The sequence below is a fragment of the Enhygromyxa salina genome (assembly GCF_002994635.1).
Lineage (GTDB): Bacteria > Myxococcota_A > Polyangia > Nannocystales > Nannocystaceae > Plesiocystis > Plesiocystis salina_B.
This window is the reverse complement of the sequence record NZ_PVNL01000031.1, coordinates 1-89,979: the sequence shown is the minus strand read 5'-3', so window position 1 is coordinate 89,979 and position 89,979 is coordinate 1. Positions and strand designations below refer to the sequence as shown.

At 68.9% G+C, this 89,979-nt stretch carries 60 protein-coding genes; 24 read left to right on the top strand and 36 right to left on the bottom strand.

Features of this window, described 5'->3' with window-relative positions; genetic code table 11:
• The first annotated feature begins 328 nt into the window (after positions 1-328).
• Complete coding sequence (locus ENSA7_RS06585) at positions 329-679, top strand: hypothetical protein (protein WP_106088348.1); 351 nt, start codon at positions 329-331, stop codon at positions 677-679.
• A 15-nt stretch (positions 680-694) separates the two neighbouring features.
• Here the strand turns inward: ENSA7_RS06585 and ENSA7_RS06580 are convergent, their stop codons facing one another.
• Positions 695-1,090 (bottom strand): thioredoxin family protein, encoded by a 396-nt coding sequence (locus ENSA7_RS06580; protein ID WP_219907922.1) that lies wholly within the window; start codon positions 1,088-1,090, stop codon positions 695-697.
• An 88-nt stretch (positions 1,091-1,178) separates the two neighbouring features.
• Between ENSA7_RS06580 and ENSA7_RS06575 the strand changes: the two genes are divergently transcribed.
• Positions 1,179-2,927 carry a S10 family serine carboxypeptidase-like protein gene (locus tag ENSA7_RS06575; protein WP_181233304.1) on the top strand — a complete coding sequence of 583 codons (1,749 nt, stop codon included), beginning with the start codon at positions 1,179-1,181 and terminating at the stop codon, positions 2,925-2,927.
• A gap of 23 nt (positions 2,928-2,950) precedes the next feature.
• On the opposite strand, the gene ENSA7_RS43280 is transcribed toward ENSA7_RS06575, so the two are convergent.
• The 3 genes from ENSA7_RS43280 to ENSA7_RS06560 all read right to left on the bottom strand — a co-directional run bounded on the left by ENSA7_RS43280 (position 2,951) and on the right by ENSA7_RS06560 (position 8,693).
• The gene (locus tag ENSA7_RS43280) at positions 2,951-3,763 is read right to left on the bottom strand and encodes a hypothetical protein (RefSeq protein ID WP_106088346.1); all 813 of its coding nucleotides are present in this window, start codon (positions 3,761-3,763) and stop codon (positions 2,951-2,953) included.
• A gap of 85 nt (positions 3,764-3,848) precedes the next feature.
• Positions 3,849-7,772 carry a serine/threonine-protein kinase gene (locus tag ENSA7_RS06565; protein ID WP_106088345.1) on the bottom strand — a complete coding sequence of 1,308 codons (3,924 nt, stop codon included), beginning with the start codon at positions 7,770-7,772 and terminating at the stop codon, positions 3,849-3,851.
• Between the two features lie 45 nt (positions 7,773-7,817).
• Positions 7,818-8,693, bottom strand: a complete 876-nt coding sequence (locus ENSA7_RS06560; RefSeq protein WP_106088344.1) for a 5'-3' exonuclease — start codon at positions 8,691-8,693, stop codon at positions 7,818-7,820.
• Positions 8,694-8,748: 55 nt separating this feature from the next.
• On the opposite strand from ENSA7_RS06560, the gene ENSA7_RS43275 reads away from it, so the two are divergent.
• Positions 8,749-11,067, top strand: coding sequence for a hypothetical protein (locus ENSA7_RS43275; RefSeq protein WP_181233302.1), 2,319 nt, complete (start codon positions 8,749-8,751; stop codon positions 11,065-11,067).
• On the opposite strand, the gene ENSA7_RS46075 is transcribed toward ENSA7_RS43275, so the two are convergent.
• From ENSA7_RS46075 to ENSA7_RS06535, 3 genes are all read right to left on the bottom strand, one after another.
• Positions 11,006-11,590 carry a transposase gene (locus ENSA7_RS46075; protein ID WP_181233300.1) on the bottom strand — a complete coding sequence of 195 codons (585 nt, stop codon included), beginning with the start codon at positions 11,588-11,590 and terminating at the stop codon, positions 11,006-11,008. The two genes, ENSA7_RS43275 and ENSA7_RS46075, sit on opposite strands and share 62 nt — an antisense overlap.
• A 142-nt stretch (positions 11,591-11,732) precedes the next feature.
• Positions 11,733-12,404 (bottom strand): hypothetical protein, encoded by a 672-nt coding sequence (locus tag ENSA7_RS06540; protein ID WP_146157411.1) that lies wholly within the window; start codon positions 12,402-12,404, stop codon positions 11,733-11,735.
• Positions 12,401-18,931 (bottom strand): RHS repeat-associated core domain-containing protein, encoded by a 6,531-nt coding sequence (locus tag ENSA7_RS06535; protein WP_181233298.1) that lies wholly within the window; start codon positions 18,929-18,931, stop codon positions 12,401-12,403. The genes ENSA7_RS06540 and ENSA7_RS06535 overlap by 4 nt, the downstream gene beginning before the upstream one ends.
• 287 nt (positions 18,932-19,218) lie before the next feature.
• Here ENSA7_RS06535 and ENSA7_RS06530 point away from each other — a divergent pair, with 287 nt between their 5' ends.
• Complete coding sequence (locus tag ENSA7_RS06530; protein WP_106088340.1) at positions 19,219-19,470, top strand: hypothetical protein; 252 nt, start codon at positions 19,219-19,221, stop codon at positions 19,468-19,470.
• A gap of 323 nt (positions 19,471-19,793) precedes the next feature.
• The gene (locus ENSA7_RS43270; protein WP_181233296.1) at positions 19,794-19,952 is read left to right on the top strand and encodes a hypothetical protein; all 159 of its coding nucleotides are present in this window, start codon (positions 19,794-19,796) and stop codon (positions 19,950-19,952) included.
• A gap of 297 nt (positions 19,953-20,249) precedes the next feature.
• Here ENSA7_RS43270 and ENSA7_RS06520 read toward each other — a convergent pair whose 3' ends face one another.
• Positions 20,250-21,842, bottom strand: coding sequence for a zinc metalloprotease (locus tag ENSA7_RS06520; RefSeq protein WP_106088338.1), 1,593 nt, complete (start codon positions 21,840-21,842; stop codon positions 20,250-20,252).
• A gap of 7 nt (positions 21,843-21,849) precedes the next feature.
• The gene (gene polX / locus ENSA7_RS06515) at positions 21,850-23,997 is read right to left on the bottom strand and encodes a DNA polymerase/3'-5' exonuclease PolX (protein ID WP_106088337.1); all 2,148 of its coding nucleotides are present in this window, start codon (positions 23,995-23,997) and stop codon (positions 21,850-21,852) included.
• A 94-nt stretch (positions 23,998-24,091) separates the two neighbouring features.
• Here polX and ENSA7_RS06510 point away from each other — a divergent pair, with 94 nt between their 5' ends.
• On the top strand, positions 24,092-25,207 hold the full coding sequence (locus ENSA7_RS06510) for an RAD55 family ATPase (RefSeq protein ID WP_106088336.1): 1,116 nt from the start codon (positions 24,092-24,094) through the stop codon (positions 25,205-25,207).
• A gap of 129 nt (positions 25,208-25,336) precedes the next feature.
• On the opposite strand, the gene ENSA7_RS06505 is transcribed toward ENSA7_RS06510, so the two are convergent.
• From ENSA7_RS06505 to ENSA7_RS06490, 4 genes are all read right to left on the bottom strand, one after another.
• Positions 25,337-26,014 carry a hypothetical protein gene (locus ENSA7_RS06505; RefSeq protein ID WP_146157410.1) on the bottom strand — a complete coding sequence of 226 codons (678 nt, stop codon included), beginning with the start codon at positions 26,012-26,014 and terminating at the stop codon, positions 25,337-25,339.
• Positions 26,011-26,982: a hypothetical protein gene (locus tag ENSA7_RS06500; RefSeq protein ID WP_106088334.1), complete on the bottom strand. Its 972-nt coding sequence runs from the start codon at positions 26,980-26,982 to the stop codon at positions 26,011-26,013. Before ENSA7_RS06500 ends, ENSA7_RS06505 begins: the two co-directional genes overlap by 4 nt.
• Positions 26,983-27,015: 33 nt before the next feature.
• Entirely contained in the window at positions 27,016-27,831 is an 816-nt protein-coding gene (locus ENSA7_RS06495; RefSeq protein WP_146157409.1) for a hypothetical protein, read from the bottom strand.
• A gap of 92 nt (positions 27,832-27,923) precedes the next feature.
• The gene (locus ENSA7_RS06490; protein ID WP_106088332.1) at positions 27,924-28,781 is read right to left on the bottom strand and encodes an alpha/beta fold hydrolase; all 858 of its coding nucleotides are present in this window, start codon (positions 28,779-28,781) and stop codon (positions 27,924-27,926) included.
• A 92-nt stretch (positions 28,782-28,873) separates the two neighbouring features.
• Here ENSA7_RS06490 and ENSA7_RS06485 point away from each other — a divergent pair, with 92 nt between their 5' ends.
• Complete coding sequence (locus ENSA7_RS06485) at positions 28,874-30,118, top strand: sterol desaturase family protein (protein WP_181233294.1); 1,245 nt, start codon at positions 28,874-28,876, stop codon at positions 30,116-30,118.
• Here ENSA7_RS06485 and ENSA7_RS06480 read toward each other — a convergent pair.
• The 4 genes from ENSA7_RS06480 to ENSA7_RS06465 all read right to left on the bottom strand — a co-directional run bounded on the left by ENSA7_RS06480 (position 30,060) and on the right by ENSA7_RS06465 (position 34,075).
• Positions 30,060-31,358 carry a hypothetical protein gene (locus ENSA7_RS06480; RefSeq protein WP_146157408.1) on the bottom strand — a complete coding sequence of 433 codons (1,299 nt, stop codon included), beginning with the start codon at positions 31,356-31,358 and terminating at the stop codon, positions 30,060-30,062. The genes ENSA7_RS06485 and ENSA7_RS06480 overlap by 59 nt on opposite strands.
• A gap of 20 nt (positions 31,359-31,378) precedes the next feature.
• Positions 31,379-32,794, bottom strand: a complete 1,416-nt coding sequence (locus ENSA7_RS06475) for a hypothetical protein (protein ID WP_146157407.1) — start codon at positions 32,792-32,794, stop codon at positions 31,379-31,381.
• A 128-nt stretch (positions 32,795-32,922) separates the two neighbouring features.
• Complete coding sequence (locus ENSA7_RS06470; RefSeq protein WP_106088328.1) at positions 32,923-33,204, bottom strand: hypothetical protein; 282 nt, start codon at positions 33,202-33,204, stop codon at positions 32,923-32,925.
• 463 nt (positions 33,205-33,667) lie between these two features.
• Positions 33,668-34,075, bottom strand: a complete 408-nt coding sequence (locus ENSA7_RS06465; RefSeq protein ID WP_106088327.1) for a hypothetical protein — start codon at positions 34,073-34,075, stop codon at positions 33,668-33,670.
• A 257-nt stretch (positions 34,076-34,332) separates the two neighbouring features.
• Here ENSA7_RS06465 and ENSA7_RS06460 point away from each other — a divergent pair, with 257 nt between their 5' ends.
• The gene (locus ENSA7_RS06460) at positions 34,333-34,956 is read left to right on the top strand and encodes an RNA polymerase sigma factor (RefSeq protein ID WP_181233292.1); all 624 of its coding nucleotides are present in this window, start codon (positions 34,333-34,335) and stop codon (positions 34,954-34,956) included.
• Positions 34,943-40,399, top strand: coding sequence for a VIT domain-containing protein (locus ENSA7_RS06455; protein WP_146157406.1), 5,457 nt, complete (start codon positions 34,943-34,945; stop codon positions 40,397-40,399). The genes ENSA7_RS06460 and ENSA7_RS06455 overlap by 14 nt, the downstream gene beginning before the upstream one ends.
• Positions 40,400-40,426: 27 nt before the next feature.
• Here the strand turns inward: ENSA7_RS06455 and ENSA7_RS06450 are convergent, their stop codons facing one another.
• Positions 40,427-41,683: a hypothetical protein gene (locus tag ENSA7_RS06450; protein WP_146157405.1), complete on the bottom strand. Its 1,257-nt coding sequence runs from the start codon at positions 41,681-41,683 to the stop codon at positions 40,427-40,429.
• 688 nt (positions 41,684-42,371) lie between these two features.
• Between ENSA7_RS06450 and ENSA7_RS06445 the strand changes: the two genes are divergently transcribed.
• Positions 42,372-42,695 carry an LB_289 family protein gene (locus tag ENSA7_RS06445; RefSeq protein WP_106088323.1) on the top strand — a complete coding sequence of 108 codons (324 nt, stop codon included), beginning with the start codon at positions 42,372-42,374 and terminating at the stop codon, positions 42,693-42,695.
• Positions 42,696-42,810: 115 nt separating this feature from the next.
• On the opposite strand, the gene ENSA7_RS06440 is transcribed toward ENSA7_RS06445, so the two are convergent.
• Positions 42,811-45,075 (bottom strand): S46 family peptidase, encoded by a 2,265-nt coding sequence (locus tag ENSA7_RS06440; RefSeq protein WP_181233290.1) that lies wholly within the window; start codon positions 45,073-45,075, stop codon positions 42,811-42,813.
• Between the two features lie 187 nt (positions 45,076-45,262).
• Between ENSA7_RS06440 and ENSA7_RS06435 the strand changes: the two genes are divergently transcribed.
• Both ENSA7_RS06435 and ENSA7_RS06430 read left to right on the top strand, forming a co-directional pair.
• The gene (locus tag ENSA7_RS06435) at positions 45,263-46,312 is read left to right on the top strand and encodes a diacylglycerol/lipid kinase family protein (RefSeq protein WP_181233288.1); all 1,050 of its coding nucleotides are present in this window, start codon (positions 45,263-45,265) and stop codon (positions 46,310-46,312) included.
• A 6-nt stretch (positions 46,313-46,318) separates the two neighbouring features.
• A complete protein-coding gene (locus ENSA7_RS06430) occupies positions 46,319-47,272 on the top strand; it encodes a DUF3829 domain-containing protein (protein WP_106088321.1) in 954 nt (317 codons plus the stop codon).
• Positions 47,273-47,282: 10 nt separating this feature from the next.
• Here ENSA7_RS06430 and ENSA7_RS06425 read toward each other — a convergent pair whose 3' ends face one another.
• Positions 47,283-47,756 (bottom strand): hypothetical protein, encoded by a 474-nt coding sequence (locus ENSA7_RS06425; RefSeq protein ID WP_106088320.1) that lies wholly within the window; start codon positions 47,754-47,756, stop codon positions 47,283-47,285.
• Between the two features lie 250 nt (positions 47,757-48,006).
• Between ENSA7_RS06425 and ENSA7_RS06420 the strand changes: the two genes are divergently transcribed.
• The 5 genes from ENSA7_RS06420 to ENSA7_RS06400 all read left to right on the top strand — a co-directional run bounded on the left by ENSA7_RS06420 (position 48,007) and on the right by ENSA7_RS06400 (position 54,949).
• Positions 48,007-49,071 carry a zinc-binding dehydrogenase gene (locus tag ENSA7_RS06420; RefSeq protein WP_244923726.1) on the top strand — a complete coding sequence of 355 codons (1,065 nt, stop codon included), beginning with the start codon at positions 48,007-48,009 and terminating at the stop codon, positions 49,069-49,071.
• Positions 49,068-50,720 carry a DUF8728 domain-containing protein gene (locus tag ENSA7_RS06415; protein ID WP_106088319.1) on the top strand — a complete coding sequence of 551 codons (1,653 nt, stop codon included), beginning with the start codon at positions 49,068-49,070 and terminating at the stop codon, positions 50,718-50,720. Before ENSA7_RS06420 ends, ENSA7_RS06415 begins: the two co-directional genes overlap by 4 nt.
• Before the next feature lie 91 nt (positions 50,721-50,811).
• Entirely contained in the window at positions 50,812-51,975 is a 1,164-nt protein-coding gene (locus tag ENSA7_RS06410) for a fatty acid desaturase family protein (protein ID WP_106088318.1), read from the top strand.
• A complete protein-coding gene (locus ENSA7_RS06405) occupies positions 51,972-53,717 on the top strand; it encodes an NAD(P)/FAD-dependent oxidoreductase (RefSeq protein WP_146157403.1) in 1,746 nt (581 codons plus the stop codon). Before ENSA7_RS06410 ends, ENSA7_RS06405 begins: the two co-directional genes overlap by 4 nt.
• Entirely contained in the window at positions 53,717-54,949 is a 1,233-nt protein-coding gene (locus tag ENSA7_RS06400) for an acyl-CoA desaturase (RefSeq protein ID WP_106088316.1), read from the top strand. The genes ENSA7_RS06405 and ENSA7_RS06400 overlap by 1 nt, the downstream gene beginning before the upstream one ends.
• Here the strand turns inward: ENSA7_RS06400 and ENSA7_RS06395 are convergent.
• Positions 54,937-56,904 (bottom strand): sulfotransferase family protein, encoded by a 1,968-nt coding sequence (locus ENSA7_RS06395; RefSeq protein WP_106088315.1) that lies wholly within the window; start codon positions 56,902-56,904, stop codon positions 54,937-54,939. The genes ENSA7_RS06400 and ENSA7_RS06395 overlap by 13 nt on opposite strands.
• An 85-nt stretch (positions 56,905-56,989) precedes the next feature.
• On the opposite strand from ENSA7_RS06395, the gene ENSA7_RS06390 reads away from it, so the two are divergent.
• Complete coding sequence (locus tag ENSA7_RS06390) at positions 56,990-57,724, top strand: 1-acyl-sn-glycerol-3-phosphate acyltransferase (protein WP_244923727.1); 735 nt, start codon at positions 56,990-56,992, stop codon at positions 57,722-57,724.
• Between the two features lie 8 nt (positions 57,725-57,732).
• On the opposite strand, the gene ENSA7_RS06385 is transcribed toward ENSA7_RS06390, so the two are convergent.
• The 5 genes from ENSA7_RS06385 to ENSA7_RS06365 form a co-directional block, all read right to left on the bottom strand.
• A complete protein-coding gene (locus tag ENSA7_RS06385; protein ID WP_106088313.1) occupies positions 57,733-58,461 on the bottom strand; it encodes a Coq4 family protein in 729 nt (242 codons plus the stop codon).
• Positions 58,462-58,467: 6 nt separating this feature from the next.
• Entirely contained in the window at positions 58,468-66,627 is an 8,160-nt protein-coding gene (locus ENSA7_RS06380; RefSeq protein ID WP_106088312.1) for a type I polyketide synthase, read from the bottom strand.
• A gap of 9 nt (positions 66,628-66,636) precedes the next feature.
• Positions 66,637-67,794, bottom strand: a complete 1,158-nt coding sequence (locus tag ENSA7_RS06375) for a radical SAM family protein (protein ID WP_106088311.1) — start codon at positions 67,792-67,794, stop codon at positions 66,637-66,639.
• Between the two features lie 30 nt (positions 67,795-67,824).
• Positions 67,825-70,110, bottom strand: a complete 2,286-nt coding sequence (locus tag ENSA7_RS06370) for a cyclic nucleotide-binding and patatin-like phospholipase domain-containing protein (protein WP_106088310.1) — start codon at positions 70,108-70,110, stop codon at positions 67,825-67,827.
• Between the two features lie 204 nt (positions 70,111-70,314).
• Entirely contained in the window at positions 70,315-70,710 is a 396-nt protein-coding gene (locus ENSA7_RS06365) for a hypothetical protein (RefSeq protein WP_146157402.1), read from the bottom strand.
• Positions 70,711-70,806: 96 nt separating this feature from the next.
• Here ENSA7_RS06365 and ENSA7_RS06360 point away from each other — a divergent pair, with 96 nt between their 5' ends.
• The gene (locus ENSA7_RS06360) at positions 70,807-71,817 is read left to right on the top strand and encodes a hypothetical protein (RefSeq protein WP_106088308.1); all 1,011 of its coding nucleotides are present in this window, start codon (positions 70,807-70,809) and stop codon (positions 71,815-71,817) included.
• Between the two features lie 31 nt (positions 71,818-71,848).
• Here the strand turns inward: ENSA7_RS06360 and ENSA7_RS06355 are convergent, their stop codons facing one another.
• Positions 71,849-72,922, bottom strand: a complete 1,074-nt coding sequence (locus ENSA7_RS06355; RefSeq protein ID WP_146157401.1) for a peptidase MA family metallohydrolase — start codon at positions 72,920-72,922, stop codon at positions 71,849-71,851.
• Between the two features lie 187 nt (positions 72,923-73,109).
• On the opposite strand from ENSA7_RS06355, the gene ENSA7_RS06350 reads away from it, so the two are divergent.
• On the top strand, positions 73,110-74,243 hold the full coding sequence (locus ENSA7_RS06350) for a mechanosensitive ion channel family protein (RefSeq protein ID WP_106088306.1): 1,134 nt from the start codon (positions 73,110-73,112) through the stop codon (positions 74,241-74,243).
• Here ENSA7_RS06350 and ENSA7_RS06345 read toward each other — a convergent pair.
• From ENSA7_RS06345 to ENSA7_RS06335, 3 genes are all read right to left on the bottom strand, one after another.
• Positions 74,240-75,037: a hypothetical protein gene (locus ENSA7_RS06345; protein WP_146157400.1), complete on the bottom strand. Its 798-nt coding sequence runs from the start codon at positions 75,035-75,037 to the stop codon at positions 74,240-74,242. The genes ENSA7_RS06350 and ENSA7_RS06345 overlap by 4 nt on opposite strands.
• A gap of 29 nt (positions 75,038-75,066) precedes the next feature.
• Positions 75,067-75,411, bottom strand: coding sequence for a PilZ domain-containing protein (locus ENSA7_RS06340; RefSeq protein WP_106088304.1), 345 nt, complete (start codon positions 75,409-75,411; stop codon positions 75,067-75,069).
• A 213-nt stretch (positions 75,412-75,624) separates the two neighbouring features.
• The gene (locus tag ENSA7_RS06335; RefSeq protein WP_146157399.1) at positions 75,625-77,820 is read right to left on the bottom strand and encodes a hypothetical protein; all 2,196 of its coding nucleotides are present in this window, start codon (positions 77,818-77,820) and stop codon (positions 75,625-75,627) included.
• Positions 77,821-77,893: 73 nt separating this feature from the next.
• Here ENSA7_RS06335 and ENSA7_RS06330 point away from each other — a divergent pair, with 73 nt between their 5' ends.
• Positions 77,894-79,111: a phosphoglycerate dehydrogenase gene (locus tag ENSA7_RS06330; RefSeq protein ID WP_106088350.1), complete on the top strand. Its 1,218-nt coding sequence runs from the start codon at positions 77,894-77,896 to the stop codon at positions 79,109-79,111.
• Positions 79,112-79,124: 13 nt separating this feature from the next.
• Positions 79,125-79,511, top strand: coding sequence for a sirohydrochlorin chelatase (locus ENSA7_RS06325; protein WP_106088302.1), 387 nt, complete (start codon positions 79,125-79,127; stop codon positions 79,509-79,511).
• Here the strand turns inward: ENSA7_RS06325 and hflX are convergent.
• The 5 genes from hflX to ENSA7_RS06300 form a co-directional block, all read right to left on the bottom strand.
• Positions 79,486-81,324 carry a GTPase HflX gene (gene hflX, locus ENSA7_RS06320; protein ID WP_146157398.1) on the bottom strand — a complete coding sequence of 613 codons (1,839 nt, stop codon included), beginning with the start codon at positions 81,322-81,324 and terminating at the stop codon, positions 79,486-79,488. The two genes, ENSA7_RS06325 and hflX, sit on opposite strands and share 26 nt — an antisense overlap.
• A 96-nt stretch (positions 81,325-81,420) precedes the next feature.
• On the bottom strand, positions 81,421-83,346 hold the full coding sequence (locus tag ENSA7_RS06315; RefSeq protein ID WP_106088300.1) for a response regulator: 1,926 nt from the start codon (positions 83,344-83,346) through the stop codon (positions 81,421-81,423).
• Between the two features lie 155 nt (positions 83,347-83,501).
• On the bottom strand, positions 83,502-84,452 hold the full coding sequence (locus tag ENSA7_RS06310; RefSeq protein WP_146157397.1) for an anti-sigma factor family protein: 951 nt from the start codon (positions 84,450-84,452) through the stop codon (positions 83,502-83,504).
• The gene (locus ENSA7_RS06305) at positions 84,449-85,228 is read right to left on the bottom strand and encodes a sigma-70 family RNA polymerase sigma factor (protein WP_106088298.1); all 780 of its coding nucleotides are present in this window, start codon (positions 85,226-85,228) and stop codon (positions 84,449-84,451) included. The genes ENSA7_RS06310 and ENSA7_RS06305 overlap by 4 nt, the downstream gene beginning before the upstream one ends.
• 2 nt (positions 85,229-85,230) lie before the next feature.
• Positions 85,231-86,331: an arginase family protein gene (locus ENSA7_RS06300; protein ID WP_181233284.1), complete on the bottom strand. Its 1,101-nt coding sequence runs from the start codon at positions 86,329-86,331 to the stop codon at positions 85,231-85,233.
• A 57-nt stretch (positions 86,332-86,388) separates the two neighbouring features.
• On the opposite strand from ENSA7_RS06300, the gene purB reads away from it, so the two are divergent.
• Together purB and add are read left to right on the top strand one after the other, a co-directional pair.
• Positions 86,389-87,849, top strand: a complete 1,461-nt coding sequence (gene purB / locus ENSA7_RS06295) for an adenylosuccinate lyase (RefSeq protein ID WP_106088349.1) — start codon at positions 86,389-86,391, stop codon at positions 87,847-87,849.
• 91 nt (positions 87,850-87,940) lie between these two features.
• Complete coding sequence (gene add, locus ENSA7_RS06290; protein ID WP_106088296.1) at positions 87,941-89,089, top strand: adenosine deaminase; 1,149 nt, start codon at positions 87,941-87,943, stop codon at positions 89,087-89,089.
• On the opposite strand, the gene ENSA7_RS06285 is transcribed toward add, so the two are convergent.
• The coding region (locus tag ENSA7_RS06285; protein ID WP_181233282.1) for a hypothetical protein at positions 89,086-89,979 on the bottom strand (894 nt) is incomplete at its 5' end. The genes add and ENSA7_RS06285 overlap by 4 nt on opposite strands.

Here is an 89,979-nt window from a genome sequence, read left to right as displayed (position 1 = left end):
CCGCAGCAGCGGTCGGGTTGGGCTCGGGCGGCGGTGTGGCTGCCGGTTGACATGCCAACAACAACGACGACGCCGCGGCGATCGAGATGGACCAGCACGCGACCATGCGCGGGCGCTCGTGTAGAGACGACATGGCCGACCCTATCGCAATCGGGACGAGTCGTTGGCTTCCAACCGCCGGACCAGTCCACGCCGTCGTCCCCAAGTGAGCCAGAATCCTGGCCCAAGCTGAGAGCTGATCGACGATCGCCCAACGATCGGCCCGCGACGCGGCATCGAGCGACCTTCGCTAGCTCCGCGACCCCATCTCCGAGTATGTTCGCGCCCGATGAAGCGAATCACCCAGGGAATCATGATGCTCGTCGCTGTCTCGACGCTGTCACTCGCGGCCTGCGACAAGAAGGATGAGGCGGCCGGCGACAAGGACAAGAAAGAGACCGCCGACGCCGACAAGCCGAGCTTGAGGCTGAGCAACGACACGGAGGAGTGCCGCAACGCGCTGAAGTGCTGCGAAGCCATGGTCTCGGCCGAGAAGGGCTCGGCGACCCCGGAGGACATCAACCTGTCGTGCTCCGGCGTCGGCATGGCGGACAGCGACGATCTCTGCAAGGAGTTCAAGAAGGGCTTCACCATGGCGCTCGAGGCCGGCGGCAAGCCGGTGCCCGACGCGTGCAAGTAGGGCCGCTCTGAAGCTCTACCCAAACAGGCGCCCGAGCAGCCCCTTGCTGCGACGGCGCTTCTTGTTGAGCAGCCACTCGGCTCGGCTGCCGAGTCGCTTGGCGTCCATCCGACCGACCACGGCGTCGACCACCTCACCGTCGAGCACGAACAGGATCGTGGGCACCGACTGGATCCGAAACGGCGCGGCGAGAAACCCGTGGGTCGCCGTGTTGACCTTGCAAAACCGGACCTCTTCGGCGTCGAACTGGCCAGCGACGGCCGTGAAGTCGTTGGCCATGGCCATGCAGGGGCCGCAGGTCGGCGACCAGAAGTCGATGATGGCTGCGCCACCCTCTGCGCTCATGATCTCCTCGACCTGCTCCTCGGCGTCGAGATCTTCGTACGGCTTGTCGGTCGCGGCCTCGCCCATCGGGCGGTGATTCTAGTCGCAGACACGGCGCGGGCCAAGCCTCGCGCGGCTTGGCTGGGTGCAGGTTTCTGGCGGTAGCATGGAGCCGATGGCGTTGGGCGGGGATCGGAGTCGGATGCGCGCGCTCGCGGCCGCGCTGCTGCTCGGCGCGTGCGCGCAGTCCTCGGCGATCGACGATCTCCCCAGCGAGACGGCGAGCGACTTCGGCACCGACACCACCGAGCCCGAGCGACCCGATCTTCCCGGCGACAGCGAGTCCGACACGGCCGAGACCGAGACCGGCGAGGCCTGCCCGCCACCGCCCTGTGCGGCGTGCAGCTGCGAAGACGGCCAGCTGATCTGCGCGTGTCTCGAGCCAGAAGCTGGCTTCATCGAGATCGAGGGCGTCGACTACCTGCTCGGGCAAGGCCCCGACGCGCTGGCAATGAGCTCGACCGCCTCGCGCCAGTTCTGGGCGTTCCAGCCCGCGCGCGACCAGCTCGATCCTGCGCCGCTCGTCGTGTTCTTCAACGGCGGCCCAAGCGTGTCGAGCGGCATGTTGCTGGGCCTGAACACGGGCGAGGCGAGCTTCGATCCCAAGCTGACCGGCCCCGACGCGACGGTGGCCGACAACCCGCACAGCTGGACCAGCTTCGCCCACTTGCTGTGGATCGACGCCCGTCAGACTGGGTTCTCGTACGGGTTGCTCGATGAGCCCAGCGACGCGAGCGCGCGCGCCGAGGCGATGGACGTGGCCAGCTTCAACAGCTACCGCGACGCGGCCGACTTCGTGCGCACGCTGCTGCGCTTCTTGGACGCGCACCCAACCCTGCGCGCGAGCGAGGTCGTGCTGGTGGCCGAGAGCTACGGGGGGATCCGGGCCCAGATCATGCTCGACATGCTGCTGTGGGCCGACGCTTATGAAGACGGCAGCCGCAAGCTCAGCGACGTCGCGCTGGCCCAGGAGATCCGCGCCCACCACTTGGCGGTGCACGGCAGCACCGCGGCCGCGGACGTCGCGGCTCAGTTCGGGCGGCAGGTCCTGATTCAACCCGCGCTGACCGGCAGCGTCCAGCAGGTCACGGCCGGCCAGCTATTCGAGCAGCCCGACTCGGTGATCGAACAGTTCGCGCTCGAGCTCGGGGTCGACTATGTCAGCTGCGCCGAGAAGGGCGGGCCGTGTGACGCGTACGGCAACGCGACCAGCTTCATCGGCAGCCAGGGTCGCAGCGCCTACGACTACCGGGCGCCCGCGTCTTGGCTCAACGACGTGTTCAACCTGGTCGCCGCGCGCCTCAACGACGTCGACACCACCGAGACGCTGCTGGGCGTGGAGCTAAGCCAGATCATGGGGATCACGGCGGACCAGCGGGCGCCGGGGTGGCGGTTCGTCCACGCTGGCTCCTACCCCGCCGACGCTGAGCTGGGCAACTGGCCCGACCACGGCGGGGCGCTCAACAGCTGGGATCGCTACTTTTTGAGCTTCAACGCCGAGGCGCTCGGGCAATTTCGGAGCGTCGACGCGCGCGCGCTCGACCTCGATCCGGCCGACCCCCACTTCGGTGAGCTGTTCCTGTCGAACCTGGTGTTTGTCGACACGCTGATCACCGAGGCTGCCTACGACGTGGTCATTTATACGCCGGCGATCCCGGCGGCGCTCGAGAGCTACTCCGCGCTGGTCGCCAGCGTGATCGTCGACCCCGACGCCCGCGAGTGGACGGTCGAGTATCAAGACGGCGTGCTCGCCAACCCGGGGGCGCGGGTCGTGAGCGTGCCGGTCTACGCGGCCTCGCACGCGGTGACCTACGACGAGCCCGGCAAGCTGCGCGATGACGTCGAGCTATGGCTCTTTGAGTGACAGCCGCCAGCGCGAGGCCGCGCTCAGCGCTCGAACACGGTGGGGAGGGCGTCCCGCGACACGTCGTCGAGCGGGGCGGGATCGATCGACTGGGCGCCTGCGGCCGCCTGATCGCCGACGCCTGGATGCTCGAAGGTCTCGTCGCGGTCGTCCTCGCTCGGCGACACTGGCTCGGCCGGCTCGGCCGGCTCGCCGACCAGCTCGACGCTCGGCAGCGGTGACTCGTCCTCGTCCTCGATGCTCGGCAGCTCGTCCAAGCTGGGCTTGACGACCGCGCTCGGCGGGGCCGGGACAGCCTCGACCGCCGCCGCGGACTTCGACGCGCCAGGCTCGACCACCGGACGCTCGACCACCGCCGGCCGTCGGGGCTCCGGCTCCGGCTCGGGTTCGGGTTCCGGCTCCGGGGCCTCGTCGGTCAGCAGCGGCGGCGCGGGTGGGGCCTGAAAGCGCTGGCGATCCGGTGAGTCGATCGCCGCGTCCAGGCTCGCCGCCAGCGTGCTGTCGCGCGAATCCAAGACTTGCTCGGGCTCCGGCGCGACGGCTGCGGGCGGCTCCGCGGAGGCGTCGTTGAACGCGGTCGCCGGGAGCTCGAGCCGCTTGTCAGTCGGGGGGGCGCCAGCGCCGACATTCAGCGCCAGCACGACGCCGACCGTGACCAACCCGCAGATCCCGGCGCCAAGCAGCAACCACTTGCGCTCACCGGGCTCCGCGTCGCGCCCTGCGGTCGGAGGCTCATCATCGAATTCGAAGTCACCGCCGGTCCAACCAGGCTCGATCTCGTGTTCGTGTTCAAACGCGTGGTGGGGGCGGGAGTCGGTTTCGGGCAGGCGGGACACGGCAGAGTCCTCCAATGGTCCACGCTAGCGTGGCGGCGTGGACCAACCAAGATTCCGGCTATCTCGAGCCCCGCCCGAGGGCCGATCAGCTCCCCGGCGCGCGGCGGCCGTCGTGCATCGGCGCGATCAGATCCAAGAAGCGCGCGCGGTTGGGGATGCCCTGCTCGCGCAGGTACGCGTCACCGAGCGCCTCGAGCTCGGCCGACTCGCGGCCCTTGGTCTGGCCGGCGAGCCGCAGTCGCACCGCCGCCAGCATCGCCCCCATGGAGTTGTCCTCGAAGTGGCTCTGCGCGTCGCGCCAGCACCTGCGCATGCCCTCGCGGTCGCCCATGATCGAGCACAGCGCCGCCTCGTTGATGCGGGCCTCGCCGAGCTGCAGGGGATCTTTGATCTTGTGGTGCAGCTTGCACCCACGCGCGACCTCGCGGCGCAGCTCGAGATCGTTCGGCTCGCGGACGGCCGACCACAGCACCACCCGCGCGCGGGCCTGCTCGATCAACACCGAGATCAGCGGCAGCCGGCCCATGCCCGAGGACCGCACGCTCGCCGCCGCCGAGGCGACCTCGGCCCGGGCCCGTTCGACCTCACCCGCGTACAGCAGCACGTTGGCCGCCGACAGATCCAGGGTCAGGTCCGGGACCGTGTAGCGCGACGCATCCCAGCACTCGCGCCCGGCGTCGAGGTTGCGCTTGGCGCCGTCGAGATCGTCAAAATACAGCGACACCGTGGCGGCGACGCCATGCAGCGAGGCCAGCTCGTGCAGGTTGCCGTGCTCACGCGCGGTCATGATCCAGCGCGGCAGCTCGCGCCGCAGCTCGCCGAGCTGCCCGCTGTACACACAGGTCTCGGCGTAGCGGATCGCCGCGTAGGCCCGAATCCAGTCGGCCCCCGGCGAGGCCTCGATCCGGCGCAGCAGGTGGGCCAGGCGGGCCCGCGCCTTGGGCATGCGCCCACCAAACCAATCGACCATGGCCTCCGACAGATCGATCGCTCGATCGAGCTCGACGTCGTCGACCCGGGTGGCCAGCTCGCGGCACTCGATCATCATGCGCCGGGCCGACTCGGTCCGCCCGACCGCGGCGTGGGCCACGAACTCGTAGGACAGCACGATCCCGAGCCGCCGCGGCTCGCCGGCCTCGCGCGCCAGCACCAGCGCCCGCGCGTGGAGGGCCTGGGTCAAGATGATCTCTTGCAGCGACAAGCCAGTTGCGACGTTCGCGATCACGTCGAGTCGGGTCAGCAGCTGCGCAGAGACCTCGGCTTCCGGCCGCAGCTTCGCGGCACCAAACAACGAGCGCCACCACAGCCGACCGCGCTCGCGAACGATCATCCAGACCGCCCCCCAGAACCCGCGCGGCATCGGCTCGCCCAGCTCGGTGAACAGCGTGCGGCTCAGGTCCAGGCCCTCGTCGAGCCGACCCGCGCGAAGCAGCTGCTCGGCCGCGCGCTGGCGCAGCGACCGGCCCTCATCGGGGTTGGAGACGACCGCGAGCTCCAACAGAATGTCCGACGCCGAGGCCCCGCGACCGAGGTTGATCAGCTGGTGCGCCAGCGCGAGCCGCAGGGCCCGGCGCTTGGCCGCGGGCGCGGTCGCAGGCAGCAGCTCGAGGGTCCGCTCGTAGAGCTCGGCGGCCCGGGCAAACGCCAGCGCCTGCGCGGCCTGGACCGCGGCGCGCTCGCTGTACTCGGCCGCGCGCTCGGCCGCGCCGCCCTGGGCAAACTGCTCGGCCAGGGTCTCGAGGTCGCCGCCATGCTGCTCGAGCAGCTCCGCGAGCTGGACATGGACACCACGCAGCTCGTCCGGCTCGAGCTCGCTGAGCACCACCTCGCGGATCCGGCCGTGCGCCGTCTCGACCGCCCACGCTGATCGATCCAGCGTCTTGGTGTCCGCCTGCTGGTGAGGGTCGTGCGGATCGTGGGTCCGCGGCCGGGTGAGCAGACCGAGCGCGCACAGCTCGTCGATGATCGAGCCAATCGAGTCGCTCGGGCCCTCGAGCTCGACCCCGTCGAGCGCGACGATCGGCACCGGTCCGCCCGCCGCGGCCACCAACGCCAGCAGCGTCCGCCGGGCGTGATCGAGGTCGACGAGCCGCCGCGCGACGATCTCGTCGAGGTTGCCCGCGCCCTCCGCCTGCGCGCGACCACCCAGGACCAGCTGGCCGAGATAAAACGGATTGGCCCCAGCCTGCTCGACCAGGCTGCGCGCGAGCGTGGGCTCGGCCGCCTCGCCCATCAGCTTCATGGTCAGGTCCACCGCGTCGCCCTGATCGAGCGGCCCCAGCTGCAGGTCACGCACGTCGCGGCCCTCGAGCGCGTCAGCAGAGGTCAGCTCGGCGACGGCCTCGCGCGAGCCCGGCTTGAGCTCGAGGTCGTCACGAAACCCGAGCAACACCAGCATCGCCGGAGCGTCGGGCGGGCGGATCAGCGAATTCAGCAGGCGCACGCTGTCGATGTCTGCCCACTGAAAGTCATCGATACACACGACCAGGGGCCGACGATCGCTGACCCGCTGAACCAGCTCGCGCAGGGCCGCGAGCCCTTGCCTGCGCAGCTCGGTGGCCTCGGCCGGACCTGGGAACGCCGGCTTGGACCAGACATCGCCGAGCACCGGAAAGATCCGCGTGAGCGGACCGAGGGCGCGCGGTTGCAGGGCCGCGACCTCGACCTCGGGCATCCGCCGCAGCTGGACCGAGAGCGCGTCGATGATCGCGTCGACGCCCTTGTAGGGCACCGACTCGCGCTCGAGGCAGCGACCGCTCAGGACCAGCGCGTCGTGCTTGCGCCGGACCCGACCCAAGAACCGAGCCAGCAGCGCCGACTTGCCGAACCCGCTCGCGCCGTAGACGTGCACCGTCACCGCCGCCTGGATCTCTTCGACGTCGCGCAGCGCCGCGCCGAGCTGGGCGAGCTCGCGCTTGCGGCCAATGAAGGGCGCGCGCGATCCCAGCCGTGGGTCGCCGCTGGCGATCGAGCCCGAGCTCATCGACGCGCCAGCGAACACACCCGAACCGCCGGGGCCCGCCGCCAACCCCACCCCCGCGCCGATCCCAGCCGCTCCCGACCAGCTGCCGGGGCCAAGATCGAAGTCCATCTGCTCGAACGCCGCGAGCAGCTCGGGCCCGCTCGGCCGGCTCTCGGGGTCGCGCGCGAGCAAGCGCATGCACATCGATCGCAGCTCCGCCGACACGCCCGGGACCTTCATCCGCGGGTCCGGGATCTCGCCCTCCTGCTTGTGGATCATGACCTCGATCGCCGAGCCCCGAAACGGCAGCTCACCCGTGAGGCACTCGAACAGCATCACGCCGATCGCATACAGATCCGAACCGGGCGTGGTCTTGCCAGCGATCGCCTGCTCGGGCGCCATGTAGGCCGGGGTCCCGAGCGGCGCGCCGTCGCGGGTCATGCCCACGTCGATGACGTCGAGCTCCGAGACCAGGCCAAAGTCGAGGATCACCACCCTACCCCCGCGGCTGACCAGCACGTTCGACGGCTTCACGTCGCGATGCAGACACTGCGCGAGGTGCAGGTGGTGGATGCCGACGACCAGCTGACCGAGCGAGCGACCGAGCCGCACGAGGTTGGGCAGGTGGCCCGCCGGGGTGTGGCCACGGACGTACTCCGTGAACGGCACCCCATCGACGAGCTCCATCGTGAAGAACGGCGGACCCTCGCGGGCGATCACCAGCTCGTGCAGCGCGATCAAGTTGGGGTGGGTGACGTCTGCGAGCGCCCGAAACTCGCGCTTGAACCGGTACAGCGCCGTCGAGCCAGCCTGGGCCAGCACCTTCAGCGCCACCCGCTCGCCGGTCGCGAGCGAGCGCGCCGCGAACACCTCGCCCATGCCGCCTGCGCCGAGCCGCCGCTCGATCTCGTAGTCACCCAGGCGATCACCGATCGCAACCTCGACGCCGCGACGGGACCCGGCCGGGTACCCACCGACCTGCGGATCCCGGGTCGACGAGAGGATGCCCGGCTGGGTCTCGTCGCCGAGCTGGTCATCAAAGGCCACGCTCGCGGGAGTATATCGCCTCGGTCCCGTGCCCCGCGGCGCGTTCTAAATCCAGGCGGGTACGCGAGACAGCGCGGCGACGTCACCGATCTCTTCGCAGATCTGCGTGAGCTCGTCTCGCTTGGCGCCGCGCCACCGCAGCTCGTCGAGCTCGCGCTGCTCGAGCGGCACATCGGTGCGCAGGGTCGTCAGGACCCGAAACAGCTCGGCGTCCGCACGCTGTTCACGGAGGCTCTTGGCCAGCCCCTTGGCCCCGCGGATCTTGATGCTCCACGCGAGGTCGTGATCCGGGATGTCGCTGACGTGGCCGTAGACCTTCAGCACCGCCGCGGTCGACTTCATCCCCCAGCGCGGGATCCCAGGGATCCCGTCGGCGCTGTCCCCGACGAGCGCGAGCAGATCCGGGATCGAAGCCGGCGGCACGCCAAACTTCTCCTCGATCCCCGCGGCGTCGTAGATTTCCTTGCGGCGGCGATCGAACAGCACGACTCGATCCCCGCGGACGCACTGGCCCAGATCCTTGTCAGGTGAACACAGGAGCACCTGCTCGACCCCCTGTACATCGGCCCAGCGCGCGGCTGCAGTGGCGAGCGCGTCGTCGGCCTCGAACTCGACCATCGGCCACACGACCAAGCCCAGCGCATCCGCGAGCCGCTCGGCCAGCGGGAACTGGGCCCACAACGCCGGATCCATGCCCTCGCCGGTCTTGTAGCCAGCGTAGAGGTCATTGCGGAAAGACTCGATCACGTGGTCGAAGGCGATCGCCACGTGGGTCGTGTCCGGCTCGCGCAGCAGCGAGAGCATCGAACGCAGCAGCCCCCGGCACGCGCCGACCTCCCGGCCGTCGCTGCCGGTCGCGGGTGGTGCGCCATAGAAGCTGCGGAACAACTCGTAGGTACCGTCGATCAAGTGCACACGCACCCCGCGACTGTGCCACACACGGCGGCGCGACAACCGGTACAATCTGGGTGACCTCGTGGCGAAGCCCGACGACCAGAATCCCTCGAACGTCGATCCCGAGCGGGACGACGGCCCTTCCGTATCGGGCGCGGGCGCGGACAAGCCACCGACGCTGCCCGGGTTCGCCAGCGACGGCCCGCAGCCGAAGACTTTACACGGGGTGCCCGCGGGCGACCTGCTCGGCGAAGACGCCGGGCTCGACGATCTGTTCGACGTACCCACGCTCGGCACCAACGCGAAGTCCGGACCCAAGCTCAAGTCGCCCGGGCCACCGCCGCTGCCACCACTGGTCGGCCGCAAGGGCGGGCCTCGGCCACCGACGACCGGGCCGCTGCCGGTCATTCCGCCGATCGGCGAGAACAACTCCCAGCGCGGGAGCAGCGACCCCGGGCCCAAGCGCGTCGAGCCGAAGCCGAGGCCGCTGCCGAGCAAGCCCCTCGCTAGCGCCAGCCCGACCTCGCCGAGCAGCGGCGCGCTCCCTTCGGCGAACTCGCTGATCGAGAAGATCCGACTGGCCGCGCTGCGCAAGGCGGAGGCCGAGCAAGCCGACGGGGCGGACAAACCCGCCGACAGGCCCAAGCTGTCCGCCAAGCTGCCGCCAAAGCCTCGCCAGAAGCTCGCGGCCAAGCTCGCCGCGGTCGCGCCGGCGAGCGACGAGCCCGAGCTCCCGCTCGAGCCCGCGGCCGCGCTGGTGTCCGAGCCTGCGAGCACGCATGACGCGGGGGCCAAGCCCGAGGTCGATGACGAAGGCGTCGATGTCGATGTCGCCACGGTCGAGCCCGCACCCGACCCCGTCGCGGAGCCCGAGGTCGCCGCCGCGCCCGAGCCCGAGGTCGCTGCCGCGCTCGCTACACCTACGTTGGCCTCGCCCGAGTCCGCGCCAGAATTCGAGGTCACCGAACCCGCAACCGCTCCAGCGCCCGAGTCCGCTGCCGAACTCGAGGTCGAGGCCGCGAACGAACCGGCAGCCGTCGACACGACGCCTCCGACTGAGGCTGCGATCCCCGAGACCGTTGAAGCTCGAGCCCCAGACGCGACGGACGATCCCACCGCCGACGCGCCTGCGGCTGCGACCTTGCCTGAGCCCGCCGCGAGCACGCCGCCGATCAGTGAGGCCGCGCAGACCGTCGCGATGACCAGGCCCTCGCTGGCGCGCGTTGGACCACCTGCCGGACCAGGCAAAGACGCCAAGCAGGCGCCGCCGCCACCTCAGACCGCGTCTGCAACCTCCGAGGCGGCGCCACAGATCGGCGCCCCGTACGAGCCCCCCGCGGTGATCCTCAGGGCCGACGACCGCGACGTCGCAGACTCGACCGACCCGACGCAGGCGAGTGAACGTGGCCTCGACGAGCCGCGCGGGCTCCCCCGGCCCGCTCGGCTGCCGCGGCCGAAGCAACGTCAGACGCCCGTCGGTCTCGCTCCCGAGCCGCCCGTGGACGCGGCCGCGGATTGGGCCCCCGCAGCGGCGCCGCTCGACCAGCCCGAGCAAGCCCTGGCTCCGCCGCCCGGTCATGCACCCGATCCCGCGGGCGCTCCCGTGCCTGTGCGGCCGCAGGACACCGCCTCGCTGATCGACGGGTTGGCCAGCGAGATCATCGCCGACGCCGAGGCCGAGTCCGCGCCCACGGTCCACGTGGCGATACCAGCGGACGTCCTCGACGATCTTCCCCCGAACCAACAAAAGCGCAAGCGCAAGCTCGCGCTGTACGCCTTGGCCGGAGCCGCCGCGCTCACGCTGATCGTCGCGTTGTTGCCCTCGAAGAAGCCCAAGGACAAGGCCAAGGAGCCAGATCTCGCGCAGGTCGACGAGCCAGTCCAACCCGCTGAGCCAGCGCCGAAGCCAGAGCCCGAACAGCTCGCGCAGGCCGACAGCGACGGCGAGCCCGAGTCGGACGCCGTGATCGTCGTCGACACGACGGGCACGGACACAGGCGAGGCCGAGCCCAAGCCAAAGTCGGAGCCCAAGCCAAAGTCGGAGCCCAAGCCAAAATCCGTCAAAGAGGACGAACCAGCGCCGCCCAAGCCAAAGCCGAAGCCCGAGCCAAAGCCCGAGCCGGTCGCCAAGCCCACGCCACCGCCGACGGACAACCGCAACGACCAACAGCTCTACGACGCGGCGCAGTCTGCCTACAACAAGGGCAGCGCGGCCGAGGCCTACAAGCTCGCCGCCGCCAGCTACAAGCAAAAGAGCAAGTCGAAGACCGCGGAGCTCATGACGCTCGCGGCCTGCAAGATGAAGGACGGCGGGAAGGCCAAGTCGTCGCTCAACAAGGTCACGCTGATCCGGCGTGGGGCGATGAAAAAAGAGTGCAAGGCGATGGGCGTGTCGCTGTAGAGCGCCGATCAGTTTGGAGGCACGAGTTTGGCCAGCTCACTCGGCGGTGCGCGAGTGTGGTCGAGTTTGGCGAGGCGCTCGAGGTGGGTACATGATGGGCTCGGATCGATGGCGCTCGGGTTAGCGAGGCGTAGTAGCCGGACCTCGACACCGCGAGGACCCTGCACATCAGCTTGATCGGAAAGTTGGCCCTCTCCGCGTGGATCAGCTCGTAGGCCTCAGCCGCTACGAGCTTTATTGGCGAACAAGGCCGCGGCGTTTTTAAGAAGTCCCACTCCATCTGCAGCTCGCGATTTTGCCTGCGCAGCTGCTTGAGCTCCTCCCGCTCCTCGGTCGTCAGTGGGCCGGCATCGCTGGGGCCACCTTCGTCGACCTTCGCTTGGTTCACCCAGTTCCCGAGTGCGCCCTCAGGAAGGTCGAGATCTCGAGCCACCTGAGAGATCGGCTTGCTTGACCGCTGGCAGATCTTGACGGCCTCGGCCTCTTGTTGCGGTGCAAGTGTCCTGCGTTTCTTGCGTGGCACGGTGCTTGTCCTCCAGTTTCCTTCTTCCGGAGGTATCCATCAAACTGGGGCAGATCTATACTATTGATTGGGCACCGGAATACGGATGGGCAAGTGTCGTTTTCACGGCGCGACCTTGTCGCACGCCACCGAACCCAAGGAGTCATGATGATTTCTTCCTTGTCTTCTTGCGGCGCTTCGCGCTCTGCTCGAATCGCTTGAGCCGGACGGCGATCTCTTTGTAGAGGTCCGGGTCATCGCGCAACTCGACGAGGACTTGCTTCGCGTGAGGTTGTCGGGAGCGGGTGAGGACGTCGATCAGGTACAGGCGACTCGGACCGTTGCGGGGGTCCTTGATCAGGGGAATCACGTCGTCGACGAGTTGCCTGTCCTTGATGCCGTGTTCCCGCAGCGCGACGGCGAGGCCCTCCTTGGCACCTCGATCGGTGGCTTGTTTGTAGAGTTTGACGAGCGTCGGCCACAGAGCGCGGGTCCCCGGAACGGCTAGCGCACGACCAATATCCTCGAGGACCTCGCTGCGATACGGCTTTTGTATGTGATCGAGCAGAATCTGGACTACCTCGGGATGGGGCTCGTTCAGGCTCTGCAGATCCCACACACGCTCGACCTCTACGCCGACTTTGGCCACTGCCTCGATAACGGGCGTCTCCGCTTGACGCAGCTCTGCTTGATACCTCTCGATCTCCGCCTCCCGCTGTCGTTGCGCCTCCAGCATGGGCTCGTAGAGTCCATGCTCCTTGAGATACGCGTGGTGCTCCGCCAGCGTCATCCAGCCGGGTGGAACGGGTGGAGTCTCTTTTTTCTTGCCCTTCAAAATGGTATTTCCCTGATGATGACGTGTTTTGCCGCCTCAGCAGCTCGCAACGGACCCGAGATCTTCGCCCCTGGTCGGACATAAAGATGAAACGCTTTGCCGGTTTCCGCCGCAAAATCAGCGTAGTCCCTGAGTTGGCGCGTATAGGCCAGTTTGGCCGTGTTCTTGACCTCACTCACCACGCTGATCGTTGTTTTTGTGACGCCGTCGGGAATTCGTGTTCGGCCATGGATTGTTATAGCCTTCTTCTCCCCGATATCATAGACCGCACGGACCGCGGCCTCCCCGGCTTGTCCCGTCTCGACGGCCGCTTTCCCGCCGCGACTCGCCTTCTTGGTCGCGCGCTTCGCGGTCTCCCGGCGGGCCTTGTCCCGCAACGCCTTCGTGGCCAGCTTGCGCGCCGCCATCTTCGCCGCGGCTCCGCGCAGCAAGCTCGCGGCCAGCTCGACATCGCCGCCGAGGATCACCATCGACATGCCAACGGAGAACTCTACGTACGCGGGCGGATTCTGCTGATGATGGATGACGTGTGCGGCGACACGGTCGGCGGTGTTGTGGCGTCGCTCCTCCTGCGAGGGTCCTTCGTGCGGGAGCATGGCGTCGGCGAAGCCGACCAGAGGGTGGTCGTCCACGCCTGTGCCCAACCGTTGCCCCATATAGACGAGGCCGTCGCCGAGCAGTCCGGCGGCCACGCTACCGAAGGAGATGTCATTGCCAGTCCCCGGTCCGTTCTCACCCGGCTGTTGGTTGGCCCTTGGCTGCGAGCTGCCACCTTGCTTTGGCGTTGGGCCGGGACCTGGCTGCGTCTGACTGACGCCGACCATGCCGTTGGGGTCTCCGGGATGCCCAAACGCTTCGGTCTCGACTTCGCTCGAGTTTCCGTCCGGATTCGACGGCGCGGGCGAGAAGCCGGTCGGATCCGTGAGCGAGAGCGGCTGATTCAGCACGTAGGCGTAGCGGTTCCACCCTTGCGTGCTGTCGGGCGCGACCACGAAGGGATCCGCGCTGGCCATCCGCCCGAGCTGCGGGTCGTACATCCGCCCGCCCATGTTGAGCAGACCACCGTCTTCTTGCGCCTCGTGCCCGGTGAACCCGAGGTTGACGGCGCCGAGCTCCGCGAGCACCTCGGGCAAGCTCCAATCTTCGGCGTCGCGTCGCTTGCCCCACACGTCGAACGACATGCGCTGCTCCACGACACCGAGCTCGTCGCTGACGACGTCCGTAGATCCCAGGTGATCCGTGTGGAGGTAGTGCGTGGCTCGGGTCGCGGTCAACCCATCGTCAGTATCGACGACGGTGGCGACGTTCCGCTCGAGCCCAGGCACGTAATAGTGGTGCTGAGTCTCGCCGCCGATCGTGTCGTGATGACGCTGGTACAGCTCGGTGACGTAGACGCTCTCGCGCGCGTCGGCTTCGCTGTAGCGATAGACCCGCTCTTGATCCGCGTCGTACTCGAAGCTGCTCGCCCCGCCCTGGGTCTCGAGCTCGGCCGGCTTGTCGAACGCGGTGTAGCTCAGCGTGATCGCGCGCGCGCCCGTGCGAGCGAGCAGGTTGCCGTTGCCGTCCCACTCGTGACCGCTCGCGTCGGCGACCGCGAGTCGGCCATTGCTGTCATACTCGTACTCGCCTCGATCAGTGGCGAACACCAGATTTCCCAGGCTGTCGTAGGCAAAGTGTCGATCGTGACTCTGCTGGCCATTGCCCGTGTGGACGGCGGCGACGCGGTGCAGAAAGTCGTACTCGAACGCCTCGTGCTGGGCGTGGAGCAGATCCTCGCGGCGCTCGAGCGTGCCGTCGTGGTTCCACGTGTACGCGAGCGACTGCAGCGCGCCACCTAGCTCCGAGTTGGACTCGATCGTCTGGGTGAACGGACGCAGCGGATCATAGCTGCGCTGCGTGGTGGTCCCGTTGCCGAACTGCTCCATCGTCACGCGATCGAGCCCGTCGACGTCGTCCACTCGCCACAGCAGCGCGTCGGTCGGACCGCTTCGAACCTCGCGCAGTTGGCCATGGTTGGTGTACGCGTTGCGGACCCAAAACGACGGCAGCAGATCACTGTGCGGGTAGTGGATCTCCGCGAGGCGATCGACGTCGTCATACGCGAAGCCAAGCTCGAAGCTCTCACCCGCGATGACCTTGGTGAGCGACTCGAGCCGGCCAAAGTCGTCGTACGCGAGCAGCTGCTCATGACCATCGGGGCTCAGGCTGGCGTCGAGTTCACCGATGAAGTCCTGGTCGAAGCTCCAGGTGGTCAGACCGTCGACGTCGCTGCGCATGATGACGCGACCGAGCGCGTCGCGGTCCAGCGCGACTTCGTTGTCGTTGCCGTCGACGTAGCGCGCGAGCTCGCCGTGCCCATTGTAGAAGTAGCTGCGCAGACCTTCGCTGGGGTCGTGGCTGGAGATCAGCCGGCCGAGATCATCGTGGACGAAGCGCTTGATCGTCGGCGGTGCCTCGCCCTGATCCACGCTCAACGCCGCTCGACCCACGCAGTCGGGCCGGACGTGCGTGGCCAGCTCCCAGCCGCCGTAGTCAAAACATAGCTGCTCCTCGTCGGGAGTCCCGAGTGCGCGCACGCTCTGGATCACGCGGCCAGCCAGATCCCGGCGGGTGACCTCGATCATGCCGCCCGTGTCGATGTGCACCAACTCGAGCCCCTGGTGCAGCCACGACTCGCTGACGTCGTCGGGCAACCGGTGGCGGATCAGCCGATCCGCAAAGTCGTACTCATAGCGATCATGGCCGTCGGGCGGCAGCCCGTAGATCGTCGGCAGACTGACGTGCGTCACGCGACCTAGGCGGTCATAGCGGGTCGTCACGTCACGCGCGACGCCGTCGTGCCCGGGGCTGCGGGTCTTGATCACGCGACCCAGCCGATCATAGTGAGCGACGTCGTAGCCGTGGCCCGCGGTCTCCTGCCGGATCTCCAGCACCGCGTTGTCGAAGTTCGGCCCCAGCATTTGATAGCTGAATGTGGTGTCGTCGCCGCGCGGGACCTGACCGGCGAAGCTGCGCAAGCCCGTGACGTGGCCAAGCCCGTCGTAGTCGGCGACCTTGCGCAGGCCGTTGGGATCCCTCGCCTCGATCACCACACCCAAACCGGGATCCCAGCGCAGCTCGGAGCTGTGCCCGAGCGCGTCGACGCCCTCGATCGGGAACACGCCCTCATCGTCGTAGCTCACCGTGCTGCTGCGCTGCTCACCCGCGAAGTCGGACGCGGTCTGACTGACCAGATTGCCGTGAGCGTCGTAGCTGCGGGTCGTGTGCAAGAACACCTCGGGCCGGGTCGGCTCGAGCGTGTGGGTCTTCAGCGCCCCGGTGTCTGGATCGTAGCTGGCGATCCACTCGCGCTCGCGGGTGGTCTGGCCGAGTTCGAGAAAGTAGGTGCGCTCGAAGATCGGCAGGCCGAGCAACCATGTGTCGCCGTCATTGATGTGGCCCTGCTCGTGCCGATAGGTGAGCGTCTTGTCGCCCGCGTCGATCGAGGTCGTCCACAGGGTTGGGTTGGCGTAGTCGTCGAGCTCGAATAGCGTGTCGACGACGTCGCTGATCCGTTGGTCCTCGTCGAGTTCGTCGGGCTCACAAAAGGTGTCGGCGCAGGCCTCCAGCTCGTAGCTGCGCGCGACCTGCTGCGAGACGTAGGGGTGATAGCCCGGCTCGGTCTCGACATAGTCGAAGATGCGCTTGATGTGCGTGACAACGTGCTGACCAGTCTGTGCGTCGCGCTGATCCTCGGTGATCGTCGCGGGGATCCCGGTATAGGGAAAGTCGCGGAGTTCGGGCGCGTAGGTGTGGCTATAGCCGACGCGGCGTCGGTAGATCGGCTGATGATCCTCGTCGTACTCAATCGTCTCGTGCGAGACGAAGCCAAGGCCGCGCCGGCCCTCACGATCGCTGCGGGCCATTCCGTAGCGGTGCTCGAAGCGGCGCGGTACCAGCTGACCGCCGCTGTCGAGCCGGTGGGCGTCCACGACGATCCGCGGGTCTCGCTCGCAGCGGCGAGGGTATGCGCAGCTGTCCAGATCCAGCGCGTAGATCGGACTTGGCGCGTCGTAGTCGGTGATCGAGCGGTAGCTGATGTCGATCCAGGCGCCGAGCCCGTTCTCGATCCGCACGAGCTTGTCGGGCACGTCGCCCACCCGCTCGCGCAGCGACCAGCGAAGCGAGGTGAACACGCCGACGTCGTGGAGGCCGTCGCCGGTCAGATCAAACGCGGTGCTCGCCCGCGGGCTCGTGTAGATGTCGCTGAGCTTCAAGTCGAGCGCGACGGGCAGCTCGTCGAAGCTGCCGTCGCCGTTGCTGATCCACACAGTCCAGGCCCAGTCACTGCCGTCTGGATCGTCGATCGGCGTGAGGTAGTCGAGCACCCCGTCACCGTCATAATCGAGCACCCCAGAGGCCAGGAATCGCGCGAATGATCGATTGCCCTCGACCTCCGACTGCATCAACCAGCCGCCGTCGACAAACCCGGCGCCAGTGTTGAGCCAGATCCGAACGCCGCCCCACTCCGGCAACGGGGGATCATCGACGACGATCGTGTCGTAGATCAGCTCGAGCTGATCGGGCCCGTCGCCACCGTGCAGCTCATAGCGCAGAATGTCCTGCAGGCCGTCGTCGTTGAGGTCCAGGACCCGATCGACGCCAAAGCCCTGGTTCGATCGCGGAAAGTCATCCTCAATATCGGAGTTGTTGTAGTGGCCCGCGAGGCTCGCCCGCCAGCGCTGGGCGAGGTCTGGCGGGAGCCCGGTCGGCGCGAGCGAGCCGGCCCAGTCTGCGTGGGGATCGAGCTCGAGCGCCGCGTAGTCGGACCACTCCTTCGAGGGGATCCGTTTGTGTTGGCCGGCGTCCCAGGCCGGGATCACCAGCAGCGAGGCCAGACCGTCGCCGTCGTGATCGAGGTGCAGGAGCTTGTCGTAGCTCGAGCAGACCAGGCCAGTGTCGTAGACGGCGTTGGCGTTGAACCCGACGTCTGGCACGTTGGGCGCGAACAACCAACGCCCGGTGCCGAGCTCGGGTTCCTCGAGGTCGGCGTCGCCGGCACAAAACAGGAGATCGCCGAGGCCATCGCCGGTCTGATCCGCGCCGCTGAACAGCCAGATCAGCCCGGCGCCGGGGTCGAACTCGAATTGATCGACGCCGCCCTCGGCCAGGCTGCGGGCGATGAAGAAGCTGCGACCCGCCGGAGGCAGACCCGGGATCGGCACATTGTCACCGAGCGCATAGACGTCGTCGCGGCCGTCGCCGTCATGGTCCGTCGCGAACATCGGCGGCACCGCCGGGCCGTTGCTGGCGTGGGATCCCAGCGCCAACGGGCCGCTGCGCTCGCTCTCGTAGACGAGATAGTGCCCGTCCGCCGCGCACTGCTGAAAGTTGGGGCGCGTGGATCCGCAGTATTCGAAGTCCTGCCCGTACGCGCCCGGCTGCGAGGTCCAGGTCTCCCAGCCGCGATGCTCGGGGAGGTTGGACGTACCGTCGCCAGCGGACAAAAACATGTCCGTGCGCCCGTCGCCGTTGGCGTCGAGCAGGGTCATGAGCTCCGCGAACGGGTCGACCACATACTGCTCGTTGTTGGGGAACAGCATGAATGGAAAGAAGGCCCGCTCGGCGAAGTTGACCTCGCCGGGCGTGGACTCGAACCCGTGCTCTCCGGGCTCCCACTCGAACCGCGTCGCAGGCTTGCAGACCTGCTTGGCGTCGCACTGCTGAACGGCCTGAAGCAAGCTGCGCCCGGTGATGCTGGGGTTCGCGTAGGTCAGCTGATAGCGATACGCCAGCCCATTGGCCGCGAAGCTGGTGACCCTCGCAAGGCGCGAAGACTGCCGCTGCGGCGCGCCGAGACTATAGCCATGCGAGGGATCCGGCCGTGTCTCCCAGTCCAGCCGCACGTGGCGGGTGCTGGTGTGCAGGCCCAGGTGTGCGCCGTAGTCGATCGTGCTCAGGTAGTGCTCGACGTCGGCCTCGCCGATGATCTGCGCATTCGGGCCGAGCACCGGAGTGGTCTCGTAGCGATAGTGGTAATTGACGGCGTTGCCAAAGCGATCACGCAGCTGCGCCAGCGACCAAGTTCTGGCGCCGAGGTGCGTGGTCACGGTCGCGTCGCGGCGGCACCCGTACGTTGCGATCGTGCCATCGCGCCGTCGCACCTCGAACCCATACCCACCATGGCAGGTGTTCGAGCCGTCCGCGTCGACCTGGGCGACGACGCGCACGCGAGAGAAGTCATCGCGCTTGGGCCGGTAGGTCGCGCCGAGCTGAAACGGCGCGCCGTCGACGAGCATCAAGCGCTGGCCGTCGAGGCACAGCGCGTCGTCGCTGGTCATGCGCACGGGCGTGACCTCGCCGTCCTCCGCGAGCGTGCGGCCGCAGCGGGTGATCGCCGAGTTGCCGCCGCCGAGTGCCCAGCCGACGCCGAGTGGCCCGTCCCCGAGCTGGCTGTCGTACTCGAGCGACAGCGCAGGCTCGAGTCCACGGGCGGCCGGCGGGAGCTCGAGCGGTATTGAATAGCGGGCAGCGCCGCGATCGTCCACGACGAAGCCTACCGGCAGCGTGCCAACCGGCGACGACGCCGTGCGCTGGGGTGAAGAGGCGCCCGCATTGGGGCCTGCGAGCAGAGTGTGTTGCAGCAGGGAGCCCGCGAGTGGCGTCGCGCGAGCCTGGGGAGCGATGGATAGCCACACCGCGACGCTCAGCAGCATCAACAGCGCGACAGCGCGATGCTGAGGGCGGTCCGCGTTCGGCGTGGCCATGCCGGAACATGCCAGCACGAGCGCGTTGCTGTCACGCGCTGATGTTGCCGCGCAGCTACAGGCGGAGAGTGCCGCGGCTCGCCCTCGGCAGGCAGATCCTCGGTCACTTCAACGTCGGCGTCACCGACGATCGGCTCACCTGCGTCAGCTTCGGCCTCGCCGTCGGCGATAGCGTCGCCGTCAACTTCGGTCACGCCAGGCTTGCGTCGCGCCTGCGCGCGCATCACCAGGATCGGCCGCAACGCCACCTCCACAGCCTTCGCGGTCTCAAGCTTCTTGAAGTCGTACAGCTTCGAGAGGTGTACAGGCGTGAAACCTGAGCACGGCGCAGACCTCCCCCCCACAGCCTCCGCACTTCGCATAGCAGGCCTCCACACATTCGTCGGCTTCGACACTCAGCAGTGGTCGAGTTGTGGCGAACACCGAGACGTCGCCGTCGAACCGGATCCCACTATCAAAGCCGCGGACATGGCCGCTCGCCGCGCCCGGGCGCGGCGAGCTACTCGAGGCCCAGCTGCACGAGCTGGTCTCGAGATGGCTGGGCCTTGGGCCGCGCGCGCTGGATCAGACTCAGCGCGGCCCGGTGGTCAGCGCTTAGACCGTTGTGCACGAGTTGAAACGCCAGCCATGCTGCGCTGCGTCCATGACCCTGCGCGCAGTGTACGAGGGTTCGTCCGCAGTCGGGCAGCCGAACCGGTTCGTGGTCCGCCAGCGGCATCCCATCGAGGTTGGGGATGCACTGAGCGCGATCGGGGTGACTGGCGGGGAACTCGGCGGTGACGTCGAATATGTGATCGAATGAGGCGGCCTCAGATTTGGTCGGCCGCCGTCCGATCCAGATATTCGTCCCCGCTACATTGTCACTCCAATTCTCCCGAGACATACACCTCTCGAGCGACGCGACGCCCCACGTCAGGGCAGCCAAGGAAGGTTGATGAGCAGGAACAGGCGCCTCCCCCTCACGAGTTCGGGACGGTTCACCCCATAGGCGGTCGCCAGCACGCACCCCGTGAGAGCCGGCCAGCGTGAGCCAATCCACGAATGGCAGATGCAAGCGGGCGAGGAGGCTCGCCCGCGAACCATCACTCACGCCGCCCCGTCACTCGGCGCGAACATTCAGCGCAAACTCCCGACGGTCGACGATCTCCGCGGCGCTCACCTCGAGCTCGAGCCCCCCGTGGACCCCAATAACCTCGATATCCTCCAGCGTCACGCCATCAACCAGCGGAACCTGAACGAGCCGACCATCGGGAACATCGGGCAGCGGTCGCGTGTCGGTGGCCAGCTCGAAGCTCCCCGCGGCGGTCCGAAGCTCGACGCGCAGCTCGCCTCCGAGCTTGGCTTGCGGCGGCGTCGAATTCTCGTTGATCCACCAGCGGCTCTCGCCGCCAGCCTGCACGACGCCCGTGAGCACGGTCCCCGCATAGCCGTCCGGCGCCGCTACAGTCGGCCCGGTCATGTCAGCGCCCGCCCACGCGGTGAGCATGCGCTGCACGTTGTAGCTCTTCGTAAACCGATAGTCCGAGACCCAGTACGGCCGGCAGTAGCTCATGAAGTCGGTGAACGACTCTGGCGCGTAGAACTGGGCAGTGAGCGGATCGAGCCCGCGAGCGCCGAGCGTGGCGTTCTCGTGTGGGTAGCCCGGATCGGGCCCCGCCGCCCCGCCACATGGCGCGTGCAGGGCCCCCTGCGCGTGGCCGACCTCATGGACCGCGGTGTTGACCGACTCGCGGACGTCGTTGGGATTCCACAGCCCGGCGCCGTAGCGCATCGACGCCTCGCCCAACACTGGCGGATCACTGTTGACGGGCGCGACGCCCAGGATGCCGTCGGGGACGGCGCTGCAGTCGTCGAGCAGGATCAAGAAGAACGCGTCGGGGATGTCGCCATACTCCGCACGGATCGGCCCAACGACCGAGAGCAGCGAGAGCACGTCGGTCGGCGCGCCAATGTCGACGCTGAGCGAGGTGTCGATCGTGACGCTGTTGGTCTCGATCCCAGTCCAGACCTCGAAGCCCGAGCGAATCGCCTCGACCTCGGCCTCGGGTAGCACGCTGGTGTCGGTCGAGCAGCCCGGGATGTCGTAGTGGACGCCGACCAGGTAGAGGTTCAACCCGGCCGGATCAGCCTGGACCGGCATCGCCGTATTGTTGTCGCGCGGCCACCTGGTCTTGCCCGTGGTCTTGGGGATGTCGAACGCGGGCTCGGGCTCGACCACGGTCACGCTGTAGCGCATGCCAGGGACCACGTCCTCGGGGGCCAGGCGCCAGTAGAAGCCCGAGAGCAGATCGTCGTGGGTGGACTTGCCGACGACGACGGGCGGGCTGCCCTTCGCGGTCTCGCGGTCGGGGTGAAGCACTTGTGTGCCGTCGGGGTACTCGAGGTGCAGGCGAGCGATCAACGGGCGAGGCGTCCACTCCAATGGTGGATCCCACAGCGCCCGGACCCACATGTGACGATTGGGCACCAGCGGCACGCCGTAGGTGGTTGGATCGACGACGGCGCCAGCTTGGTAGATCGGCTGGACGACCGACTGCGAGACCTCGATCTCCGTGATCTCGAGCTCCCCACGAGCCGGGCCGTAGCCTTCGGTCTCCCCGGTCTCCATCCCCTCGTCGTCGAGCGCCTCGTCGTCGGAGCACCCGGCCACGATCAAGAACAGAGCGAGGCCAGATTCCGGATGAAGACGCATGGCTGCATCATAACGGCTTGCTCAGCAGATCGAACCCTACCTGTAGTGGGTTCTCGCCCCGTTCCTCACCCAGCTCGGTCAGCGCTCGCTCGAGCGTGGGATCCGCGGCCGCGGACATCAGCCACGCGCTCAGGCGCTCGCGCAGCTCAGCACCCAGCGGAGCTTGCGTGAGCGCGGCTCGGAGCGCGTCGCGGTCCTCGACTGGCTCGGCGACCGCGGCCGCCGAGCCTTCCTCGACCGGCGCCTGGGCGACCGCGGGCGGGAACTCGAGCGGCTCGAGATCGATCCACGCGTGATCTTCGCTGCCCGTTGGTCCCCCACCCCGATCCTGGTCGAGCTCGACAGCGGCGTCGGTGTCGGTGTCGGGCCCCGCGGGGACCTGGACGAGGATCGGCACGGCTCGCCACTGAGGATCCCCGTGATCCCGCAGACGCCGGGCCCGACGGGCGGCGATCACCTCCCACGGCTGGGCGTTGAGCACGTGCTCACGCTCGAGCCAGCCCCGCCGCGCCATCGCGAGCGCGAACTCTGGCCGGCCGAGGTGGCGCGGCGCGTGGGCGTCGGTGTTGAGCGCCACCGCCACGCCGCGCTCGCGGCAGCGCCGACAGTCGACGTCGCCGAGGTCCATGCGGTTGGGCCCGCCGTTGCACTCGAGCGCGACGTCGTGATCACGGGCCGCAGCCAGCACCGCCTCGAGGTCGAGCGGGTACGCGTCGCGCTTGCCCGGCCGACGACCGGTGGGGTGCCCGATGCAGTCGACGACCCCGCTGTGGATCGCCCGGATCACCCGCTTGGTCATGGTCGCCTCGTCTTGCTCCGTCCACCGATGCACGCTGGCGACGACCCAGTCGAGCTGCGCGAGCAGGGCCGGATCGAGATCGAGATCCCCGTTGGCGAGGATGTCGACCTCGATCCCGGATCGCAGCTGCAGGTCATCGAACTGGGCGTCGAGCCGGCGGATCCGCTGCAGCTGCGCGGCGAGGCGCGGCTCGTCGAGGCCGTTGGCGATCCGCAGGGCCTTCGAGTGATCCGTGATCGCAATGTAGCGATGGCCCAGCTCGCGGGCGCGCTCGCTCATCTCGCGCAGGGTCCCGGCGCCGTCGCTGTCGGTGGTGTGCATGTGCAGATCCCCGAGCAGGTCGCCGGCTTCGATCAACTTGGGCAGCCGCTTGCGATCGGCCGCCTCGACCTCGCCCTGGTTCTCGCGCAGCTCCGGGGGGATCCACGGCAGGGCGAGATGGCGAAACACGTCGGCCTCTTCTGGACACGGATCGATGAGCTGCTCGTCGCGCGTGAACACCCCCTTGTCGCTGACCTTGAGCCCCATCCGACCGGCCCGCAGCCGCAGCTCGATGTTGTGCAGCTTCGAGCCGGTGAAGTAGTGCAGCCCCGCGCCGAAGCTCTGGGGCGGGAGCACGCGCAGATCGGCCTGTTGCTGGTTGCGCAGCCGCACCGAGCAGCGCGTGTCCCCGCGCAGCAGCACCTCTTCGACGTCGGGCAGGCTCTGGAACCGCGACGACACCGGGCCCGGATCACTCGACGCGACCAGCACGTCCAGATCACCGATCGCGGCCTTGCCCCGGCGCACGCTCCCGGCCAGCTCGATCCGCGCGACCTCGGGCAGCGACGCGAGCGAGGCGATGATCCGCCGGCCGACCCGCTGGGCCTCGATCAGCGGGACCTTGCCGCGCCGCTTTCGGTAGGCTTCGACCCCCGCGAGGATCTTGTGGACCATCGCGGTGCCCATCCGCGGCATCGCTTCGATCGCGCCAGCTTGGGCCGCGTACTCGAGCTGATCGATGGTCTCGATCCCCAGGCGGTTATGGATGTTGCGCACCGTGGTCGGGCCGATGCCCTTGATCTTCAGCATCTCGCGCAGCCCGGGCCCGACCTTGCGGCGCAGCTGATCGAGATCGTCGCAGCTGTGTCGCCGCAACATTTGCTTGACCCGGTGGACCGTGCCCGAGCCGATCCCGCGGACGCTGTCGAGCTCGCCGCGACTGAGCAGCTCTTCCGCCGGGCGCGGCAGGCCCTCGATGATCCGCGCCGCCCGACGAAACGCGGCGATCCGGTGACGATCGCCGCCGTCGATCTGCAGGAGGTCGGCCATCTCGCCAAAAAGCGCGGCGATCTCCGAGTTTTCGAGGCGGGCCATGCGGACAGCGCGGCCGAGGTGTTATGTTCCTGCCCCCCGGCCCGGCGCCAGTCTAGCCGAGCCCACCGAGTAATCGAGCGACCGAGCAACCGACATGGCCAACGACGACCAGAACCAGCAACAGCCCCAAATGCCCGGACAGATGCCCGGCATGCCCGGTATGCCCGGTATGCCCGGGATGATGCCCGGCCAAGGCGCCCCCGGCATGAACCCGATGATGGGCGGCATGAACCCCATGATGATGCAGATGATGCAGATGATGGGGCAGATGGCCGGCGGGATGGGCATGGCCCCCCAGTACGACGCCTCGGCCGCCCCCTTCCAGGGTGAGCTCAGCAAGGACGAAGACTCCGGGCTCGACGCCGACATCATCCGCCCGGCCACCTTCGACGATCTGATCCGCAAGCAAGAGCCGCTGCCCACCGGGACCGTGCTCGATCACCTGTGCCTGACCGAAGACGGCAAGCACTCGCTCGGCGGCCTGCCCAAGGGCTGCACGATGGCGCTGGTCGGCCCGCCCGGGAAGGGCAAGACCCGCACGACCCTCGGGACCCTGGCCCGCGTGGCCCAGTCCGGGATCAAGGTCGCGTTCGTGGTCGCCGAAGAGGGCTTTCACGACAAGGCGGGCTCGGGCCGCGATGACCTCGGCTCGCGCATGACCAAGATCGGCATGGCGGCGACCGGCCTGAGCGAGGCCGACTTCCGCAAGCAGGTGCTCGAGAACATGTGGGTGATCGAGTCGCAGTACCACCGCGGCCAGACCTGGGACGACTTCATCGCCAAGTACCGCTACCTGGTCGAGAAGGCCGGGATCGGGTTCGTGGTGATCGACTCGCTCAACATGCTCGATCCCAGCAAGAACAAGACCGCCGATCACCTGAGCACGCTCAAGACCTACAACCATGAGCAGGGCGTGACCTGCCTGTGCGTCGGCCAGATCAAGGACACCGGGGCGCCGGTCGGCGGCGAGGCCATGCAGCACACCGCCGACGCCGTGTTCCTGATCGAAGAGATGGGCCTGAGCTCGAAGGAGATCGCGTCGGAGTGGGGCGGCAAGTACCGCGAGCGCATCGACATCATTCGGGCGGTCAAGTGCGTGTCGTCGCCAACCTTCCCGCACCCGATCCGGATCGAGCAAAAGCCCGGCACCGGTGAGCTGTTGGTCTCGGATCTGCAGCCGGCCGACAAGGCCGTGCTGCCGCTCGCCTGACCCATGCGTTTTCAGCTCGGGTCAGGCTTCTGACCCGCTTGCAGGCGCCAGTCGTCGACTGGTTCACCGTTGGCAGCGAGCTGTTTTCACCGGCCCCGCGCTGCCCTTTGGGCGGCCGGGGTCGGCGCGTCAGTCAACCGCGAAGCTCGAGGTGACCTTCATCTCGGGCCCGTCGAACGCCGGGAACTTGTGGCCGTAGACGGCCTTGCGAACGCACGGGACCATGCCTGCTTCGGTCAGCCTGGCCGGCGCCGAGGCGTTGACGCCAGTGACCTTGCCCTTGCCGTCGACCCCAAAGCTGTAGCGGACCGTGCCGCTGTTGAGGTCAGGCATGCGCGCCGCGGCGTCGCGGACACAGGCCTGAAAGCTGGAGTCGAGCTTGGCCAGCTCGCGGTCGATCTGCGCGTCGCTGAGCCGCCCGGTGCCATCTGACATCGAGATGCTCTGATCCTTGTTGAGGTCGAAGCGGGGCACGTGGCTGTCGTTGTCGAGCGGCGGACCGCCCTCGGCCGCGAGCTCACCCTCGTCGGCGCTGGCGCCACCTCCCCCGCCCCCGCGGCGGCCTCGCCTGCGCTTGCGCTTGCCCGGCTCCGGCTCGTCGTTCTGCGCTTCCTCGACCTCGACCTCGGCGACCTCGACCTCACAGTGGCCGGCCTTGCACACCGTGCCCGCGCCACACAGCTCACCGCCGCCGCAGTCGAGGCTCGGCGCGTTGGCGAGGTAGGTGGAGTACCCAAACATGCCGGCCGCACCGAGCACCAGCCCGAGCGCGAGGCCGCCGACCAACATCCCTGATGGCGTGCTCATTGGTCTTCTTGCAGCTCGTCGTCTGCGCCCGCGGTCTCGGCTTGCTCGCGCGCGTCCACGACCTCGCTTGGATCGCGCACCGGGCCGCGAGCGTCGAGGATCGCGGGCCTGCGATCCTCCGGCTCGGGGAGCACCCGGCCAGCCTTCTCGGCCTTCTCGGCCTCCCAGCGCTCGCGTCGCTCGGCCCGCTCGGCGTCACGCTCGGCCCGCTTGGCCTCGGCCTCGGCCTTGTCCCACCAGGTCCGCTCACGGACCGGCCGGAAGTTCGCCTCTTCGTCGATGATGTCGAGCTCGTAGCGCTCGCGCAGCTCGTTGGGCAGCTGGCCATGCACGACCGTCTTGCAGGTGATGGTCTCTTGCTCGGTCTGCTTGTGCGGCGCCTTCCACTGATCCCAGCCACCCTTGGCCAGGACCTCTTGCGGGTGCGGGACGCGAGTATGGATGCGAATGAAGCTGACCGACTTGGCCGCCACGCCCTCGTGGTGGCGCTCCCAGTCGCGGCACACCCACGCCCCGTAGAGCCGCTGGTAGTGCTTCTTGCCGTCGATCCGCCGGTTGATCTTGCCGCGCCGATCGTACCAAAAGTAGGGATAGCGGTTGTCCTCCCAGATGTCCTGCTCGTAGTCCCACAGCTGCCCGTTTTCGTCCTCGACGAACACCCGCACGAACGCGTTGGTCCGGTTGGGGTTGGGGGCGAACATCGCCCAGCTCTGGTTGTTGCGGGTGCCCCGAAAGTACTCGTAGCCCTTGGTCTGCTGCAGGAAGCTCTTGTGGAAGTCCTTGGCCAGGCCCTTGCCCGGGGCGTTCCAGACGATCAAGACCGCCGCGTGGTAGAGCACGAACACGCTGGCGGCCAAGATCCCCCACAGCGGGTACACCCACGGGCTGCTCGCGCGGCGCTCGGCGAACGCTTGCGGCGCGTGCAGCAAGGTCTCGTGCAGCGGCGCTGGCTTGGGCGCAGAAGACATCACGGCGAGTGTGCCATGGCGCGAGAGCGGACACTAGCGAGGCTGGGCTGACTTGGCGGCCCGCGCCGCGGCGGCCTCCTCGGCCCTGGCGGTCTTCTCGGCCTTGACCCGCTCGGCCTCCTGCACGTGCCACCAGGTCTTCTCGCGGATCGATCGAAAGCCCTTGTCCTCGTCGATCAGGTCCAAGCCATAGCGCTCGCGCAGCTCGTTGGGCAGCTGCCCCTGGCTGACGGTCTTGCAGGTGATGGTCTCCTGCTCGAGCTGCTGCGACGGCGCCTCCCACTGGTTCCAGCCGCCCTTGGCGATGACCTCGGCGGCCTCGGGGACGGTGGTCCAGCGCCGCACGAAGCTGACCGAGATCGCAGCCTCGCCGGCGTTTCGACGCTCCCACTCACGGCACACCCACGCGCCGTAGATCCGCTGAAAGTGCTTCTTGCCGTCGATCCGCCGGTTGATCTTGCCGCGGCGGTCGTAGAAGAAATACGGGTAGCGATCCTGTTCCCAGATGTCCTGCTCGAAGTCCCACAGCTCACCGTTCTTGTCGGTCACGAACACGTGCACGAACGCGTTGATGCGCGTGGGGTTGGGCGCGAACATGTCCCAGCCCTGGGTGTTGTTGGTGCCGCGGAAGTACTCGTGAGCCTTGACCTGCCTCAAGAAGGTGTCGTGAAAGTTCTTGGCCAAGCTGACGCCGGGTGAGTTCCACACCAGCAGCACGGCCCCGTGATAGAGCACGAACACGCTCACGGCCAAGATCCCCCACAGCGAGTACGCCCAAGGGCTGCTCGGTCGGCGGTCGACCGGGACGGGTCGGCCCCGCAGCAAGCTCTCGGACAGTCGCTCGGACACGCCGGGATTCTGCCACCAGTCCGGCCCGTGTACAGACGCCCGAGGTAAAACGTCACTCCGACGCGCCCGAGACCTCGCGGTGCAAGCTGGGGTCAGCCGCTCAGGAGCTCGAGCAAGCCCGCCGGGTTGTCGACGTGAACCAGGTGGCCGGCGCCTGCGACCGTGGCCAGCGCGATGGTGCCGGCCTGCGCGTGTGCCTGTGCGCGCGCGAGCTCGTCGCCGTACACCGCCTGGGAGCGCTCGCCGAGCACGAGGGTGACCTGTCCACCTGCAGCGGCCTCGGCCTCGATCGCGGGCCACAGATCCACGCGGGTGAAGTCTTGTAGCAGCGTCCGGATCCGGTCGAGATCGAGGCCGAACCGCCAGCGCCTGGGCTCGGCCGCTGGCTCGACCTCGACCAAGTTTGTCGCCAGCCACTGGGCGATCAACTTGCTGATCCCCGCGGCGACGATGACGTCGACAAACTCGCCGCGGGTCTCGAACTCGGGCGGGAGCTGATCGAGCACCGCGATGACCTCGTCGGTGCTGCGGTCGCGCGGCTCGATGCGGGGGCCGACGGGGGCGTCGATGATCCACAGCGCGTCGACGCCGAGTCCGACCGCGCGCAGCTGCTGCGCGGCCGCGGTCGCGACCTTGCCGCCGAAGCTGTGCCCCAGCAGCGCCGCCACGCGGCCCCCCTCGGTCTGAGTGATCGACTGGGCGAGCGCGACCACGTCCGCGGCTGCAGCTGTGACCGTGCGATCACCCTGGAGGTCTTGCGAGTCGCCGTGGTCGCGCAGATCGACCAGCACCGCGCCCCAGTCGGTCGCGCCCGCGGCCGCCTGCTCGGCCAGCCACTTGCGAGCGAAGCTGCGCCAGTTGGCACCGCGGCCAAGGATCCCGTGCAGGAACAACATCCAGCGCTCCGGCTTCTGCGCATCGATGGTCAGGAGCTGATGAGCCAGGGTCATGCGCTCGCAATGTAGCAGCGGCTGGTCAGGAGGCGAAAACCTGCGAACGGCGCTGCACACCTCCGCAAAGATCGCGTATGAACGATCTGCGCATGACCGAAGAACACGGCATCAACCCCATCGCCTTCGCGGTCCCGCTGTTCCTCGCCTCGATCCTGATCGAGGCCGCGATCGCCAAGCGCCAGGGTCGGCAGGGCTACTACTTCTTTGGCACCGCGCTGGCCGACGTCACCAGCGGCACCGTCTTTCAGGTGCTCGAGGTGTTCTTCAAGTTCGTGCCGCTGCTCGTGTATGCGTGGGTGGTCGAGCGCTACGCGCTGATCGACTGGGGCGAGAGCACCTGGGGCTTGTTCTTCACCGCGCTGCTGCTCGTCGACTTCATGTACTACTGGTGGCACCGCGAGAGCCACGTGATCAACCTGCTGTGGGCGGTCCACGGGGTCCACCACCAGAGCGAGGACTTCAACCTGGCGGTGGCCCTACGCCAGCCGATCTTCGAGCCGATCACCTGGTTCTTTTTCTATATTCCGCTGGCGCTGCTGGGGATCCCCGTCGAGGTGTTCCTGGCCGCGTACGCGCTGGATCTGCTCTACCAGTTCTTCATCCACACCGAGCTGGTCCGCAAGCTGCCTGCGCCGATCGAGTGGGTGTTCAATACGCCCTCCCACCACCGCGTGCACCATGGCGTCCAAGATCAATATTTGGACAAGAACTATGGTGGCATTCTGGTGATCTGGGATCGCATGTTTGGCACATTTGAAGCCGAGGATGAGCGCGTCATTTATGGCACGACCGTGCCTGTGCACAGCTACAATCCGCTGTGGACGAACTTCAACTATTTCCAGCACATGGCCTCGCTGGCGCGGCAGGCCACGCGGCTGCGCGACAAGCTGTGGGTATGGTTCGCGCACCCGGCTTGGCTGCCTCAGGGGGTCGAGCGCGACGCCAACGAGCTCAAGCGGCTGAAGTCAGACAAGTACCGGCCCGAGGTCGCGCCCGAGCTGGTCTGGTACCTGAGCGGGCACTACCTGCTGCTTGGCGCGCTGATCCTGGTGTTCTTGATGTTCGAGGCCAGCTTTGGGTGGGGCCAGCGCGCGGCCGGCTGCACGGCGATCGTCATGAGCACCGTCGTGTTCTTGGGTCTGGTCGAGGGCAAGCGCTGGGCCGAGTGGATGGAGCTGGCTCGCGGGCCCGTGGTCGCGGGGGCGGTGGTGTGGTTGGCGGCGCTGTGGTTGCAGGGGTGGGTGCTGGTGGGCATTGGCGCGTTGGTGTTGGTGGTCATGTGGGGGAGCTGGAACGTTTGGCGGGCCCGAGTTCGGGGAGCGGGAGCCGCGTGAGGTAGCCGAACTGGGGGTTTTCGGGGTGGAAGCCGCGGTGCTCCTGGTAGCGGCGACGCCAGCTTGCGGAGCGTGGATCCACGGTCGTCACGACTCGCTCGAGTCGACCGTTGCGCCACTGCAATAGACAGGTCTTGTGGCGATACATGCGACTCGTGGCCCGCTGGATCGTGAATAGATCGACCGATTTGCCGAGCGCGACGAGCTGCATGACACGCAGGATCGCGTGCACACTCGTCGAGATGGTGCCGAGCCTCGCGGTCTTGACCTCGCGGTTCTCGGACGGCTGGGCGCGCAGGGTCGAGGTCATGAACCCCGCCGAGACGATCGTGTAGGAGCTCGCGTCGGTTGGGAATTGGTCCTCGAACACGTCGAAGCGGGTGTGTTCGACGCGATCTTGACGGGCCAGGAACGCCTGCCGCGCGGCGTTGTTGGCGACGGGGATCCGCGGGGCCGAGGCGTCCAGCATGATCAGCTCGCTGTCGTAGTCGGCCATGCGTGGGGTCATGAGATCGGCCGACACAAAGCTGCGCCCGACGAGCCGCTCGATCTCGGAGGTGTTGAAGCCACCGCCGAGATCGATGCAGCGCTCGGCCGCCCGGTTGATCAGCGCAGCCCCGGTCTCGGGATCTGCGAACAGGTCGTCGTACATGCCGAGCACGGTGTTGGTCACGCCGCCGTAGAAGCGGACCGGCTGGGGCTTGCGAGCCATCCACTCGAACACCGCGTCGCGCTCGAGGAACAGACGATTGACCCACGGCGCCAGCCGTTCGAAGCGCCCAACGGTCAGGCGGTGCAGGTGATTGTGCTCGAGCCCAAGCACCTGATGCAGCATGTTGAGCAGCACGAGCTTGAGGTAAGGCGGCGCCCAGCGCTCGCTGGTCAAGACATGCTCGAGGATCTCCTGGCTGTGGCCGTAGCCCGAGTTGTAGAGAAACAGCGCATACAAGGGCAGCTTGCCCAAGCTCGCGGTCGCCCAGTTCGACAGCATCAAGGCCCGATAGCGGTTGCCCTCGGCGATGAACCGCTCGACCAGCAGCTCGAGCCGCGTGTTCGTGCGGTTGTGCAGCTGCGCCTCGGCCCGCGCAAAGGTTGGCTCGCGCAGCAGCAGCAGCTTGGCCACGCGCAGCGTCGCCTCGGGCACGCTGGTGGTCAGGTAGTCGGTGGCGAGCGCCTCGGCGCGGACCTTCGCCTCGTCGTTGAGCGCGGCCACCTCGGCCATGGCGGACAGCGAGAACATCGAAGTCGGCAGCGACGTCGCTAGCCACCGTCTTTCTTCGCAATCGGGAGCGGCCCCGCGTTCACGTTGATCGCCGGATGGCTGCCCGTCTTCGGCCGGTCCGACCCCGAGTCCTCCGCGTCGAAGCTGAGCCCCGACATCCCCGACATGCTGATGTCCACCATCTCGTGGTCGACGTCATCCTGGGACTCCTCCAGCCCCCGCCCGAGCGCGCGCGTCGACCCTGTCCCGCGCCTCGCTCCGCCACGCTCCCTCGCCCGCCCCTTGGGCTCGCTGCGCCCAACACCAGACCCAGACCCAGACCCAGACCCAGACCCAGACCCAGACTTGGGCAGCGCCTCGTCCGACTGATCGCGCGGCCGCGCTCGAGCCAGATCACGGGGCAGTTCTCGGGGTAGTTCTCGAGCCCGCTCGCGATCAGGGTCCTCCGGCAGATCCCGTGCCAAGTCGCGGGCCAGCGTCCGCGGTAGCTCGCCAAAGTGATCACGAAAGCGAACGGAGTCCCACAGCCCGTGCACGGCAAACCCCAGGGCGAACACCTTGTCCTCCTCGCTGCTGTCGCGGCCCAGGATCTCGGCGATCTGTCCGCGCAAGAACGTGCGCTCATCCTCGTTGGTGCCGAGCTGGCCGCTGTCGAGCAGCTCCACCGTCCGCTTGCGCACGGCCTCGAGCGCGACGCCGGTCAGCAGCTCGCGCACGACCTTGGCCCGCTGGACTGGCATGGACGCGCCCCAGGTCCGCTTGGTGACCATGCCCGAGCCGGTCTCGGTGATGCCGCCGCTGACAAAATGAGGCACGACCTGGGTCGGCTCCTCGACCCTCGGCAGCTTCTCGGCCACGGCCTTCAAGAAGCTCTCGCCCATGAAGTCGAGCAGGATGAAGCCGAGCGCGTAGGCCTTCTCTTGATCGGAGATCTTGCGGACCTCGACCTCGCGGATCTGGTTGGCGAGATCTTTTTGTTCCTGCAGCGAGAGGTTCTGGCGGCTGCCCAGGATCATCGTGCTGGCGTGGATCCGCGAGCCGTCGAACTCCTTGCCGTCCATCAGCGCGACCACGATCGAGACCCGCTGCAGCGCGCGGCGTCGATCGATCTGTGCGTCGATGATCCCGAGCAGCTGATCCACGATGTAGCCGGGACCGATCGAGACCTGCTCGTCTCCGAGCCGCGCCGTGAACACCCGCGCCCGCAGAACCAGCGCAGCGGACAGGCCCGAGCCCATCGCCAAGGTTGCGCGGCCGACGTTGGTGTCGACCGTGGTGACCTCGGTGTCCAGCAAGATCGCGTGGGCGCCAAGAGCCATGCCACCGTTGAGCAGCAGGTAGAGCCACGCGAACTCACTCGTTGCGATCACCTTGATCGGCTCGTCGCGGTAGCGCGAGAGCAGCTCGACCAGGGCCGTGCCCATGCCAATGAAAAACGCGAGGACCCAGTCCATGTGCTCCTGGGCCTGTGGGGCCCAACCCCCTTAAATGTATCAGCCCAGCGCAGCGTGCGGACTCGCGGTCCGACGGCGTCTGGGGGCTGAACGGATATCCCTGGGTGAGGTGAGTGCGCGGCGAGTGCTCAAGCTACGCGTTGCCCGACGCGGGTGAGGCTGGCGACCTCGTAGCCCTCTGAGGAGCTGAGCTCGAGCAGGTTCTCGAGCACCAGACCTTCGAGGGCCTGGCGGATGCGCGAAGGGGGGTGGTTGACACGCATCCTCAGCTCGAAGTCGGTGGCAGCACCACCGACGTCCGCGAGGTAACGCAACACTGCGCGTTGAACATGGTCGAGCCTCACGTCGCGATCCTCCACAATTTGCCAGAACAAACTCTTGTCTGTCGGCCGGTCTCCACCCTTTGTCACCCGGCCACTTTAGCGAGGTCATGGCGAGCGTCAAGCGCGAAGTTGGGATCCGCCGCCCTACCCCCGCCGGGGCCCCAAATCGGCGCAGTATCAGACCGTGGTGAGTCAGGGCACGAGCGCCAACGCGGAGCCAGGAAAGCACATCCGCGGCTGCGACCAGCAGCGCGGAGGTCTCAGTGCTACGAAATCGCTCAGAGCACGAGTTGCGACACCACCACCCCATGGGGTCTTTTGCCTCGTTGCTCCGGCCCGATCCGCTGTTGGACTGGTTGAACTGCTTGGACTGGTCGGTACGCTACAGGCAGATCTCCAAGCGTCGTCATCGAGGTCGATTGGAGCTCCATCGAGGTCGCGGTCATTGTAAGGTAGCGCGCGCGTCAGCCTCGGGTTGATCCGCAGCGGCCGCGGGACGTGAGCCCGTCCAGCCGAGGAGCCACGGCGACCACCCCGCCTGGGCCCGCGATCAACCTGCCGCAGCTGAGGCTGCGCGCAGCTGAAGCGCCACGCGAACCAGCAGGGGCACGTGCTCCGGCTGCGCAGCGACGCTGCGGGCGGCCTGCTCGAGCCCGGCCCAGTCGAACGTGGCGACCTCCACCCCCAGATACGAGAACATCGCGACCAGCCTGAGATTGTGGCGATCGTTGGTGACCACGACCATTCGGAGCGCTCGCTCCTTGATCAAGCCGACCGTGAGCCGACGTCGGTCGGGCTCGCTGATGACCGGCCCAACCGCGAGCACCAGGGTCTTGCGGATGCCCGGCTGGTTCATGGCCGCGTACCAGCGCGGCAGGTCGCGGCCGAGATCGACGTTGGGTTCCAGGAACGCCAGCACCACATCATCGATGGTGCGGAGCCGGATGGTCTCGACCACGGAGCCATGGTGTTTGCCAGCAGGTTGTTCGTCAACCAATCACTCCAGTCCGGATCGCTGCGCGCTTTTCTCATACTATTTCGTTTCGCGGCGACACCTCGGCTCGACGAGCTGACATGTATCAGCGCGGGCAGGAATCTGACCCGCCTGCGGCGAGACAGCCGTCGTGGGGGAGCGGTCGCATCCCCCGAGCAGCCCGTCTGAGGATCACCGATGTCGCGAAGCGTCAATCAACCACTCGCTCGACAAGGGTCGACATGACCGGGGGTCGTCGCGCGGACGCGCAGCGACTGAGCCGCGCCCGCGCGGGCGATGAGTCCGCGCTCGGCGAGCTCTACGAGGCCCACGTCGACGGACTGTGGTCATTCGTGTTCTACCGAGTCGCCCGTGATCCCGCGGTGTGCGAGGACGTCGTGCAAGACACCTTCCTGCGCGCGCTCGAGCGCGGTGAAGACTTCGACCCCGCGCGCGGGTCGTTTGGCGGGTGGCTGTGCGGGCTGTCGCGCAACCTGATCCGCGCGCAGCTGCGAACGTCTGCCCGCAGCCGGGAGCTGAGTGAGACCTGGGAGCGGGTCGACGCCACGCTCGTCCAGATCTTTCAGAGCTTGGACCGCGCGCCGCTCGGCGACGAGGTCCTCGCTCGCGAAGAAACCCGCGATCTCGTGCAGATGACGATCGCGAACCTGCCCGACGACTACCGCGACGCGCTCGAGCGCAAGTACCTGCGCGGCGAGAGCATCCGCGAGTTGGCGGCCAGCTTCGCGTGCAGCGAGGCCGCGGCCAAGTCGATGTTGGCGCGGGCGCGCCGGGCCTTCCGCGACGCCTTCGCGGCGCTGGCCACTGCCTTTGGTGAACAGGAGCTTCCAGATGTCCGAGCATGAGCGACCCGACCCGCAAGACGACGCTGTCCTCGACGCCAACATCGAGCGCCTGCTCAACCAGGTGCAGCGCCGACCGGAGGTTCCGACCGAGGCGCGCGCGCGGATGCTGGCGCACCTGCGATCGGCTGGCGCCGCCCAGCCAGACCCCCAGCCAGACCCCCAGCCAGACCCCCAGAACAACCTGGGTGGCCCGATCCCGCTGACGCGGGGCGTGAAGCGGCGGCGTGTCGGCGCGGCCACGATCTTCATCTCGCTCGCGGCCGCGGTCTTGCTCGCGTGGGTCCTGGGCCTGGGCCAGCGCCTCGTCGATCACGGCGAGGCCTCGCTGATCGCCACCTACGAGAACCACGGCCTCGACGCGCGCGAGGTGATGTTGGCCGACGGAAGCCGGGCGCTGCTGCGCAGCGGCACCGAGCTGGTCGAGCTCGCGCCCCGACACCTGCGCCTGGTCGAGGGCGAGGTGCTGCTCGACGTGCGCGCGGACGTCAACCCGCTGCTCGTCGAGACGGCGCAGGGCCGCGCCTCGGTGCTGGGGACCCGCGTGTTGCTGCGCAGCGACGCGATCGAGACCCTCGCCGCGGTGTTTCACGGCCAGGCCAGCATCGAGACACTGGGCGCCGCGAGTGCGCTGGTGCTGCGCGCGGGTGACCAGGCGTTGTTGCGCAGTGAGGCCGAGCCCGCCCGGATCGCCGGACGGCGGCTGAGCTTCGAGATCGACTGGGCCCGCGAGCTGCTGACACCCGAAGCCGGGGTCGAGCCCGTGCGGCGCGGCAACCTGATCGCTCGCGTGCCCCGCTGGACCGGGCAGACCCACCGCAGCCCCGAGTGGCCGCTGCCGGTCCGCGAGCTGACCGTCGACGTGCACGTGGAGGACGGCCACGTGCGCACGACCATCGACCAGACCTTCTTCAACCACCTCGAGCGCGACCTCGAGGGCGTCTATCAATTCCCGCTGCCGCCGCGCGCCGCGATCTCGCGGCTGGCCATGTACGTGGACGGCGAGCGGATGGAGGCCGGGGTCGTGCAGCGCGAGCGCGGCCGCGACATCTACGAGCAGATCGTGCACCGCCGCCGCGATCCGGCGCTGCTCGAGTGGATGCAGGGCAACCTGTTTCAGATCCGCATCTTTCCCCTCCCCGCTCGGACCGAGAAGCGGGTGCTGCTGTCGTACACGGCGGCGCTCGACGAGCTCTACGGCGAGGGCACGCTGCGGGTGCCGATCCCCGAGCTGGATCTCCCGGTCGGCGCCGTGAACTACCGGATTCGGGTGGTCGGAGGCGCCGGGCGGGCGTTCGAGTCGCGCCATCACGCGTTCGAGCTGAGCGAGGACGGCCAGGATCTCGTCGCCCAGTTCCAGGCCAGCGATCACACGATCGGGGCCGACATCGTGGCCAACCTGGCCGCGGGCGACCCTGGGCGCGCGGCCCCGAAGATCGAGCACCACCGGTTCGAGCACGCTGATCAACGACGGCACCTGGGTCTGCGCCTGCGTCCGCAGCTGCGCTCGATCGAGCACGCTGCGCAGGCCACCGCCGCGCCCGCCCGCGACTGGGTCGTGCTGTTCGACACGTCGGCCTCGCGCGGGGCTGCGGAGCTCGAGGCCCAGCGTCGGTTCTTGCTCGCGCTGCTCGAGCACCTCGACGGCAGCGATCGGCTCAGCGTGCTCGGCTTCGACACCCGGCTGCAGTGGGCCTCGGCCGAGCTCGAGCAGGTGGCGTCGCTCGACCGCCCGGCCCTCGAGGCGTTCTTGACCCGCACGACCAGGGCGGGGCTCGGCGCCACGGATCTCAGCGCAGCGCTCGACGCCGGGCTCGCGCGCCTGGCCGCCGCGGACACCCCCGCCGATGACAAGCGCGCGCGCGTGCCCACGATCCTGTATCTCGGCGATGGGCTCGGGCAGCAGCTGTCCGTCGACTCCGAGGCCCCAGGTGTCGACTCGCTCGCGCGCCGACTCGGCGGCGCCGCCTCGTTCGTCGGGGTCAGCTTCGGCCCAGCGTACGACGAGCCCGCGCTCGCGCGACTCGCCGCGGCGGGCTCTGGTCTGCACGTCCACGTGGACGAGGGCGAGTCGGTGTCGTGGCGCGCGCTCGAGCTGCTCACGACCCTCGCGACGGCGCGCGTGCTCGATCTGCAGGCCACGCTGGTCGACGCGAGTGGCCAGGTGATCGCCGCGGACCGCACCCACGCCAGCGCCCGCGCGCTGGCCGAGGGCGAGACCCTCGAGCTGGTCTCGGAGCTGGCGGCCAACGATCCGGATCCGGTCGCGGTCGAGCTGCGCGGACGCGTGGGCGATTACGAGTGGCGCGAGCGCGTCGAGCTCCCCGCCTCGCCCGAGTCGACGGACGCCGGCTGGATCCCGCGAGCGTGGGCGCGAGCCCACGTCGCGGCGTTGACCGAGGCCGGCGTCGAGCAGCACGCCGAAGAGATCACCGAGCTGGGCCTCGCCCACTTCCTGGTCACGCCCACGACGTCGCTGTTGGTGCTCGAGAGCGAGCAGATGTATCGAGACTTCGCGGTCCACCGCCCCGCGGAGCGAGGCTGGGCCCACTACAGCGCGCCAGACAAGATCGAGGTCGTCCGCGAAGGCCGGCGCAGCGAGGCCGGTCACGGCCAGTACGTGGTCCGCACGCCTGTCCAGATGCTGGTCGACCCCGGCGCGGCGTGGTCGGGCTCCACCCCAACGGTGCCGCTGGCCAGCAGCCAGAGCTTCGGGATCGACGGCCTCGGCTTGGTCGGCACCGGACGCGGCGGCGGCGGGTTTGGGTTTGGGCTCGCTGGCGAGCGCGCGAGCGGCCTGGGACCCATGGGCTCAATCGGATTGATCGGTGAGGGCGCGGACGATCGCGCCGGCTTCGGCGGTCGCGGCACCCGGATCACGACCCGGCCCATCGACTTGAAGCGCACCGAGAGGCGCCAGCGCTCCGCGAGCTTCGTCACCCGCGGCGGTGAATCAGCGCAGTGGTCGACCGGCGCCAACTCGCAGCTGCAACGAGGTCTGAGCAGCTTCCGCGTCGACCTGGCCGACAGCCGGTTTGCGTCGACGGTGGTCACCGGGGGGCGCTCGCGCGGGCACGCGAGCCCCTGGGCCAGCAGCCAGCCGTGGCCACGGGCCCGGCACTACACCACCGACCCGCGCCTCGACGATCTGGGCGAGCTGGTCCCCGCGCTGTTCGAAGAGCCGTTCGACCTCGCCCGCGAGCAGCTGCTGCTCAGCGGTCTCGACGGCGCCCACGGCCACGTCAGCGATCCGGCCGCCGAGCTGATCGCCGCCGCGCGGCGGGCCCAGGCCAACGCGCGCTACGAGCTGCCCGAGGGCGGCACGCTCGACATCGACGCCGACGGACGGTTCGCCGTGGTCAGCGAGCGCTGGGGGTTCCTGGACGAGCGGGTGATCTACGACGGCGAGCAGCTGCGCGCCGACTACCCGGAGCTGGGGCTCTCGGTCGCGCGGGCCGTGGGACCGACCTCGCCCGCGCTGCTGGGCGAGTGGGTTCCGTGGATGATCCCCAGCGCCGAGCACCTGGCGTACTTCTATACGGTCGAGCGCAGCGGCCCGCTCGCGCTGACGCTGCGACCGATCGCCACCGGGCCAGATCTCGACGGCGCGTGGCTGGAGGTCGAGCTCGACGCTCAGCATCGGGTGATCGCGCTGCGGGTTCACGTGGGCGAGCGCGTCAGCTCGACCACCGAGTTCGAGTGGACGGACGCGGGCGTGCGGCTGCGACTCGGCGGCGACGAGCGGGTGCTCAGGCGCGTGGGCCCAGCGCAGGTGATCGCCACGGTCGCCGCCCCGCAAGCCACCGAGGTCAACCTGCCGCTGCCCAGCCCCGCCGATCTCGAGCGCGCCCTCGCCTCGCACACGCCCGGTGACGCCGCGTGGATCGAGCTTCAGCACCAGCGCCTGGCTGGCTACGCCGCGCTCGACGACGAGCGCAGCGAGCTCGCGGTGCTCGAGGCGCTGCGCGACCACGCGGGCCGGGTGCTCCCGGGCGAGCTGGTCCTGGCTGGCGCGAGCTTGCGGATCGCCGACCCCAAGCGACGCAAGGCCACGCTCGACGCCGCCGATGACGGCCCGATCCCCGCCTATGTCGCAGCCGGTGTCCTGGGCCGCAGCGGCGCCCAAGCGCTGCGCAAGCTGGCCCGCGACGAGGAGCTGCGCGGGACCCCGATCGGCTTCATGGCGAGCTATCGCGCGCTCTTGTTCGAGGCCGAGGGCCGGCCCGGCGACGCGAGCCTGCGTCAGCTCGAGGCGTTCTTGCGCGACTACCAGCACCCGACCCACGCCTATGTTGCGACCATGCAGCTGAGCAATCGCTGGTGGTCCCACTCCGCGCGCAAGACCGCCGCGTGGGTCGCGTTGGCCGCTCAGGACAATCGCTTCAAGTACATCGCCCTGCACCAGGCCGCCCTCGCCCAGTATCAAGCTGGGCACTACGACGAGGCCGGGGTCCTGTTCCAGCGCAGCTTCACCACCGCCCAGGCCGATCACGCCGTGCCGATCATCGACTCGAGCGTGCAGTGGGCGATGACCCAGGCGCTCGGCGAGGCCGGCTGGCAGCTCACGTGGACGCGGCTGCGCGAGCGCGTGATCGAGTCGGGCGATCCGCGGCTGGCGATCCAGCTGCTCAACAGCGCGCAGCAGCTCGGTCGCGTCGACGAGATCCAGCGCGTGATCGCCAGCCTCGATCCGACCCAGCTAGATCCCGGCCCCGCGCTGGCGCTGTTCGACGCGCTGGTCGCCCGCGGCCACACCAGCGAGGCTGCCGCCGTGCTGCGCAGCGTGCTCGCGCTCGAGGGCATCAACGACAGCCCCGCCGTGCTGCTGCGCGCGTCGATGCTGGCCGAGCAGCAGGGCCACCTCGACGAGGCCGCGACCCAGCTCGAGCGGGCCCTGGTCACCGTGCTCGACGAGGGCCTGAGCCTCGCCGATCTGCGCGCCGGGTTTGCTCGCCTGCTCGAGCTGCGCGGCCGCCTCGCCCAGCCCCTGAGCGCCGACGCCAGCTCGCGGCGCGCCGCGCTCGACGCCGCGCTCGCCGTCGCCGATCGCTGGCGCCTGCAGGATCCCGACAACCCCGAGATCGATCTTCAGTGCGCCCAGCTGCTGTGGTCCCTCGGCCACGACCACGACCACGATGACGAGGCGTGGCGGCACCTGTCGAGCACCCTCGACCGACACGCGGCGGAGGGCGAGGCGCTGGCCTGGGTCGCCAACGCGCTCGAGCACGGCGGGGATCTGACCCGCGCCGATCAGGTCTGGGCCCGAGCGATCGCCGTCGAGCCCACGGATCCAACCCACCGGCTGCGCCGCGCCCAGAACCTGCTCGCCACCGGTCACGACGACGCCGCCAAGGCCCAGCTCGACGCGATCCAGGCGGGCGAGTGGCAGCCCCGCTTCGCCCAGACGGTCAATCAGGCCAGCCGGCTGGCCAAGCTCATCTTGTGAGGAGGCCCGGTAAACCCGGGCCCGGGTCTACATGATCACGGGATAGTCGATGCCCATCGACGGCGTCTTGAACTGCTCGAACTGGGCGGCCTTGACCGTGTCCTCGACACAGTTTCCGAGCGGGGTGCCAGCGTGCTCACCGAGCGCCTTGACCGAGTCGACCGTGCCCGTCGAGCCCTGGATCGAGACGTGAATCTTGACCGAGGTCCCCGACGGTCCGTTGTGCTTGAGCCCGCAGACCTTGGCCTTCGCCTTGATCTTGTTGAAGCCCTGCCGCAGCTGCGCGGCGCTGAGCTTCTCGGGCAGCTTGGGCGCGAGCACCTCTTCGTTCTTGGGCTTCGGGGCCGAGCCGCCCTGACACTTGGCGAGGTCGGGGTTGAGCAGGCAGTCGACGTCTTCCTCGCTGACCTTGCCGCCCTTGGGCTTGGGCTCGGGCAGCGGATCGATGTCGGGCTCTGGATCGGGATCGGGATCGGGGGTGGGGTCGGACGCGACTGGGGTCGGCTTGGGGCTGCTCTTGCCCTGATCCCACTTGCCGACCTTGGCGACCCCGTTGGTGCCGTCGCTCTCGAGCAGGCCCTCGCGCATGCCCATGGGATCGTCGCCGTCCGCGAGCAGGCCGAGGCCCTCGGTCTCGCCCTCGAGCACCAAGCCCTCGGTCTCGCCTTCGAGCTCGGGCTCCGGCGCCGGCTCTGGCTCGACCGCGCCCGCCCCGGCAGAAGCGTTTGCCTGCTCGGCCGCGGGATCCGGCTCGGCCTTGCCGACGGCGGCGTCGCCCTCGGTCGCCGGGAGCTCGGCCTTGGCCTGGGGCTGCTCCGTCTCGCGGTTCTGGTTCATCAGCACGATCCCACCACCGACCAGACCCAGCCCGAGCAACAGGGCGACGAACACCAGCGGGCTTCGCTTGGACTCGGCCGGCTTGGCCGCCGCGACCCCGGGGGTCGCCGACGCGACGCTGGGCTCGGACACCGCCCCGAGCGACGAGGCAGAACTCCCCACCAGGGGATCGGTCGCCGGACCAAACCCGGCGCCCAGTCCCCCGGCGAAGCTTCCGAACAGCTCGTCGTCGTCTTGGACGCCCGCGCTGGGCTCGTCATCGCCAGCCGTGAACAAGATCAGGCCCGAGTCGCCGGGGCTCATGTCCGATTCATCGATGTCGCCGTCGTCGGACTCTTTGATCTTGGCCGCGACGGCCATGATGTCCATCAGGCCAGAGTCCTCCTTCTCGACCTCGACGTCGCTGCTGGGAAACAGGCTTGACTCGTTGCTCGATTCGTTGGCCATGAAGTTCACTCGTCGTGAGTTCGCACGCGACCGCGCGGCTAATCTTCTCATGCCCCACCCTCAGACTGCTCGAAAGTGCGGCACCAAGACCCTACCCGGCAATGGTCCAGCAATCCAGACAGTAGCGCTCGCGCTACTGGTCACAGAGCGAGCCGCGGCGGCAGGCACGGACGTGCGAGTCATCACAGACGCTGGAGCTCCGACGTAGGTCGTACATGTCGCTGACGGTCGGGTTTGGGTTCGGTCGCTGCGCGCCGTGAGGCTATTTGTGCGCGCGCAGCATCATTGGCCCCAGGGAGGGGCGGCAAACAACCGTGATTCGAGGTCGCCACAATGGGTCTGCGACCAGGCATGGATCTCCCACCGCCCGATGCGACTTTGCTCGCAGTTCAAAACCCGGATCGACTCCCGTGGTCCACGGGTTCGGCTCGAGGCGTGGGCCGCGGTGCGTGCAGCTAGCCATCGCGGCCACTGACTGGCTGACCGGCCGCCACGGTGTCTGCGCGTGGTGCTGGACAGACACGCCGGTTGCCCTTAAACACTGCCTCGCAGCGCCCGCGTCGTCGACTCTCAGGTCAAGACGCTGGCGCAAGCGCCCCGGGATGGCCGCGGGCTGTCGTTGCACTCGCAGCAGCCAGCGCCGCTTCACCGCGAGCGCCCACAACAACCCCCAGCGAGGAGAATTCCCATGAAACGCACCGATCAAGAACGAATTGCCCGCGAGATCGGCCGCACGCAGAAGAAAGAAGCGATCCGCGAACGCCGGATCAACGACAAGACCGATGGCTCCGTCGGCGGCTACGCGAAGGCGCTCGAAGACGTGTTCATGTGGGACGACGAGGCCATCTACAACGTGGGTGATGACTCCGTCCTCGAGATCCTGATGGACATGAAAGAAGCGCTCACCGACAAGGACTGCGAGGCCGCGCTCAAGCGCGCGATCAAGCGGACCAAGGTCAAAGATCGCGACACGGCCTTCGAAGAGGCCATGGTCGTCCTGTCAGACGCATGAGCGTCCTGCGACCACCAACAAGAGGCCCGCGCTACCCAGCGCGGGCCTTTTGAATTGGGGTCGTCAATTGGGGTCGTCCCCGAGCTGGGGGCTTCTAGGTTGATACCCGCCGGGCTCAGATCGAGCCCGTGACGCCCATCTCGGCGAGCAGGTGGTCGGCGCCATCGACCGCGTCCATCACCCACAGCACCGAGCGAATGTCGACGTGGATCGAGCGGGTGATCTCCGGCATGAACACCCAGTCCGAGGCCATGGCTTCGTAGTTGCCGTCGAACACCAGCCCGATCAGCTCACCGCGGGCGTTGAGCGTGGGCGAGCCCGAGTTGCCCCCCGTGATGTCGAGATCGGCGAGGAAGTCGATCGGCAGTTCGTCGAGCTCGGGGTCGACGTAGGGCCCAAAGTTGCCGGCCTCGATCGCCGTGCGGGCGCGCTCGGGCAGATCGAAGGGCTCCTCCCCGGTGTGCTTGGCCAGCATCTGGCTGACCGTGGTGAACGGGGTGTAGTCGTTGCCCCCGGAGCTGTAGCCGCGCACGGTCCCGTAGGTGATCCGCAGGGTCGAGTTGGCGTCGGGCGCCAAGATCTCGCCGTTGCTGGCCGCGAACTCGCGCAGCGCGGCGATGTAGCGCGGACGCAGCACGGCGAGCTTGCCGGCCCGCTCGGCCTGCAGCTTGTCGTCGGCCTCGATCAACGGCGCGAGCGCGATCGCCAGGACGATGAAGGGATCCTTGCTGCGCTCGAGCTGCCCGAGCTTGGCGGACTCGTACAGCTCGAGCACCTTCTTGGGATCCTCGAGCTTGGTCTTGGCGTAGAGCTTGTCGATCGCCTTGGTGATCGTCGCGGCGTCGAGCACGTCAGCGGCGACGAACAACTTCAGGGCCGCGGGCCGCTGCGCGGCCGGGAGCGCCGCGGCGCGGGTCAGGTTGAGCTGCACGACCGCGCGATCGATCTCGCGGGCGTAGCCGTTTTGTTCCTCCTCGAGATCGATCTTGGCCTCGGCGAGATCCTCGGCCGAGGGCCCCTCCCCCTTCTCACGCTGCTTGGCGGCGGCGAGGATCATCTGCGCGCGGGCGAGCAGCGACGAGGTCCGCTGCAGCTCGGCGAACGAAGCGTCGGTCTCGCGGGTGGCCTTGGCGCCCTCGTCGAGCGCCGCGAGCTCGGCGAGCACGCCGCCGTAGGCCGCCTTGCGCTGGGCGTCGGCGTCGATCCACATCTGCAGCTCGGCCTCCTGGGCCTTGCGGGTCTCCGCCAGCCCGCCCTTGCCGAGCCCGTCCAGCATGCCCTTGGCGTTGGTCAGGCCGTTCGACAGACCCCGCACGCGCGGGTTGGCCTTGATCGCCAGGGTCGGGTCGTCGCCCACCGCGGCCTCGAGCGCCGCGAGGTACTGCTCATAGCGAGCGATCCGGTGCGGGTAGGCCCAGGTCGTGGCGTCCTCGACCTCGGCGGCGGTCTTGAGCCGCGAGGTCCGCCCGGGGTAGCCCGCGACCATCACGAAGTCGCCCTCGTCGAGATCGCCGGTCGCGACCTTCAAGAAGTGCTTGGGCTTGTACGGCACGTTGTCCGCGGCGTGGTCAGCCGGCTTGCCGTCGGGTCCGACATAGGCCCGGTAGAACGAGTAGTCCCCGGTGTGACGGGGCCAGCGCCAGTTGTCGATCTCGCCGCCGAACACCCCGATCCCGGCGTCGGGCGCGTGGACCAGGCGGATGTCTCGCAGCGCCAGCTGCTCGATCTGAAAGAACTGCGCGCCCTCGAAGTACGACGCCACGTGACAGCTCACGTCCTGCTTGGCGGCCTCGCAGGCCTTGGCCAGGTTGCGGCGGCGGGACTGCATCTCGTCCCAGCGCGCCTCGGGATCCTCGATCTCGTCGAGCCCGGTGAGCACTTGGTCGGTCACGTCGGTGAACGAGGAGGTCACGAACACCCGCTGGTTGGGCCCGGCCCAGCGCTCCTGCTCGCGGGTCATGGCCAAGAACCCGTCCTCGATCAGGTTCTCGTCCTTGCTGCTGTTGCGGGCGAGCGCCCCGATCACGCAGTGGTGGTTGGTGATGATCAGCCCGTCGGGGCTGACGAATGACGCCGAGCACCCGCCCAGGCTGACGATCGCCCCGAGCGGAAATTCGGTCGGCTGGGTCAGCGCCGCCGGATCGTACTCGAGCCCGAGTGACTCGAGGATCTCCGCGTGACCACCGGTCGCGAGCTGCCCCGGCATCCACATCCCGCCGGGGTTGGCGAAGCCGACCTCGTCGTCTGCGCCCGCGTCAGCTGGCAAGACCGGGGTGTCGGTGGGCGGCGTGACGTCGGGCTTGTTGCAGGCCCAGCCAACCGAGACGCTGCCAAGCAACAACGAGAACGAGACGAGATGCAGACGCGGAGACGGGGCCATGGGGGAGAGGGTTATCAGATCTCGCCGCGCTCGGGGACCGGTTGGTCCGCGGCGTTCTGGTTTGGCCCTGAACAGCCGACGGGCGCCTGGCTCGGCGAGGCCCCTGCCACGACCGCGGGGCGCCGGAACGCCTTGGACGCCAGTTTGCCTGCTATCCTCTGCGCTTCGAGCGTTCCAGCTCCAGCTCATGAGTGCGCGAATTTCCATCTTGGTCGCCAACCCGACCGCCCGCACGGGCAAGGCCGAGCGCGCGATCAGTCGCGCGATGGAGGGTCTGGCCAGCGCCGGTCTCGAACCAGAATTTTTCGCGACGCTGCCCGAGGGCAAGACCGTCGCCGGCCTCGCTGATCGGATCGAGCGCGAAGACGTCGCGCGGGTCGTGTATCTCGGCGGCGACGGGACCTTCGCCGAGTCCGCCAAGGGCATCATCTTGGCCCGCGAGCGCTCGGGCGTCGACGTGCCCCTCGCCATGCTCCCGATGGGCACCGCCAACGATCAGGGCCGCTCGTTCGGCATCAGCGCCGGGCCCCGGGCGCTCGAGCAGAACATCAAGACGATCGCTGGCGGCTGCGAGCAGTGGATGGACGTCGGCCGGATCGAGGCGATCGACGATGACGGCGAGGTCATCCGCTCGGATCTGTGGTTCGACAACTGCGGGTTCGGGCTGTCGGCCCGGATCCTGGCCCAGCGCAACCGCGACCGCGAGCTGGTCGCCAAGGTCCCGCTCGTCAAGCAGCTGTATCGCGACAAGCTCGTCTACGCGGGCGCCGCGGTCAGCCAGATGGTCAAGTCCGTCGTGGGTGGCCCGACCGGCTCGCTGTTCTCGTGCGAGGTCACCGTCGACGGCGAGGTCCTCGAGTGGGTCGGGCTCACCGATCTGGTCGTCAACGGCACGATCCTCTACGGCGGCGAGTGGATCTTCGTCGAGGACTCGCGCGCCGACGACGGCAAGTTCGAGGTCTTGCCGTTCCGCAGCCACGCCGACTGGGTCATGTCTGCGATCTCTCGGCACAAGAAGAACCCGGTGACCAACGACGATCTCGAGGTCGTCGGGCTCAGCGGTCGGGAGTTTCGCCGGGGTCAGTCGATCGAGCTGCGGATGTTCCGGCCCAACTTTGGGCCCGAGATCCCCTCGCAGATCGACGGCGAGGAATTCGTGAGCGCGCAGCACTACCGGGTCGAGAACCTGTTCCACCACCTTCGGATCATCGTCCCCGAGGACCCGCACTGGATCTAGGAGCCCGTGGGCGGGGTCAACAACTCGAAGCTGAGCGCGGTGGGGCTGGTGGTCGCGCTGGCGGGCTGCCACCTGTTCGAGATCACGCAGGAGGAGCAGCCGGCCGACCAGGCCGTCGAGGTCGATCCGGCTGACTACGCCGAGCGGGTCGACGCCAAGCTGCGGGGGTTCTCGGTCTGCCGGGACGTCGTGGCCTCGGTCATGATCGAGAGCTGGGATCGCTACACCGATCAGGTCAGCGACGAGGGCAAGCCCAAGCGCAAGCGCGAGGGCGTGTACCTGCGGGGGATCGACGCCAACACGTTCCGCTCGTGCCTGCGGGTGATCGAGGCCGCCAAGTCGCCGCCCACGATGCCGCTGATCGAGCAGCGCACCGTCGACATCGTCGGCCACGCGAGCGGCTACGCCGAGCTGACCCGCGAGCTCGAGCGCTACATCCACGACGAGCGCTGGCGCGACGATGACTGGGCCCGACTGACCGAGCTCGACCCGCAGCTGCGGGTCAACCACCAGGCCTGGCTCGACGCGGATCGAGAGCTGCAGCAGGCGATCGATCTGCGCCACGTCGAGAACGATCGGATCTTGCTCGGCGTGCTCGAGCTTCGCCGAACGCCGCTCGAGGTCGCGGCCCGCAGCGTCATGATCCACGTCCGCCCCATGGTCCGCTGCATGACCGACGAGACCACGCCGAGCGTCGAGCAGTGCGCGCCGCTGCACGCCAAGTTTGACGCTGCGGCCGCGGAGTTCGCGAAGATCTACCAGCGCGACCGCGAGTCCGCGAACAAGGTGTTTTGGATGGAGACCTTCGCCAACGACGTCGAGGAGTATGACGCGCTGGTCGACGAGTTTCAGCGCAAGGCCGGGCAGCGCAAGCCCAAGCTCAGCGAGGTGCAGGCCCTGGTCGACGGATACTCGTCGCTGGTCCGCGACGCCGAGACGCTGCAGTTCGACTTTCCGTAGACGTCGGGTTTCAGCGCTCGCCTGGGAGATCTGGGGGCGGCTCGGACCACGCCTGCGGGGCCGCGAGCTCGGGTTGATCGGCCGGGGTCTGCTCGCCCCAGTCTTCGCCCCAGTCGTCGGGCTCGGGCTCGCTCCAGTCGTCGCCGTCGCCGTCGCCATCGCCGTCGCCGTCGCCGAGCGACTCGAGCGTGCACATGGTGACCGCCAGGCACGCGACCCCGGCCTCGGCGAGCGCGTCGGCGCTCTCGGCCCGGCGCTCGCTCGCGTAGGCTGCCTCGTCCAGGCAGTCGTCGTACTCGGCCTCGCAGGTCCACAGGCAGGTATTGAAGTCATCTGCGCTGCAGGCCTCGACGCACTCGACGTGCCATTGTGTGCACTCGTCAACGGTCGGTCCGGCGCCTCCGCAGCCGGTCCCGAACGCGAGGGTCCCGGTGATCGCTAGCGCCCGGGTGAGCGGGGATGCAATTAGCAACAGCAGCGGCACCGCCCACGGGCTACGTGTGAGGCGGTTGCGACACAGACTTCGAGGGGCGTGGTTTGATCGCAACGGCATGCGTGCTCCAACGGGGGCCTGGCACAGAAATAGGCGGCAGGCGGCGCTCGGTGCCCGAACAGTGCAAGCCAGCGGCCAAGTTGCTGGATGCGCCTGATCGCGCGTGTGGTTGCCAGACCGAGGATTCTGCCCGAGCCGACAATCCAGGTCCGGACCATAAAGTGGTATGCCGACCGGGCGCATGACCGACACGATCACGGCGATCATCCTCGAGCGACACGGCGGCCCCGAGGTCCTGAAGGTGGCCCAGCGGCCCGCGCCGCGGGCACGACCCGGTCACGTGGTCGTGCAGATCCACGCCTGCGCGGTCAACCGGCTCGACATCTGGGTTCGCGGCGGCCTGCCCAACCTGCGGCTCGACTACCCGCACGTGCTCGGCAGCGACATCGCGGGGGTCGTGCGCGAGGTCGGCGAGGGCGTCGACGCGGCGCTCGTCGGGACCGAGGTCGTGGTCAATCCCGGGCGCTCGTGTGGCCGCTGCGAGGCCTGCCTGAGCGGCTGGGACAACCTGTGCCCGGACTACCACATCCTCGGTGAGAGCTGCGCGGGCGGCTACTGTGAGCAGCTCGAGGTCCCGGCCGTCAACTTGGTGCCCAAGCCCGCGCGACTGACGATGGTCGAGGCCGCCGCGTTCCCGCTGACGTTCCTGACCGCCTGGCAGATGTTGGTGGTGCGCGGGCGCATCGAGCCCGGCGAGACCGTGTTGCTGCACGCAGCCGGCAGCGGGGTCGGCTCGGCGGGGCTGCAGATCGCCAAGCTCCACGGCGCCCGCGTGATCGCGCTGGCCAGCACCGACGCCAAGCTCGACAAGGCCCGAGAGCTGGGCGCCGACGCGTGCGTACGCAGCAGCGACGACGACTGGCCCAAGCAGGTTCGGGCCCTGGCCGGGGTTGGCCGCAAAGGCGTGGATCTGGTGTTCGAGCACGTCGGCCAGGCCACGTGGGAGCACAGCATCAAGCTGTGCCGCCGCGGTGGACGGGTGGTGACCTGCGGGGCCTCGTCGGGCTGGGACGCCCGCACGGATCTGCGCCACGTGTTCTTTCGCCAGATCCAGATCCTTGGCTCGACGATGGGATCGAAGGCCAGCATGTTTCGGATCGCGGAGCTGATCGACGCGGGCGAGCTGTCGCCGGTCGTCGACAAGGTGTTTCCACTGGCCGAGGCCGCGCAGGCGCATCGCTACCTCGATCGCCGCGAGCAATTTGGAAAGGTCGTGCTCGACATCGCGGGTGTTGCAGCGCAATGAGTGAGTCAGGCGAGCGGCCGAAGCCGGACGTGGACGAGGCCGGGCCGATCCCCCGGCGCGAGCTGTGGGCGCCGCGGATCAGCGTCGTGATCGCGCTGGCGTTGGCGATCGCGTATGCATTCATGGGCGCGGGCGTCCACGAGTTTTGCCTCGACGACGCGTGGATCCACCTCAGCTACGCCAAGAGCCTGCGGCTCGGCGATGGTCTGTCGTACAACCCCGGCGACTACCCCGGCGGCTGGGAGACCGGGTTCTCGAGCCCGCTGTGGGTCGCCCTATTGGCCGCGTGGCCGACCGATCCCGACCCTGTCGTACCCGTCAAGCTGCTCGGGGCGCTGCTGCACGCCGCGACCGCGGGGCTCGCCAGCATGATCGCGCTGGAGCTGGCCAGCGCGCGCGCGAGCATTGAGCGACCGATCCCCGTGATGTCGACCGCGCTGCTGGCTGGGATCTTGTGTGCGACCTCGCCAACGCTGCTGCAGGGGGCCAGCTCCGGCATGGAGGTCCCCCTGACGACCTGCCTGGTGCTCGCGTGCCTGCGCGCGTGCCTGCGCGAGCAGTGGCTGCTGGCGGGCGTGACGGGCTTCGCCGCCGAGCTCGCGCGGCCCGAGGTGCTGGGCTGTCTGGTCGGGTTTGTCGCGGTCGCGGGGCTGGTCGAGCTGAGCAGGCGGCCGCGCACGTGGGCGGGCGTGCGGGCGTCGCTGCGCTGGACCACGCCCGCGCTCGGGGCTGCGCTGGGGCTCGGGGCGTGGGTGCTGTACTGCCAGCTGGTCAGCGGCTGGGCGTGGCCGAACACCGCGTACGTGAAGATCGGAGGCGCGCAGACCGGAGGGCTCGGCGAGGGGCTCGCGTATCTGTCGGCGCAGGTGCTGCCGTGGCAGCCGTGGTTTGCGGGCGTCGGTGGGCTGGCGTTGATCGCTGCCGCGCTGTGGACGGATCTGTCGGGCAAGGGCGTGCTCGAGCCGCGGACCCACGCGCCCGCGCAGCCGACCACGCGGCGCTGGCAGCTGCTCGCGCTGGTGGTTGCGTATGTGGTGGGCATGGTTGGCACGGCCGTGAGTCGTCCGCTCAATCCCGACGTGCTGTTCTTCGAGGCCCGGTACTTTGCGATCTTCGCGGCCATCCCCCCTATCGTGATTGCGCTGGGGTTAACCAGGACGCATCGGGTGCTCTCGCTGGTGTTGGTGCTACCGATCGCGCTGCTCACTGGGCTGCAGATCCCCGCCGCGCAGACGCTGCAGCGGGCCCAAGAGCGGGGGATCGTGCTGTTGCACGGGGATCCTGCTCGACACGCCAGCGCGACGCTGCCCGACGACGCGGTGATCGCCGTCGAGGGTGCCGGGTCGATGCGCTATCGGACCCCGCGGACCATGACGATCGTCGACGCGCTCGGGCTCAACGACGCCGAGATCGCCCACGCCGAGTCCGACTCGGCCAAGGCCTGCGTGTTGGTTCGGCGCCAGCCGGAGTATCTGGTAATGCCCGAGCAGATCGCGGCCGCGCTCGCGAAGGTGTTCGAGCTGCGGGTGATCACGGAATTCGTCGACCCCGCGTACGCCCAGGTCGCCGAGCCTCACGAGGTCCGCGTGCTGTTGCTCGAGGTCGTCGCGGTCCGACCCCGCTGGGCCGAGCGCTGCGCGAACCAATGAGCACAAGCGCCATCCCGCGGGTGGGCTGCTCGAAATTCGGCCATTCAAACCAAGCGGCTAGACCACTCTCACGGTCGACGCTGCACGGCGCTTGATCTACCGTCAGGGTGTGTACGAGCGCGCGGGCGAGCCACGACCAGCCAATGCGGGCGCGTGGGACAGCGAGGAGCAGCGGCTCGCCTCCCTGCGTAGCGAGCTCGACGCGATCCACGATCGGGTCCGCGCGGATCTCGGAGCGGAAGACGTCGCCTATATCGAGTCGATCGACCGACTCTCGCGCCGTCTGACCGTCGCCGGCCGGGTCTTGATCTTCGCGGGCATGGACCCGCTCAGCTACTCGGCCGGGGTGCTCGCGCTCGCGGCCGCCCACCAGCTGCAGGTCTGCGAGATCGGCCACACCGCGCTGCACGGGGCCTATGACAAGCTCGCAGACGAGCTCCCCGGCGCCGCCAAGTACCACTCGATGAAGTTTCGCTGGGTCGGCGAGATCGACGAAGAGTCCTGGCGCCGGGTCCACAACCTGCTGCACCACGGCCACACCAACATCGTCGGCCGTGACTCGGACTTGCTAGTTGGCTTCGCGCGCTGGAGCCCCGAGGCCAAGCACCACTTCTATCACCGCCTGCAGCTGCTGTTCTCCGCGACCTACCCGCTCTACTGGTGGTCGGGCATGAGCTTGCACAGCGCGGGCGTGCTCGATCTGTTCGCGCGGACCCAGGCCGAGTCGGTCGTCGTCAACGACAAGTCCCTGCGCACGTTCTTTGCCGCGCACAAGCGGGCGCTTCGCAAGATCGTGCCCTACAAGCTGAAGAACTACGTGGTCTATCCCGCGCTGGCGGGCCCGTTGTTCTTGAAGGTCCTGGTCGGCAACTGGCTGGCCGATCACCTGCGCGACGTCTACACGGCGGCGACCATGCACTGCAATCATATCGGCCCGGACGTCCACCACTATGCGGCCGATCGCCAGGCCCGATCCCGCGGTGAGTGGTACGAGATGCAGATCGAGGCCGCCAACAATTTCGAGGTCCCGCACTGGATGTCGGTGCTGTGTGGCGGCCTCGACTATCACATCGAGCACCACCTGTTTCCGCGGCTGCCACCCAACCGCCTGCGCGAGATAGCCCCGCAAGTCAAAGCGGTGTGTGCCCGCCACGGGGTCCGCTATCGAACCGGGTCGTGGCCGAGGACCCTCGCCACGTCGCTGCGCACGCTCGCGCGGCTGTCTCGGCCGCTCCCCTCGGACGCCAGCCCATGAACCGCGACACCTACTACGACCTCATCGTGCTCGGGACTGGCCTGGGCGGGACCATGCTGGCCGCGATCATGGCTCGCCACGGCCGTCGGGTGCTGCTGATCGACGCGGGCAGCCACCCGAGGTTTGCGATCGGTGAGGCGACCACGCCCGACACCAGCTTTCGCCTCAAGCTGTTGGCGGCCAAGTACGACGTGCCCGAGCTCGCGTACCTGTCCGAGTTCTATTTGGTCCGCGATCACATTGGGGCGTCGAGCGGGGTCAAGCGCGCGTTCAGCTTTCTGTATCACCGCCCGGGCCAGGCCCACGAGCCCACCCAGTCGCATCAGTTCCCGACCGGCGCGCCACCGTGGGGACCCGACTGCCATCTGTTTCGGCAAGACACCGACGCGTTCATGCTCGCCGTCGCCGCTCGCCACGGGGCGCAGGTCCGCCAGACCACCCGCGTCAGCACGATCGATCTCGAGCACGAGCGCGGCGTCGCGATCACCACCGACAAGGGCGAGCGCTTCACCGCGGCGTTCCTGGTCGACGCGGCCGGGTTTCGATCGCCGCTGGCCACCCAGCTCGAGCTGCGCGACGAGCCCACGCGGCTGCGGACCAACTCGCGGGCGATCTTCACCCACATGGTCGGCGTCAGCCCCTACGATCGCGTGGGCGAGGCCCGCGACGCTCACGGCCTGGTGTATCCGCTCTCGCAGACAACCTTGCATCACGTGTTCGAGGGCGGATGGCTGTGGGTGATCCCGTTTGACAACCACCTCGACGCCGTCAACCAGCTGACCAGCGTGGGGCTGCTGCTCGACCGCGAGCTCCATCCCGAGACTGGCAAGGACGCCGAGCAAGAGTTCTTCGAGCACGTGCAGCGGATGCCCGGCGTCGCGCGGCAGTTCGAGGGCGCCCGGGCGCTGCGGGGCTGGGTGTCGACGGGGCGGCTGCAATACAGCTCGCGCCAGACCGTGGGGGATCGCTGGCTGCTGCTCGCCCACGCGGCTGGGTTCGTCGATCCGCTGTATTCTTCCGGGCTCAACCTCACCGTTGGCGTGATTGATCTGTTCGCCGACGAGCTGCTCGCGGCGCTCGACGACGGCGACTTCACGGCCGCCCGGTTCGCGCATGTCGACACATTCTTCCAGACCAACCTGGAGCTGTACGACGAGTTCGTCGCCAACTCGTACCTGGGCTGGCGCGACTATGAGCTGTGGGACGCGTGGTACCGGGTCTGGGTCGCCGCCCTGCAAGTGGGGACCTACCTCAACGGCACCCAGCTGATGCGCCACCTCGAGTCCGGTGATCGGGCCGTGCTCGAGCGCTCGCGCGAGGCCCCGTTCACCTCGCTTTTGGGTACCGCGGTGCCCGAGTGTCAGCGCCTGGTCGGCGGCGCTTCGGCGCACATGCATCGGTTTGCTCGCGGCGAGATCACGGCCGCGAGCGCGGCCGCCAACATTCGGGCGCTGCTGCGTGAGGTCGACTTTTGCCCGAGCTACTGGCGGCTGGACGACCCGAGCGTACGCACGACCCCGCCCTATACGATGACGCAGATGCTGCGCGCGTACGTCTGGTACCACCGCAACGCCTCACCCAACGTGCGCGAGCTGATGGTCGGGTTCAAGCCGCTCACGGCCAGCCGCCACGTGCTCAGCGCGTTCTACGACAACTCCCGCCGCGGCCTCCGGCGTCAGGCGCTGTTCATGCGTGACTCGCTGCGGGCCTGGAACCGCGACTGGCGAGACGGAGCCGACTGATGGGATCAACGAGCGATGACGCCAAGCGGCGTCCACGTCGGGCCCGACGGCGGTGGATCGATCGGGCCGCCGTCGCGCTGGTCTTGAGCGTGCCGACGGCCGGCGTGTTCATTGGCGCGTGGCTGGCCTGGCGCGGCGACGTGCTCGAGACCCCGAACCTCGCCGTATTTCTGATCTTGTGGATCGCCACATTGTTCGGGGTCGAGGGCGGGTTTCACCGGTATTTCTCGCACCGATCCTATCGCGCCCGGCCCGGGGTCGAGGCGGTCCTCGCCGGGCTCGGCTCGATGGCGTTTCAGGGCCCGGTGCTGTGGTGGGCGGCGACGCATCGGCGCCACCACGAGCGCTCGGATCGGCCCGGCGATCCCCACTCGCCGCAGCTGCGCGGCCCCGGGGTGCGTGGCCTGTTGCTCGGGCTGTGGGACGGCCACGTCGGGTGGTTGTTTGGTGAGGTCGACGCGATCAGCCGCAAGTCCACGTGGGCCAAGTACGTGCCCGACCTGCTCGAGAAACCGATGATCTGGTCGATCCACCGCAATTACCTGTGGTGGCTGGCGCTGGGCTTCGTGCTGCCCGCGATGCTCGGCGGGGTGCTGACGGGGACGTGGCACGGCACCTGGGTCGGGTTCGTGTGGGGCGGGCTGATCCGCACCTTCCTGGTCAATCATGCGATCTGGGCGGTCAACTCGATCTGTCATGTGTATGGGTCGCGGCCCTTCGCCCTGCACACGCGGGACCGCAGCGCCAACAATGGGTGGGTCGCCCTGGTCAGCCTGGGCGCGGGCTGGCACCACAACCATCACGTGTTTCCCGGCTCCGCGACCACCTCGGTCCACGCCTGGCAGGTCGACGGCTGCGGGCTGATCCTGCGTGGGCTCGCGCGGCTCGGGTTGGTCAGCGAGCTCGGGACCCCGCCCGCGGATCTTCACCAGCCCGGCTGGACCCGACGCGTGCGGGTTCACCTCGACGACGCCCCGGCCGAGCTGGTCAACCTCCGCAGTGATCGCGCCTTCGTCGAGACCCGGCTGCGCCGCAGCATCGGCGCGCAGGTTCAGCTCGATGACTTCGTGGTCGAGGAGCCCGACGCCGAGGCGCAGTTGGCCGCGATCCCTCGCATTCAGGCGATCGTCGAGCGAGTCAGCCCCCACGGGCTGGTGCTGCGGTTCTCGACCACGCCCGAGCAGGCCGCCGCGCTGGCCCGCCTGACCCGCCGCGAGCGCTACGAGGCCTGATCGCCCGCGAGCGCGTCGCTTAGCTCCGACATCCACACGGTCTGGGTGCGCAGCGGCGGCGCGTCACCCTCGTGCAGCAGCGATCGGGCCAGGATGTAGCCAGCGTTGTGACCGGAGGTGTCGAGCCAGTTGCCGACGCCAGGGTCGCGGTCGCAGAGCACGACCGTGAACTCGCCGTTTGAGTCGGCCTGAATCTGGGTGTGGTTCAGGCAGATCTGATGGCGGGTATAGTCAAAGCTCTCGAGCCAGACGTTGTACAGACACAGGCTAAAATATCGGGCCTGCGGGAGCTTACCGCGGACCACGAACGCCTGATCAGGCCCAAACCGATACCAGCAGACTTGATAGTGATTGTCGGGGGTGGGAAACAGGCGCTCGCCCGATCCCGAGTGGAACTGCTTGATCGGCAGGCCGCCCGCGGTCACGAACTTGTAGAACATCAGGCTGCGCTCGACGATCGTCGCCAGCATGCGCCCGGCGTTGCGCAGGCCCTTGGCGTAGGTGTCGGGGTCGAGCGGGGGAGCAATCCTTTGCTCGCCGAGCAGCTCGACCTCGAGCTCGATCGGCGCCTCGGCCTCACGCTGGCCAAAGTACTGCCGAATGACGAGCTCGGTCTCGTCGCCCTCGCCCTTCAGCGCGGTCACCCCCGGACCAGCCTCGATCTCCTCGGCGCTGACCAGCAGCTCGAAGCGCCCGTCGGCGTCGCGGACGATCGCCGCATCATTGAGATGCGCGCCGATCTTCCCGCCGCGCCGATGCAGCAGACACCCGACGTACACGGTCCCCGGCGGGATCCGGCCAGACACCCGATAGCGACGCCCAGCGCCGAGCGACAGCCGGGTGCGGACCACGTCGGCGTCGGGGCAGTCGCCGAACATCTTGCGGGTCGGCCCGATCACCGCGTGGAACCGAGGCCAGTCGGCGTCACTGTATTCAGTGAAGGTCTCGACCGTCGCAAACAGCATGCGCAGCAGGAACCGCCGTCCCTCGAGGTTGTGCAGATCGTCGGGCAGATCGATCGTCGCCTCGAGCTTGGCGACGTCGGCGAGCACCTCCGACATCACGCGCGAGACCTCGGACAGGCCCGGCAGCGGGATGCTGTCGAGGTCGTAGCCATATTCACGCGCGAGCGCCTTGGTCTGCGCGTCGACGCTGCGGTGATCAAACCCAGACAACCACCGATCCGCCAGCTCCGGCTCGATCCGCGCCCGCGTGGAGGTGTTGGGGTCACCGACCGCGCGCGCCCCCTTGGGCCCGCTGCGCATCCGATCGCCCTCGTAGGGCTGGATCAGCGCGTCGTCGTACTCGAGCTCGAGCAGCCCGCAGACCTCGCGCATGGTCGGCGCGGGCGCGGTGACCAGATCTTCGTAGCGGATCCGCAGCCAGCGACGCTTTGGCAGCTCGGCCACGCACGCCGCGATCGCCTGGTTGCCCCCCCGCCACAGCTGCTCGGCGGTGGTGTAGTCCGAGCCCTCGAACAGCGCCTCGGACATGTTCACGTTCTGCAGGCTGCGGATCACCGAGCCCGGGTTGCGGACGATCCACAAGAATCGCGCGTTCGGAAACCACGCCCCAAGCCGCCGGATCGCGCTGGGGTAGTTGCACAGGTGCGGGCACTTGTCGACCAACACCCGATCACCGATTTGCTGATTGAGCAGCCGGTAGACGTCGTCGACACCGAGCGCCGTCAGGTCCGCCACGCGCTGCTTGGCGGCCGCGACGTCGAGCCCCTCGAGCTCGATGAAGGTCCGGCGCAGCCCACCCTTCTCCCAGAACCGGCGCTCGAGCAGGGCGTGGCGCTCGGCCATGGTCTCGAACGGCGCGAGCACCATCTCGGGCGGGCAGAACAGCCGGGGGTGACCGGCGAGCATCAGCCGCAGCAAGGTCGTGCCGCTGCGCGCGACGCCGAGCACGAACACGATCGGATCTTCAAATACGGGTGAGGGCAATGTCATGGTCGGCGACTTCGGTTGCGGCCAAACGACCCACGCGGGCGGCGTGACGGACCGCGCGGTGGGCTGTTATCATGAGGTGGTGAGCATGGAGACGAGGCTGACTACCCGCGCCTGGGATCGAGCGATGCGCATGCTCCGGGCCTATCATTCGTATGAGGTGGTCGGGCTCTCGGCGTTCCCACGCTCGGGTCCGGTGCTGGTCGCCAGCACCCACAGCCTCGCCACATACGAAAATTTTCTGCTGGGGTCGGTCGCGCTCGACGTGCTGGGGCGCCGGCCGATCATCTTGGCCGACGACCTGCTGTTCAAGCTCCCGGTCGTCGGCGACGCGATGCGCGACATCGGCGTGTGGCCAGGCAAGCGCGAGGCGGCGATCGAGATCCTCAACAGCGGCGGCCTGCTCGGGCTCGGGCCCGGGGGCATGCGCGAGGCCCTGCGTCCGTCCACGCGCCGCTACACCTTCGACTGGGACGGGCGGCTCGGGTTCGTCTGGATCGCGCTGCTGACCGGCGCGCCGATCGTGCTGGCGGCGTGTCCCGCCGCCGACGACATCTTTGACGTGGTCGATCTTCAGCTCACGGCCGACTTCTACAAGCGCCATCACTTCCCGCTGCCGCTGTTTCGCGGGGTTGGGCCCACCCTGATCCCGCGACCGGTCAAGCTCTGGCATGTGTTCGAAGCGCCGATCATCTCCGAGATCGACCCCAGCGAGGTCACCGAGGCCCACGTGATCGAGCACCACGCGTACCTGTGCGAGCGCATGCATGACTTGATGCAGCGGGCGGTCGAGCTCTCCGGGCTCACGCCGCCACAGGGGTAGCGCCGGGCTCACGCTCGCCTCCCCCGCCCTGACTTGCCGACCCACACGGGCGTGTACTCGGGCGGCGGCCACAGGCCGAGCTCGCGCTGGATCTGCTCGAGCGGGTGGTCGAGCAGCTCGACCCAGTCTTGCTCGACCAGCCACTCGGCCCGCAGCGCCAGCGCGGTCGCGTCCAGCATCATGCGCTGGCCCGCCAGGCGCGGCAGTCGGATCGAGTAGGCACCGAGCCCGGCCATCGCGAGCACGCCCGTGTTGCGAGTCTGGGCGGCCGTGAACGCGAGCAGGCACACCTCGCCGAGCAGATCGGTCTTGTAGCCAGTGACCAGGTGATAGAGGTCGTGGCTGAAGAACAAGGTGTCCTGCAAGAACCGCTCGTCGGGCTCGAGCGCGGCCGTGCGCGCCGCCGAGGTCCCCGTCTCGACGTAGACACCCATGCCGCGACGGGTTGTGCCGAGCGACTCGCAGCTGGTGAGATACGCCTGGCCAAGGGTACCCGCTGGCAGGCTCTCGAGCCGCTCCCAGTCGGCCAGCGCGTCACCCAACGAAGGCTTGCGCTGCAGCAGCGCCCGGGCCTTGGCGCGCCCACGCATGCGCGCGAGCGTGCGGGGCAGCGAGCGTCCCTGCCAGGCTTCGATGACCCGCGTGATCTGATCGGTCCGCCCGGGGTTGCGGTACAAGAAGCGCAGGATGTCCAGGCCCTCGCGCCAGCGGATTGCGTGGATGTCGGCGTGGTCCATGGCCGGTCAGCTCAGGCAAGCGCGCAGCGCCGCCGCGAGGGCGGGCCCGTGCGCGGCCGCGAACATCGAGTAGTGATCACCCGGGACGTCGCGGACCGACAGCCCCACGCACAGCTCCCGCCAGACCTCGACGCTGTCCGGAAACACCTCGGCGAAGGCCCGCAGCGTGTCGACGGCTCGCAGGTAGACGACGGGTCCGGCGTAGAGGCGCGGCTGGTAGCCGGCCAGGCGTCGGACCGAGCGCTGCAGGCCGCTGACGTAGATCTGGAATAGCGCCTGGATCTGCTCGGCGTCGGTGCTGGGTGGCAGCCCGGCGTGCTCGACCGCCCACGCGCGCACGTGCTCGAGCTGGTCGGCACGGGGCCGCGCGCGGTCGAGCGTTGGTGGCGGCGTCGAGATGGTCGCGCGGGCGCCCAGGTAACTAGCGAAGGAGGCGACGAGCGCTGGGTCGGCGTAGTTTGTTGCGTCGCTGCCCACGTGTGGCGTCGGGCTGTCGAGCAGCGCGACGAGCTCGGGCGCGTGGCCACGCTCGCGCAGCCGCGCCGCGGTCTCGTAGGCCAGCACGCCGCCGAGCGACCAGCCACCCAACACACGAGGGACCGCCTGCGATCCGATGATCAGGTCCACACAGCGATCCGCGAGGATGTCGATCGTGGCCTCGAGCTCGCTCGCGCCGCCAGCCTCGAGCTCGGGCAGCTCGATCACCTCGACACCATGACAGTCGAGCGCAGTAGCGAAGCTGGCATAACCATCGATGTCGAGCGCCCCCGGGTGGATCAGGGTGAGCGTGGGCAGCCCCGGCCGCTCGCGCAGATACGTTCGCCGGGCCGCGCGACCAGTCGGTTGGCGAGCGGCTGGCGTCGACGACAGCCGCGCGAGCAGATCGTCAGCGAGGTCGTGGATCGACGGCCCCTCGAGCAGGGTCGCCATCGGCAGCTCGACGCCGAGCTCGGCCTCGAGGCGCGCGCGCAGCTCGATGCCCATCAGCGAGTCGAGACCGAGCTCGACCATCGGGCGATCTGCCGCGAGCGCTTGCTCGGCGCGGCCGACCGCGAGCGCGATGTGGGCGGTGAGCAGCGCGACGATCCGCGGCGCTCGCTCGGCAACGGGCAGGGCCAGGATCGCAGCTGCAGCCGCGCCCCGCTCGGGCGCGGGGGCCTGTCGGTGAGCCGCCAGCTCGGCCGTGACCAGCTCGGCGATCGGCGGGGACGCGCTCAGGGTCGGGTGCGCGCGAGCGAAGCGAGCCCAGTCGACGTCCATGACGGTGATCTGGGTCCACGCTGACGCCCGCGCGGGAGCCAGCAGCGTCCGCATCAACCCCAGCGCCCGCTCGGGCGCGAGGCTCTCGATCCCGCGCCGGGCCAGGCGACGATCATCGCGCGCAACCCCGACGTCCGCCCACGGTCCCCAGTCGAGGCTGTGAGCCACGAGACCCCGCGCGCGCCGGTCGCGAGCGAGGGCGTCGAGGAAGCTGTTGGCGGCCGCGTAGTTGCCCTGCCCGGCAGAGCCCAGGACCGCGGCGACCGACGAGAACAACACGAACAGATCGAGATCGTGGCGCTCGAGCGCGCGGTGCAGCACCCACGCGCCGATGACCTTGGCCCGGAACACCGCGGCGAGCATGGCCGCGTCGAGCCGCAGCAAGATCTGATCTTGCAGCACCCCGGCGAGGTGCACGACGCCGCGGATCGGCGGCCACCCCTCGCTGCGGTGTTGCTGCAGGAACTCCTGGACCTGCGCTGGATCGCCGACGTCGACGGCCGCCAGGTGCACGCTGACGCCCTCGCGCTCGAACGCCTGGATCGCGGCGATCTGCCCGCCCACGCGCGTGGCGGGATCGACGGCCGCCCAGGTGTGTCGCTCGGGCAGCGCCGAGCGGCCCATCAACACCAACCGTCGCGCGCCGCGATCAACCAGCTCGCGGGCGACGTGGAGGCCGAGTCCGCCCAGACCGCCCGTGATCAAGTAGCAGCCGTCGACGCGACAGCGCAGCTCGGCGTTGGTGTCCGGTGTCGCTGGCACCCGCGCCCGCGTCACCCGAACGACGTGGCGCTGGGCGTCGCGGTAGGCGATCTGGACCTCGCCGTCGGGTGCCCGCAGCTCGCGGATCAACGCGTGGACCTGGGCTTCGGGCGCGGCCTGGGGATCGACGTCGACGAGGCCGCCAAACACTCCTGGGTGCTCCTGCGCGAGGGTCCGCCCCAGACCCCACAAGGTCGCCCCGGCGGTGGTGGTCGGCTCGTCGTCGCGAACTGGGGCGGCGCCGCGGCTGACCAGCCACAGCTTGGGCGGGCTCGGCCAGCGCTGGCCGACGAGCTCGCGCAGTACGTGGACGGTCACCCCGACGTCGAGGTTCAGGCTGGTCTCGAGCGCGGCGACCTCGGCGTCGAGATCGTGGTGCTCGCCCTGCTCGTGATCCGGCCGCGCCGCCAGGCTCCAGGCATGCACGACGCCGCGGCATGGGTCGCCGCGCTCGCGCAGGTGCTCGAACAGCGCGTGCATGTCTTCGGCCCGGGTCGCGTCGATCCGGTAGTGGTCGGCGCTGACGCGGGTGAACGCGGCGCCCGGCTCGACCCGCACGCAGCAGTCGCCGACCGCGGTCAGCTCGGAGATCAGCGCGTCCCCAAAGCCGCCGCGATCGCACAGCACCAGCCACACGCCGGGCGGCTGGGCTCGCGGCAGCGCCCGCAGCCGGCTCGGGCGCCACTCGAGCTGGTACAGCAGATCGTCGAGATCCTCGCGGCCGCGTGCACCCGCGCTCGCGAGATCGAGGTAGCGCAGCCGAAGCCCCTGGACGTCGACCTGCAGCCGGCCCTCGTCGTCGCGCAGCTCGAGGTGGACCGTTCGCTCGCGCTCGGTTTCGCTGTGGGTCCGCGCCAAGCTCCACGCGCTGGCGCCCGGGCGGTGCACGAACCGGATCAACGCGACACCGACCGGCAGAAATGGCCGGCCCTCGTCACCACCGAGCGCCGCGACCACCTGCGCGGCCGCGTCGAGCAGCGCCGGGTGGACGTGGTAGCGCGAGTCGCTGGCCACGGACGTGGGCGCGCGGAGCTGGGCGATAGCGACGTCGTCGCGCCGACTGATCTGCTGGACCCCGCGAAACGCTGGGCCGTAGTCGAGCCCGCGCGCGCGCAGCTGCTGGTAGTGGGCCTCCGCGGTCACGCGCGGCTCGGCGGGCAGGCTCGGCGGCTCACCGAGATCGGCCTCGGGTTCGAGATCAGCTTGGACCTCGCCGCGGGCGTGGAGCACCCAGGTCGCGCCGTCGTGGTCGGGCGCGCGGCTGTGGATCTCGAAGCGCTGGCCGTCGGTCAGCGCGAGCTGGACCGCGCGCGGGGATCCATCGGGCACCATCAGCGGCGCGAGGATCTCCACGTTGCGCAGCGCGATCGGGCCCGCGTCGAGCCCCGCGCCGCGCCGCTCGATCGCAGCCGCGAGCGCCATCTCCAGATATGCGGTAGCCGGCAGGATCGCCGCGCCCTCGAACCGATGATCCGCGAGCTCGGGGGCATGCGCGAGCGAGATCGCGGCCTCCCACACCTGTGCACCGGACCGATGCCCCAGCTCGACGCGCGAGCCGAGCAGCGGGTGGGCGCTCGTCCGAGCTTGGCTTCGTCGTGAGGTGCGAGCATGCCAGGCCGGGCGTCGCTGCAGCGCCAGGTGGGGCAGCGCGACCGTCTGCGCCTGGCCCGGCCACACGGCGGACCAGCTCGGCGCGTGGCCGCAGACGAACAGCTGCGCGAGCGCGCCGAGCATCGACGCCCGGGCGTCGACGCCACGCCGCAGTGAGTGAACCACGAGCCCCTCGCGGGCGCCGAGCGAGCTCAAGATCGACCTCGACAGCACCGGGTGCGCGCCGATCTCGATGAAGTGACGGTGGCCGCCGTCGATCAAGCTCGAGATCGCCGCCGCGAACTGCACGGGCGCCCGCAGCTGCGACCCCCAGTAGTCCGCGTTGAACTGCGACCCGTCGAGCTCGGCGCCGGTCACCGTCGAGATGATCGGCACCGAGCCTCGCTGGGATCGCAGGCCCGACTCTCGCAGCGCCCGCCCGAGCTCGTCGGCGCTGGGCTGCATGTGCGCGCTGTGAAACGGATACTCGTGGTCGAGCACGCGGGCCCCAGGCAGGCGCGCCAGCGACGACGCCGGACCGCACACGACCGTCTGCTCGGGGCCGTTGTGGGCGACGATCTCGAGGCCCTCGAGGCCCGCCGCGTCGAGCTGCACCCGCAGCTGCTCGGGCCCGATCGCAACGACCGCGAGCTTCGCCAGCCCCGCCACCCGCTCGGTCACCCGCGCGCGCGCGACCACCAGCGCGGCGGCGTCCGACAGCGACAGGACACCCGCGACGTGAGCGGCCGCGAGCTCGCCGAGGCTGTGGCCGACGACCGCGTCCGGCTCGATCCCGTAGCGACGCCACTGCTGCGCCAGCGCGACCTGCAGCGCGAACAACACCGGCTGGATCACCCCCGACTCGCCCAGCTTGGCCGCGGACGCCTCGACCGTGAGCGCGTCGAACACCGACCACCCGAGCATCGGCGCGAGCGCCTGATCGCAGCGATCATAGTCGGCGCGAAACTCTGGGGAGCGCTCGAGCAGCTCGCGGCCCATGCCCCACCACTGATCCCCCTGCCCGCTGAACACGAACACGCAGCGCGCCGAGCCGTTCATGGGCCGACGCCCAGGCACGGCGGCGCTCGCGTACGAACGCAGCCCCGCGATCAGCTCGCTGGCCGACGAGCCGACCACGGCCGCGCGCTCGTCGAGGCCGCTACGCTGCAGCGCGGCCGCCCGCGCGATCGCAGCGAGCGGCGCAGGCGACCCCTCCAGCCGATCCACGTAGCGACTCGCGAGCTCGCGCAGCGCCGCTGGTGTGTGAGCGGAGATCGCCAGCAGCACCGGCCCCTCGCCGAGCTCGAGCGCGACCGCAGGCTCAACGACCGGCGCCTGCTCGAGCACCACGTGAGCGTTCGTCCCGCCAAACCCAAACGAGCTCACACCCGCGAGCCGCGAGCCCGGCCAAGCTTCACGACCGCGCGCGACCCGAAGCCGCGCGGCGTCAAAGTCGATGTGCGGGTTGGGTGGATCCGCGTGCAGGCTTGGCGGCAGCTCGGCGTGGTGCAGCGCGAGCGCGGTCTTGATCAGCCCGGCGATCCCAGCCGCGCCCTCGAGGTGTCCGATGTTGGTCTTGACCGAGCCCAGCACGCACTCGGTCTGCGAGCCCAGCACCCGCGCGAGCGCGGTGACCTCGATCGGATCGCCGAGCACGGTCCCGGTCCCGTGGGCTTCGACGTAGCCAAGCTCGTGACCCGCGACCCCGGCGTGTTGGTGGGCCGCCCGGAGCACGGCCGCCTGCGCGCTCACGCTCGGCGCCGTGAGCCCGTTGCTGCGGCCGTCGCTGTTGACGGCGCTGCCGCGGATCACCGCGTAGATCCGCCGGCCCAGCGCCCGCGCGCGCGACAGCGGCTCGAGCAGGATCACCCCGCAGCCCTCGCCGCGCACGTAGCCCCCAGCGTCGGCCGCGAACGCCCGACAGCGCCCGTCGGCGGCCAGGAACCCGGCCCGCGCGAGGTTGTGGCTGAGCGCGGGCGCGAGCACCAGGTTGACCCCCGCCGCGATCGCCTGCTGCGACTCGCCCGACCACAGGCTCCGACACGCGAGGTGGACGGCGACCAGCGAAGACGAGCACGCGGTGTCTATCGCGAGGCTGGGCCCGCGCAGATCGAAGGCATAGGACACGCGATTGGCCGCGATACTGATCGCGTTGCCGGTCGCCCCATATGGACCATACGGCTCGTCGGCGGCCGCGACGTCGCGGCCGTAGTCGCTGTTGCAGATCCCCACGAACACGCCCGTGCTCGAGCCGCGCAGATCCTCGACGCGCTGGCCCGCGTCCTCGAGCGCCAGCCAGGTCTGCTCGAGCAGCAAGCGCTGCTGCGGATCCATGGCCGCGGCTTCGCGCGGGGTGATCGCAAACAGGTCGGCGTCGAACCCCGCGACGTCGTCCAGGAACCCACCGAAGCGCGCGGCCGCTTCGAACTGTCCGCACAGCTGCTCGCGCGCCGGACTGACCTCGGTGATCGCGTCGACGCCCTCGCGCAGCAGCTGCCAGAACGCCGAAGGCCCGTCCGCGCCCGGGAACCGACAGCCGATCCCGACAATCGCGATGGGTTCGCCCGTGGGGCCGTCACCCGTCGCGGCCTCGACCGCCTGCGCGTCCGGTTCTGTGCTCAGGTGAGCGGCGAGCCGATCGATGCTCGGGTGCTCGTAGATCAAGGTTGGCGCGAGTCGGCGCCCGAGCAGCGCCTCGAGCTCGCCCGAGAGCCCGACCGCCTCCGCCGAGTCGAGGCCGAGCTCGGCGAGCGGCCGCGCAGGGTCGACGCGGTCCGCCGAGGTCCCGAGCCGAGTCGCAACCTGATCGATCAACCACGCCCGCAGCTCGTGCGCGCGCCGACGTTCCTGCCCCGGCTCGACCCGCTCCGCCGACCAGCTGACGATCGCGCTCAGGCTCCGCTCGGCGAGCGCCGCTCGACAGGCGAAGCGCTGGATCTTGCCGCTCGAGGTCTTGGGCACCGTCCGCGGCTCGATCAGCACCACCGCCCGCGGCGCGACACCATGCGCGCTCGAGACCGCGCCGCGGATCCGCTCGATCACCTGCTCGCCAGCTCGCTCGCTGCGCTTGACGTCGAACTCGTAGACGACCGCCAGCTGCTCGTCCGCCTCGTCGCCGATCGTGAACACTGCCCCGCACCCGGGTCGCAAGCCCGGGTCGCAGCGCTCGATCGTCGCCTCGAGATCCTGCGGGTACAGGTTGCGCCCGCGGATGATGATCAGATCCTTGTGACGCCCGGTCACGAACAGCTCGCCGCGATCGTCGAGCGCCCCGAGATCGCCGGTCCGCAGATACGGACGCTCGTGATCGCCGATCGTCGCTCGAAAGCTCCGCGCGGTGTCCTGCTCGCGGCCCCAGTAGCCCGCCGCGACGCTGGGCCCCGCGACCCAGATCTCACCGATCTCGCCCGGTTCGACCCGACGCCGCGTCTGCGGCTCGACGATCACCAGATCGTGACCCGCCAGCGCGCGCCCACACGCGACCAGCTCGTGCCCGGCCGAAGCTCGCGGTGAGCCAGTGATCGCCGCCGCCCCCTTGTCGCCGCCCGAGACGATCAGCGTGGCCTCGGCCAGCCCGTAGCAGGGATAGAACGCCGTCGGCGCAAACCCACTGGGCGCGAACGCGTCGGCGAACCGACCCAGCGTCTGCGGACGGATCGGCTCGGCGCCGTTGAAGGCCAGATCCCAGCTGCTCAGGTCGAGCTCGCGCCGCTGCTGCGCGGTCGACTTGCGCACACACAGGTCATACGCAAAGTTGGGACCGCCGCTGGTCGTCGCCCGGTAGCGCGAGATCGCCTGCAGCCAGCGCAGCGGCCGTTGCAGGAAGTGCAGCGGCGACATCAGGGTGACCGGAAACCCAGCGTAGAGCGGCTGAATGATCCCGCCGATCAACCCCATGTCGTGGTAGGGCGGCAGCCAGATCACGCCCTGGCTGGCGCTGGAGTGGCCAAAGCACTCGCGGATCCTCGCCGAGTTCTCGAGCAAGTTCGCGTGCGAGAGCATCACGCCCTTGGGGGTGTCGGTCGAGCCCGAGGTGTACTGCAAGAACGCGATGTCGCTGGATTGCAGCGTGGCCGCCCGCCAGTCGCTCGCGCGGGCGTCGGCGACCTCGTCGGTCGCGACCCAGGTCAGCGGCGCGGGCCCCCGAAGCAAGCTCGCGCTGGGACCCGCGAGCGCGCCCAGAGTCAGGACCACGCTAGCCTCACAGTCAGCCAGGATCGACTGCAAGCGGGGCAGCGTCCGGGCCAGCGCGCGGGGATCCGGCGGATAGGCCGGGACCGCGATCACGCCCGCATAAAGACAGGCAAAGAACGCGATCACATAGTCGAGCCCGGGCGGATACAGCAACAGCGCGCGAGACCCCGGCTCCGCGACCCGCTGCAGCTCGGCGGCCACGGCCCGGGCCCGGCGATCGAGCTGCGCGGCGCTCAGCGTGCGCGCGTCGGTCTCCCCATCCTCGAGGAAGGTGAAGACGCCCAGGTCGCCCTGCTCGCGCGCGCGAGCGCGGGCGACATCGACCAGGGTCAGCCAGCCCAAATCATGCGAGTCCGCCATCACCTTGCCTCAGAGCACGTCCTCGACGAGGTGCTGCAAGCTCGCCGCGCTCGCCCGCGCCCCCGCCACCAGTCCAGCCCCCACGCGATCGCGCAGGTGGCCCGCGCGCGCGTGGATCTCCGGGAGCAGCGCCACGCCCTCGTCAAAGTCGACGACGCGATTGCCCAGATAGAACATGTACATCGTCGTGAGCCAGTTGCTGAAGTCCTCGCGCGAGCCCAGGTGCCGCTGCAGGTTCATCATGATCCACGAGATGTGCGCGTAGACATCGAAGCAATTGCCGCAGTCCCGATCGTCGCCCACGCAGCAGCGCCGGGTCGTGGCGAGATCCGGGTTGTACGCGCGAAAGTGGGTATTGTAGGGGTTTCCGTTCTCGATCCGCTCGGCGTTGATCGGGTTGTCGGGGGTGATCGAGCAGCACACGTCGTAGCCCCAGCGCTGGTCGAACAGGCGCCCGGTCGAGACGACCTCGGCGATATGGGACGACATCAAGATCCGCTCGGGGTAGCGGCTGATCATCTTGTCGATGTTGCGCCGGACCTGCTCGAAGCCACGGTCGTGATCGTAGTTCCCACCGAGCCCGGAGATGTCCCCGTAAAAATTGAAGGTCACGAAGTTGCCATTTTCGACGCACTGCTCGACGACGCGCGGGATCTCGGCCGCGTTGTCGGGCGTGGTCGTGTAGTACCAGATCGCGCGGGGATCATCGCGATAGTTACGCATGGCCTTCTCGAATACCCGGATCTTGCCCCCACCCCGCAGGTAGGTGTCGGTCTCGTGATCGCCCCACACCGACAGACCGATCGGCATGGTCTCGAACCCCTCATGTGGGATCCGCCGAATGCCGTTGGTCACGGCGGTCATCCAAAAATTGTCGTGGATCTTCTTGAGCCGGGCGAGCTGCAGGCTTGGCTCACCGCCGACGACGGTCACGAAGTTGGTCCCGCGCGCCTTCTCGCCCTCGAGCCACGCGTCGAACACCGCCTCGTCGTTCGGCGACGCGAACCGGTCCATGTTGTCTTCAAAGAAGTAGCAGCCCTTGCAGCGCAGATTGCAGACGTGCGTGATGTCGACGAGGATCGCCCGCAGCGGGCCGGCGCGCTGAAGGTCGTCCCACAGTCGGCGCGATAGCGGATCCTTCAGATAAGTAGCGAGTTGATCGTGCATGGGCGTGTCATGGGAAAAAGAGAAGCTCGCTCAATTGGCAGGATCGCGGCCGAGCAGACCGTCGCGGTGTTGCTCCCACCAGCGGACAATGTCGGCCTTGGTCCCGTCGTAGCCTTGATCTGCGATCACGGGCGCAGCCTTGAAGTCGAGCATGTTCCAGTGCGCGACCTCGGGCTTGAGCAGCAGCGAGGCCCGGGCCGCGAACGCCTGGGCCCGGTGGATCGAGTGGCTGGCCGCGTTGGCGCTGCGCATCAAGATGCTGATGATATTTGGGACCTGCAGCGACTCTTGCCGCGGGCTGATCAGCCGCCGCGCGACCTCCCAGCCCGACAAGCTCATGGGCAGCTGCTCGCCAACGACGAGGTCGACGTCGGGCATCACGTCGACCGCGACCACCGCCCCGCCGTGGAGATCGGCCATGCGATCGATCGGCAAATTGTTGATCACGCCGCCGTCGACCAGCAGATCGCCGTTGGTCCACGGCACGGGCGGGAACACCCCCGGCAGCGAGCCGCTGGCCCGGGCCGCGAACGCGAGCGGACCGCGACGGTGCACGACCTCGGCGCTGCGCGTCAGGTTGGTCGAGATCGCAAAGTACGGGATCAGCAAGTCTTCGATGTCGAGGTCGCCGACCACCCCCGCGGTCCCGCGGACCGCGTTCTTGCCCGCCGCGAGCGAGACCAGCGGCAAGGTTGGATCAATGAGGTTGTCGAACACCGGCCGCAGCACCCGCAGCAGCTCCGCAGACCGCAGGCCGATCGCCAACGAGCCGCCCACGATCGCGCCAATGCTGGCCCCGCAGGCCGCGTCGACCGGGATCCCGAGCTCTTCGAACACCCGCAGCACACCGACGTGGGCGTAGCCGCGCGAGCCACCACCGCCGAACACCAGCGAGATCGCCCGACCGGTCAGGTGCCGAACCAGGCGCTCGACGTCGCCGCGCTCACCCCGACGAACGTGATAGTGCTGATCGACGTGCGCGCGGCCCTCGAGCCAGCGCTTGGTCCCGGGGAAGGTCGTGCGTCCGCGCTGTTGCAGCAGCACCAGGCTGACCTGGGGCGAGCGCCCGCCCGCGAACTGCTCGACCACCGCGCGCTCGTTGGCTCCGAGGGCCTCGTGCTCGCGGGCGTCGGCGACCAGCACGATGTGACTCGCATGACGGATCGCCCGCTCGCTCCAGCCGCTCCACGAGGCGTCGCACTGGTAGATCAGGTGATCGTGAAGGTCCTCTTGCTGGGTCAGCCACGGCCCGAGCAGCAGCTGCGCCGGGTGATCGTGGGCCTTGTGAGACAGCCCCCCAGCCCCCCGGTTGGTGGCGCCCTCGGTGCCGAACTGGGCGTCGACGACGTCGGCGGTGAGGCGCCGGACCGAGCCGTGGCGCGCCAGCCCAGCTTCGAACTGCGCGACAAACCCAGCGATGTCGACAGTCGGACCGATCGGCACAATCGCGAAGGCGCGGCTCTTGGCGACCGACTGCCCGCGGGGCTCGAGCATGCCCTGCAGCCGCGCAGCCAGCAGCCGCGCGATGTAGAACATCGCCTCGGGATCGGTGACCGCCAGGCGTGTGAAGGCGTCGCGCGCGAGGTAGACCAGCTCGGTGTCGCGCAGCGCGTAGACCGTTGCGGTGCGCGGGCCCCCGGCCAGCAGGGCCATCTCGCCGATCCACTCGGCCGGCCCCACGTCGTCGAGCACACGCTCGCCGCCGTCGGCCGTCGGGGCGATCACCCGCACGTTGCCGACCACGACGATGTAGGCCCCGTCGGCCTCGTCGCCCTTGTTGAACAGCACCTGACCGCTCTCGAGGTGAACCCACTCGAGGCTGTCCTCGAGCTCGCTGAGCCCGGCGGCGTCGAACTCACCAAAGATGTCCTTGAGCATCCCGACGATCCGCCCGCGCCGCATGAACTCGCGCAGGGTCTGCGTGAGCGGCTTCATGAGGTGAGGATGGCGCTCGACCAGCGCGATGCAGGCCGGACGATCGAGCTCGAGCGCGCGGGTGGGCGTCTGGGCCTCGACCGTGGCCGTGCGCTCGCCCCCGAGCACCAACGAGACCTGCCCGACCAGGCTGCCAGGGCCGAGCGAGGGGACCTCGACCAGGTCACCGTCGTCTTCGCGAACGGTGACGCGCTGGGTCCCCTCGACGATCACGAACAGGCTGCCACCCGCGTCGCCCTGCTTGACGAGCAGCTCACCCGGCGCCAGCTGAACCTCGCGAAATTCGCTGGCCAGCAGCGCGAGCTCGGTCGGGTCAGCGTCTAGCGCCAGGCCGGTCGCCTGCAACGCTCGCAACCAGTCTTCGGGGATGCCATCCGTCATTGGAGCTCAATAGTAGAACTCCCACACACGCGCGGCCATAGCTCACAGGCGTGAATTCGTGATTCACGGCGACTGTCGGTACGACGTTTAGCGGACGGTTAATCGGACGGTAGTGAGACAGTACGATCGGACAGTAGCGAACCACTCTGGAACGTGAAAGCATGCCCCGCCGGGTCTTTACTTCGGACTTGTTCGCGGTGCGAATCAATGCCGCAGCTTGCGAGCGCCGAAGCTCAGGTGGTCGCGCTCGTCGAGGTACGCGTCGAGCAGGGTCCGGTCGCTGGTCGACATCTGCTCGAAGCGCAGGCCGATCATCTCGAGCGGTCCGAACCGCTTGCGGTGCACGACCTGCGTCAGCGCGCAGACCTGAGCGCCACGCTCGGGCAGCGGCACCGCCAGCCAGCTAAACCGCTGATCCAGCCCACGCTGGGCCGACTCGGGCGCCCCAGGCTTGGGGGCCACGCGCAGCACCGACATCCCCTCGCGCGACAGCTCGACGACCATGAAGCCCTCATTCGCGCCCTCTTGAGTGGCAGGAGCGACGAAGCTGCCGATCATGTGGCGGCTGTCTCGACGAGTACGATCAAACGCGGGGTGCATCGCCAGACCAAGCTAGCGGAGCCGAACCGGTCCAGCAAAAACCCTGCGGAATCTGCGACTCGCATCGTGAGCACACCGCACAGTAGACTGTCGTAGATGCTGACGCCGACCCGCCGGACGATCTGCCTCACCGCGGCGCTGCTGAGCGCGAGCCTGAGCTGCAGCGACACCAAGCCGCCACCCGTCACCGACGAGGTCACCACCCCAACCGCCGCGCCGGTCGACTCGGCGTTGCTCGCCGAGCTGCTCGGGGAGTCGGTCGAGGTCGAGGGCGAGCGCGTCACCGCCGACGCGATCTTGGTCCGGCTCGCGTTCGAGCCGCTGATCCGCGGGACCGGACCCGCGAGCCTGCAGCTGGTCCAGAGTCAGGGCTACAGGCTGTCGGGGGTGAGCGAGCGCGAGCCGCTGTGGTTGCTCGGCCTGCGTGAGGGCGACGTGCTGACCCTCGTCGACGGCGCGCCGATCATCGCGCGTGAGCACGAGCTGCGCAGCCAGTGGGCGGCCCGACCCACGGACGTGGCGATCACCTATCTGCGCGGTGATCAGACCCACGTGCTGCGACTCCAGATCCGCCCGGGCGCGGCCTGGAAGAGCGCGAGCTCGACGACCCGTGATCGAGCAGAGCGACTCGCCGAGCGCCGTGAGGTGGTCCTCGAGCGACATACCGACGACGACTCCGAACCCGAACCCGAGCTGGAGCTCAGCCAGAGCCTGCGCTGCGCCGCCAGCCGTGACGAGAGTGACAGCGACCTGGGTCGCTGCGAGCTCGAGCGCAGCGCGTTCGAGGACCTGTTGTCCAACCCCAGCTCACTCGCTCGGTCGATGCGGGTGGTCCCCAGCGTCAGCGACGGCCAAACCGACGGGTTCAAGCTCTACGGGATCCGATCCCGCTCCCTCCCCGGGCTGCTCGGGCTGAAGAACGGCGATCGAGTCACCGCGATCAACGGGCACGCGCTGACCAGCCTGGACAGCGCGCTCGAGACCTACACCAAGCTGCGCGACGCCAGCGAGCTGGTGATCTCGCTCGTGCGCAAGGACCAGCGCCACCGCCTGACGATCACCTTGGTCGACGCGTTCTCCGACCCACCCGAGGCCGCTTCGGACTGACAACTAGCCGCGGACGGTTCCCGACAGCCGGTCACGCGAACGCGGCGACGCGCTCGAGTCGAGCAGCCCGCTCGGCCGCCTCTTCGGCGTCGAGGCGGGCCCAGTCACGAGCCAACCGCTTGCGCCGCCGAATCCACGCGAGCACGACCACTGGCCCGACTAGCAAGAACGGCAAGCTGCCCGAGCCGATCAACGGAAACCACACGAACCGCCCCAGCAGGCCCGAGCGCCAGTCCGAGTCGAGCTCGACCAGGCTCACCCCGTAGGCGTCATCAAACGACTGCTCGAACGCCCGTCCGTTGTGCAGCTGGCTCAGCAGCTGGCGAAAGTGGGCCTCGTCGGGATCGTGGTAGCGCAGCCAGGTCACGAAGTCGCGGGCCGCCGCGTAGGCGACCGAGGCCTGCCGCGCGTCGCCGTGAAACTCCGCTTCGATCCGATCGAGCCCCGGCACGCCGCCGCCAAACACCGCCCCCGCCAGGCTCTCGGCCCGCATCAGGCTGACCTCGTTGGCCAGGCTCTCCGCGACGCCTTCGTGGAACCAGCGCGGCAGCTCGGCGCCTGCGGTGGCCCGAAACAGCGCGACGTGAACCAGCTCGTGGCGCAGCAGGGTGTCGAGGTCGCTGCGCGAGCCGTCGGGGTCGTGCATCGAGATCGCTATTTCACCGCGCGGCGGGTGGGCGACCCCGGAGACCCACACGGGCATCCCCGTGGCGCGGGCGACCATGCCCGCGTGACTGACGAGGTGGATGGTCAGGTCGTCATCCAGATCGCGACCAAACGACTCTTCGATCTCCGACCACCAGCCGGGCAGCTGCTCCGCGAGGTCGAGCGCCGCGTCATCCAACCCGGGCTCGTAGCGGATCACCGCGCGCCCGACATGCAGGCGCTGGCTCGCGTCCGCGAGCGACCAGCTGATCGGCCTGCCGTGCTCGGCCCAGGCGTTGCTCGGCGCGGCGAACGAGAGCAACAGAGCGAGCAGCGGGACCACCACCCCGACGACGAGCCGGGCCCGCGCCAGCCGGCTCCAGACCCGCCACCCGCGGAAGCCACGGGGAGACCCATGAGCGGGTAGAGCTGCGTCGGGGTCGTGGAGTGGCCGGGCCATGGCGGGAGAAGCTGCGCACGCGTTTGTCGTGCGCAAGGTCGGCGTGAACTACGAGCGTAGCACCCACCTGTTCCATCGAGGCGGCGCCGATCCCACGGGCCTCAGCGCCGTCAGAAGCCCGGCCCGAGCTGATACCTCTGGGCACGCGGTTGCATCACGGCGCGGTCCCGGTTCAAATCGGCGGCTCATGGACACTGTCCTCGAGCTCATCGACGACCCGTTGGTTCAAGCCGCGGGGATCATCGTCGGCTCCATCCTCGCCGCGTGGCTGGTCGAGCTGGCGATCAGCGCGACCCTGGCCAAGGCCGCGGCGAAGACCAAGACCGACGTCGACGACAAGATCGTCGAGGTCATCCGACGCCCGGTGTTTCTGACCGTGCTGCTGTGGGGCATCGACTGGGCCCTCGACGTGCTGACGATGCCCCCGCGGTTCGCCAACCCGCTCGAGTCGTCGATGAAGACCCTGCTGATCTTGATCTGGGCGGTCGCGTCCACGCGGATCGGCAGCGTGCTGCTCTCGGCCTTCGCGGCCAAGGAGCGCCAGCGCTCGATGCTGCAGACCCGCACGCTCCCGGTGTTCGACATCATGATGCGGATCATGGTGGTCGGCACCGCGCTGTACTTCATGTGCCTGGCTTGGCACATCGATCTGACCGCGTGGATGGCCTCGGCCGGCATCTTGGGCGTCGCGTTTGGCTTCGCGGCCAAGGACACCCTCGCCAACTTGTTCTCGGGCATCTTCATCCTCGCCGACGGCCCCTACAAGGTCAAAGACTGGATCGTGCTCGACAATCAATTGCGCGGCGAGGTCACCCACATCGGGATCCGCTCGACCCGGATCCTGACGCCCGACGACGTCGAGATCACCGTGCCCAACGCGGTCATCGGCAACGCGCAGCTGCTCAACGAGACCGGCGGCGCCTATATGCGTCAACGCGTGCGGATCAACGTGTCGGTCGCCTACGGCAGCGACATCGATCAGGTCCGCGCGGTCTTGCTCGGGTGCACCGTGGACGCCCCCTACCTGCTCGACAAGCCCGCCCCCAACACCAAATTCCACAAGCTCGGTGCCTCGGGCCTCGAGTTCGAGCTGTGGGTGTGGATCGAGCAGCCGCAGGTTCGCGAGCGGGTCGTCGACGACATGACCGCGCGGGTCTACAAGGCGCTCAACGCCGCCCGCATCGAGATCCCGTACGCGAAGCACGACGTCTACATCCGCGGCCTCGCGCCCGAGCTGCTCGCCCAGCTCCGCGATCCCGGCCAGCTCCGCGATTCCGCCCCGCTCCGCGCTCCCGCTCAGCTCCGCGGTCCCGAGGACTAATTGCTCATCGGCGTGATGACGAGGACGACGGTGTCCTTGCGCACCGCGCCCGCGATCAACAGCCCCACCGCCACACCGATCACGGCCACGGCCGCGCCCGCGATCAACCCGGTCCGCACCTTTGGCGAGACCCGGACGCGCCGACGCTCACGCGCGCCGCTGGCGATCCGGTCGTTGTGCTCGGACCACAGAACCCCGAGCAGGTCCGGGTCCGTGACCGCGGCCGACGACCGGATCCCGAGCTCCTCTTCGATCAGACAGTCACGCGTGAACAGCACTGGCTGCTCGCGGTCGGGCACGTAGCCGATCGTGATCACCAGATCGTCGCGGCCCTCCCGACAGATCTCCTGCGGACTCGCCGAGCCCACCCGCAGGCGCCGAACATCCGAGCTTGGCTGCGGCGACGCGCCGACCGAGCGCTCGAGCTGATCGAGCAGGGTCTTCTCGGTCTTGCTGCCGTCGAGCTCGGACGAGAGGCCGACGGCGACCCGGACGACCACCGACTGCTGCATGGTCGGCGGCGGCGGCTCGACGGGCGCGGCCGGCTCGACCTCCGGCGCGGCGTCGGGTCCGGCACCCACACCCGATCCGCCCGCGGGCTGCGGCTCACGTTCGGGATCTGTCTCGGCCGGCCCGACATCGGGCAGCGGATCTTCACCGGGTTCATCCTCGACGCCGGGCAGCGCTGGGCCCTCGGCGATCTCGGCCACAGCGGGCGCAGCCCGAGCATAGGTAGCCGGCCCGACCAGCGAGATCGCCAGGCTCAGTGTCGCGGCCGTGATGCACCTGGACATCACCGCCGCCGATGTGACTCGTGGTCGTGTCACCGCCTCGTGTGCAGGCGGTTGATCGCCCAGACTTCGCGCGCGCGCAAGCCGGTGCTGAACTGGATGCCGAGCACGGTTGGCGTGCCCCGATCTACCCAGCGGACCTCACCCTCGGCCTCGATCGGCGCGGCGAGCAACGGCAGCTTGAAGCTGACCTTGAGGCGCGAACCGAGCTTGGGTGGCTCACCGTCGACACGCAGACGCATGCCGCCGGCGCTGATGTCTTCGCTCGGCCAGTCTTCCACCTTGTCGCCGATGAAGATCCGGACCACCACGACGACATCGAAGCGCTGATTATCGCGGCGGTCGCTGGGATCGCCGGCGCCCTGAATCGTCGACATGGCCGCAGTTTACACTAGAACCACGCCCCCGCGATCCCCTAAGTCTCGACCGCGCCACACCTTTGAACTCCCGCGCGCGCGCTCGCCCAGACCCGACCCACCCGGTGGCTCCCGGGTGCGCGCTCGCGACTTTGGAGCGAAACCGGTCAGCGGGCCGACGCGAGCCAGCAATGGTGGAGTTCGGGCACCGCGCAGGACCAGGCGGCCGCCGAGCTACAGCGCCGCTTGCTGCTCGGCGAGCTCGGGGATCTCGGGCCCCTCATCGCCGCGGGATGGGCGACGCCGCTCGGCGAACCAGACACGGTAGTAGCGCATCTTGATCTGTTGATCATCGGGGGCCCGACGATCGCAGGTCGCGTGCTCGTCCTGGCCCTCGACGGCACCCCAGCGCACTTCCGGACAGTCGTTGGGGTTGTAGGCGGCCTCGAACGCAGGCGCCCGCGCCACGACCTGATCCAGTCCCAGCTTCCAGCTCGACCCGTCGGAGCGCTCGTAGCTGATCGCGTGATCCGGGTCTGCGAGCAGCTGCTCGCGCTGCTCGGCCAGGTAGCTCATCGTCAGCTCGAACGACTCGGGGTCGCGCTCGGGATCGAGCCCGAACGCGGACGGGTTGCGCCGAACCTTGTCCGCGAACCCGGCGACCACGTCGATCGCGATCAGCAGCCGCAGGTCGCGAGCCGGCGTCGAGAAGTTCTCCCACGCGCCGGAGGTCTCGAACACGCTGTGCCCCCAGGGCATCTCGATGATCTCGTCGGGGTGGGCCGCGTGGTACTCGACGCCGTTGTCGACCGAGGTCACCCGGACCCGCGCAGCCTCGGCCAGCGCGGCGACCAGCTCGGCCTGGGCCGCGAACGGGCTGCGCTCGCCGGGTGTGATCAGGCGCTCCATCAGATCGTAGAACTCGGCCGGCGCCAGCGCCTGTTGCATGTCCGAGACGTCGCCATAGTCCTGCAGCGCGGCCAGGGTCTCGTCGTTCATCTGGGTGAACACCTCGACGTCACCGCTGCCGGAGTTCATGATCGGACGAAACGCCTTGAACCCGCTGCCGCCCAGGCTTGGATCCGACTGGTTCCACAAGAAGTTGCCCTCCCAGAACCGCTTGCGCGTGATCGAGCCGTCAGGCTGACCGTCGACCGCGAACAGGATGCCGGGCGCGCTCCCGCGCGGGGCCACGAGCTCGGCGAGCACCAAGATATGGCCGTAGGGATCCGCGTAGACGGTCCCGGGTCGCAGGCCCCGACGATCGAGCGCGACCGGGTACAGATCGCTGTTCGAGTCACCGAACGCGCAGCGGCCGTTGCCCGTGTGCACGCTCCAGCCGACCGAGCGCTGAAAAAAATACTCGATCTTGTCGTTGTGAGTCGGGACCGCGGCCTTGTCCGGCAGCTGCTCCGCCGGGATCGGGACCGCGTCCGCGACCGGGGGATCGATCCAGTGCTCCCGACGATCGGGCGGATCCAGGTTGGTCCGCAGATCAAAGCAGCTGGGCGCGCTCTTCTTGCCCCGCGAGCACTTGCGAAACCCAAACGGCAGCCCGCGCTTGAACGACCAGTAAGCGCGCAGAAAGTACGGCGTGTCGGCGCAGTCGGGGACCAGCGAAAAGCCGCGGCTCGGGTGGTCCTCCTCGCGGCCGAGGTGATCGTGCAGCAGGTTGCGGTCGCGATCCGACGTGACCTCGGACAGCGCCTTCCAGGCCAGATCTTGGTCGGCGGGCCCGCTGAACAGCTCGCGGACCCACGCGCTGTAGAGCGCCTCTTCGGCCGCGTTCCAGCTGCGTTGGTTGGACCAGACCCGGGTCAGGTCGACCATGCTCTCGTCTTTGAAGTGATACTCGCGGACGCTGAACGAGGTGCAGCGCAGGCCCTCGCCGTCGCGGCCGACGATGACTTCGTAGCGCCCGCCCACGCTCGGGGTGAACCGGGCGACCGTCGCCGCGGGCACGCCCGCGCGCTGGATCTGCTCGGTCTCGATCGGCTCACCGCGCCGCTCGAGCTCGACGCGCAGCGCGAGCGGCTCCTCGCCGTCCAAAGTCGCCGCCATGATCCGCAGCTCCTCGCCCTTGGCCGGGTGCAGCGGCGAGATCACGATGCCGACGTCGCGGTCGCGGTCGCGCTGCTTGGGGCACTTGCCCGCGGCGGCCGGCTCGAGCGCGGGCGCGGGCGCGGGCGCGTCTCGATCGAAGCGGGCCATGTACTGCGAGAGCGGCTCGCGGTCGGGCTGCGCGGATCCGGTCTCGGCTCGGCCCTCGCTCGCACCCGGCTCCGCCGCGCTCTGGTCATCCCCGGCCTGCGCCCCGTCAGCGGCCGCCCCTACCCCGCGACCACCGCGACAGCCCACGACCAACGCGAACACCACCAGCAACCTCCAGACGGATCGCCCGCACACCTTCGAGTGTCCCGCGCCTCGCACGCTCGAATGCATACCCACAAGCCGACGCGATTGCCAATCCATGCGACGTGAGCGGTCGTGGTACCAGTTCGGTATGCGCATCCTGATCGCCGACAAGTTCTCCCCGTCTGGACAAGAGACCCTGCGCGCGCTCGGCCACGAGGTCATCTTCGAGCCCGCCCTGGGCGCGGGTGATCTGCCGGGCGTGCTCTCGCAGCGTCGCCCCGACGTGCTCGTCGTTCGCTCGACCGAGGTCACCGAAGCCGCGTTCACAGCCGGGACCGAGCTCGCGTTGGTGATCCGGGCTGGCGCCGGCGTCAACACGATCGATCTCGAGTGCGCGAGTCGGCGCGGGGTGTTCGTCGCCAACTGTCCAGGCAAGAACGCGATCGCGGTGACCGAGCTCGCGTTTGGGTTGATCCTGGCCCTGGATCGGCGGCTGTGCGAAGCCAACGCCGAGCTCCGCGCGGGGACCTGGAACAAGAAGACCTACGGCAAGGCCAAGGGGCTGTTCGGCCGTCGGCTCGGGTTGGTGGGCTACGGCGCGATCGCCCGCGAGCTAGCCAAGCGCGGCCGGGCGTTCGGCATGCGCGTCGCGGCGTTTGATCCCTTCATTGATCGCGGCCACGCCGAGCAACACAAGGTCCACGTGGCCCCGACCCTGGCCGAGCTGCTCGAGGCCAGCGACGTGCTCAGCGTTCACGTCCCGTTCCGCGAGAGCACGCGGCACATGATCGGCGCCCGCGAGCTCGCGCTGCTGCCCGACGGCGCGCTGCTGATCCACACCTCGCGCGGGGGCGTGGTCGACGATCGGGCCCTGGCCGAGGCCGTCAGCAGCGGACGGATCCGCGCTGGTCTCGACGTCTACGAGGACGAGCCGTCCGAGGGCTTGGCCCCGTTCGACAACCCGCTCGCCAAGCTCGACGGCGTGTACGGGACGCCCCACATCGGCGCCTCGACCGAGCAGGCCGAGGCCGCGATCGCAGAAGAGACGATCCGCATCGTGCGAGAGTTCGCCGAGCGCGGCACCGTCCCCAACGTGGTCAACCTCGACACCGGCCACACCGGTCACTTCGCGCTGGTGGTCCGCCATCAAGATCGCGTGGGCGTGCTCGCCAAGATCCTCGAGGCCCTGCGCCGCCACCAGCTCAACGTGCAAGAGATGAGCAACGTGGTGTTCAAGGGCGCCGACGGAGCCGCGTCGGCGACGATCGTGCTCGAGAACGAACCCTCGGCCGAGCTGCTGAGTGACATCCGCGCCCACGAGGCCGTGCTCGGGGTCGATCTACGCTCCGTCGCAGATCGGGGTTAGTTAGTAAGGCGAGATGACTGCACGTGACCCCGCCCTGTTGCTGGTGGCCCATGGCTCGCCCGATCCGGACTGGCGGCGGCCGCTCGAGCGACTGCTGACCCAGCTGCGCAGCCAGCTGGGATCGCGCGTGACCCTGGCCTACCTCGCGCACGCGCCGAGCATCGAGGATGTCGTCGCTGGGTTCGCCGCGGCCGGGCACGCGCGCGTGGTCGTGGTCGCGGCGCTGCTGTCTCCGGGTGGCCGCCACGTCAAGCAGGACATCCCCGCCGCCGTCGCCGCTGCGCGGGCGCGGTTTCCTGATCTCGAGCTCCAGCTCGCTCCCGGGGCGCTCGGCGATGACGACGACGTGATCTCAGCGCTGGCAGCGGCCGCGCTCACGCGTCTCGAAGGTCATCGCTGACGTCTTCGTCGGTGGCTTCGTCGTCGTGCTCGTCAGCGGACTCGATCTCCGACCCGAGCCCCGACTCGATCCCCGACTCGATCCAGGGCCCACCGCGGTGGGTCCCAGGGGCTTCGACCTTGCCCCGCGCCCACAGATGGTTCTCGATCGCCTCCATCAGGCGTCGGGTGCTGCGCCGATCGAGCGCGCTGACTTGATAGGTCCCCGTGGCCAGCTCTGACTCGGGGACCATCTGCCCGTCGGGCAGCAGATCGCACTTGTTGAAGACCATGAAGCGATCGACGTCGGCGGCACCCAGCTCGTCGAGGATCCGCTCGACCGTGCGGATCTGCTGGGTGTTGTCCGGATCGGTGGCGTCGACCACGTGGAGCAGCAAGTCGGCCTCGGCGACCTCCTCGAGCGTGGCCGAGAACGCCTGCATCAGCGCGGGCGGGAGATCGCGGATGAACCCGACGGTGTCGAGCATCACGACCTCGCGCTCCTCGGGAAACCGAACCCGCCGAACCGTGGGATCCAGAGTCGCAAACAGCTTGTCTTCGGCGCGGACTGAGGACTCGGTCACGGTGTTGAGCAGCGTGCTCTTGCCTGCGTTGGTGTAGCCGACGATCGCCACGACCGGGACCTCGCTGCGCTGGCGACGGGCGCGTCGCTGCTGACGCTGCTTGCGAAGGTGGTCGAGGCGCTTGTCGAGCTCGTGGATGCGGTTCTGCGCGCGTCGGCGATCGAGCTCGAGCTTGGTCTCACCGGGACCGCGGCCGCCGATCCCACCCGCGAGCCGCGACATCATCGTGCCCTTGCCGACCATGCGCGGCAGCCAGTAGCGCAGCTGGGCGAGCTCGACCTGCAGCTTGCCGTCGCTGCTCGACGCGTGCTGCGCGAAGATATCGAGGATCAGCGTGGTCCGATCGATGACCCGCAGGTCGGTCTGCTCCGAGATCACGCGGGCCTGCGAGGCCGACAGCTCGGGATCGCAGATTAGCAGCTCGACGTCTTGCTCGAGCGCATGGATCAACACCTCACGCAGCTTGCCGGACCCCAAGAACGTACGCGGGTCGGGGTAGCGGCGACGCTGGACCACCAGGTCGACGAGCGCGACCCCGGCGGTCCGACACAGCTCGCGCAGCTCGGCCTGACGGGCCTCGATCCCGCCTTGGCGGCTCATGTCGTCGGTGTGAACCTGCAGGACCATGGCCCGAACCCCGACCCCGGCCGCGATCGTGCGAGCCGTGGCCGCGACCAGCTGCGCCTCGAGCTCGGTGATGAACGCCGAGAAGTCAGTCGGCAGGTCCGGGCGTGGGTGCGTATCTTGATTGCGGCCGCCCGCGTCGGGGGACAAGAGCGCGAGCGGTGCCCGACTGAACGTGTGGAGCTCGAAGCCCCGCTGCTCGTCACGCCCGGGCTGCAGGTTGGCGATGTCGATCTGGACGCCGCCCGGGCTGTCGTGCACCGCCGCGATCAGATCCAGCCGCAGCTTGGTGAGGTCGGCGAGCTCCTCGCGATTGAGCGCGTCGGCGACCAGGTGGGTCGAGACCAACCGAACCCCACGCAGGCGCCCATCGGCCCCGCGAACGCGCTCGAACTCGGGCAGCTCGAGGCTGTGCGCGTCGCCCAGGATCACCCGGCTGATGCGGCCGCGTCGATCGATGAACAGCCCGATCCGACGGTTGAGCTCGTGGGAGAGCTCGAGCAGATCCCGGGCCAGCGGACCCGTCACGATCTGATCAGCTGGCACCCGGCGATCGCCCAGCCGCGCCAGGCCCCGCGCCTGGCTCGGCTTGAGATTGGAGGTATCGCCGTACACGACGTCAGACATGGTCAAGTCCCCACATACATCGTGCACTTCGCCGACCGCGGCCGCTTCGCTTGGCGGCTGTGCGCGGCGTCGCCAGGGATGTAGATTTCAGCCAGGTCAATCGAGGACCCTGAGTGCCACGGCCAGCGCCTGCTGAGCGCGGCGGGCGGCATCACTGCGAGCGGCGAGCTGCTGCTCCACGTCGGACTGCTTGGCTTCGAGGTCGACGAGGCGCCGCTCGAGCCCAGCCTCTAGCTCGCTCGCGGCGGCCCGGGCGGCGTCGCGCTCACCCTCGATCTCCGTGATCCGGGTCTCGAGCGCCTGCTTCTCGGCGGCTGCCGCGTCGGCGGCCTCCTGCATGGCGACGCGCATCTGATCGGCGCGCTGCTCGAGGAATTCCAGCTCCGATGCAGCTTCTTCGGTCTGGCTGGCGATCTGCGTGGTGAGCTCGCCGAGCTGCTCGTCGCGCTCGACCACCTGGGCCTCGACCGCGCTGAGCTTGTCGGTCAGCGCCTGGGCCTGCTCCGTCTGCGCGGCCAGCTCGGCCTGGACCTGCTCGAGCTTCGCGCTGACCTCTTGGCCCGCTTCGCCCTGTTGCGTGAGCTGGGCCTGCGCGGCCTCGAGCGCCTGCGCTTGCTCGGCCAGCTGGGCCTGCGCGGCCTCGAGCGCCTGCGCTTGCTCGGCCAGCTGGTTGCCCAGGGCGTCGCGCTCGGTCTCGGCCGTCGTGGCGGCCTCGCGCGCGGCGCTGAGCTCCGCCTCGAGCTGCTGGGCGGAGGCCTCGTACTCCTCGGCCTTCGCCTGAAATTCGGTCTTCGCGTCCGCGAGCGCCCGGCTGCCCGCGTCGGCCTCGTCGAGCCTGGCCTCGAGCTCCTTGACCTTGGTCTGGGCGATCTCCAGTCGGTTCTTGAGGCCTTCTTCGCGCTTGCGCGTGGTCTCGGCGTTGCGGCTCGCGGCCTCGCTCTGCTCTTGCGCCGAGATGATCTGCTCTTCGAGCTGCAGGGCCTTGCCCTCGGCCTCGCTGGCCTGGGTCAGGAGCTCGCGGTTGCGGTGCTTGGCGTCGAGGATCTCGCGCTCTTTGCCCTCGAGCTCGTCGCGCAGGCCGAGCAACTCACGCTCTTTCTTGTTGAGCTCGGACTTGAGGCGCAGCACCTCGCGCCGCGCCGAGAGGTTGCCGCTCGAGGTCTCCCGCTCGCGCGCGACCGGGCCTGAAGCCGGCTCGAGCTCGACGGAGACTGTGTCCGGCTGAGCCGCTGGGGCGGCGTCTTCGTCGTCGGCAACGTCGAAGTCATCGACGGGATCCTGGCTTGGCTCCGGCTCGGCGCTCGCTGGCTCGGGCTCCGGCTCCGGCTCCGGCTCCGGCTGCGCAAAGTCGCCGGGCTGGATCGCCTCCTCGGCGGCGATCTCGAAGTCGTCGTCATCGTCGTCATCGAAGGTCAGCGCGTCGAAGGCCGCGTCGGTCTCTTCGCCCAGGTCGATCGCTACTTCGGCGGCTGGCTCGGCGGCTGGCTCGGCAGCCTCGACGGCTGGCTCGGCAGCCTCGACGGGCGGCTCGGAGTCGTCGAAGTCGATGTCGCCAAAGTCCGCGTCACCCGAGTCGAGATCGACGTCATCGATGATGTCGCTGTCGGTGTCGGGCGGCGGCGGGGGCGTCGCGGCCTGGATCGGCTGCCCGGGCAGCGGCAGCAGCGTGCGCACCATGTCGAGCAGCGCCTCGCCGTTGACCGGCAGGCGCATGTACTCGTCGGCGCGAGTCTTGAGCTTGCCGTGCTGCGCGAACACGTCGTCGGCGACATCCGACGCGTACATGATCAGCGGAATGTACTTGGTGTCGTCGTTGCGCCGCAGCTTGTTGCAGACCGAGAACCCGGACGCGCCCGGCAGCTCGACCCGCAAGAAGATGATGTCGGGTGTCCCGGTCCGCGCGAGCGTCATCGCCTCGCCGGGGTCATGTGAGATCGTGAACTCGACCCCGTAGGGGGTTAGCGAGCCCTCGATGACGGAGCGGGCGTCGGCGTCGGCGTCGATGATCAGCGCTGCGAACACGGCAGGCGAGATTATCTGCTCTAGATGCGCTTCACCAGCCCCGTGATCCCGAGTCGGAATTGCGGCGTGTTCGGGGAGGTAGCGGGCTCATGCACGATATGTCGCCGGTCAGCTGGCGTTCATGCTAGGGCGTGGCTCGCTGAAGGCGGCTCGGCCTACGGGTTGCCGTGGGCTTCCCGCAGGGCGTTGGCGACCAGCAGCAGGCTGCGGAAGTCCGCTTCGTCGACGCTGATCGCCCCGTCGATCCGCGCGTCGGCACCCTCGAGCACCAAGCTGTGGTGCACGGCGCCCAGTCGGAACTCGACCCGCGCCCGGCCTTGCTCGTCGCGCGAGAGGTAGTAGTCGTGACCGAGCGCGGCGAGTGGTCGGCCGTGGAGCTCGGCCACGCCCGCGCGGCGCTGGCGATCGACCATCAGCGCGCCCGAGCCGTCGCGGTAGCGGACCATCGCCGACGAGCCTGGCGCGGTCTTCGAGTCGCTGACCAGCGCGACGTCCTTCGGGAGCGAGCGCGGCGGCGCGACTTGAACCGCGAAGCCCTGCTCCTCGGCCAGGCGCTCACCGCTGGGCAGGCTGGGATCAGGCCCAGGCGCGGCCGCGGGCGCGACCGCGACCTTGGGGGCTGGCTCGGCTGGCACTTGCTTGGCGGACTTGTGGGTGCGGATCGGCATCGAGCTGGCCAGGCCGCCATCGACGTGCGCGGTGGTGTCCTGCAGGCCGATCCAGCCCGCGTTGTTGGCGACCACGAACAGCAACCCGGCGGCGGCCGCAGCGGGGACCATCAACAGCGCCCCGCGCCCGAACGCCTTGATCCGTCCGACGACCGGCGCGAACCACCCACGCTGCTCGGCCGCGCGCTGCTCGGCCTGCACGGCGTCGAGATCCGCGAGGATCCGCTCGCGCAGACCGGCGGGAGCGAGCTCGCGCTCGAGCTCGCGCAGGGCCGCGCGGACCTCCTGCTGCTCGCGGACGATCGCCTGAAATTCTGGGTCGAGGGCGATCTGCCCGGCGACGAGCTCGCGCTCTTCGTCAGACAGCTCGCCGTCCACGAACGGCTGCAGCAGCGCCACCATCTCGGCGTGATCCGGCTCGAGTGTATCCAAAGTCATGCGTTCTTCCTCGCGTCCCGGTAAGCCGCGAGATCGACGGCGTCGGGGGTAGCAGTTTTTTCAGTGGTCTCGGCCCGCTCGGCTTGTTTTCCGGCCCGTTTTGGGGCCCGTTTCCCGGACCGTTTGGCCTGGGACTTGGGCGGCTTGCGGCGGGTGGACTCGCGCTCACCAGCCGGCGGGTCATCGTCGTCGACCATCCCGATCTCGAGGGCGTGGTCGTAGAGCAACTTGTGGAGGATCTTGCGGCCCCGATAGATCCGACTCATGACCGTGCCGATCGGGCACTCCATGACCTCGGCGATCTCTTTGTAGGACAGGCCCTCGAGGTCGGCGAGGGTCACAGCGGTGCGGTAGTCGATCGGGAGAGACTCGAGGGCCTCCCGAATTCTCGCGTGGGTGATCCGCGAGTTCATGCCCTCTTCGGGTCCGGGCGGGCTCGTCGAGTTGGCGACCGCCACGGCCGGGCCGAGCGAGCGTACCTGGGCGCTGACGTCATTTTGGAAGCTGCGCTTGCGGCCGCGACGGTGGTAGCCGTTGATGAAGGTGTTGCGCAGGATCGTGAACATCCACGCCTTGATGTTGGTGCCCTGCTGAAACGAGCTCCAAAATCGAAAAGCCCGGACCATCGCGTCTTGCACGAGATCCTCGGCTTCGGAGGGGTCACGGGTCAGGCGCATCGCGGCGCCATACAGATTGTCGATGAGCGGGAGGGCGGTCTGTTCGAACTCGCGCCGGGCGGCAGCTTCCATTGGCGGTGGCGAACTCGGGTCGGTCATGGCTATTCCTGGGGGTTTGCACCCATCGCCCGAAGGGTTGCGAGGGTGTACCCGAACGAAGTTTTGAGGGTTTCCTCGGCCAGTTCATGGTCGAGAGAGAGGCCCGGGGCGACCTCGACCAGATCTGCGCCGATCACGTGGAACGCGGCGCCGACGGCCTCGATGACCGCCTGAACTTGGGTCGGCAGCAGCCCGTTCGGCTCGGGCGTACCACAGGCGGCGGCGAACCGCGCGTCGGTCCCGTCGATGTCGTTGCTCACATAGACCCGTCGCACACCGCGCGCGCGCAGGTGATCGACGACCTGCGCAGCGAGAGCCGCGGGCTCGAGCGCGCGCGCCTCGTCAGCCCAGATCTGCCGCACGTCCTGGGTCGCCTCCCAGTGCGCGCGCGGATGGCCGCTGGCCCGAATGCCGATCTGGATCATGCGCTGCCCCCCGCCGAGCGCGAGGTTGGCGTGGTAGGCCCAGGTCGCAAAGCAGTAGGTCACCCCGAGCCGCTCGGGCAGCAGATCCGTGTGCGCGTCGAAGTGGACGATGCCCAGATCTCGGGTGTCACCCTCGAGCAGCGGCGCCAGGACCGGCCATGTCACCGTGTGATCGCCCCCGATCATGAACAGCCGCAGCTGCGGGGCCAGCTGCTGCAGCAGCCGACGGACCCGCTCGGCCATGCCCAGCGGCGAGACCGGCATGCCGCGGCGCTGCGCGACCGGCAGCGCCGGCCAGATCGCGTCTTGTGAGCGCTCGCGCTGGGCAGCCGAGATCATGTCTTCGTCGAGCAGCTGCGGGATCGAGAACACGTCGCCGAGGTCGAGCACGGGCGCGCGCCCCAGCGTCGCACGGATCGCCTCGGGTCCCCGGGCCGCGCCGCGCATGATCCCCGCCCCGGTGTCGCTGGGAATCGCGAGCATCGCGACGTCCGCGTCGACCACGGCCTCGAGCTGCTCGCGCCACGCTCGCCCCGGATCCCAGCTCGGGCCCAGGTACGCGCGGGTCTTGGCCTCGAGCTGGGCCTTGCCGGTCGAGACCGCGTGGATCCCCTGCCCCGGCGGCCGCAGGTAGCAGGCGAGTTCGTCCAGCAGTTGGTCCTGCAGCGCCGGGCGCATCGGCGCGAGCATACCAGCACGCTTGTGACAAACGAGCCGGGCGATATCCTCGCGGCGATGACCGCCGAGACCCGCGCGCCGAGTGACGCGCCCGACTACCGCAGCCCGCTCGCCAGCCGCTACGCGACCAAGGCGATGCTGGCCAACTTCTCGGATCGGCGCCGGGCGCTGCTGTGGCGCGACCTGTGGATCGCCCTCGCCAGGGCCGAGGCTGAGCTCGGCCTGGCGATCTCCAGCGAGCAGATCACCGCCCTCGAGCGCAGCCGCGAGCAGATCGACTTTGACCGGGTCGCCGCGCTCGAGGCCGAGCTGCGCCACGACGTGATGGCCCACGTCCACCACTACGGCGAGGTCGCGGGCGCCGACGCGGGCAAGATCATCCACCTTGGCGCGACCAGCTGCTTCGTGACCGACAACGCCGAGCTCGTGATGATCCGCGCCGGGCTCGAGCTGATCATGGACCGGCTCTACACCTCGCTGCGGCAGCTCGGGGAGTTCGCCGAGCGCTGGCGGGCCGAGCCGATCCAGGCCTACACCCACTTTCAGCCCGCGCAGCTGACCACCGTCGGCAAGCGGGCGTGCCTGTGGGCCCAGGATCTCGGCTACGATCTCGAGACCCTCGAGCAGCTGGTGGCCCGGCTGCCGCTGCGCGGGGTCAAGGGCACCACGGGGACCCAAGCGTCGTTCTTGCAGCTGTTCGCGGGCGCCGAAGATCCCCACGCCAAGGTCCGCGCGCTCGACCAGCGAGTGTGCGCCGCGATGGGCTTTTCGGGCTCGATCCCGGTCTCGGGTCAGACCTACACGCGCAAGCTCGACACCTGGGTGGTCTCGGCGCTGGCCGACATCGCGGGGTCCGCCGCAAAATTCGCGACCGACCTGCGCCTGCTCGCGCATGAGCGCGAAGTCGAAGAGCCGTTTGGGAGCAAGCAGATCGGCTCGTCGGCGATGGCCTACAAGCGCAACCCGATGCGCAGCGAACGGATCTGTTCGCTGGCTCGCTTCGTCCACTCGCTGGCCAGCAGCCCGCGGGAGACCCACGCCAACCAGTGGCTCGAGCGGACCCTGGACGACAGCGCCAACCGCCGCCTGGTCCTGACCGAGGCGTTCCTGGCGACCGACGCGATCTTGAACCTGGTCGTCGACGTCACCGCCGGCCTCGAGGTCAACCCCGCGATGCTGCGCAAGAACATGGCCGACGAGCTGCCGTTCATGGCGACCGAGAACGTCATGATGCGCGCGGTCGAGGCCGGCGGCGATCGCCAGGCGCTGCACGAGCAGATCCGCGTGCTCAGCCAGGAGGCCGCGGGCGAGCTCAAGGCGGGTCGCGGCAATGATCTGATCGCCCGAATGCGGGCCGATCCGCAGCTCGGCGCCCACGTCGACGACGCGAGCTTGGACCCCGCCCGCTACGTCGGCCGCTCGCCCGAACAAGTCGACGAGTACCTCGCCGGCCTCGCGCAGCTGCTCGATCGCCACCGCGCCCGCGAGGGCCGATTCACCGCCCGCGTTCGGGTGTGAGCTCCGCTGTTGCGGAGTTCTAGGGCCCGCCACCGCGCTGTCTGACGCCCGCATTGTGGGCCCCTCGAAACCTGGGTATCTTGGGGCGCAGGTGAACGAGCTTCCTCTGTCATTTTTTCAGCGCCTGCCCAAGACGGACCTCCATGTCCACCTCGACGGCTCGCTGCGGGTCGAGACCATCCTCGAGCTCGCGGACGAGCAGGGCGTCGAGCTGCCCGCCAGCGATGTACCGGGCCTGCGCTCGGCCATGCACGCGGGCGAGAACACGGGCAGCTTGGTCAAGTACCTGGAGGCCTTCGACATCACGTTGCGGGTGCTACAGACCGACGACGCGCTGTACCGGGTCGCGTACGAGCTGGCCGAGGACGCGGCCGCCGAGAACGTCCGCTACATGGAGGTCCGCTACTCGCCGATGCTGCATGTGCGCGAGGGCCTGCGCCTGACCGAGGTGGTCGAGACCGTGCTTCGGGGCCTGCACGCGGCCGAGACCGACCACGGGATCGAGAGCAAGCTGATCTTGTGTGGGATCCGCAACATCTCCCCCGAGAGCAGCCTGGAGATGGCCGAGCTGGTCGTCGCCTACAAGGGCCGCGGCGTGGTCGGCTTTGATCTCGCCGGGGCCGAGTACGACTACCCCGCCAAGGATCACCACGAGGCGTTCTCGCTGGTCCGGCGCAACAACATCAACGTCACGATCCACGCGGGTGAGGCCTATGGGCCCCCGTCGATCGCCCAGGCCCTACACGACTGCGGGGCCCACCGCATCGGCCACGGCTGTCGGTTGCGCGAGGACGGCGATCTACTTCACTACGTGGTCGACCACCGGATCCCGCTCGAGTGCTGCCCCTCGTCCAACGTGCAGACCGGGGCGATCGCCTCGCTGCAGACCCACCCGCTGCGGCTGTACAAGAACCTGGGCGCGCGCGTCACGATCAACACCGACAACCGGTTGATCACCGACACGACCATGTCCAAAGAGATGTGGCTGGCCCACACCCAGATCGGGCTGAAGTTCTCGGACATTCAGCAGATCATCCTCAACGGGTTCAAGAGCGCGTTCTTGCCGTTCCACGAGAAGCAGCGCTACCTGGCCTCGGTCAGCAAGCAGCTCGAGGCGTTCTCGGCCGACGGCAGCATCGACGAGGGGATCCTCGAGGCGGCACGGCAAGCGCAAAAGCGCAGCGCGAGCGTGCAGCCGCACACGGTCGAGCCCGACGCCCACGCCGAGCAATCCAGCTAGACGCCGCAGTCCATCGCCTCGGTCGCGCAGTTCTGCGCGATGCAGTCGTCATTCTGGCAAGCGTTGTCGCTGATGCAGGTCTCGAGCAGGTACAGGAAGTACTGATCGAGGAACATCCCCTCGTGCTTGCAATTGATCTCGCACAGCTCGGCGCCCTTGCAGCTGTACACGCAGGCGTAGATCTCGGCGCAGGTCTGCTCACTCGACACACACACGCCCCACTGGTTGGAGCACAGCTCCTCGGTGCACGCGAAGGTGTCGCACATCGCGATCTCGGCGCAGGCGATCAGCGCGTCGGCCTCGGCCTCGGCCTCGGGGCTGATCGGCGGCGCGCAGCCGAGTGAGCAGAGTGGATCGTACTGGCAGTCGATCACGCAGGTCGCGAGCGGCACGCAGGCGAGCCCGTCGCTGCCGCCGTTGATGCAGCTGACGTACTCCTCGGTGCAAAACTCGGTCAGGCAGTCGTCGTCGGCGCAGGCGTTGTCGAGCGCGCAAGCGTTGAGCTCCTCGATCTGGTTTTGTGCCAACGGTGAGGACGCGTAGTGACACGCGGCCTCACACGCCTCGTCGCCCGCACACTCAAAGACGCAGGTGTTCAGATCCAGACAGGTGTCGTCGCCCGTGTAGCAATCGAAGGCCTCGAATGGACAGTTCTGATCGACGCAGAGCTGGTCCATGCAGTTGTTGTCGACGACGCACGCGCGCACCGCCTCGGACTCCGCGAGCGCCTCGGGGTTGGCTTGAGCCACGCACTGGTCCTGGCACTGGATGTCTGCGCTGCAGTCGATCAGGCACTGAGTGACGAGCGGGCAGGTGAGGATGTCTCCGTCGCCATCGCCGTCGCCATCGCCGTCGCCATCGCCGTCCCCGTCTCCATCCCCGTCCCCGTC

Excerpts from the sequence above, each read along its gene's own strand:
- ENSA7_RS06310 (WP_146157397.1), bottom strand. The coding sequence starts at position 84,452 with ATGACTTTGGATACACTCGAGCCGGATCACGCCGAGATGGTGGCGCTG.
- ENSA7_RS06370 (WP_106088310.1), bottom strand. The coding sequence starts at position 70,110 with ATGACGGATGGCATCCCCGAAGACTGGTTGCGAGCGTTGCAGGCGACC.
- ENSA7_RS06520 (WP_106088338.1), bottom strand. The coding sequence starts at position 21,842 with ATGCGTCTTCATCCGGAATCTGGCCTCGCTCTGTTCTTGATCGTGGCC.
- ENSA7_RS06575 (WP_181233304.1), top strand. The coding sequence starts at position 1,179 with ATGGCGTTGGGCGGGGATCGGAGTCGGATGCGCGCGCTCGCGGCCGCG.
- ENSA7_RS06355 (WP_146157401.1), bottom strand. The coding sequence starts at position 72,922 with ATGGCCCGGCCACTCCACGACCCCGACGCAGCTCTACCCGCTCATGGG.
- ENSA7_RS06405 (WP_146157403.1), top strand. The coding sequence starts at position 51,972 with ATGAACCGCGACACCTACTACGACCTCATCGTGCTCGGGACTGGCCTG.
- ENSA7_RS06580 (WP_219907922.1), bottom strand. The coding sequence starts at position 1,090 with ATGGGCGAGGCCGCGACCGACAAGCCGTACGAAGATCTCGACGCCGAG.
- polX (WP_106088337.1), bottom strand. The coding sequence starts at position 23,997 with ATGGCCCGCCTCGAAAACTCGGAGATCGCCGCGCTTTTTGGCGAGATG.
- ENSA7_RS06450 (WP_146157405.1), bottom strand. The coding sequence starts at position 41,683 with ATGGCCAACGAATCGAGCAACGAGTCAAGCCTGTTTCCCAGCAGCGAC.
- ENSA7_RS06455 (WP_146157406.1), top strand. The coding sequence starts at position 34,943 with ATGTCCGAGCATGAGCGACCCGACCCGCAAGACGACGCTGTCCTCGAC.
- ENSA7_RS06445 (WP_106088323.1), top strand. The coding sequence starts at position 42,372 with ATGAAACGCACCGATCAAGAACGAATTGCCCGCGAGATCGGCCGCACG.
- ENSA7_RS06505 (WP_146157410.1), bottom strand. The coding sequence starts at position 26,014 with ATGAGCACGCCATCAGGGATGTTGGTCGGCGGCCTCGCGCTCGGGCTG.
- ENSA7_RS06420 (WP_244923726.1), top strand. The coding sequence starts at position 48,007 with ATGACCGACACGATCACGGCGATCATCCTCGAGCGACACGGCGGCCCC.
- ENSA7_RS06415 (WP_106088319.1), top strand. The coding sequence starts at position 49,068 with ATGAGTGAGTCAGGCGAGCGGCCGAAGCCGGACGTGGACGAGGCCGGG.
- ENSA7_RS06350 (WP_106088306.1), top strand. The coding sequence starts at position 73,110 with ATGGACACTGTCCTCGAGCTCATCGACGACCCGTTGGTTCAAGCCGCG.
- ENSA7_RS06330 (WP_106088350.1), top strand. The coding sequence starts at position 77,894 with ATGCGCATCCTGATCGCCGACAAGTTCTCCCCGTCTGGACAAGAGACC.
- ENSA7_RS06460 (WP_181233292.1), top strand. The coding sequence starts at position 34,333 with ATGACCGGGGGTCGTCGCGCGGACGCGCAGCGACTGAGCCGCGCCCGC.
- ENSA7_RS06360 (WP_106088308.1), top strand. The coding sequence starts at position 70,807 with ATGCTGACGCCGACCCGCCGGACGATCTGCCTCACCGCGGCGCTGCTG.
- ENSA7_RS06305 (WP_106088298.1), bottom strand. The coding sequence starts at position 85,228 with ATGACCGACCCGAGTTCGCCACCGCCAATGGAAGCTGCCGCCCGGCGC.
- ENSA7_RS06385 (WP_106088313.1), bottom strand. The coding sequence starts at position 58,461 with ATGGACCACGCCGACATCCACGCAATCCGCTGGCGCGAGGGCCTGGAC.
- ENSA7_RS06500 (WP_106088334.1), bottom strand. The coding sequence starts at position 26,982 with ATGTCTTCTGCGCCCAAGCCAGCGCCGCTGCACGAGACCTTGCTGCAC.
- ENSA7_RS06440 (WP_181233290.1), bottom strand. The coding sequence starts at position 45,075 with ATGGCCCCGTCTCCGCGTCTGCATCTCGTCTCGTTCTCGTTGTTGCTT.
- ENSA7_RS06375 (WP_106088311.1), bottom strand. The coding sequence starts at position 67,794 with ATGCACGATCAACTCGCTACTTATCTGAAGGATCCGCTATCGCGCCGA.
- ENSA7_RS06435 (WP_181233288.1), top strand. The coding sequence starts at position 45,263 with ATGAGTGCGCGAATTTCCATCTTGGTCGCCAACCCGACCGCCCGCACG.
- ENSA7_RS43270 (WP_181233296.1), top strand. The coding sequence starts at position 19,794 with ATGACCCTGCGCGCAGTGTACGAGGGTTCGTCCGCAGTCGGGCAGCCG.
- ENSA7_RS06340 (WP_106088304.1), bottom strand. The coding sequence starts at position 75,411 with ATGTCGACGATTCAGGGCGCCGGCGATCCCAGCGACCGCCGCGATAAT.
- ENSA7_RS06400 (WP_106088316.1), top strand. The coding sequence starts at position 53,717 with ATGGGATCAACGAGCGATGACGCCAAGCGGCGTCCACGTCGGGCCCGA.
- hflX (WP_146157398.1), bottom strand. The coding sequence starts at position 81,324 with ATGTCTGACGTCGTGTACGGCGATACCTCCAATCTCAAGCCGAGCCAG.
- ENSA7_RS06365 (WP_146157402.1), bottom strand. The coding sequence starts at position 70,710 with ATGCACCCCGCGTTTGATCGTACTCGTCGAGACAGCCGCCACATGATC.
- ENSA7_RS06395 (WP_106088315.1), bottom strand. The coding sequence starts at position 56,904 with ATGACATTGCCCTCACCCGTATTTGAAGATCCGATCGTGTTCGTGCTC.
- ENSA7_RS06510 (WP_106088336.1), top strand. The coding sequence starts at position 24,092 with ATGGCCAACGACGACCAGAACCAGCAACAGCCCCAAATGCCCGGACAG.
- ENSA7_RS06325 (WP_106088302.1), top strand. The coding sequence starts at position 79,125 with ATGACTGCACGTGACCCCGCCCTGTTGCTGGTGGCCCATGGCTCGCCC.
- ENSA7_RS06480 (WP_146157408.1), bottom strand. The coding sequence starts at position 31,358 with ATGTTCTCGCTGTCCGCCATGGCCGAGGTGGCCGCGCTCAACGACGAG.
- ENSA7_RS06390 (WP_244923727.1), top strand. The coding sequence starts at position 56,990 with ATGGAGACGAGGCTGACTACCCGCGCCTGGGATCGAGCGATGCGCATG.
- ENSA7_RS06585 (WP_106088348.1), top strand. The coding sequence starts at position 329 with ATGAAGCGAATCACCCAGGGAATCATGATGCTCGTCGCTGTCTCGACG.
- ENSA7_RS06475 (WP_146157407.1), bottom strand. The coding sequence starts at position 32,794 with ATGGACTGGGTCCTCGCGTTTTTCATTGGCATGGGCACGGCCCTGGTC.
- ENSA7_RS06380 (WP_106088312.1), bottom strand. The coding sequence starts at position 66,627 with ATGGCGGACTCGCATGATTTGGGCTGGCTGACCCTGGTCGATGTCGCC.
- ENSA7_RS06300 (WP_181233284.1), bottom strand. The coding sequence starts at position 86,331 with ATGCGCCCGGCGCTGCAGGACCAACTGCTGGACGAACTCGCCTGCTAC.
- ENSA7_RS06490 (WP_106088332.1), bottom strand. The coding sequence starts at position 28,781 with ATGACCCTGGCTCATCAGCTCCTGACCATCGATGCGCAGAAGCCGGAG.
- ENSA7_RS06485 (WP_181233294.1), top strand. The coding sequence starts at position 28,874 with ATGACCGAAGAACACGGCATCAACCCCATCGCCTTCGCGGTCCCGCTG.
- ENSA7_RS06345 (WP_146157400.1), bottom strand. The coding sequence starts at position 75,037 with ATGTCCAGGTGCATCACGGCCGCGACACTGAGCCTGGCGATCTCGCTG.
- purB (WP_106088349.1), top strand. The coding sequence starts at position 86,389 with ATGACCGCCGAGACCCGCGCGCCGAGTGACGCGCCCGACTACCGCAGC.